Below are 115,343 nucleotides of genomic sequence, written 5' to 3'. Positions count from 1 at the left end.
CACTTGCAAACTGCCAATCACGGATTCAAAACGGTTTTGTACTGCGCCCAAAGTTGCGCGTTTGGTGTTGGCATCGTCCAGCGCAGTGTCAATCGCGGTCAACGCAGTGTTGGCAACAGTTGCATCAGTGACAGCCCCGCTAATAGAAACAGCAGTAGTTGCATTTACCGTAATCGTTTGACCGCTATCTGCTCCGACTTGGAAAGTCATTGCTGTAGCACCGAATACGGCACTACCGTTAAATTTGGTGTCCGTACCCAGTCGTGTAATTTCTGTAGCCAGTTGCTGGAATTCAGCATCCAAGTTAGCACGGTCACCAGAACCATTAGTAGCGTTGATGGATTGCACAGCCAATTCACGCATACGTTGCAGCGCATCAGTCACTTTACCCAAAGCTCCTTCAGCGGTCTGGGCAAAGGAAATTGCATCGTTGGCGTTGCGGATCGCCACAGTCTGGCCGCGCACCTGCGCATCCATGCGGGTAGCGATGGAAAGGCCGGCAGCGTCGTCCTTGGCGCTATTCACGCGCAAGCCGGAAGACAGACGTTGCAAGGAAGTGTTCAGACTGGATTGTGAAGTGCTCAAGTTACGTTGCGCATTCAGCGAAGCCATGTTGGTATTGATAACTGCAGCCATGTTAATTCTCCTTCGATTTAGTTAATTTCAAAAACAACACCTGTTGTCTTTGGTATCGCTTCACAGCCTTGAATCACGTTACTGTTAAGACTGTTATCGGTAGCTTCGGGAGAAAATTTAGATGCTTGATTCATACTGGTTTTCTCTCGAATAGCATCTGATTGCAATGCCATGACCCTGATGTCGGATTGATTAAAAAAATCTTTAGAGCCTTCCCTTTCCTGCAATCAGGAAAATCAATAAAAACATTTATATTCAATAATTTGGTTTGATAAAACAAAAAAAATTATTTTCAACCCTAAAGTTTTCACGCAATAAATAAACGCCTGTGCCTAACCAAAAAACACATACCCAGGACACAGCGACATCTTACCGAGCGGCAAGATAAGGCAATCAGGATAAAAAACGGGGGAAAAAGCGCCAGATCTGCGCTTGAAATCAATCGACCAGGTTGTTCTTGATCGCGTAATGGGTGAGATCGGAGTTGTGCCGCAAATTGAGCTTCTCCAGCAGGCGGGCGCGGTACATGCTTACGGTCTTGACGGAAAGCGAGAGGCTATCCGCAATTTCACTCACGGATTGGCCAGAGGCAATCATGGTCAAGGTCTGAAATTCACGGTTGGACAGGGTTTCGTGGATCGGTTTTTCCAGGCCGCCATTCACTTGGTTGGCCAGCGCCAATGCTACTTCCTCACTAATATATTTCTTGCCCTTGGCCACGGCGCGTATCGCCGTCACCAATTGGTCGGAAGCGCCCTGCTTGCTCAAATAGCCGGAAGCGCCCACGCGTAGCGCGCGAATCGCATAAACATCCTCGCGGTGCATGGAGAGCATCAGGACAGGCACATGCGGATATTCCTTCTTAATGATACCGCATGCCTCGATACCGTTGCGGTCGGGCAGGGAAATATCCAGCACCATCACATCCAGCCCCTTGGTGCCAGCCAGCTTGATCGCTTCAGCCGCATTCCTGGCATCTGCGATCACCTCGATATCCTCGGTTTCAGCCAGAATCTGCTTCAGGCCCTCGCGCAGGATGGCGTGATCGTCCGCGATAATGACTTTGATGGTCGATGTAGAAGACATAGGCAAGCGATGGTTGGATACTTTTTATATATTAATGTGGCCCAGCCGTCATTCCGATATCGGCAGAATGCGCTGGCAGGGTTACCGAGACTATTGTACCGCCTTGCTTACCTGCTTGCACCTTGCATTGCCCGGCCAGCGCCACGGCCCGCTCCGCCATGCCGCTGATGCCGAAGGCATTGTTCTTGAGCATATCAGCTGGCGCGATACCTACACCGTCGTCGATCACTTGCATCACGATTTCCTCGGGCGAGCTTTCCAGCACCACTTCCACCCGGCTGGCATGGGCATATTTGGCGATATTCGACATGGCCTCCTGGCAGATGCGGAACAAGGTAATGGCATGGTCGGTAGAAACAGTCAAATCAGGCTGGTTGCACGAAAAATTGCATGAAATGCCAATCTTCTCCGAGAACTGCGCCGCTTGCCATTCCAATGCCGCCACAATGCCCAACTCCAGCACATTGGGCCGCAGGTCGCTGGCGATGCGGTGGGTAGCCTCGAAGGTATCATCTACAATCGTCTCCAGTTGCCGCACCTTGGCCAGCAGCGTCTCCTGCTCCGGCCCCAGGCGCTTGATGATGGAAGACAAGCCGAGGCGGATGGCTGTCAGATTGCCACCCAGGTCGTCATGCACCTCCTGGGCCAGCTTCAGGCGCTCCTTTTCCTTGATCTGCGCCATCTGCGCAGACAAACGCGCCAGCTTCTCGTGCGATTGGCGGATAGCCTGCTGCTCGCGCCTGCTCTGCGTGATATTGGTCATGATACCTTCCCACAGCACGGTGCCGTCCGGCATCCGGCGAGGGCTGGCGCGCAGATTGATCCACTTGGTGTCTTGCCAGGCCTGCATCCAGAAACGTCCCGTCCAGTTCAGCACGTTCAGGCCCTGGGCAGATTGGCAGATATGCTTCTCGTACACCACGCGATCCTCGTCATCAATCAAGGCCAGGAAGCTATCGGGATTAGCAATAAATACCTCTGCCTCCTCGCCCAGCAAAGACTGGCACGCGTCACTCAGGTAAAGGAAACCAAATTTCCCTTGCCTGTCCAGCTGCGCCTGGTACACCACACCCGGCGTATTGGAAATCAACGCGTTCAGGTGGGAGCCTTCATTCAGCACTCGCATGATATGGCGGCTGAATGCGCGGCTATCGCGCATCACCAGCAACACCCTGCCTTCGCCGCGCCCCACCATCAACAACCGGAACTCGCCAAAATAGCGGTTGATATCCTGCAACTCATGGCTGATATCCACCATCGCCGCATCCACAGGCACCATATTCAGTAACTCACGCACCTCCGGCCCTGCCAGGGCCTGCTGCAAATCCGCCAATGGATACTCTGCCACCGGGGCTTCTGTTCCATCCACCAGCACGCTGACTACCTGCAATGTCTGCGGATCGATCGCATAGATATCATCCAGCGAGCTTTGCGCCACCGACTCAAGATACTTGCGAATTTCAGATAAAGGCGACACGGCAACATCCATGAAAAGTTTCGCGCAAGCCTACCAGATCAAGCCATTTCAGCAAACACACACCCTTCTACTACCTTCGTTATATATTTACAAATATAATGAATTAAGCTTTAATCCCGCCTTTTCATTTCAACCACTTACACGCATTGGGGAGATCAATGTATAACCACTACAAACCGCTCAGGCTCGCCGTCGCCATTGCTTTGGCCGCCGGCACGCCAGCCGCTTTTGCCGAAGTCGCGCCATTTACCTTGGGTGAGATCAATGTCACCACTACCAAAGAGGAGCTAGAAAGCAGTCGCCTGGCTGACAACACGCTCACACAGGAAGACCTGCGTCTGTTCAACCGTGAAACGGTTGGCACTGCACTGAATATCTTGCCTGGCGTCGTCATGAATCAAGCTGGCAGAAGAAATGAGCAAACTGTCATGTTGCGTGGTTTCGATCTGAGACAAGTTCCACTGTATATCGACGGGATTCCAGTCTACGTTTCCTACGATGGTTATGTTGACCTTGGCCGTTTCAATACTTTTGATTTGTCCAAGATTCAAGTCTCCAAGGGTTTCAGCTCTGTGCTATATGGTGCCAATACCCTGGGCGGCGCCATCAACCTCGTCAGCCGCAAGCCCACAAAAGAATTTGAAGGTAGCGCACGTGTCGGCTTCAAGACAGACAAGGATTTCCGCTATAACGGCTATTCTGCCGATTTGAATCTGGGCGGGAATTACGGTACTTGGTACTGGCAAGCCAATACTTCATCCGTAGATAATAATCGCTATCGTCTTTCCAGTGATTTCCACCCCTCTCCTGCGGAAAATGGTGGCGATCGTGAACGTTCCTACTATCACGATGGCAAGATCAACTTGAAAGTTGGCTTGACTCCTAACGACACTGACGAATACTCACTGAACTATATCAATCAGCAAGGCTCCAGAGGATCCCCGGTCAATGCCAGCCGCCGCGATTCAGGAGACTCCCCAGTGTATTGGGATTGGCCGCAATGGGATAAGGAAAGCCTATATTTCATTTCTAATACCCAATTGGGTCAGGACAGCTATGTCAAAGTGCGTGCTTTCTATGACACATTCAAGAATTCGCTCCGTATTTACAAGGATGCCAGCTATACGACACTAGATGGCAAGCCTAGTATTTATGACGACTTCAGCTACGGCGCCAGCACTGAATTCGGCACGAAAATTACCGACAACAACACCATCAAACTAGCCTTACACTATAAGACCGACGTACACCGTGAGCATGACAAAGGTAATCCGGTACAAAGATTCGAGGATAGAACTACATCTATAGGTCTTGAGGATACCCATCAATTCACCGATAAGCTGGCATTAGTTACCGGGATCAGCTATGACCGCCGTGAAGCATTGCAGGCAGAAGGGTTTAATACCACGACTACGTCTATTTTTGATTTCCCAAGAAAAAATGCGGATGCATGGAACCCACAAGCTGGTATCTTCTATCGCCCAACCAAGGATAGTGAGATTCATGCCACTATCGCCAAAAAGAGTCGCTTTGCCACCATCAAGGATCGCTTCTCTGGTCGTTTTGGCCGAGCTGTGCCTAATCCTGGACTTGATACCGAAGTTTCGACCAATTATGAAATCGGGGCATCCGCGTTTGTAACTCCCAAATTGCGTCTGGAAGGCTCGGTCTTTTATTACGATACCAAGGACCTAATTGCGAGTTTTAGTTTGCCCAACTCTGCCTGCTCCAGCGGTTCACGCTGTAGTCAGTACAGGAATATCGGTAAAGTTGAAAGCACAGGCATTGAACTGGCGACCACTTATTACGCTACGGATGACCTGGAGCTGGGTGCGAATTACTCTTATATTGATCGGGATAACAAAAGTGGTCATGAAAAGCTGACTGATGTGCCTGACCATAAGCTATTTGCCTATGGTAAATGGCAAGCCACCAGCGCACTGGCCCTTACTGGTAACATTGAAGCCGCCTCCTCTCGCTATTCCCGCCAAAACGGTAATACTAAAGATTGGTTTTCCGCCAGGGGTTTCGTGATTGCCAATATCAAGGGTAGTTATAAGTTCAACCCGGACTGGCAAACTGAGTTTGGTGTGAATAACATCACGGATAAAAACTATGCGTACTCCGAAGGTTATTACCTCGAAGGCCGCAATATGTTTATCAACGTCACACGTAACTTTTAATTAACTAAGCAACGGATAGAACTGTATGACCAGCTCGATGACCCTCAAGACAGCATTGGCTATCAAGACAGCATCGAGCTGGCTTTCCCGAGTTCTTCTGCTCTGGCTGCTATTGGGCAGCCAGGCATCATTTGCGGACACCAGCAAGGTCATTGTCATGACCAGCTATCCGCAGGAAGTCGTCTCGCAGTTCGAGGCGGCTTTCGAGAAGCAGTATCCGCAATACAAGCTGGAGATTCTCTGGCGGCAATCGCGCGACGCCATGAGCTACTTCAAGGAGTCAGGCCAGCCGGTAGATGTGTACTGGACGCCTGCCCAGCGCAATTTCGCCCAGCTTGAGAAAATGCAAGCATTCCAGCCGTTGGATATCAAGCTGGATGGCCTGCCTGAAACCGTCAATGGCTTTCCCCTGCGCGAAGGCCAGCATATCGCCAGTGAGATTGCCGGGTACGGCATTGTGAGCAACCCGCAGGCCCTGGCCGCCGCCGGGCTGCCTGTTCCCCATGACTGGGCAGATCTCAGTCAGCCGGGATTCAAGGGCAAGGTCGCGCTGCCCATCCCTTCCAAGGTCGGCTATGCGCCGCCGCTCATTGATATCCTGCTGCAGGGTTACGGCTGGCAGGCGGGCTGGAACCTGTTGCAGGCCATCGCCGCCAATGCGGAGCTGGTGACTGCGGGCGCGACTTTCGTCACTGACGATGTTGCCAGCGGCCGCCTGTTCGCGGGGCTGACCATCGATTTCTTCACGGCATCCGCCATTGCCAACGGTGCGCCATTGCAGTTTGCCTACCCTAAATTGACTGGCTATTCCCCTGCCCACGTTGCCATCATGAAACATGCAGCCAACCCCGAAGGAGCAAAGGCTTTCAGCGCATTCGTGCTGTCCGAACAAGGGCAGCGGCTATTGTTCCACCCCGATATCCGCAAATTGCCGGTTAGGGCCTCGGTGTACGCAGACAAGCCTGCCGGTTACTTCAATCCATTCGAGAACAATCCGGCCTTTGTGTACGACAACCGTCGCGGGCTAGCGCGCCAGGAAGCCACCAATGCGCTGTTCGATGCCATCATCACCCTCAACTTGGCGCCCCTGCAACAGGCGATCCGCGCCATCGAGAGTGCTAGCGCCAAGCTGGGCGCCGATGCGCCGCAAGTGACCAAGGCCAGGGAGCTGCTGCAAAAGTTACCGATCGACGAAACCGCGGCAGAATCCCTGCAGCCTCCCAAGCAAGCGGACATCAGCCGGTGGCAGCAAGTCATGCACGAGCGCTACCAGGAAGCCGCCCGTATCGCGTCACAGCGGTAATCCTGGGGCTATGCGCAGCATCCTGTCCCTCGCTGTTTGCATTCTCACCCTGGCTCCCGCTGCTACCCACGGCGATGAACCGGCGCAGGTGCTGACCAGCCTTGCAAGCCGCGAAGCCTATAGCCAGCCTATCCGTCCGCTTTCCTCGCAAGAAAACCTGCAGTTCCAGTTAGGCCGAGGACTGGTCCGGCAAAGCTGGATCATTTCCCCGGCGGAAGACCGCGATATTGCCGGGCTGGGGCCTTTGTATAACCGCAACTCCTGCATTGCTTGCCATGCCAAGAACGGACGCGGCTTCGCGCCTGACGGCCCGGAAGAATCCATGCGCGCCATGCTGGTCCGCCTGAGCGTCCCCGGCAAGACACCTGAAGGCAGCCCGTTGCCCCATCCATGGTATGGCGACCAGTTGCAGGAATTCGGCGCGCCGGGCGTCGAGGCCGAAGGCCGCGCCCATCTGCGTTACGAGGAAAGCGAAATATCATTGAACGGCGGCGAGCGTGTGAAGCTGCGCAAACCAATCATCACGTTCAGCAGCCTGGCCTATGGCACGCTGCCGGACAACCTGCAAACCTCGGCCCGCATCGCGCCCGGTATCTATGGCACGGGCCTGCTCGAAGCCATTGCGGACAGCACCCTGCTGGCACTGGAATCGCAACCCAAGCCCGGCAAGATCAAGGGCAGGCTCAATCGTGTCTGGAGCGCGGAGCAGCAACGGCAGGTGATCGGGCGCTTTGGCTGGAAGGCCAATGTGGCGACGCTGCGCGAACAGACGGCCAACGCCCTGGCTGGCGACATGGGCTTGTCCTCCCGCTTGTTTCCTCATGGCAATTGTGCCGAACAGCAAACCGGCTGCAAGCAGGCCCCAGTGTCAGGCACGCCTGAAATCACCACTGAGCAGCTCGATAACATGGCGTTCTACCAACTGGCATCGGCCGCGCCTGCGCCGCGCCATCAGGACCAGCCTTTGGTACAGCGCGGCGCAATCCTTTTCCAGCAGGCGCAATGCGCAGCCTGCCACCGCCCCCAGATAAAGACAGGGGATTTCCCCAGATTGGCGGCGCTGAGTCAACAGACCATCGCCCCTTATACCGATTTGCTTCTGCACGACATGGGGCCAGAACTCGCGGATCACCGCCCGGATTTCGCGGCAAGCGGCAGTGAATGGCGCACGCCTCCCCTGTGGGGCATAGGCCTGGCTAAGCTGGTGGAGAAAAACGCGGGATTCCTGCACGACGTCCGCGCGCGCACCATTCTGGAAGCCATTCTCTGGCATGGCGGGGAAGCCGAGGAAGCAAAGGAGATGGTACGCGCCATGACGCCAGAAGAACGTCATGCCTTGCTGAGTTTCATCGAATCGCTGTAAACGGGCCCGCCCTGCTCGCCTTCAAAACTACTGATCTGCCTTGCAACTGTCTATAGCACACCGCATTGCCCGCATGACGGCATGAGTAGAAAAGCCCTATAATGTTTGCTTTATACATTTTCCCACCACATCATGATTGCCATCCTTGAAGCCAAGCACGCGGGTTTGCTCTCGCGTCAATATTGGTCCCGCAATATCATTTCAGGGCTGATCGTCGGCGTGGTGGCGCTACCGCTGGCCATGGCCTTTGCCATCGCCTCGGGCGCAAAGCCGGAACAAGGTTTATATACCGCGATCGTGGCTGGCACGCTCGCCTCCCTGTTTGGCGGCAGCCGCGTGCAAATTACCGGGCCGACCGGCGCATTCATCGTCATCCTGTCCGGCATCACCGCAAAGTATGGTATCGCGGGCCTGCAGATCGCCACACTGATGGCTGGTGTCATGCTGCTGGTCATGGGACTCACCCGCATGGGCAGCGTTATCCGCTATATCCCCGAGCCTGTCATCATCGGTTTCACCAGCGGCATTGCAGTGATTATCTTTGTCGGGCAATGGCAGGATTTTTTCGGACTCTCCCCGCAAGCCTCGCATCATTTTCATGAAAAACTGTTGCACTTGCTTGAGGCATTGCCGCATCTGCAATGGCAGACTGCATTACTTGGCATATTCACGCTGGCAGTGTTGATTTTCTCCAACCGCCGCTGGAAGAGAGTTCCTGGCCCACTGGTAGCGATTATCGCCGCAACACTGGTACAGTCCGTCTTCCACTTCAAGGAAGTCGCGACCATAGGTAGCGCATTTGGTGGCATTCCGCAGTCCTTGCCGCATTTTTCTCTGCCATCAGGCATCAGCCCTGCAACCATGATCGAATTGATTGGCCCGGCTTTCACCATTGCGCTGCTGGGGGCGATTGAATCATTGCTATCGGCCGTGGTGGCCGACAACCTGTCCGGCACACGCCATCAATCCAACCAGGAACTGATCGGCCAGGGCATTGCCAATATCGCCGCTCCCCTGTTCGGCGGATTCGCTGCCACTGGCGCGCTGGCCCGCACCGCCACCAATATCCGCAACGGAGCCAACAGCCCGCTTTCGGGCATCGTGCATGCGGCCACCCTGGTGCTGATCGTCATCCTGCTGGCGCCATTGGCGGTGAATATCCCGCTGGCGGCACTGGCAGCCATCCTGTTCGTGGTGGCCTATAACATGAGCGAGGCCACGCGTTTCCTGCATATGGTCAAGACCGCTCCACGCGCGGATGTTGCCGTGTTGCTGATCACGTTCCTTCTCACCGTGTTCAGCGATCTGGTGATTGCCGTCAATATCGGCGTCATGCTCGCCACGCTGCTGTTCATGAAGCGCATGGCCGACACGGTGAGCGTGACGCAACTGAGCGACGAGGACTTGCAACAGGAATACGGACAGCGCGAATGGCGCCTGCCATCCAGCATGCTGGTCTATCGCCTGGAAGGGCCGTTCTTCTTCGGCGCTGCCGAGCACCTGCAGCACCGCCTGCAAACCATACGCGAGGATACCGACACCATTGTGCTGAGGATGTCGCGCGTACCGATCATGGACGCCACCGGCATGCAGGCATTATGGAACCTGCTGGACACTTGCAGACAGCACCAGATCCGGCTGGTCATCACCGAAGCCAGACCCAATATCCTGGAAAAACTGCGCCGCGCAGGACTCACCAGCCAGATCGGCGAACCTAATGTGCTGCCGCACCTGCACTTACTATGGCCGGAAGCTCACTTTCCGGCCCATCGCCATTGAACAGGCTTTTACGCACAAACCTTTCCACATGGCTCACTTGAATACGCAGCCAATTGGCTGCCATGCGCGGCATCCAACCCTGTGCGCAACGAAAATTGGCATTTCTTCCACTTTCTTTGTTAGTATACGTCCCACGCTAGGGGTCCTGAAGAGCCGAATCTTCGGGTGAGAAATACCCTTGAACCTGACCTGGATAATGCCAGCGTAGGAAAGCGCAAAGCCACTCAAGGTCCATCCAGAGATTCTTTGTCCGTTCCCGCGCATGCTTGTCCCTAACGCGAGTGGAACCAAACAATGCCTGCTTTCCCTTTTCGTCAAAAACTCAGCGTGCTGGCCGTTGCCTGCGCTTTTGCGCCTGTTGCCCTGGCCCAGAGCGATGATGACAGCGATACCGCCTCCGCAGCGCCAAACGCATTGCCGGAAGTCGTCATCACCTCCGAATCTGCCCATGGCGTTGCCCGCAGCGCCAGCGTTGGCGGCTTCTCCGAAACACCGCTGTTGGAAACGCCAGCCTCGATCAATGTCATCACGCAGGAGCAGATGCAGGACCGCAGCGTGCGCTCGGCCACCGATGCCGTGAAGTGGGATGCTAGTGTGCAAAACTCCTACAATGCCGTTGGTCTGGCAGATTGGTTTGCGATTCGCGGATTCGTATTGGATCAGGGTGCCAACTATCGCAAGGACGGATTGGTGATTCTGGCGCAAGCCATGGTGCCGATGGAAAACAAGGAGCGCATCGAAATACTCAAAGGCCTGGCAGGCCTGCAATCAGGCATCGCTGCTGCAGGCGGCATGCTCAACTATGTGACCAAGCGCCCCACCGATACGCCGCTGCACACAGCAACCTTTGAGGTTCGCGAGCGCGGTACGGTATATAGCGCGGTAGATATTGGCGGACGCACTGAAAACGGTATCTTCGGTTATCGCATCAATGCTGCGGCGGAAGACATCAAATCCTATATTGATGGCTCAACAGGCCATCGTAACTTCATTTCAGGTGCGTTTGATTTCCACTTGAGTCCCCGTGCGCTCTTGCAGCTTGATCTGGATTATCAGCACAAATCGCAACTGACCGTGCCAGGCTTCCAGCTGCTTGGGCCGGAGCAGCGCATTCCGACAGGCATTCGTGCCAAGCAGATGCTCAATGATCAATCCTGGAGCAGCCCTGTCGTCGATGACAGCCACAATATCGGCGTGAAGTTCAACTACACGCTGAACGACCACTGGCGTACCACCTTGCAGGCCAACCAATCAGTGCTACATCGCGATGATGCCGTGGCTTTACCTTCGGGTTGCTGGAATTTTAATGATTTAGCCAATGCTCCAGCCTATTGTCCAACCAATGCAACGGTTGGATATGGCAGTAGTGGACAGTATGCCCTCTACGACCTGCGTCGTAAAAATGACAAGCGCTCCATCACCACCACCCAAGCACTGCTACAAGGCGATGCCATCACAGGCACGGTAAAGCACGATCTCACCGTTGGCCTTTCCACGCTGCGTCGTCGCGATCACTTTGCCGACTATGCGTTCCAGTATGTTGGCGATAGCAATATCTACAATCCTGTCTATTACGACAATTACTCAACAGCAGCCGTCAATCCCGTTCACTTGCGCCGTAAAGATGAAGAACGTGCGATTTTTGTGCAAGATGTCATGGCACTGAATGATCAGCTCAAGCTGCACGCGGGTGTACGTTATGTAGCACTCAAGCGCGATCAGTTCAATTCATCAGGGGTCACCACACGCAGTACCGATAACAACTTTATCTTGCCGAGTGCTGCACTGGTCTACAACCTCCAACCCACGGTGGCACTCTATGGCTCTTATGCAGAGGGTCTGGAGCCTGGGGGTGAGGCACCTACCGGCACTACGAATGCCGAGATCATCATGGACCCCAGCAAGTCTAGACAAATGGAGCTTGGCGTGAAAGCCGAGCCAACCAAGGATATCAACCTGTCGGCAGCCATCTTCCAGATCAAGCGCAATAATGAATATGTAGATGAACATCCGGGCGGCACATCAACCTATGTGGTCAACGGCACACAAGTCAACCGCGGCCTGGAATTCGCAGCCCAGGGGCGTGTCACGCGCGACTGGATGCTGGGCGCCAGCTTGACCGCGTTGCGGGCCAGGGCCGAAGGTACGGGCGACCCACGCATCGAAGGCAAGCAGGCAGGCAACGTACCAAGATTCAAATCCGCGGTGTATAGCGAATATGCATGGCCGGGCATCCCCGCCCTTAAGCTGAATGCAACATGGATTTACTCCGGCAGCAAATACTTCTCCCCAAGCAACGAGATCGCAAGCTTGAACAGAAAGGTGGACGGCTATCACGTGCTGAACCTGGGCGCGCGCTATATGGCCGAATTCGGCAGCACGGTCACGACCTTCCGCTTCGGCGTGGACAATGTGTTCAACAAATTTTATTGGGGCGATTCATCAAGCGCATTAGGCGGCTACCTGATCCCGGGCGCGCCACGCGTATTCCGCGTGTCGGCGCAGATTGATTTTTAACAGGCTGTTTTCACAGACTTTTCAAGGATACGCCGCCCCAGCATTTCTCTTTCTCACACACCTGTCATGCCGGACTGATCTGGCATCTTGTTGCATTCCCGCAAACGTCACGAGTTCCCGGCTCAAGGCCGGGATAACAAACAGTTGGGGAATTGGGGGTATGCCCCCTCAAAGCCAAGGGCCAGCGCAGCAATGCCAAGTCGCTGTTGCAGTTGGGTTCCCCGTCTGGCTGCGCCGAGTAGCGCAGCTTTTCATGGATTCAGGACTGGCGTCTGTTCGAGCGCAGCGAGTTCAGCCAGTCCCCATGAAAAGCGAGCAACGCAGGGTGCCCGGAGCTTAGCTCCGGGTCGCAGACAATCGGGGTCGCCTTTGCTTTGGTTACTTTCATTTGGCGAAGCAAATGAAAGTGACTCGCTGACAAGCGAAAAGCGGCCTGACAAGACTTAACCACCATGGAAGATATCCAAACCAAACCAGCCGTTGCAGGATGCATACGGTGAAATCACCGCGCAAAAGTATCTGCTTCATCAGCGGGCAAATGCAAACCCAGATAATCGACGGTCTGCATCACACGCTGTTGCAGACTGCCGTCAACGAGCAAATACGCAACCCCCGCATCATGCAACTTGCAGAGCAAGCGGGCATGCACCTGCTGGCGCACCTCATCGGATTCGCGCTGCAAACCGTCCGCGACCCAAGGCATGGTCGGCGCGGTGACAATGGTAGCGGCATAGTCGTGTTGTGCGGCCAGCGCCGTCAACGCACTGTCGGCCTGTCCGAAATAATGTTCGCTATAAACTGCCGTAATCAGCGGCGACGTGTCGCAGAACAGCAGGCGGTTGGCGTGCAATGCACTTTCCGCCTCGCGCGCGCGTTGCGTGGCGGCAATCAGGTATTGCTCGTCGGCATGCGGCGTACGTTGGTGCGTCTCGACAAATTCCCGCAGGTATTCCGGCACCCAGGCCGTGCGGTAATGCGCGGCAAGCGCGGCAGACAGCGCGGATTTTCCGGTGGATTCCGCGCCAAGGATGGCGATGTGCAGGATAGGATCACTCACGCCACCGCCTCCCCTGCCGTCAGCGATCGCTTCCAGGCGCGCAGGCCAAGCACAGCCAACAGCGCGAACAGGCCATAGAGCAAAGCAGTCAGGTACAGATGCTTGTGTAGGTAGAGGCCGATGTAAAGCCCATCAATCAGTATCCACATATGCCAGTTTTCCAGCACCTTGCGCCCCAATAGGCATTGCGCCACCAGGCTGCCCGCCGTCAGAAAGGCATCGGTATGCACGACATCGCTATCTGTGAAGGTGTGCAGGATGATGGCAATGACCACATAGGCCGCCAGCCAAGCGCTGACTGCCAAGCGCCATCCCTTGCGGGATAGGCGCGTGACGGCAACGCCCTGATGGTCGCGCCCGCCGAATAGCCATTGGTAAAGTCCCCAAAGCGATACGGCGATGAAGACAAACTGCAGCGCCATGTCGCCATAGATCTTGGCGTCGTAAAAGACAACGGCATATAACCCGGCAGAAATAATCGAAAATAGCCACGCCCACGGCGACTGCCGGATATTAAGCAACACCATCGCGATGGCGAGCGAGAAGGAAAGGATTTCCAGCAACGAGGTATGCAGGAAACCGAACAATAACAAGGGATCGTTCATGTAATGCCGTGATGCGGGATGTGGATTGAGCGCTGCTGTTCAGGGTTGCGGTACACAGAGCATCTTCTTCGCCCATTGTCCCTGATTGCTTGCGCATCGCGAAGCGTTACCTTCATGTACTGCCTTTAAACTGGTTTTACATCACCCGCACTGTTCCACAGGCTCCAAATCCTGCAGCTCTTCATCCGTGAACAGCCGCGAGCGGATGAGGAAATGCTTACCGGTCGCCTGCTCCAGCGAAAACATGCCACCGTGGCCGGGAATCGCATCTAGCGTGAGATGGGTGTGCTGCCAATACTCGAACTGGGTTTTATTCATATAGAACGGCACGCCGTGCACCACGCCGACCTTGACATCGGATGTGCCCAACAGGAATTCGCCTTCCTTCAGGCACATGGGCGCACTGCCCTCGCAACAGCCACCTGATTGGTGGAACATCAGGTTGCCGTGCCTGGCCCTCAATTCATCAATCAATGCGGCGGCAGCTGGCGTCGCCTCGATTCGGCTCGTACTCATTATCATTCCTCCTCACACTAATACATTCCCTAAAAACAACAACGCCTGGATTTGACTTTGCAAACCCAGGCGCAGGACTAAGCCGACGAGATATTAAGGCTTAAAAGAAACCCAGCGCGTCAGGGCTATAGCTGACAAGCAGGTTCTTGGTCTGCTGGTAGTGATCCAGCATCATGCGATGGTTTTCGCGGCCAATGCCGGACTGCTTGTAGCCACCGAATGCCGCATGCGCAGGATAAAGGTGGTAGCAGTTGGTCCAGACACGTCCAGCCTGAATGCCGCGGCCCACGCGGTAGGCTCGGCTGCCGTCGCGGGACCAGACACCTGCACCCAGGCCGTACATGGTGTCATTGGCAATTTCCAGCGCTTCCTTCTCGTCCTTGAAGGTCGTCACGGCCAATACCGGACCAAAAATCTCTTCCTGGAAGATACGCATCTTGTTATGGCCCTTGAACACGGTAGGCTCGATGTAATAACCATCGCTCAGCTCTCCGGACAGCTTGGTCTGCTTGCCGCCGGTCAGCAGTTGCGCGCCCTCTTCCTGACCCAGCTTGATATAGGACATGATGATCTCGACCTGCTCGCTGGAAGCCTGCGCGCCTATCATGGTAGTGGAGTCCAGCGGACTGCCCTGCTTGATGGCCTGCACGCGTTTCAAGGCGCGCTCCATGAATTTCTCGTAGATAGATTCCTGGATCAGGGCGCGGCTCGGACAGGTACATACCTCTCCCTGGTTCAGCGCAAACAGCGCAAAGCCTTCCAGCGCCTTGTCGAAGAAGGCATCGTCCTTGTCCATCACATCCTCAAAGAAGATATTGGGCGACTTGCCGCCCAGCTCCAGCGTGACGGGAATCAGGCTCTGGCTGGCATATTGCATGATCAGGCGGCCAACGGAAGTAGAGCCGGTAAAGGCGATCTTGGCAATGCGCGGGCTGGTAGCCAACGCCTTGCCTGCCTCGACGCCGTGACCGTTCACGACATTCAGCACACCAGGCGGCAATAAGTGACCCACCAGCTCAAGCACCACCAGGATAGAAGCTGGCGTCTGCTCGGCAGGCTTCATGACGATACAGTTACCTGCGGCCAGTGCAGGTGCCAGTTTCCAGGCAGCCATCAGGATAGGGAAATTCCATGGAATGATCTGGCCGACGACGCCCAGCGGCTCGTGGAAATGGTAGGCCACGGTATTTTGATCAATCTCGCTGATGCCGCCTTCTTGCGCACGGATGCAGCCTGCGAAATAACGGAAATGGTCAATCGCCAGCGGAATATCCGCCGCCATGGTTTCGCGGATAGGCTTGCCGTTGTCTATGGTTTCGGCAGTTGCAATGGCCTCCAGATTGGCTTCCATCGCATCAGCAATCTTGAGCAGGATATTGGCACGTTCGGCGCCGGAAGTCTTGCCCCAGGCATCCTTTGCGGCATGCGCAGCATCCAGCGCCAGGTTGATATCCTTCTCGTTGGAGCGTGGCACCTGGCAGAATACCTTGCCTGTGACCGGGCTGATATTATCGAAATACTGCCCATCGACCGGCGCAACCCACTTCCCGCCTATGTAGTTTTCATACTTGCTTTTATACGGAACCTTAATACCAAGACTTTTCAAACTATCAAGACTCATTACTACACTCCTCCAAGCGTTATTGACGATCGTATAGAACCGACATGACTGGATATCGGGAAGATTTATACTCCATATCCGATACTTTGTATAAATATACTCCCTAGTCTAGTTTTTGTCTGTAATGACCCAGCGGAATTTGCACACTCAAGCCGCTAATTGTTGATAAACCTTGCTAGTGCTTTCATCCCCAGCGCTTGATATCGGGTTCTTGCGTCATGCTTACTCCATCTTCTGAAGCCACTTTAGCATGTGCAGATTTTTAATGGAGCATTACACGGTTGCGCAAGCTGTTGGTCGCCGTTGCGCCGATTCAATCGGGGTCATTATGCGAAGGGGATTTCTTGACCCGTAAAAATAGGAATTTTCCGACTCGGTAATTAAAGATACTCCAGCAAACAGAGTGACTTACCCCTCCAACCGCCTAGCTTCTGATTTTTGTGGCACCAGCGTGGCACGAGAGGATAAAAACAAAAAAGGGTTGCAGATGAAAATCTGTAACCCTTTGATTTTATTGGTCGGGACGGTGTGATTCGAACACACGACCCCTTGCACCCCATGCAAGTACGCTACCAGGCTGCGCTACGCCCCGAACCTATGCTTCCGGCAGGGCCGAAAGCGAGAACGGCATTATATCGAAAATACGGGATCGAGCACAACCAGATATAGCGTTTTCTCAGTGCCGAGTCAGTAAATTCAACACTTCGCGCAGTTCTGAACGCAATAATGCAACATCAACATTCGGAACAGTAGATTGTGAGGATGGCGTAGCGGTCATCTGCTCTTCGGCAACCGCTGCCACTTCCGTGTCATGGCGCAGTCCATTATTGCCATTTTCATCCAGCCGGTTGCGGGCACCGCTGATGGTAAAGCCTTGCTCATATAACAATTCACGGATACGCCTGATCAGCAGCACTTCATGGTGCTGGTAATACCTGCGGTTCCCACGGCGCTTGACTGGCTTGAGCTGGGTGAATTCCTGTTCCCAATAACGCAACACATGAGGCTTGACCCCGCACAGCTCGCTGACTTCCCCGATGGTGAAGTAGCGCTTGGCGGGGATAGGCGGAAGCTGGACCTTAGGCGCTTGCTCCGGCATAAGCCTCCTCTACCTTGCTCTTGAGCTTCTGGCTGGCATGGAATGTCACCACCCGGCGAGCGGTGATGGGAATTTCTTCACCGGTTTTGGGGTTGCGCCCGGGACGCTCGGACTTTTGACGCAATTCAAAGTTGCCAAAACCGGAGAGCTTGACGCTTTCACCAGCTTCCAGTGCTGTACGGATTTCCTCGAAGAATGCTTCTACCATATCTTTGGCTTCGCGCTTGTTCAGGCCTACCTGCTCAAACAGCAAATCTGCCAAATCAGCTTTTGTTAATGTCATGCAAAACCTTTCCCTACTACTTATTCTAATTTCTTAACGCTGCACCATGTTGCTGAACCAGCAAATCCAGCAATCCGGCCATCACTGCATCGGCTTCCGCATCAGTCAAAGTCTTTTGAGTATCTTGCATAAGCACAAGAAATGCAAGGCTTTTTTTCCCTTCGGCGATTCCTTTGCCTTGGTAAACATCGAACAATGCAATGTCGCTGATCAATGCATTTTTGCTGGATTTCATGGTATCCAACAAAGCCTGCGCAGTGGTGTTTTCATCCACCACAACGGCGATATCGCGGCGGACCGGTGGGAATTTCCCGACCTGTGCATAGGTTGTCACCCTGGATTGCAGCAATGGCTCCACATCCAGTTCGAATAGCACGGCACCGCGCGGCAATTGGTAATGCTGCTGCCATTTGGGATGCAGCTTGCCTATCCAGCCAATCGGCTGACCGGCGATCATCACTTGTGCTGTTTGACCGGGATGCAGCGCTGGGTGTTGAGCGGCTGCGTAATGCGCACGCCCAGCGGTCAAACGATCAATTTCTGCCTTTACGTCGAAGAAATCCACTTCGCGCGCGGCAGCAGCCCACTGCTCAGGCTCTGCATCGCCATAGACCAAGCCAGAAACACGGGCGACTTCGCTATAAGCCCCATCGACAGCAAAATAGGCTGAACCAATTTCAAACAAGCGTACACGATCCTGCTTGCGGTTAAGGTTGTATATCAATGTCTCCATGAGCCCCCCCCACAGCATAGTGCGCATGACGCTCAGGTTGCTGGCGATCGGGTTTTTCAGGGCGATCGGGTTGGCGTTGCCGATGAAGTCACGCTCCCAACCTTCATCCACAAAGCTGTAGCTGACGATTTCCTGATAGCCGCAGGAGGCCAAGGTATCACGCAGCCAGTTGCGGCTCAGAGTGGCTTCCGGCGAGGGCAGCATAGACTGCTCGTCATGCGGGGCCAGCGCAGGAATATTATCGTATCCATGCAGACGGGCCACTTCCTCGATCAAATCTTCTTCAATCTCGATATCGAAGCGATAGCTGGGCGGAGTTACCTCAAAACCACCATCAAAAGCCACAAAACCAAAATTCAGGCGCTGCAATAATATGCTCACTGTTGCAGCATCCAGGGGAATTCCGAGAACAGAGTTCAAACGATCCAGCCGCAACCGCACAGGCTTGCGCTCAGGCAGAGGATGCAATACTTCTGTCACCGAACCAGCCTGACCACCGCAGATTTCCAGCACCAGCTGGCTGGCACGTTCCAGGGCCTGCAGGGTATTGCCGAAATCGACACCTCGCTCGAAGCGATAGGAGGAATCTGTGGAGAAGTTCAGGCGGCGGGCCTTGCCGACAATCACGGCAGGCGCGAAAAATGCGCTCTCAAGGAAAATATTAGTAGTGTCATCGCCGACTGCGCTACCCTCACCGCCCATGATGCCAGCCAGAGCCAGAGGGCCGCTATCATCCGCGATTACCAGCATATCCTGATGCAAAGTGATATCGGTATTGTTGAGCAACCGCAATGCTTCCCCATCGCGGGCATAACGCACCTCGATATCGCCACGCAGCTTGTCAGCATCAAACGCATGCAGCGGCTGGCCCAGCTCCAGCAGGACATAATTGGTGATATCGACGATCGCGCTGATGCTGCGGATACCGCTGCGCTCCAGCCTGCGTACCATCCATTCCGGCGTAGCTGCTTTGGCGTTCACCCCATGAATGAGACGGCCGGCATAACGGGGACAGGCTGCTGGCTCATTCACCTTAACTGCCTGCTGTTGGCTCGCTTCTATTGCCACTGACTCAATAATCGGCAGGGTCAACGGTGCGCCGGTTAATGCAGTGACATCGCGCGCAATCCCGGCAATGCTTAGGCAATCGGTGCGATTGGGAGTGAGCTTGAGCGTGAGCAGCTTGTCATCAAGGTCAAACAGTTCGCGGATATCCTGGCCGACCTGCGCATCGACAGCCAGCTCCAGGATACCGTCACTTTCCGCTGCCAAACCCAGCTCCTTGGCAGAGCACATCATGCCAGAGGATTCGACACCACGTACCTTGGCCTGCTTGATCTTGAAGCCAGGCAGCTCCGCGCCCACCAGGGCGCAGGGCGCTTTCAATCCGGCACGGGCATTGGGCGCGCCGCAGACGATTTGCAACGGTTCACCGCTGCCGACATTGACCTTGCACACTTGCAGGCGGTCGGCATCCGGGTGCTTTTCAGCGCTGATGATTTCCGCGACCACCACCTTGGTGAAATCGGGCGCTACCGGCTCCAGCTCTTCCACCTCCAGCCCGGCCATGGTCAAAGTGTGGCTCAGTGCCTGACTATCCATGTCAGGATTTACGAATTGGCGTAGCCAGTGTTCAGAAAATTGCATAGTATTGATCTGTCCAGAAGTAAGGGCTAGGCGAATTGCTTGAGGAAGCGCAAATCGTTTTCGAAGAACAGGCGCAGGTCGTTAACGCCATAACGCAGCATGGTCAGGCGCTCCACCCCCAGCCCGAAGGCGAAGCCGCGGTATTTTTCGCTATCGATACCGACATGGCGGAATACCTCGGGGTGTACCATGCCGCAGCCGCCGATCTCCAGCCAGCCACCGTTCCAGCTCATGTCCATTTCTGCGGAAGGTTCGGTGAATGGGAAGAAGGACGGGCGGAAACGTACCTGCAAGTCATCGCGCTCAAAAAAGCGCTGCAGGAAATCCTGCACCACGCCCTTGAGGTTGGCGAAGCTGATGTGCTCGTCCACCCACAAGCCTTCCACCTGGTGGAACATGGGGGAATGTGTGGCATCGGAATCGACGCGATATACGCGGCCCGGCGCAATGATCTTGAGCGGCGGCGTCTTGTCCTGCATATAGTGCACTTGCACCGGCGAGGTGTGGGTACGCAGCACGTGCTTGTCATCGACATAGAACGTATCGTGCATGGCACGTGCCGGATGGTCCTCAGGAATGTTGAGGGCAGTGAAATTGTAGAAATCAGACTCGATTTCCGGGCCTTCCGCCACTTCGAAGCCAATCGAGCGGAACAACTCTTCCACACGCTTCAAGGTGAGCGATACCGGATGTAATCCGCCAGTGCCAGCGCTACGCGCAGGCAAGGTGACATCTATCGTTTCGCTCGCAAGCTGACGATCCTGCTCTGCTTGCAGAATGGCATCACGCCTTTCCTTCAACGCGGCCTCGACCTGTTGCTTGACGACATTGATGGCCGCTCCAGCGGCAGGGCGCTCTTCTGCGGATAATTTACCCAGGCTTTTCAGCGCGTCGGTCAAGCTGCCGCTCTTGCCAAGATAACGCGCCTTGGCCTGCTCCAAGTCGGCGATGTTGGCACAGGCTGCGAAATCCTGCTGTGCCTCGCTGATGATGTGATCTAGATTTTGCATATTATGGTGTTGTCCTCACGGATGCTTTCATAAACGACCACTATGTTTAATGCCATATGTCATCGACGGACATGGCCGCTTGTGGAAAAACCCGGAAAAAAAAGGAGGCACGAGGCCTCCTTTTCTTATTGCTGTTGCTTAAGCAGCGGCGAGACCGGATTTAGCAAGTTCGGCAAACTTGGCAAATGCCTGCTTGTCGAACACAGCCAGATCGGCCAACACCTTGCGGTCAACTTCAACCGCAGACTTCTTCAGACCGTTGATGAAACGGCTGTAGGTCAAACCATATTCGCGAGCACCAGCATTGATACGTGCAATCCACAGTGCGCGGAATTGACGCTTTCTTTGGCGACGGTCACGGTATGCATATTGACCAGCCTTCATCACCGCCTGTTTGGCGATGCGATAGACGTTCTTGCGACGACCACGATAACCCTTGGCGGCGTTCAGAACCTTCTTGTGACGCGCGCGGGCGATAACACCACGTTTTACTCTTGGCATCTCTTATTCCCCTTACTGAGTAGGCATCATCGCACGGATGCGGTTGATGTCGGTTGCGGAAACAATAGTGGTGCCACGCAGGTTACGCTTCTGCTTGGTCGTCTTCTTGGTCAGGATATGACGCAGGTGAGAGTGGGTACGCTTCACCTTGCCATTACCCAAGAACTTGAAGCGCTTCTTGGCGCTGCTCTTGGTTTTCATCTTTGGCATTTTGTTCTCCTAATAAAGGGATATTGAATAAAGAGCGATCGGGCATGCCTTGAGGCCACGTCGCCACTTCTCTTGCTACTTTACCTACTACTACTCGCAAATCCTGGCACCCGCAGGCATCAGGGTTTTACTTTCTTCTGCGGTGACAATACCATCACCATCTGGCGGCCTTCCATTTTCGGGAACTGTTCCACCACTGCAACTTCTACCAGGTCAGCCTCAACACGCTTTAATAGCGCCAGCCCAAGCTCCTGATGGGTAATTTCGCGACCACGGAAGCGCAAGGTTACCTTGGCCTTGTCGCCCTCTTGCAGGAAGCGGATCAGGTTACGCAGCTTGACCTGGTAATCACCTTCATCCGTGCCGGGGCGGAACTTGACTTCCTTGACCTGCACCTGCTTCTGCTTGAGTCGCGCTTCATGCTGGCGCTTGCTTTCGGCATATTTGTATTTGCCGTAATCCATCAAGCGGCATACAGGCGGACTCGCCTGCGGCGCGATCTCGACCAAGTCGGTATCAGCCTCTTCAGCCTTGGCAAATGCTTCATTCAGACTCACGATGCCTAACGGCTCGTTATCCACCCCAACCAAACGAATCTGAGACGCAGTAATATCGCCATTGATCCGCAATTCCTTTTCCTGAGCTATCGCAAAATCTCCCGTATGTAATATTTAAAAGGTCAATAAAGAAGCCGCGCTACTCGCGAGAGGCTTGTCAGACCTTGTTGTCAATGTCGCTTTTCAGTCGCTCAATGAACGCACTGACTGGCATGGAACCAAGATCTTCGCCCTTGCGGGTACGCACGGCCACTTGACCAGTTTGCATTTCACGCTCACCTGCAATCAGAAGGTAAGGCATTTTCTGCAAGCTATGTTCGCGGATTTTATAGGTTATTTTCTCATTTCTCAAGTCCGACTCGACGCGGAAACCATTTTTCCTGAGTTCCGCCACGACGGAATCCACATATTCCGCCTGGCTATCGCTGATATTCAGCACCATAGCCTGCACCGGCGCCAGCCATGCCGGCATTGCTCCTGCATGGTTTTCAATCAGAATGCCAAGGAAGCGCTCCATGGAGCCAACAATCGCGCGGTGCAACATCACGGGATGCTTACGGCTGTTGTCCTCATCCACATATTCCGCGCCCAGGCGCTCCGGCAGGTTGAAATCCAGCTGGATGGTGCCGCACTGCCACAGGCGGCCCAAGCTATCCTTGAGCGTGAACTCGATCTTGGGGCCGTAGAATGCGCCTTCGCCAGGTTGCAGCTCGAATTCGAGGTTATTCTGGCGCAATGCAATTGCCAATGCTTCTTCCGCCTTATCCCAGGCCTCATCCGTTCCCACACGCTTTTCCGGACGGGTGGAGAGCTTGACCAGAACTTCATGGAAACCAAAATCTTTATAAGCCCTGTAAAGCATGACAATGAAGTCCGCCACCTCATCCTTGACCTGGGTCTCGGTACAGAAAATATGCGCATCATCCTGGGTAAAGCCGCGCACGCGCATCAGGCCGTGCAGGGCGCCCGATGGTTCGTTGCGGTGACAGGAGCCGAATTCGGCCAGGCGCAGCGGCAGGTCGCGATAGCTATGCAGGGTGCTGTTGAATATCTGGATGTGTCCAGGGCAATTCATCGGCTTGACCGCATAATCGCGGTTTTCCGAAGCAGTAGTGAACATATTGTCATGGTAGTTCTGCCAGTGGCCCGACTTTTCCCACATGACCCGATCCATGATAGTCGGAGTGCGTACTTCCTGGTAGCCGAACTCGCGAAACATGCTGCGCATGTATTGCTCGACCTCTTGCCAGATCACCCAGCCACGCGGATGCCAGAACACCATGCCCGGCGCCTCGTCCTGCATGTGGAAGAAATCCAGCTGACGGCCCAATTTGCGATGATCGCGCTTCTCCGCTTCTTCCAGCATGTGTAGATAGGCATCCAAATCATCCTTCTTCGCCCAGGCCGTGCCGTAAATGCGCTGCAGCATCTCGTTGTTGGAGTCACCACGCCAATAAGCGCCTGCCACCTTCATGAGCTTGAAAGCTTTGAGCTTACCAGTGGAAGGCACATGGGTACCACGGCACAAGTCGGTGAAGTCGTCCTGGGTATAGAGTGAAATTTCCTGATCAGCAGGGATCGAGCCGATGATCTCCGCCTTGTATTGCTCGCCGATAGATTTGAAATAATCCACAGCTTCGTCACGTTTCATGACGGTACGCACGACAGGAATATCACGCTTGACCAATTCCTGCATACGCGCTTCGATCGCCTGCAAGTCCTCGGGCGTGAACGGACGTTTGTAGGAAAAATCGTAGTAAAAGCCGTTGTCGATTACAGGTCCAATGGTGACCTGGGCTTCCGGGAACAATTGCTTGACCGCCTGTGCCAACAAGTGGGCGGTAGAATGGCGGATAATTTCCAGGCCTTCGGCATCGCGGTCAGTGATAATCGCCAAGTCCGCATCATTCGTGATCTGGTAAGAGGTATCCACGGCCTTACCATTGACCTTGCCACCCAAGGCGGCACGCCCCAAACCGGCACCGATGTTCATCGCAACCTCTGCGACCGTCACAGGCTCATCAAACTTGCGTTCAGAGCCATCTGGCAAACGAATAACTGGCATATATTCCTACCCAATAAACAGCAAAAGCCGTTTAACGGCTTTTACTTGCGCAATCAATTTAGCTGGCGATTATCGCATAGACGCGACCAGCACCACAACACGGCTAATATTTACCGCTTGTAAGGCGAAGCCAACGGCTCACCGATAAAAACCCCTTGCACCGGCCAGGCCACACTCTTCCAATAAGCCTCAATGGCTGAAGCGCCCAACAGATAATGTTTGAGTAATACGGCCGGATTAGGAAACTTCTGCCAATGGTTGCAAGGCTCGGATACCGTACCATAACTAGCTGTCGCCCCGGCCTCCAGCCAGCGCAGGCTGCTCATCTGTCCCCTCCCCAGCAAATCTCCACCAGCTGAAGTCAAGTGATCCGCCAGCGCGCCGGGGAAGAATTGCAAAGTATCAAGATCAGGCACTGTGACCAGTCCTGTCTGATAAATCATGATGTCCTTCACGTCACGGATACTGTCCACCTTGAGATTCTTGATTTCAAGATAACGTGGCGCCACCCTACCCGAGGGCGGAAAGAATACCGCGCGGCTGCTACGGTTCTTGTCCGATGTCGTCAGGTAATACGCCGTGGCTGCCGGCGCACTATAATCGCTAGAAAATCCACGATCAATCAATATCTTGGCTTCTTCAAATGACTGCACCGGTAACAACATGGACAACCGATATCCCATATCGTCAAATGGCTTGAGGGAACGGGAATTGAAATAGCGGCTGGGATTCTTGGCTGCAGCACAAGTATTGGCGCACTGCTCCGGGTCAAACCCCATGGTCATGGCTGCAGTGATGGAATTGCATTCTACGGCATAAGGCGCAGTCCACATCATGACGATGACCTGGTGTCGCGGCTGCAGTTGCGCATCAATCTCTTGCTTGAGTTGGCTGAAATATTGCGCGCTCACCTTCCTTGGGCTGCCTGGGATACTAACCCTGACCAGATTATCTTCCGGAATATTACGTACCTTAAGGTAATACTCGCCCGCCTGAACGCTCTCCGGCTGATCGATATTCACTATCACCGCCACATTCTCAGGTTGCAGATTGTAGCCATCCTTGTTAGGTGTACGGAGGGAAATCGCCTCACCCGCCAGTGCAGAGATACTCAGGATCAGCAAACCGAGCATCAATAATAAAAATCGCACGTCAGCCTTTTCCTATGTTTAACAATATCAATAAAACGGGAGCCAAAACTCCCGTGCATATTAACATTGGCTCAAGACACGACACCATCGCAATCCGCAGCGTTATGTCGCCTGCGCTAAGTTTTGCTGCCAACGCCAGCTATCCACGCACATTTGCTCAATCCCACGTGTTGCTTTCCAGTTCAGCGCCTGCTCTGCATACGCTGGATCGGTATAACTGGCTGCAACATCGCCCGGCCTACGAGCCACTAGTTGGTACGCCACCTTGTGCCCACTCGCCTGCTCAAACGCCTTGACCATCTGCAACACGCTATATCCCTGGCCAGTACCTAGATTGCATGTCAGCACACCCTTGGATTGCTCCAGCTTTTCCAGCGCCCGCAGATGCCCAATGACCAAATCCACCACATGAATATAATCACGCACCCCGGTGCCATCGACCGTGGGGTAATCACTGCCAAACACCGAGAGAAACTCGCGCTGCCCCTGTGCCACCTGGGTGATATAAGGCATGAGGTTATTCGGGATGCCGTTGGGATTCTCGCCGATCAGGCCACTCTCGTGCGCCCCGACAGGGTTGAAATAGCGCAGGATAGCAATCCGCCAGCTCGGGTCAGAGGCTGACAAGTCGCGCAGGACATCCTCCACCATGAGCTTGCTTGCCCCATAAGGGTTGGTTGCAGACAAAGGAAAGCCCTCGCGAATAGGCACACTGGCAGGATCGCCATACACCGTTGCAGAAGAGCTGAATACAAACTGTTTGGCGTTGAAATCCTGCATCACACGCAACAAAGTCACGCTGCCGGCCACATTATTGTCGTAATACCACAAGGGATGTGCGACCGACTCCCCCACCGCCTTCAAGCCTGCAAAGTGCATCACGGCCTCAAAAGCATGCTTGGTAAACAAATCGCGTAGCAAAGCTTCATCCCGCACATCTCCCTCAACTAACACCGGCGCCTTGCCTGCAATCTGCTTGATACGATCAATAATGTGAGCCTGACTATTGCTGAAATTATCCAGCACTACCACCTCATACCCGGCATTAATTAACTCCACACATGCGTGAGAGCCTATATAGCCTGTGCCACCTGTTACTAAAATCATTTAACCATTGCACTCCGTGCACATTAATAGATACCGAACATAACATAAATATATGAGGATTTATTGGCTAGCATATAGCACCATCCTTTAGAATCATGGATAGTCAAATTGTAGTCAGTTCAATCATCCTCTAATTTATGCAGATAAAAAATACCATTTTGGTCACCGGCGGCGCAGGTTTTATCGGTGGTAATTTCGTATTAGACTGGATCAAGGCAGGGCTTGGCACAGTTATTAACCTCGACAAACTAACCTATGCTGGCAATCTGGAAAACCTCAAGGATATCGAAGGTAACCCCAACCACATCTTCGTGCATGGCGATATCGGTGATCGTGTACTGCTCGCAAAACTTCTTGTAGTCCACAAACCGCGCGCCATCATCAACTTTGCAGCCGAAAGCCATGTGGACCGCTCTATTCATGGCCCTGAAGACTTCATCCAGACCAATGTGGTCGGCACATTCCATTTACTGGAAGAAGTACGCGCTTACTGGAATGCTCTGGTAGCGGCTAACCCGACAGAGAAGGAAAACCCGCAATTCCGCTTCCTGCATGTTTCCACCGATGAAGTGTATGGCACTCTGGGCCCTACCGATCCAGCATTCACCGAAACAACGCCTTATGCGCCGAACAGCCCATATTCAGCCTCCAAGGCAGCGTCTGACCATCTGGTCCGGGCCTATCATCACACTTATGGTTTGCCAGTGCTCACCACAAATTGCTCCAACAACTACGGCCCTTACCACTTCCCAGAAAAGCTGATTCCGCTGTGCCTACTCAACGCTTTGGCTGGCAAACCCCTGCCTATCTACGGTGATGGCCAGCAGATTCGAGACTGGCTATTCGTCAAAGACCATTGCAGTGCGATCCGTCGAGTTCTTGAAGCTGGCAAGCTTGGTGAAAGTTACAATGTGGGCGGATGGAATGAAAAAGCCAACTTGGATGTCGTACAAGCGCTTTGCAGCATCCTTGATGAACTCAAGCCTAAAGCTGACGGCACTAGCTACAAAAAACAACTCACTTTCGTCAAAGATCGGCCGGGCCATGACCGCCGTTATGCCATCGATGCCACAAAACTGGAACACGAACTCGGTTGGAAACCAGCAGAAACTTTCGATACTGGCATCCGCAAGACTGTCGAGTGGTACCTGCAGAATCAAGCTTGGGTCAACAACGTCACCAGCGGAGAATATCGCAACTGGGTGAGCAAACAATACAGCGGGAGCGCCGCATGAGAAAAGGCATTATCCTGGCTGGAGGCTCCGGCACACGGCTATACCCAGTCACCCAGGCAGTGTCCAAACAACTCCTGCCAGTTTACGACAAGCCCATGATTTACTACCCTCTGTCCACACTTCTGCTGGCAGGAGTACGCGACATCCTGCTGATCTCCACCCCCCAGGACACACCACGCTTTAAGCAACTCCTTGATGATGGCAGTCAATGGGGCATTAACATCACCTATGCCGTGCAGCCTTCCCCTGATGGCCTGGCGCAAGCGTTTATTATCGGCAAGGATTTTATCGGTAACAATCCAAGTGTACTGGTGCTTGGAGATAATATTTTCTACGGTCACGACCTGGCGCATGATCTAGCCCATGCCGATCAACGCCAAGAAGGTGCCACCGTCTTTGCTTACCCCGTGCACGATCCAGAGCGCTATGGCGTGGTGGAATTTAACGACGCAGGCCAAGCAATCAGCCTGGAAGAAAAACCTAAAGAACCCAAGTCACGCTATGCCGTGACCGGTATTTATTTCTACGACAACAAGGTGGCCGACATTGCTGCTGAGCTCAAGCCCTCTCCTCGTGGCGAGCTCGAAATCACCGATATCAACAAAACTTATCTGGCAAAAGGCGAGTTGAATGTAGAGCTGATGGGCCGTGGCCATGCGTGGCTGGATACCGGCACCCATGAATCTCTGCTCGAAGCCTCCCTCTTCATCGAAACCATAGAAAAACGACAAGGTCTCAAAATTGCCTGCCCAGAGGAAATCGCTTACCGCAAAGGTTACATCAGTGCTGCGGATGTCGAAACTATTGCCCAGCCCTACCTGAAAAATGGCTATGGTCAGTACCTGATCCGCATGCTGAAAGAAAAGGTGTTTTAATGAATGCAGTTCCAACTAATATTCCCGACGTCATCGCCTTTGAACCCAAAGTATTCGGCGACGCACGCGGCGTCTTCTTCGAAAGCTTCAACCAGAAAGTCTTTGAAGACGCCGTTGGCAAACATTACGACTTCGTGCAGGACAATCACTCCCAATCATCCAAAGGCGTATTAAGAGGCTTGCACTACCAGATTGAGCAAGCTCAAGGCAAACTGGTGCGTGTGGTTGCAGGCGAGGTGTTTGATGTCGCCGTGGACATCCGCCGCTCCTCCCCTACGTTTGGTCAATGGGTAGGCCAGTATCTTTCCGACGAAAACAAAAAACAAATATGGGTGCCTCCGGGCTTCGCTCATGGATTCCTGGTGCTCTCCGATACGGCTGAGCTCCTCTACAAAACCACAGATTTCTATGCCCCAGCACACGAACGCTGCCTGAGCTGGAACGATAGCACCACCAATATTCAATGGCCTGACATTGGTACCGCACCATTACTCTCCGCCAAGGATCAACAAGGCCTTAGCATTCATCAAGCTGAGTTATTTGCATAATGGCAAAATTCAAGAAAATCCTGCTCACCGGCATCAACGGCCAGGTGGGCCACGCACTCTATCCCACACTGCACAGCCTAGGAGAAGTAGTTGCGCTGGGCCGTCAACAACTCGACCTATCCAGGCCAGATCACATACGTGAAGTAATACAGCACTACAAACCCGACCTCATCATCAATACAGCCGCCTACACGGCTGTTGATAAAGCAGAATCAGAGCCTGAATTAGCCTATGCTATCAATAGCATTGCCCCTGGCATCTTCGCAGAAGAAGCAGCCAAGCTAAACGCACTCCTAGTGCATTACTCAACGGATTATGTCTTCGATGGCACCAAGGCTACGCCTTACGTGGAAACCGACGAAACCAACCCGCTCAGCGTCTATGGCACCAGCAAGCTTGCAGGTGAAAAAGCCATTCAGGCGGCTGACACTCCCCACCTTATTTTTAGAACGAGCTGGGTTTACGGTGCTTATGGCAAAAACTTTCTGCGCACCATATTGCGCTTAGCCTCCGAAAGGCCAGAGCTCAAGATAGTCAACGATCAATACGGCGCGCCTACCACCAGTACCGCACTCGCCGAGACCACCATCGCCGCACTACAAAGTTGGAAGCAACAATTCAGCGGTACCTATCACATAAGCAACAGTGGCTGTACCAGCTGGCACAGCTTTGCACAAGCCATTGTTACACACGCCCACAAGACTCCCGGCCTCGTCCTGCTTTCGCCTATAGAACACATTATTGGTATCAGCACCGCAGAATACCCCACACCTGCGTACCGCCCGAGAAACTCGCTGCTCAGCAATCACAAACTGGCAAAGGCGTTTAATATTGAAATGAAAAGTTGGCAAGATGAATTGGCCGAAACCTTCAATCAGTTAGAAATACAATTATAGACATGAAGAAAATTGCGCTCGTTGTGCTTTACTTTGGCAAATTACCTAATTACTTCGATCTATGGCTATGGTCATGTCGCCACAACCCCACGGTAGATTTTCTGTTATTCACCGATGACAGCACTGCCCATAACTACCCACCAAATGTTAAAGTCAGCTATACGAGCTTTGAGCAGACCAAAGCCCGCATCCAGTCCCACTTTGATTTTCCTTTGACACTTACCTCAGCTTACAAGCTATGTGATTACAAACCAGCTTATGGTTTAGTCTTTCAGGAAGAACTCATTACCTACGACTTCTGGGGGCATTGCGATATCGACCTGATATGGGGAGACATCCGCCAGTTCATTACTGAGGATATCCTGCAACAGTATGACCGTATCTTGCCCAGAGGCCACTTCTCGCTCTACCGCAACAATCCAGATATATCGCGGCGGTTTCTCACTCAGGATCCCGAGCTACCGTCATACCGTGAGGTGTTCAGCGATGCCAAACCATTTTGCTTTGACGAATGGCCAATCCTTTCCACCCTATGGAAAAAAAGACACTGGGCCATGTACGTCAATGATGCAATCATTGCCGACATCAAAGCATCCAAGCACCAGTTCATCGTTAATTCAGACCAGCACAATACCACTAGGGCTCAACTCTTTGTTTGGACTGTTCATGACAAAAACGGGAAGCTTTATCGGTACTGGATAGACAACGACCAAGTTGCGCGCAATGAGTTTATGTACATACATCTTCAAAAAAGGCGTATGGTCACCCCGCCATCCCTAGGCTTCGGCCCCCGCTCACTGTTCATCATCCCGAACGAGTTCGTGATTGATGCTCAACAGGACATCACCATTGGCCTGATCAAGCAATACAAGAGAAGCAAATTGATTTACCGAGATTACTGGACGAGGAAATTAAAAAACCTCAATGTTAGGATTATCAAGTGGATAGGCGGGCACCACCACACATAACACCGCGAGCACCTAGGCGTTTGCCATATGGAGCACTCGCTCTGCAAGCCACGGCAAGATAGATGAAAGGAAGCCCCTGTTTCTTGTATCGCTTAATATCCAATAATGTATCGACTATTAGCTTTTAACACCCATTTCATGCTCACGGCTACCATAACGCATATGAAAATGATCAGCGCTGCCACCAGTGGCGCAGTCCATAAGGGTAAAGTAAGATCAAACGCCAACTTCAGGTGCTTAACGGCAAGATCAGGTAAGGGTGTAAGAAGAATGTTGCAAAGCTCGTATCTGCTACTAAGGATAGCCAACCTATATCCTTGCCCTCCAGCCTAAATAGAAAAACCATGAAGAAAAGACTCATAAAAATCTTCTGAAAAATAATCAAGTCTACGCCCGAGAACTCGAACGCGGGAGAATGGTAATTTCCAGTACGCCCATCCAGAGCCTGTAGCAAAGCAAATATGAGCACCAGCAGTATCAGCCATAATTCCTTGCCTTGTAATAAGGCAAAAAGCTTCTCCCTATGCAAAGAACTCATAATGCCGATGAGATAAACTGGAGTGAAATAGACTAAGGCTTGAACAGGAGAAAAGTACTCTAAGTAATTATGCACCGGCCGCTGCAAAAATACGGAAATTAGTAAGAAGACTGCCACTATCCAAAACTGCGACTTAAGGGAAAGGCCGATAAATTTGAAATGCAGCGGCGACAACAGGAAGGTCAGAATAATAAAAGGTATATACCAGAACACCGTGAGGAAATGCCCAGTCCATAGTAGCAATAAATATTTTCCTATGAACTCCGTCACACCCAATTCATGCCCCTCTAATACTGTCCCATTGTGGATGAAGATAATGATGGCCAAGGGAGAAATGATCAGGTATGGAATCAATACATTTTTGAACTTTCCAGAGAGAAACTTACTGTACTTGAACCGTTTGTAGAATACATGATGGAATAAGAAGCCCGAAATGAATACGAACAACGCGGTACCACCTAGTATGAGGTTGCGGATGGTCGCCCACAAGATTGCCTTCAAGTCTAGGTGTGCGCTGGAAGCAGCGACAATGCTGAAACCAAGTTCAGCCTCAACGTTTGCCACATGGGGCGTAGGTGGACCCATAATTGATCCAGAGAGGTGCCCAACTACGATAAACATAATGGCAACAGCCCGAAAATAACTAAATGAATTCAAGTACATTTTTATCATCAATTCTCTCCCCGAACTGGTTGATCAATCATGCTCCAATCTTGTGTATTTCATTATTATGTGGGAGCCATGCTAGCTAGTTACGGCCATAGCTATCGTCAAAACGCACGATATCATCCTCTCCCAGATAAGCTCCAGACTGCACTTCTATCATCTCCAGGGGCAGCTTGCCCGGATTACTCAAGCGATGGGTCACGCCCAATGGAATATAAGTGGATTGATTTTCAGAGACGAGAAACACCTCATCTCCACGGGTAACCTCGGCAGTACCTGTCACCACGATCCAGTGCTCGGCACGATGATGATGCATTTGCAGCGACAAAGTCGCACCTGGATTGACGACAATGCGCTTTACCTGAAAACGCTCGCCCATATCGATACTGTCATACCATCCCCATGGTCGATGCACCTTCCGGTGTGACTGTGCCTCACCCCTAGCCTGTAACTTGAGCAACTCAACCACTCGTTTGACATCCTGAGTCTTATTTTTATCAATCACCAGCACGGCATCCGGGGTTTCTATCACAGCTAAGTTTTGTAGTCCTACACATGCCAGCAATCTGCTGGTCGACAGAGCCAATACATCTTGACACCCTTCAATGATTACATCTCCACGCGTGGCGTTGCCGGTATCATCCTGTGGCAACACTTTCCAGAATGAGTCCCAGGCACCCACATCCGACCAGCCGGCCTGCAATGGCACCACCACACCTGAAGGTAAGTTGCCCTCTCCATTAGCTACGTGTTCCATCACAGCATAATCTATAGAATCGCTGGGACAATTGGCAAACTGCTGCTTGCCGAGGCGAATGAAATCGCCATCCAACTGATGTACCTCCCAGGATGAACGCGCGGCCTGGAGGATATCAGGACGGCACTGAGCTATGGCTTGCAACCACACGGATGCCTTTACCATGAACAAGCCACTGTTCCAGAGAAACTCACCACTCTCAACATAAGCATTGGCCGTCTGTAAATCTGGCTTTTCAACAAACTGGGCAATCTTGAGAGATACTTGGCTGGAAGTAATCGCATCGCCCACCTTGATATAGCCATAGCCTGTTTCAGGATTATCGGGAACAATCCCGAAAGTCACAATAGCACCCTGAGTTGCGTGCACTGCCCCCTCATTCACTACCTCCTGAAAGGCTTGAGTATCAATGATCACATGGTCAGCAGGCATCACCAGCAATACGGGATCTGCCCCGTCGCGCGCAGCCTCAAGTGCGGCGATAGTCAACGCGGGTGCAGTGTTCCGCCCCACGGGCTCAAGCACTATCTTCCCCAGCTTGCCCAATTGGCGAAGTTGCTCGGCAATGACAAAGCGATACTCTTCATTGCAGACCACAATCGGATTGCTGGAAGCATGTGTCTGTCCATCCATACGACGCAGAGTAGCCTGCAACAGTGAATCTCCGTCCACCAGGGACAAGAGTTGCTTGGGATATTTCTCTCTGGAAAGTGGCCACAATCGGGTGCCAGAACCACCGCATAGAATTACTGGTACGATCTCGGTAGACATTCGGCCCTCTCTGTTCAAATCAAAAGTTAATTGGAAATTAGTGATTAATCGCTGCCAAACAAGTCCCGCGTAAAGACCTTGTCACTGACGTCCTCGAGTTCCTCAACTAGACGATTAGACACAATGACATCGGCCAGTTGCTTAAACTCTTCCAGATCATTCACCACTCTGGATTTAAAGAACTCGGCTTCATGTAACACCGGCTCATACACAATGACTTCAATGCCTTTGGCTTTGATACGCTTCATCACTCCTTGAATACTAGAGGCGCGGAAATTATCTGACCCTGCCTTCATAATCAAGCGATATATCCCAACAACATCAGGCTTCCTCTTCGTCACACATTCAGCAATGAAATCTTTCCTGGTACTGTTGGACTGCACGATTGCATTGATCAGGTTTTGCGGAACATTGCTGTAATTTGCCAAAAGCTGCTTGGTATCTTTGGGTAGACAATAGCCACCATAGCCAAATGAAGGATTGTTGTAATGCGAGCCTATCCGCGGATCCAGCCCAACCCCCTGGATAATCTGCTTACTATCAAGCCCATGGCTGGCAGCATAAGTATCCAGTTCGTTGAAATAGGCCACACGCATTGCAAGATAAGTATTAGCAAATAGCTTGATAGCCTCAGCTTCTGAACTATTTGTCAGAAGAATAGGCACATTTTCCTTGATCGCTCCCGCCTGCAATAGCTTGGCAAATATTTCCGCACGCTCTGACAACTCACCCACCACAATACGCGAGGGATAGAGGTTGTCATACAGTGCCTTGCCTTCGCGCAGGAACTCAGGAGAGAACAGCAGATTATGACAACCCAGCTTCTGCTTCAGCGATTCGGTATAGCCAACAGGGATGGTCGACTTGATCACCATAGTAGCATTGGGCGCAAGCACCATGACATCCTTGACCACTGCCTCGACCGAGCCAGTATTGAAGTAGCTGGTTTCAGGGTCATAGTCCGTGGGAGTAGCGATCACGACATAATCCGCATCTCGGTAGGCATCGGCCTTGTCCAGGGTGGCACGAAAATTCAATGTTTTGTTCTGCAGGTAGCTCTCGATTTCCGGGTCAGCAATCGGCGAAACACGGCGATTAAGCATATCCACCTTCTCTGGCAGAATGTCCAGCGCCACGACCTCATGTTTCTGGGCCAAGAGCACTCCTATCGACAAGCCTACATATCCAGTACCTGCAATTGCAATTTTCACAATACACATCCCTTTCAAATTATTTTATGCTTGGGGCCCATAACCAGCCTTTCATGCATCACAGCATGAACCATCAATTCATTTCAAGAAATAATCTTTTGTATACTGATGAACTTCTGTCGTCCCCAGCAATTCGTCCACACTCCACCATGCCAGTTCACCATGTTGATCATCGTGCGACTGTAGATTGATATCCCCGTCCAAATGCAAGCGATGACCAAGGACAATATAGTGGGTCGAGACACCAATATCGCCCGCAAAACAATCACCGTAGAAATGTTGGTAGACCCCCTGAAACTCCGGCGTCACCTTAGCCTCGGTCAACAAAGTGCCCAGCGATAACTCCTTGTCCAGTATCCTGACCATGGCATCGACAATCTTTTCGCCCTTGAAAATCCTGCCGCCGGGAACAAACCAGCAACCCTGCGCAGGACGATTATTTCTCTTGCCAAGAAGAATCTTGCCATGCTGCTCAACGATAAAATCCACAGAGACCAGTGGCATGGTATCCACCAGAGAAAGAAACTGCTCTCGTGCAAAATGCTGCTTTTTCATAGGGATCGACTCTAGTTTTTATTACCAAGTAACAAGGACTTGGCTGCCAGCACAATGAACAGAGTATTGGTCACAAAATAACGACGCCATAACCTCCTAGGCTCCGAACAGAGGCGATGTAGCCATTCCAGTCCTCTCTGCTGCATCCACAGCGGCGCACGAGTGATCGTACCGGCGTGGTAGTCAAACGCCGCCCCGACCCCAATCATGACAGCATTGATGCGGCCACGGTGTTCAGTCATCCAGCGCTCTTGCTTTGGGCAGCCAAGGCTTACCCAAACAGTGCCTGCGCCAGAGACATTTATACGCTGGACGATATCAGCATCTTCTTCTTCAGATAGAGGCCGAAAAGGCGGCGAATACGCACCTGCCACCTTAAGGGCAGGGAAGGTAGCTTTCAACTTGATCTGCAAGATATCCAAAGTGGATTGCATGCCGCCGAATAGAAAAATGGACTCTCCAGTTGCTTGGGCATGGGCGCAGTATTTCCACATTAGATCGGGCCCATTGATACGCTCCTGTACAATTTGGCCCTTGCGACGCATCATCCACGCAACTGGAGCACCATCAGGCGTTGCCATATCGGCCTGATTGATAATAGCGGCAAAGGCAGGCTCCTGAGTAGCAGACACAACGGAATGCACATTGCAGATGCACACGTAAGCACTCTGGTGCTGCTGTGCCCATTGCGAAATACGAGAAACAGCCTGATCCCAAGCAAGCACGTCTATATTCGCATCCAAGATTTGAATTATTTCCCGCTCAATGCTCATTGATACACTCCAGATGTTTCGGCAATTGCTTCTTTATAAATGGTGACAAGCTGGTTATAGTTGCGCTCTATAGTGAACTCACGCTCATACAATAATCTGGCACTTTTGCCCATTGCTGCCATGGCATCGCGATTATCAACTGCCCAACGCAATTTCGCAGCGAGATCTTCTGCATCTCCTGGATCAAACAACAACCCTGTGACCCCATCCTCCACCAATTCTGCCAAAGCTCCAATCCGGCTCGCAATGACGGGCAGGCCGCAAGCAAATGCTTCAACCAGTGTGCGCGGAAAATTCTCGTACCAGATACTGGGTAACACCAAAGCTAAAGCTGAGCTCATCTTTTGCCTAACCTGCTCGGTACTTAGGGCTCCAAGAGCAATGACATTTTGTCGTCCCTCTATCAGGGATTGCTCTGGTCCAGTCCCTGCCACATTGACACTGACCTCTGCCGGCATCGATGCCATCGCCGAAACCAGCGTGCTGACCCCTTTTTCTTTCGACAGCCTACCTACAAACAAGAAACCCTGTCGCAGCACTGAGGGCGGTGCATCGAAATCCACAAAATTGGGTTTGATGACTATCTTAGAAGCGGGCAAACCTCCTTGAATAAACTTGTTCCTGCAAAAATCATTGAGCGCAATATAACGAGTGATTTTATTACGCCATGTCCCCATCCCCCTGTGCAATGTCACCATCGCCCCCAATACAGCACTCTGCACCATGGACTCACGATAACACTTACGCATCACACCTCGCCAAGGTACATGCCCCAGACAATCCTCGCACACGTCTCCATCCCGTAGAAACATAGCCTGTGGGCACATGAGACGAAAATTATGCAACGTCTGCACCACGGGAATACCGCTCTCCGCAGCCCGCCAATAGATTGATGGGGAGATCAGAGGGAAAGTATTGTGGACATGAATGACATCTGGATGAAACCTGCGGATCACCTCAGCGATATCTGACGATGATGTTGAAGACCACAATGTCTGCTTCACTAAACGCGCATTGCCCAAGAGAGCAATATTATCATTGTGTCTCGTATACACTTCCACATCATGCCCAAATTTCCTGAGCATCTGGCATTCAGACTCAACAACGGTGTCTTCACCACCCTTGTGCTGATATGCATTATGAACAACCAGCACCTTTTCTTTCATAGCACTTTTCTGAATGGCAGCGCTTCCAAACTCGCAATCGCTCCATCGGCAAAATTCTTTGCCATATTCTCAACAGTAAACAATTCTGCACTTTTGCGACACCCAGCTACAAGGGCCGACAAACGCGGCGTATCTTGCAATAAAGCAGAAACTGCCTCTACATAGGCATCTTCCCCAGACTTAACCATCAGGCCATTGCCATCATGCTCAAGATAGGCAACCTCAGGACTATGCAAGCCACAATCAGTAGTCACAATAGGAACAGCGCAGACAAAAGAATCTAAAATACCCAGCCCGACCAGCCCGGGATTCAGCATGACATTGGCAAGCGCCAGCACTGCCACCTTATCTCTGCCTTTACGTACCCCGAGGTAATGAGCCCATTCATGCTGCTGGCAAAACTCTTCCACAAGGGGCTTTTCCGGGCCTGCCCCAACAATGATCAACTCAAAATCAGTAACCTTTTCTCGGATACGTTTAGCCGCACTGAGTAACAAAGGAATCATTTTCTCACGGTAAAGAGAGCCGACATATATCCCGACCTTCCCTCCTTGCAGCCCCAGCGATGATCGAAGAACACCTAGCTCCTCAGCAGTCAGACTCTGGTATAAAAAACCAAGCTCAGTGGTATCGACTGCATTATTCAAAATAGTGACACGTTCGCAGGGGAAACCCGTCTTTTCGATCAAAGGCAAACTCATGGCCGTATAGCCGAACCACCAATCAGCTTGCTTTGCCACTAATCGCTTGAAACGCTCCCTCCAACTGCTAGGGTTACCCTGCAAATTAGCCCCATGGCCCCAGAGCGCTACTCTTGCCTTACGATAAAAATACTGAGCATACAAATTGAACACCAACTTATTCTCTGCAGTGACAACAATCACATCCGCGACTCTCATCTGTTTCCAGAAAGGCTGCCAACATATGCGCCCTCCCAGAAAATATCGAGTATCCAGCCTTTCAGCCCAAGCAAGATCACCAGAGTCCTGTTTCTCCCTTTCCTCGAACGTTGGATCGCCATATGCTAGGCTAAAACGATAGCCACGCTGCTCGAGTTCCTTCTTGACTGCTTCAAAGAATGGAATTCGATAATGCGTTAGTCTACGCTGCACAACCAGTATGTTCTTTTGCATGCTCTAAAAGCGGTATAGATTATTTTTTACTGAATAGCTGGCCGAGAATGCCTGCGCACCAAAATCGCGCATAAGGCCACAAGAAATATATGGGCCAAAACAGGCCGCCATGACGGGATGTCAATGTCAGCCATGATTTTACCGGCAAACCCTTGCGGCTCAACATTTTCTTCCATCTCACCAGCAGGGGTAAGGTCGTGTCGCTATAGGTGCCCTGAGCAGAATTATTTGAGCAATATCCATGCCACCCTGGCGCAGAGATGACCTTGAATCCAGCCTCTCGCGCCCTCATGGCATAATCGATATCACCCATGCCATGAGCAAATATAGGGTCTATACCGCCAATTGTCTCCACAATTGCGCTAGGAACAAGCACGAAATTACCATTCATTGCATCGCACTCAGTCTCGACTGTATGTCCGATGAGGCGACGGAAATTGAAAATCTTGTACCTATGGGGAGCATACAACCCCCCATAGGTACATGCTTTGGTTTTCTGATCTATTGTAGAACCGACCACGATAATGGGATTAGCGCTAGCCGCAACCTGATAGCTTGCTAGCAGTCTCTGCAAAGCATCAGGCACAACATGGGTATCATCGTTGATCCATAGATAAAAATCCGGCCTGTACTTGCGGGCCAAAGCTTGTGCCTGGGCCATACCTCTAGCCCAAAATAAGTCGCCACTAGTACGGAACACCTCCACCCAGGCAAACTTTGCACTCACTGCATCAGCAGTACCATCATTGCTAGCATCGTCTACCAGCACAGCTTGAATTTCCACCTTAGCCTGTCTAGCGGCTACGCACAGTGCATCCAAACAACTAATCGTCGACTCACGCCGATTAAAGCAAGTCAACAAAGCACATATTTTTATTTTTTCACTCATCCTACACACTTTTCTGAGCAGCTACTCTGAGCTCGAAAGAAGCAAGCAGCTACCTATCAATTACTATTGTGTTTCCAATCTAATACGCACTGGCATTGCTGAAAGCGAGACATTCAATATATTCGTTTTTGGAATAGTAATAGGTGCGACACTCAAGTCTGCCGACTGCATTCCAACAGCAAAGAATCCCGTCGGCAGCGTCAGTTTATATCCCCCCGGCCTATCAGACCATGCAAAAATATAACTTTGCCCATTCTGCACAGCCTCACATGCATAGGTGCTAGCTGCAAGATTAGTACATTCTGCGACCTTTGTACCCATTAACCAAGATTGCATTTGAACCATAATATTAAATAGAGGCATGGGACCTCCTTGAGGATTAACCATACCTGAATTAATATTATCCCAAGCGTAATAATATAACCGCTGAATATTTGACGCTGCAGAAATAATAAAATGTTGAGCGGCCAAAGCAGTAACCTCGGAAATAGTAGCCTTCTCACCAGCCATTGTTTGAGGGCCTTCCAGTTTTAAAAATACTCCATCCTCAGTATTCCAAAGCGGTAAATGACTTACACCGTTATTTTCCATCACCTGCCGTACCTGATGTATATGAGAGAACATTTCTTTGGCAGAACTAGCGTAAAAATGATACGTGATACCGTCTACATAAGAAACGCCCCCAGCCTTAAGATACATATCTAATCTATCAGCACCATTAGTAAACCCAGGAGTCAGAACCAAAGCGTCGGGATCTATCTCCTTAATAATTTTGTATGCTGAACTCGCCAAAGCAACCATATCCTTTACACTGCCCGTGAAAAATGCATGGGCTCCACGATCTCTAGGAATATCAGAGAACTTAGGCTCGTTCCATATTTCATAAGCTTTTATGCGACCTTTATATCGAGTAACAACACGTCGTACATACTCCTCCCAATGAGCAAGCCTAACCGGTTCAGCCGAACACCCAAAACCATACGGACATACTTCATATGGCCTAGCAGATGCCCACTGAGGAGTGGATCCTAATGTATATAAAATCTCCGCCCCATTCGCTTGAGCTTTCGCCACATATGCGTCAAGCCTATCAAAATTCCATACACCAGCTTTAGGAGCAATATCGGCCCATCTGGTAGTAGAATCCCAGAGGCGTAGGCTTCCAATCTTAACGTTTGATGACGGCCACTGAGTAGGGACATAAGCTTGCGTCTCATTACTTCTCAACACAATACGATGCATGTGAGCTCCAAAAAACACAGGCTCCAGCCCCTCATTTTTAATTACAGTTGAAGATGTCCCATCATCAGGCACTTTTGTTGTTTTGTTATTTTTATTAGCATCTTGACTCTGAGAGCTAGTAACAGAAGTGCTAGAAGTAGGCTTTGAATTAGATATTGGAGAAGGCTTCGTCTGAGCAGGAGCAGAGAAAGTCGCCCCACTAACAGCCCCAATCAACATAGTTAACAGAAAAAAACTTACTATTACACTTAATGTGGTTTTCACTCTCAACCTCACTCTCTTATATATCTGTAAACATATAGAGCTGTATCAGCTTTTTTTCTTACTACATCAGATCTACCCAAATCACTATTTTTTCTAGTTGCCAAATAAGCAAAAGCCACACCAAAGATAAAACTCTGGAGAAAATCAACTCCATAGGGAACATAATACGCAGTCTGCATTAGCACCAGGACCAACAGCACCTCAGCAACAGGATTATCTCCTTCAGACTGAGCTAGTTTATACAATCCTCTAATAACATAGAATATTATTATTAGCAGTGCACCCAGTCCCAATAGACCTGTATTGAAAAGTGTCTGCACATACATATTATGTGCTTGATAATCAATTTTTCTTACCTTCCCCAATCCTCCGACATCTCGAGACATATCAGCACCAAAGCTTTGCCCAATCAAAATTGATTTAGGTCCAGCACCTGCCCATTTCTTGATAATTTCTTTCCAACTTGACATTCGCTCAGCTGTTGTATCTTTACCTGCAAGTGCACGCTGAGCAGAACTACCTATTTGATTAGCCACTCCCGATAACTTATCACTAAAAACCATAGGTAACGCAGTCATGACAGCAATAGATACAATCAGCAGAATTTGAATTGGGCGACTTGAGCGTGCCGATCTACCAATCGCAAAGCTACATAAAACACCAACAATACCAGCCAACCAGACTGACCTATGCTGCAATGTCACCACAGCACCAAACAACATTGGAGTCCAAAAGCGCAACCATTGAATCAATTTATAAAAGAACAACCCCACCACTAGCATCTCAACAAGCAATAACGCCTCCATAGAGCGTACAACCCGAATTGCTCCATCAACATTATACGCCCCTCCAGGAGGCAAAAGTGCTGTGATAGGAGTGTAATAAACGGTCCATCTATATATACAGAGAATCACCAGAAAAATTGCGACCACACCTAATAGACGCAGCAATTTCTTAATGCGCACGTCATCCATTGGAAAACTCATTGCATACAATCCAGCAGCCAAAAAATAGTAATAATTTCTTGCCTGGACCCCTGCCTGCGTGCCAAAACTAGCTAAACCAAGCACCATACTAATCACCAAAACCACAGCAAATACAGTCCACGCCCAGTGCCGCTTGGGATAATCATCCGCTAGCAAGAAACGCAACCCTGCAATGGCACCAATAATTAGCAGAACAAAATCTGTATAATATATTTGCAAGCCCAACTGAATATATCCCACTTGCATCATAATGGCTTGAACCAACCAAATGCCAATAATCAGTGTAGCCCCAAACATAAAATGTCTATAGGATGCCAGTAAAATTACCGGCAATAAAATGGCAAGTATGATGACCAAAAGAAACGGAATTATTGTAAATAAATATGACATCATCTTGACTTTCGCTTGAAGTAAGAAATAGACTTACTCAATGAATATATTTGACAACCTTAGCTGGATTTCCAGCTACAATTGATCGTGCAGGCACATCTCTAGTCACAACAGCTCCTGCCGCAACAACCGCACCGTATCCAATAGTGACGCCTTTTAGAATAATGGCCCTCATCCCTATAAAAACATCGTCCCCTATCTCTACAGCCTTAGTTGAGATTTCTTGATCATTACTATTATGCCTTCTATTTAGAGGCTTAATTGCATGAAAATCAGTATCAACAATCATCACATCTGCACCGATTAAACATCTTTGACCGATTTTTACAGATGTAGCTGCACAAATTGTTCCACCGCTAACCCCTGTATCATTGCCAATAGATATTTTTGCACTAGATCGCAAAGTACGTATTATTACAGGGTGAGCTACCCCCAACGCGGTAAAAGCTGAGTTCAAACAAAGCACAACATTATCGCCGATGCTAATTTCAGAACGTGGATATAACTTCACAATAGGACGACCTATCAACTTTACAGCTTGCTCTCTTTTAACTCCAATTACATCCAAATAGACCAGACTGAGATACTGACTTATCTTAGACAACACTTTTTCATAAATTGTAAATATATATCTAAGCAACAGTTTCACGATGTAGCATTTCTTTTTTGTACTGATCCAAATAAGCATCAACAACTCGATGGACAGAAAAGCGTTCGGCCATAGATTTTCTAGATGCCTCGCTAAGTTCTTGCAATCTCTCAGCACTCCCTAACAAATTTTCAAGTACTACAGCAATAGCATCTGCATTAGTAACATCCACAAGAACCCCATCATTTCCAACAACCCAAGGAACGGCACCACTATTCTCGCCAGCTACAACCGGCAACCCTATAGCCATGGCCTCTGCAATAACGGCCCCGAATGACTCCTCAAGAGAGCAATGCAACAAAACATCTGCATCCGTCATCTCATCCAGTATCCTCTGATGTGAAACACTACCATGAAAACGAATCCGCCCCTGAAACCCTTGAGAGCACCACCACTTCGATGCTGACTCTCGTTCACCATGATCATGTCCAAAGACATGCAACTCCACCAATGGCATCAAGGCACTCAACTTAGCAAAGGCATGCAATGCGGTAACAGAGTTCTTGTGAGCATCCCAGCCATTAGCAACCATAAGAATTTTCTTAACCGAAGCTAAATTGCTCTTTTTACTCCGTTCAAAAATTTGACTACTTAGTGGATTAGGAATTACATCAACAACAACCTTACAAAATGACTGAATTTCACCCACCATATAGGGCGACACTGTGGTAACACATTTTGCCCGGCTAAAAACATATCTAGCCATCCCAGCACGTAACCATCGATATAAAGAGTACTTTAATCCACTATTTTTATAAAACTTAGCAATTCTAATCGGCGAGTCATGACTGGTCACCACATGCGGCAAACCCGTATTTATTGCTGCCCATGCATATTCATAAGCCCAATGGGCATGAATAACATCAGGGCTTACAGATGTAATAGCTTTTTGCAAGCCTTGACGTTCAAATGCGAATAAATCAACCACCCTTCCTAAGCGTCTACCATTCGGCATCCATGCTTTTGGTCTAGCTGGAATATAATAAATTTTAAGCTGACCAATACCAGCCTCAATTGCTCGGCTATTGAGCAGTGACATATCAGCCGAGGTGGTGAATACTGAAACTCGGTAGCCTCTACTCAAAAGCTCACCAATAAGTGTAGCCATCAGAGGAGCCCCCGCATGCCCTTCGGGTAAAGAGTTAATTTCCCCTTTTAAATACTGGACTATATCTCTCGTAGCCACTGGGCCAACGATTCCAATATGAAGTGGTTTCTGCAATCTATTTAGCCTATCTTGATAAGTTAAAACTAAAGATCTTTTTCATGACAGGCATTCGATCCTGTAAAAACTGAACAGAATCCAACTTACCCAAAGCGCTCCTCAATATGATAAATGCAATCATTGAAGCCCCCCCTCCTGTTAGAGCCTGTACAGCCAAACGGATTACAGGTGACTGAATATCAGAAGATACGTGCATAACCCCGTAAACCATCATGCCAACAAATACACCAAGCAATAGAATACTAGCTGTAGCAACAATCAGGTCATGAGCTTTGCACTGCAATACTCTATGCATAAGGAAAAGATAAGCAGTCATCCGTAACCACTCAGTAAATACAATAGCAATGGCTATAGCAACCAATCCGAAATGACTTGCCAGAAACACTGAAATCAACAAAATAACTAAAGCAGTTAGCTGGAACCTCAGTTTTATTTTGAGCTCCCCGAGGGAATCCAGTGTTACACCGGCAATATGAGAAACAATAAGCGGCCCCACAGATAGACCTAATACTTGCAAGACAGGGATGCTATCTAACCATCTATCCCCAAGTAACACCAATACAATGTCAGGAGCAGCAATTGAGAGACCCGCTCCAACAGCAAAGGCATACCCTCCAATAAATATCAATCCTACTTCAAAGCTAACTACATGCTTCAATGACTGACTGCCAATTGACGAGAGTACTGGAAACAATGCCTTTGTAAAAATATTGGTTGGTTGTTGTACAGGTAAATTTGCCAGCAAGAAAGCTCGGTTATATAAACCAGCAGCAGTATCGCCAAGCGTTTTACCAATAATAATTGAATCAAAATTAAAAGAAAGAAACTCAACAAACCCTATTAGAGAATATCGCCCCCCAAAAGACAGAAAATGATTTCTCGCAGAGGATGAATGTCTCAAGGTGAGTGAGTGCCGTGTAACTGTATATGCTAGTAATGCTGTCAAGAATAGTTGTGCTATAGATGCACCAACAAGTGCCCATACACCATATCCTGCTACGGCCATTCCAATACCAACAATCCCATATCCTGCTATATAAGATAAGGAATCAATCATTGCAATTTTCTTGAACTCTGTTTTTCTGCGCATTAACCCCATCGATATTGCAATAAAGCCATTAATAATAAATGTTATAGATAAAGCACATAAAACGGGGGTTAATGCTGGCATTTTAAAAAAGATACCAACAAGTGGAGCACTAATCAGAGAAATCAAAAAACAAATAGTAGAAATTACGATAGAAACTGATACTGCTGCTGAAACATCATCCTGCTCCAACGTAGGTTTCTGAACTATAGCTGCACCCACACCCATTTGAGAAAAATAACTTAAGAATCTCAAACTAACGTTAGCAATAGCCATCACACCAAAATCAGCAGGTTGCAACAGTCTCGCCATGACAGCCATAAACATCAGTTGAAAACCCGCCATTAGGAGGGCAGATAGCCCTCCCCAAGCAATTCCAGCTTTAAGTTGAGTCAATCGAGACATTAAGCTGACAGCAAGAAATCTTTATATGCATGAAGCAGCCCCTCTTCCAAACCGGTTCTCGCTTTCCACCCTGCCTGAGCCAACCGATCCACACTCATGAGTTTTCTTGGCGTGCCATCCGGCTTGGTAGTGTCGAATTCGATGTTGCCTTGGTAACCCACTGTTTGTTTGACGAGCTCCGCCAGTTCTTTGATAGTGACATCCTCCCCTACCCCCACGTTAATGAGTGGCGGTTCGAATCTACCTGTCTTGCTTTCATCGCTACCCAACAAAGCCTGGTATTGGTCTTGCGGTAGGTTCATGAGGTAGACACAGGCGTCAGCCATGTCGTCACTGTAGAGGAACTCTCGCTTCGGTGTGCCTGTGCCCCAGACAGTGACCGTCGGTTGGTTGTTCTGCTTGGCTTCGTGGAACTTGCGCAGCAGGGCCGGAATGACGTGGCTGTTTTCGGGATGATAGTTGTCACCAGGGCCATAGAGATTGGTGGGCATGGCTGCTAGGTATTGTGTGCCGTATTGACGGTTGTAGCTCCAGCACATTTCGATGCCAGCAATCTTGGCAAGCGCATAAGGACGATTGGTCGGTTCCAATGGGCCAGTCAGAAGGTGTTCCTCCTTCATGGGTTGCGGTGCCAGTTTGGGGTAGATGCAGCTGGAGCCAAGGAACAGGAGTCGGGTGACTCCGTGCTTCCAGGCGCTATGGATGACGCTGTTCTGGATGGCGAGGTTGTCGCGGATGAATTCTGCCGGGTAGGTGTTGTTGGCGACAATACCCCCCACTTTGGCCGCGGCCAGGAAGACGTATTCCGGCTTGTATTCCGCAAAGAATTGGTCGGTGGCTTTGTCGTCAGTGAGGTCCAGCTCGGCATGGGTGCGCTTGAGGATGTTGGTGTATCCCTTAGCTTCGAGGTTTCTGACGATGGCAGAGCCAACGAGTCCTCGATGCCCTGCCACATAGATGCGTGCGTGTTTGTCCATGCAGATTACTCGTTGTAGTCGTAGGCAGCAAAGCCGTGCTTTTTGACGAGTTCGTCACGCTGGGCGCTCTTGAGGTCTTCACGCACCATTTCGGAGACAAGCTCCTGGAAGGTGGTCTTGGGGGTCCAACCGAGTTTTTGTTTGGCTTTGGTCGGGTCACCCAGGAGAGTTTCGACTTCGGTAGGACGGAAGTAGCGTGGATCAACCTGGACGATGGCTTTGCCGTTACTGTCATAGCCTTTTTCTTCGACGCCTTGGCCTTTCCAGGTGATGGCGATGTCAAGTTCCTTGGCAGCAGCATTGACGAAGTCACGAACGCTGTATTGCACGCCAGTGGCAATGACAAAGTCTTCTGGATGGTCTTGTTGCAGCATGAGCCATTGCATTTCAACGTAGTCCTTGGCATGGCCCCAGTCACGCAGGGCATCCAGGTTGCCGAGGTAGAGACTGTCTTGCAGGCCGAGCTTGATACGGGCCAATGCACGGGTGATCTTGCGGGTGACGAAGGTTTCGCCACGCAATGGACTTTCGTGATTGAAGAGTATGCCGTTGCAAGCATAGATGCCGTAGGCCTCACGATAGTTGACCGTGATCCAGTAGGCATAGAGTTTGGCTACTGCATAAGGACTACGCGGATAGAATGGGGTGGATTCTTTTTGTGGTATTTCTTGTACCAGACCATAGAGTTCGGAAGTGGAGGCTTGGTAGAAACGGGTCTTTTTTTCCAGGCCAAGGATACGGATGGCTTCGAGGATACGCAGGGTGCCAATGCCGTCGGCATTGGCAGTGTATTCGGGAGTATCAAAGCTGACAGCGACATGGCTCATGGCAGCCAGGTTGTAAATTTCGTCTGGCTGGACTTGTTGGATGATACGAATGAGGTTGGTGGAGTCAGTCAGGTCGCCGTAGTGCAGGATGAAGTTTTTGTTATCAACGTGCGGGTCTTGATACAGGTGATCAATACGGTCTGTATTGAACAAGGATGCACGGCGCTTGATGCCGTGGACGATATAGCCTTTACTCAATAAAAGCTCGGCCAGATAGGCTCCATCTTGTCCGGTAACGCCCGTGATTAATGCGACTTTCTTTGTCATTTCTTACCTCATATATTTTAAATAATTCTTAACCACCAGACAGAAGTCTGACATCAAACAACGCAAATAAATTAAATACCAGCCACTCTGGCACGCAACTCGACTGGCAAAATCTGCAAAAACTCTTTGACAAAAGCCTTTTGCACCTCAAACGCGTGCTCTGTATCACTAGTAATGGTCGACACTCTGAAAATCAGGCCATCTGGAACAGTAGAGCGCAAGCCATATTTCAGCTGCGCGATCTTGGTCTCTGTTGCGCCTGAAACCACCGACCCACCAACAGTTGTCCAATAGGTTAAAGGTTCAATCCGGCTACCCATAAAGGTGACAAGGCGCTTAACCCTGATACTCCCGAACTCGGTTTCCAACGTACCCTTTTCGCTTGATCTCACCTGAAAACCTTGGGCCGGATAACATACATCTGGCAAGTGCAATTGGTTGGCATCGCTCTGGTCTTCCCCATACGCGATAGAGAGCATGATGTATTCACCCTGTGCGTTCACATACGTACGCGACAAGGTCTGGCTGTAAATACGCTCAATGGTCTCTTGTTGCTGAGGGTTGACAATATTGGCTACAGCTTGCGGCACCTCTCTCCATTCCGCGAACTGCACAGGGACTAAGCTATCGAGCTGAATCGGGCCTAACTCCTGTGCCAGTCTGTGCGTTGGCTTCCAGATGCTGGCTCCTACCAGAGCCGCCACCATCAACACCATCAATATCAGATTTCTAATCAACTGGATACTCATGTTAAAACAGATTCCTGCCGAACGCGCGATGCTATCCATTTCCGCTCGAAGAACTGCAACAATGTATCTATCCATAGAATCAACACCAAAGCCACAATAAACAACAACATACCGGCAAAACCATGCATAAAGCCCTGCCCTGCTGCATCACCAAAGTAATAGGTGATTAACGTCAATGTAATGACACGAATCACATTGGCTATGAACGAAATAGGTATGATGAGGATTGCAAGTGTGACATTCCTGAACATGGAATGACTTCTAACAATATTCAAATACAGCAAGCCCAGTGCCTCCAAAGACATCAGCGTATGCAATCCAGCACATGCATCTGCCACAAGTAGTTGATATTGGCCAATCTGCAATATCACTCCGCTACGTGCCATGGGATAACCCACTCCATACAATACCAACTCAGCCACATAGGAAACCGCAATCTTCATAGGCATAGTGACTGCATCTACTAAACCCGCTGGCAATGGCATCATAAAAATCAGAAAAAACAGGGGAAACCAGAAAACCCTGACCGCCGATAGACCTCGAGTAATAAGCAGCAACCCTATCAGTACAAACAACTGTGACCCTAAATCAAAAATCAGAATGTCCTGTGAATGCCCTACCATGTAAAAGAACAAGCCTACCAGGAAAAATAATGTCCCGATCCAAGGGCGGGGAACTTCACCTGGTTCCTTATTGAGGAAGAACTCTCTTCTAACGTATATCAGATATCCCACAATTAGGAGAATCAATGGACCATGCGCCTGCTCCTCGCTTCTCCAGACCGTATTGCTAAGATGCACATAGGTTGGCACATACAGCATCAAGAAACCGATAATGAGTGGCCATACCTGCCGAATGGCTCCTAGCCACTGTTGAAGATGCTTATTCATTTCAGAAATCTACAAGCACGTTACCTACCACCTGAGTACCATTGTTATTGAATTGCTCGGTAATAGTAGAAACGTCGCCATAACGTGTCTTGTTCTTACGTGCAGCAAGCACTACACCACGCACATAGGCAGCAATAGCGTAGACATCAGCGCCGTAAGACACGGCTGGCGCATCAATCAAGATTACATCAAACTGCTTCTCCACTTTGGCGATGAAATTACGGAACCCTGGGCGGCTCACCAACTCTTGCGGATTAGGTGCTAGCGTTCCTGCAGTCAAAACAGACAAACTATTGAAGGAGTTAAGCTTTGAAATCACTTCAGCATCAGCACGTCCAGCCAGCACATCTGACAAGCCTTTTTTATTATCTAGCCTGAAAATCTCGTGTTGCCTAGGTGATCGCAAGTTGGCATCTATCAGCAAGGTATTCTGGCCAAGTTGCGAAAATACCACCGCAAGATTGGAAATTAGGTAACTTACACCGTCACCAGCATTTGCTCCAGCAATGACTAAGGACTTTCTTTCTGTATCAAACCAGTGGAGAGTCAGCTGACTACGGATATTTCTCAGCACCTCAACCTGCTTACTGAACGGCTGATATGCGGCAATCAGCTCCTTAGAGTAGATTTCATCATCTGATAAATGCAAATGCGGATAATCAAACTGCCTTGCAAGTACCTGCTGGATATCCTGCTCCGTAATCAAACCTAGACTCTGGGCAGCTTCACCAAAACGTATTCCACGTTCCTTATGTAGCCTCATGATCCGTTCAGCATCCTCAGGGGTGATCTTCCCCATTCTCAGAAGCAAGCTTCCAATACTAAAATCAGAAAAGGCATCAACCAATGGATTTTCTTGATGTACAGGGCTACTCATTCAATGACTCTCTATTTTAATAATGGACGACCACCACCAAAGGAGTTTAATACTTTCCATTTGGTACTCGCTTTTGCAACCACACCTAGCACAGGTGCTTTCGTTGCCATGTAAAGATCTTCTGGCATACGAATACGCCTATCTATTAATTCAAGTAATAAAGCAAAGCCTATACCAAGCAAGGTGCCAACAAAAGTTGCAATCAACAGATTAAGAAATACTTTAGGACTGGAAGGCTTAATCGGTGCCGTTGCTGGATTGAGGATAATGACATCTGACTGATTGGATTGCGCCTCTATATCATTATTGGTAAAACGCTGCAATGCAACATCATAAACACGTTGGGCATTCTCAACCTCACGAGACAGCATCATCAGCTCATCACGCTCACGGTTAAGTGCGAGCAGCTTGCTTTTTTGTGCGGCTAAAGCGCCCTGTAGCTCCGACTCTCTTTGCTGCAGGATTCTAGAATTGCTCGCCACATTGGCAGACACTGACTGTGCCTGGCGCGCAAGCTCAGCCTTTAGATTATCAATCTCAGCCTTAGAGCCTTGATACAAGGGATGGTTACGCTCATATTTTTGGGAAATTTCTGCAAACTTGGACTCAGCCCTAGCAATCTCAGTCTTAAGATTCTGAATTATGGGATTTGACGCAATATCAGGTGAGTCTTGTATGCCTGAGCCAACGGCACCCCGCTGGCGAGATTGTGCCTCCATACGCTGAGCTTGAGCAGCCACGACCTGAGAAGATAGCTCACTCAAGCGGGTACGCTCTACATCCATTCTATCATCCAGACTGACAATACCCTTATGCTGCTGGTACTCAGAAAGTCTTTCTTGAGCCAATTGCAATTTTTCGCGGAAGCCTTTGATCTGCTCATCAAAATACAAGGCAGCCTTTTTAGAAGGTTCCACTTTCAATTCGATATTCTTCCTGAGATAAGCTTCTGCAAAAGCATTCGCAACAATCGCAGAGAATTGAGGATTCGCACCCTTGAAGCTAATGTCGATGATGCTGCTTTCTTTAGAGGGCTGGATATCAAGACTGTTCAGCAGAATATCAGCTAACCAGTCTGCAAGCTCACCCTTACCCTCTGTAGCTTCCTGAAAATTCTGGTAAATAGCTTGATTGTCAGCCAGCTTCAAATCTGTGATGACCTGCTTTGCCACATTTTTACTACTAATAATATCAACCTGTGTCGCCATATAACCAGGCATCAATTGTCCAGGCACGGCCAATCCGGTAACGGGATCAGCTCCCTTATAATTGATCAATACCGAAGCTGTAGCCTTGTAGGTCTTGGACATAAGTAAACTTACGCCCAATGCGGCAAGCACCACCACCAGCAAGCTTGCCAAAATAACCTTGTATCTAGCCCGCAATATAAAGAAGAACTGAAAGAAGCTCATTTATTTACCTTTAATAACAATATGGCCAATTCTGACTAGAAAAGACTTTCTTTTACATACACAACGTCATTTGGCTTCAGTAAATCATCTGGCCTAGCATCAATGATTTGTATGACACCATTGTCATCTTGACGCTTGATTTTTATGCCTCGCTCAGTACCTCGAAGACTCAAGCCACCACCAGTGGATAGAGCCTGCAAGACTGTCATATTCCGCTCAAGCTTGTATTGACTTGGACGTTGCACCTCACCATAAATATAGAATCGAGGAGACCGTTCAACATATACAATATCGCCACCGTTGATCTTGATATTGCGCTCAAGAATGCCCTTATGCATGATTTGTGTCAGATCGACCTCTTCTCGCACAACTGTGTCATCTTTGTTCCGTAGCACAGTTATAAAATCACCACCATCAAGCGCCACCCCGCCAGCGAGGGCAAGCACATCAGCCAATGTACGTGCAGAATCCAGCGGGTACCTTCCAGGGCGATTCACTTGACCTAGCACGGATACTTGTTGGCTTTGTAATTGAGCAACAATAATATTGACATGCGGGTTTTTCAGATATCCCCCGCGCTCAAGCATGCTTGCAATTTTGCGCTCTGCAGCAGCCGTAGACTCCCCACCAATCTGCACTTCACCAATCAAGGGATAGGTTATCGTACCAGACTCACTCACTCGCACTTCAAGAGAAAGATCGGGCTGCTCAAACACAGAAATCTTAAGCACATCGCCAGGCCCTAGCACCGTATCAGACTCCGCGGCATGTACACCCGCCATCACCATTACCAATAGTGCAGTAAATAACCACCTGATCATCTTATTCATCATATCAACCCATGCGTAAATTAAACTTGTTATTTCAAACCACTAACACCACTGGCAATATCACTCTCAGAGCTAGATTTCTTTTCTGTAGCAACAGTATTCTCAATCTCTTTAGGCTTCTCAACAGAGCTATCTAGATAATCTATCTTAGCTTCAGATCTTAAGCGCTTAATTTCAGCTTCCCCTACCTCTTTACGTTTCTTATTCAACAATATCTGCTCAATTTGCTGAGCAGCATCTGTCAGAGATACTGGACTATCTTTCACGCTATCCATCAGCACCAGCATGGTTCTTGGCCCCATACCGATCACAAATAGCTGGCCTTTTCTTGCATCTTTCAACCGCTCAGAAATTTGCGGCGGTAACTCAGCCACGCTGCGCGCCACCTCGCCACGGTCATATTGAATGCCTTTGGAATCTAACCACACGGCCACTTCTTGCAAGGTTTTGAAATTTCCCAGTGCAGACTTGAAGTTATCATTGATATGGCGTGAATCGATCAGCAGCTGCTCCATTTCCACCAGCTTACGCTCTGCAAAGAGCGCAGGGTTTTGCTTATAGAAGGCTTCGACCTCTGTTTTTTCTGGCTTGCCAACATTGGCAACCTTGCCTTGCAAATAAGCCTGGGCAATGATTTGTGATTTTGCACGCTCAATGGCTTGCATCACGTTGGGGTCACGATCGACCTTGGCCTTGAGGGCGGCTTGCTCCAGCAATTGGCGATCCACCAGGGCATTGAGGATTTGCTTGGAGGCTTGATCTTTCTGGGCTGGCTGCACGTTTGCGCGTGCCAGTTCTTCATTGAGCTGGTGAACGGTGATCTCCTTGCCGTTGACGCTCACCAGCGACTGGCTGGCCTTGCTGTCGTGCGACTTGTCGCCACAACCAGATAAACCTGCGCCTATTGCCAAAGCGATCAATGCACAGCTTGTGAGCTTAGACCATTGTTTCATTGCAACTCCATATTGGGTATTCAACTTTAAATCTCCTCAAAATTCTGCAAAATCACACTGCGCCATTAATAGGCATTATCTTTTTTAAACACCACCAACACCGTCCTGACGACGATCCACAAATCAAATGCCAGTGACCAGTGGCGCAAATAATCCAGATCGTATTCGATCCGCGCTTCCATCTTATCCAACGTGTCAGTTTCACCACGCAAGCCATTGACTTGCGCCCAGCCTGTAATTCCGGGCTTGACTTTATGGCGCAACATATAGCCACGAATCAATTTTCTATATTGCTCATTATGAGCGACCGCATGTGGTCTCGGCCCGACAATACTCATCTGCCCTTGAACAACATTAATGAACTGAGGCAATTCATCCAATGAATTTTTACGCAGGAACCCTCCTATAGGCGTCAGTCGCTGATCCCGTTTCTGTGCTTGTACTACTTTATCACCGTCCTCCATGACCGTCATGGAGCGAAACTTGTATACCAGAATTTCCTCGCCATTCAAACCATAACGCCGCTGCTTGAATATTATCGGCCCCTTGGAGGTCAACTTTACAGCCAACGCAATTGTAAGCATGATCGGTGAGAGCATTAACAGGATAAGCGAAGCAAGAATAATGTCACTAGTCCGTTTGACTAAACTATTGAAACCTGTAAATGGCGTTTCAAGAATCGCGACCACAGGTACACCAGCCACATCATCGAATCGCGCCTGCACCAGATCAAAAATATAAATATCCGGCACAAAATAGACAGATGCCGTTGTATCCTGCAGATCCTCAAATAGTTGGCGAATACGTGGCTGAGCAGACATTGGCAGGCTGATAAAGATAATCTGGGTATTGTTGGCGCGCACATAGGGAGCAATATCAGCCATTGCTCCCAGCAAGGGAATATCCCGCATTCCCTTCGGATGCCGCGACACTTCGCGATCATCAAACAAACCCTTTACATCCATAAAGAGATAAGGGTCTTCATTAATGCGATTGACTAGCCGCACGCCAATATCATTGGCGCCTACAATGATCACCGAGCGCACTTCCCCATTTTTGTACAGATCAGAGGCGATCTTGCGTATGGTCAAGTGCGCCATGATAAAAAAACAAGGCAGCAAACCGAGCCAGATATAAACCACCTCTGCATCATACTGACCATGCAAATCCGCCGCATAGCCAATAAATATCAGTATTGCGACAACAATAGTCCAACCAAACAAGATATCCCGAATGTAACCAAGCACCTTGCCACTACGCCAAGTACGATAAAGATCCAGGCGTTCATATACATTGGAGGAAACGAAATAAGTCAGTAACGCCAGAATCAGGTAATACCCATTGAATGGCTCATCATATAAAAATGTGAAGCCATATAATGTCCCCAAGATAATCAAGGGGTCTAGCAGCTGCTTGAAGAAAGCGACTAATGGAATGTCATTGACCGTCATTTAGCCACCATCAAAATTCATATTGGCCAGTTAAAGCAATACCATTGGAATCAAATCCGTATCTATCATCATTCGAGTCCCGAGCACTATGAGTAACAGATGCATTCAGCATAAATGACAAAGTTGGTTTATATATTAAAGCCAAAGAGTAATTCTTATCTTTATCTGACCGGTCTTCCCTAGCAAATCCAGTATCGTTAAATGCAAAGTCCCGTTTCTCGTATTTTACATTTCCTTGCAATGTTAATTTACTTGTCATATACCAACTGCCCACCACTGATGCACCTGTATTCTCGGTATAGCTAGTTGTCACAAATGCCTGAGCATTATTCTCTTTCCAAGCAGAGAAATTGAGCCCTGTTTTACCGGTCGGCGCCCAAGAAAAATTCCCACGCATATTAAACTTGCGAAAATCGCGCGCAGAGAACTCATCATATTTTCTATCTACAAGCCCACCCAAGAACTGTAATTTAGATTTACCTGTAACGGCCCAGTCAACATTGAGTTTCAACTCGTCTTGGTCATAATCATTACTTACAGACGCTCCCTGAAAAACTTGAGTAGGCTTTGTTCCTTTAACATGTCGATATAAAACCCCAACTACACTTCTACTAGGTGACAAATAGTCCAACCCAACTTCATATGCATTTTCTTCCAGATTTGATGCTTTCTGAACTTCATATTCTGTCTCCGAGTTACTTAACGCCGCTCTTGCCCGCCATCTCGGATGGAACAACCAGCGAGCTTCCAACAAACGGTAATCTTGTGTTCGCGTATTCAAAGACAACCCCTGCCCAGTCTGGGCTTGATAATCAGCAAATGGAACCAATGCCTTTTTATGAGTAAGCTCTATTTTCCCATCCAGACGATTTCCAAGCTCCCAATCCCATCGCCCTTTCATATCTCGGCCAGTGTTGTCCAGCTCCGAATTCCGGTCAAAATTTGTTTTGTTGGCACCAATATCGACATAAATCCGCTGGCGGCTGATTTCCTTATCCAGAATAATCCCGACACCAGTCATCATTACGGTATCAGACATTTTGGAACCAGCCGCCTGCTGTTTGCTACTGAAGCGCCTCAAATTATCATCATAGGAGTATGTCAGGCTTGCATAAGGTCGGATCACATCCCCTTCCAGTGCATAGGCAGGCAATGTAAAACTGAAAAGCTCAAGGCTTAAAGATGCGATCAGGGCAACTTTTATTAATTTAATTGAGTGAGGCAATCGCAAAGAAGGTTTCCCCAATTGTTACCAGTAATGCCAATTACCGGTGTAAATGATCCAAACTCCCAAGATACCGTTGGTCACCGCGTGGGCGATGATCGGCATCCAGATTTTTCCGCTTCGGATATAAAGCAAGCCGTATGCCAAGCCGGCGATCAAGCCAGCAAACCATTCGGTATGTTCTATGGCAAACAGTGCTGACGAGACTAGCAGAGCGAGCGCGCCAACCTGTTTGGGGTTGACGTTCAGGAAGTGTTGATTGTGAATCCAGCGCATCAGGAATGAGCGCCAGAACAGCTCTTCCATCAAGGGCACGACCAGCGCGGCCCCCATCACTCTTGTCGCCATCAGCAGACAAGCTTCTGATCCGTTACCCGGATCAAAACCCTCAGATGGCTCGCCAAGCAACATCCATGGCGCATCCAGGTTTATCCAGGCGATAAATACTAACACACCAACTGTAATTGCGCTCAACCATGACCGCAGCTTGAGTGTGGAGATATCATTGAGCTCGACATAATATCGACGCAAAGACCATAACAACAGCGCAACCAAGCCGACTTTGATACCGTACAGCCAGCGCAGATCAACATCTACCGGCGCTACCTGGGCGAATATATCCACTGCCGCCATGAACAGCATGTAGAGTGCGAACGGAGCAATCCGGCTCCATATTTCAGGATTTAATTTTGAAGAAACCATGTGCCAACAAGTGAAGCAAACCCACACATCATACAAAAAATTCTCAACAAATGATATAAATTCTCATTTGAACAAGCCATTGATACTAAAAAATAAGTCGGCACCAGGCCGACTTATTTTTAGATACTACTCAATGACAATGACCAATTTATGACAGGTCTTTGCTCTTGCGACGACGCGCCACAACGCCCATCAGACCCAGGCCAACCAGCATCAGGGCATACTCGGATGGCTCTGGCACAGCAGCTACCTGGTAGCCACTCAGCCACATTTCCTGGAATACACGGCCACCTTCGCTGGAAGAAGCACCTTGTACGATGCGCACGGCATCATCACCCCATGCATAGGTATACAGGCTTGCATCCACGCTCAGGAAATAGATGCCGGAGTTGGGATTGCTCTCACCAATGCTGACATCAGTACGGATGGCCACCTTGTCCAGATCAAGATAGCTCGCAGCATTAGCATCGCTGTAACCAGAAGCAACGTAATCCGAACGGGCTGGATCGCGCAGACGGTAGCCGCCAGCAGCACCAGCATAAAGTTCATCAGCAAAGTACCATGCCGCAGAAACAGTCGCTACTTCAGAAAAACCGGTACGAACGATGGAGTTGATTTCAGAAATACCGCCACCGCCATGAATATTGCCTTGTGGATAGTTAGGCAATAACTGGAAATAGCTGCCGATAATCAATTGGTTGGTAGTTGCATCAATCCATACGGTATCAATAAAGTTACCCACCTGGATGCTGCTATCGACAGGCGACATCACAGCGGTTGTCGTCGATGCCTGCTGAGTCCAGGAAGCTGGAATGCCGCCGGTCAGGAAGAATGCGCAGTGTTTTGGTTATTGGTACTACCTGGAGTACGTGCGCCAGTATTCAGCACATCCACAAAATCACCAGCATAAGCACTGCTTACACTTGCCACAGCCAATGCGACACCAGCCACCACCTGCTTGAATGAAACTTGCATTGTATATTCCCCTCTTATGTGGGCCATTACCCTATGAGCGGGTAATGGCTCCGTTCTTAAAATTAACAACTTTCTCCATTGTGTTCCGCATACTTAATATATGCGGGATATCCGGCTTTAGGCCAGATTCTTTCTGCGGCATGCTACAGCTCCCAGCAAGCCCAGTCCAACCAGCATCAGGGCATATTCAGATGGCTCAGGCACAGCAGCTACGGATGCTACAAAACCACCAATATAGCCACCGACAATTGCTTGACCTTCTTCACCGGCTTGATAAAAGCCAATGGCTTTGTCGCCCCAAGCGTAATACTGCGCATCGGTCTTGACCAGGAACAAGCCGCTCCATGGGTTGCCTTCGCTCACACTGAAGTCACCCTTCTGACGCACCGTACCATCCGGACTCAACAGCACAGTAGCATCGTAGCTATGATCATCGGTCAACCCTGCCTGGTACATACGCAGGTCATAGTCAGTTGCAAAGGTCCATGCCGTAGATAACACACTAGTGTTAGGATTTAGGGTAGCGTTGAAACGATAGAGGTAGTTGGCCTCTTCATTGTTGTCCACACGATTCAGATAACGGGTGCCAAACACCAAGGCACCGTCAGCACTATCCCGGTACACAAAGTCATAGATATCTGCCTGTGCCGAACCTGGCGCCAGATCAACACCGGTGGTGACATGCCAGTCCAGCAATGTCAATGTGCCAGTGCCGGTGGTGTTAGCCGGGTTATTCGGGTTACCTGTAAAAGTGCGATAATCCAGCGAAGTTGCGATCACATCCCCATTAGGATTACCAGAAACGTATTGAGAAAACTGATCTCTGACAATGGGATCATATCCAGACAGGTACGTTGCATCCGTAGTCAAGATATAAAACTTGTCAGAATTAGGATTGTTCGTACCATTGACAAGCCCGCCATTACCGGTAGTCAGCTTGCCACCAACACCATTGGTCAGGGTTACAAAATTACCCGCATAGGCGGAAGAGCCAGCAAACATCATGGCAACGCTTAATACCAGTGTCTTCATTTTCATCGTTAATCTCCTTGTAGACTTTCTCTCTTAAAATTCGGCCTCTATGAGCGAAGCCTGTAACAAATGACAGTTATTCAACTCCACTAACTATCACTAGTTTACCTACTGCAAAATCCGGGCCTGATTTTCCTCTTGCTCACCCAGGCCATCAATCACCAATCAACACCCTCAAACCCCACCCCACCAAAATTGTTACAAATCATTAACATATTGCGAGTGGCCAATCTTTGCTGCAAAAGCGATGGTCTTAAAATTAGTCCAAACAGACTAATCATTCTGAAATTTGACTACTCTCCATTCCCGCCACTTCATTGGTTTTTTCTGGTTACAAACAACCAGTGTGGTTATTTACAACCACCAACAACCACTATTTCTTGTCAGAACCAACTTTTTTCCAATCCAGGTCAAAGGCCAAACCAACCCAAACAGCTCGAGGTGCTCCAGGTCCAATAAATGTCGTATTGTTGTACAAAACTGTGCCATCATCCGTTCTCCGGTAATTACCCCCCGCATCAAAAGGAGTTCTCCCCAAATCACCCGCCGTAGCATATTTCTTATCAAAGATATTGTCGGCCTTCACAAACAAGGTAAATCCATAATCAAACTTATAAGCTGCTCTCAAATTGAATACGGCATATCCAGGAATCGTGCCATCCCCTATGTAATCAAATGTATCAACCGTATTCGCACCTACCGTTGAATTTGTCGCAGATCGTGGATGATGCTTATTATTTTCATTTCCACGCACATACGAGAATGAATGCATGACCATACTCAACGTGGCATCAAACCTGTCACTAAACCGGTAATTCCAGTTGGCCTGCACAATATGCCGAGGCATTCCAGGCAAGTTATCGCCTGGCTTGATGTTCACTAATGTTTGCAAGCTTGGAGGAGATTCAACGATATGAGAACTATTGTTAGGGTTAATTGCGGTAGCAGATGATTCGAATGTGGCCAACAGATAGGTGTAGTTCACACCAAACCGGCTTCTCCCCGCAGCACCCTGGAATCCCATTTCAATACCTTGCCGCAGGGTTGCCCCAAAATTATCGAATACCCCGCGATTCTTACGTCCTAAGGGCATAAACAAGATGTCATTTTTGAGCTCGGTACGGAATAACCCAATGTTCCAACTATACTGATCCTGAGTACCTCGCATGCCTAACTCATAAGCTGTGGAACGTACTTGCTTGAGATAAGGGTCTGCCGATAATGCTGTAGGGATGGAGCAACCATATTGATAATTGGTCGATCCTACCGAGTTATCCTTTGTATAATCCCGCGCGCAGCCCAACTCAATCACAGTAGGAATTCTCGCTCCCCGACTGATATTGCCATATAGTGACAAGCTATCAATAGCCTGCCATACAGCACCAATTGCCGGATTAAAACTCCTGTAGTCATAATCCCCATCTGAACATATCCATCGCGCAAAATCTGGCTGACCCGGTAGCAAAGGTCGAGCACCCTTGCAATAATCACGATCGGCGCGAAAATCAGTAAGGTCAAAGTTATACAAATCCTTACCACGATCAGATTTCAGTTTATTTTTTACATTTGCCCAGTTGAATCTCGCTCCATAGGTAATATGGAGATTATCGACAGGCGACCAGGTATCACTGAAAAACAAACCCTTGGTGCGACTGCTACCCGTCAGGTTGTTTCTAATAATCGGGTGTGCAGCCGCTGCAATCCTCCAAAAATCGTCCCCATATAATTCCGGATCGCCGTAATGAACTTCACGATCAGGCGTCATCTCCGCTAGTTGCTGGGATTGTTGAAATTGTATGTTAGTCGAGTCATAGCTTGCCCCGGCTGTAATCTGATGCTTATCCAGATCAAACATGGCTTGCAATGTCCAGCCTTCTGCTGATTGATTCAAGCTGCTGAGGTTGAACATACCTGTCAGCCTTGAAGCATCCGGGCAATATTCACTTATCACTTGATAGCAGCCAGTCACATCTCCAGGAAAATATGGTCCGCCAAGGTGACCCATCTTATTCACACTCTCATAAGTATCCCCACTTGTCGCCGATTGATGCATTCTGCGCTTATATGCCATTGCAGATAATGATATGTAGTCACTGACATCCCAGCGCGCATTCAAGTTGTAATGATCCAGTTTGTTACTGGACTCATCCGGAGACGTGAACACCCATTTTCGGTTGGTTTCCGCCATTTCAAAGGGAATCAATCCATTCCCCGTCAATGCCGTATCGACATTGAGCGCACTCAGGTTAATTTCACCCTTGGGCAGCCTGAGCGTGAGATTGTTATATAGCTGACGCAGGTTGCTCGGAGAGTTCTGGCGCCAGCCATCTTCCTCGAAGTGGTTATAGGCTGTAAACAAACCTATTGTGCCGTTGTTGATGCCGTTGGAGAGCTGCACTTGCTGACGGCCCCAGGCACCGGCAATAACTTCGCCACGAGCATGGTTGTCGGTAAAGCCAGTCTTGGTGCGGATGGCCAGCGCACCGCCCAGGGTATTGAGACCGAACAAAGGGCTGGAGCCAGGCAACAGATCTATAGAGGCGATGGCGTTCATGGGCAGCAAGTCCCAATTCACGACGTCGCCAAACGCTTCGTTGACCCGCACACCGTCAAGATAGACGGAGATGCCTTGGGGCGTGCCTATCATGGGTGAGGCAGTGAAGCCGCGGAAATTGAGGTCTTGCTGGAAGGGGTTACCGGCATAGTCGTTGATGCTGACCGATTGCATGTTGTTGTTCATGTATTCGGTGATGTTGACGGCGCGGGACTCGGAAATTTCCCTGGCAGTGGCGCTCTGGATATTGGTGGCTGCCTGTTCCCGGTCTATGCCAACACCGGGCAAAGGGCTGACGATACGTACCCGCGGCGCGCGGATGACGATTTCTTCAACCCTAATGGCAGGCTCCGGAACTGCGTTGCTGCTCTGCTGCGCTTCAGTGTCTGCCGTATCCTCTTCTGCAGCAACAACCTGCCCCGACATCATCCCCAGCATAAGGGCCAATATATACGCCGCGCCATGCGGGCACACTCTCCCCCGCTTCATTCTTGCCAGCAACTCTCTCTCCTTCTCCATATACATCATTTTTCTTTTTTGATGAGTGCTGGCTTTTTAGCCAGCTTAAGAGGTAACCCAGCAAGAGTTGCGCCATACCATGAGAATGAATTTAAGTTAATGTTTTTATTAATTTTTCAATAAAAACATCACTTCAGAGAAAAGTAAATTTGGCTGAATACAACCATACAGGTTGCAACCAACTGGCTATATACAACCAGAAGTGTCGAATGGAAAAACAAAAAGCCACCGGATGGTGGCTTGGGAGGAAACTGGTAGACCCGAATGGACTCGAACCATCGACCTCTGCCATGTCAAGGCAGCGCTCTAACCAGCTGAGCTACGGGTCTGCATTGTTCCATGCGGAACAAAAGAGCTGCGCATTCTAGCGCAATCACGCAACCTTCGCAATCATGCACAATAAAAATGTGCGCTGCGCACTGAAAGAACAGCGCCGTTATAAAATAAGCATCTCAATTTCATCAAGGTTTGCCATGCCTCTTTTGGCTCTGCCCACCCATCATATTGACTACATTGCTGAAAGCATTGCCGAGCAAGGTTATGCCATTGTGCCGGAATTCTTTCCCCCATCATTTATTTCTCTCTTGCGTGAAGAGGCATTGGCATTGCAGGAGAAAGGAAAACTGAAACAGGCTTCCATCGGCCAAGCGGAACTCAACCAATTAGATCATCGCATTCGCGGGGATTTGATCCATTGGCTAGATTATGAGGATCAGGCCAACACAACACAGCAACACTTTGCCGCCACGATGGAAGCCCTGCGCGAAGCCCTCAATCGGCATTTTTACCTGGGCTTGTTCGAGCTGGAGCAGCATTTTGCCATTTATCCACCGGGCGCCATTTATCGCAAACACCTGGACCAATTTCGCGGCAATGAGGAGCGACAGGTGAGTTGCATTCTATACCTGAACCAGGGTTGGAAAGAGGAATACGGCGGCCAACTGCGCCTGTACCTGAATGGGGAAGCGGCAGAACCTTATATTGATACCGTGCCGATGGGCGGCACTCTGGTGGTGTTCCTTTCCGGCCGGTTCTGGCACGAGGTGCTGCCTGCTTCCCGGCCCCGCATCAGCCTGACGGGGTGGTTCAGGAAGCGCGGAGCATCGCTCACATGAGCTTGCCAACGCTTGAGCATTTATTTGACCCGGAGCAGTTTCGCGCCAACGGCCATGCTTTGGTAGAGCTGTTGGCTGAACAGCTTGCTTTGTCATTACATGGTAAGAATGGCCTGATGAAGTGGCAGCCTCCGCAGGCAGCGGAACAGGCATGGCAACAAACCATGCCGGAAACCCCTGAACTTGATTCCGCAGGCTTAATTGAATGGATCAAGCAGGAAGTCTTACCCCGCAATCTCAATATGTATCACCCGCACAGCATGGCACATCAGGCAGCGCCACCCTTGCCGGTGACGGTATTGTCCGAGCTGGTAGCTGCTTTCAGTAACCAGGCCATGGCCACCTATGAAACAGGCCCGGCAGCCACACTCATGGAGCGGCAGCTTATCCGCTGGCTTAATGCTTTGGTTGGCTGGCCGGAAGGTAGCGGCGTGCTGACATCTGGAGGCAGCCAGGCCAATCTTACTGCCCTGCTTGTCGCCAGGCAGCAGGTAGAAAATAGTATCTGGGCAAAAGGAATATCCGCTGGCTCCAGGTTGCGCATCCTGACCTCAACCCTATCGCATTACTCCATCCGCCGCGCTGCAGGCATCATGGGATTAGGCGCAGATGCAGTCATCAGTGTTGCTGTGGACGAGCAAGGCCGCATGTGCATGCGAGCGCTGCAAGAGGCTTATGAACAATGCAAGGCCCACAATGAACAGGTGATGGCAGTAGTGGCAACGGCTGGTTGCACCGCAACCGGCAGCATCGACCCTTTGCGGGAGATCGGGGAATATTGCCGCGCTCATGACTTATGGCTGCATATTGATGCGGCGCATGGAGCCTCTATCCTATTGTCCAACCAACATCGTGAGAAATTGCACGGTATGGCATTGGCGGACTCCCTGAGCTGGGACGGCCACAAGCTGTCATTCATGCCGGCTACCGTCTCCGCAGTGCTATTTCGGGAGGACCAAGCCAGTTACCGTGCGTTTTCGCAGGATGCATCTTATTTGTTTCATGAAGAAGATGACATGGCGGAGCTGAGTTTCCATACCAGCTATCGCACCTTGGAATGCACGAAACGCATGATGGCGCTGAAATGGCTGGCTGCATTCAAGCTCTATGGCAGGCAAGGCATGGCGGCGCTGGTGGAGCATGTGTTTTCGCTAGCAGAGCAATTTGCCGGATTGCTTGCTCAGACCGCTGGTTTTACATTGTTGATGCCGCCGCAGACCAATATTGTCTGTTTCCGCTATCTGGGGGATCCTGCCATACGATGGGACACGGCCTCATTGAACACGCTGCAGACCAATATCCGCCAACAGTTGCTGCATCAGGAATTGTTTCATGTGAGCCAAGTGGATATCGACAACAACACCTGGCTGCGATGCGTGATCATGAATCCATACACTGACCACTCTCACCAAGAAGAACTGCTAAAGGCCGTTGCCACGATCGGCGAATCGTTGATCAATCACGGCTGAACAAGAAAGCCCTGCTTCTGTCAGAAGCAGGGCTTGTAAACTCATTTGGACAATCCAACGCCCAGCAATGCTACTTGCCTGACTCCAACCCTGCCAGGCCAGCCTTGACGAAACTATCAACAGCGTTCTGCGCCGTTTCGTCATCCTGGCCTTCCGGTGGTTCATTGCCGGTGTCAAAGCGGTAAAAACGCGCCATCCAGCTCACCTTGGAGTTGCCGCCGTCGGCTTCCACCTTGATGCGCCCGGTGAGTGAGCTGACCGGCAAAGCTTCCAGCGCAATCTCTCCGCCCAGACGGTAGGATAGCGTCTTGTTCGCCACATCCAGCTCATCCACCTGTTGCTGAATCTTGCCACCGTTCTGCAAGGTCAGGTTAGTGGTCTTGTCATCCACCACTTCGCAAGCCTTGATTTCAGGGTGCCACTTGGCAATGGCGCAAGGCTCGGCAACCTTGGCCCACACGGCGTCAGGGGCGGCCTTGACGACAACTGTCTCATCGGTCTTGCGGGGAGTGGGGCCATGTGCAAATGCAGGAGTTGCAATGGCAAGGCTGAGTATTGCGATCAATAGCTTCATCTTTTTTTGAACCTCAAATGTTGTTGAACGAAATCGAAAAACCTGGGCGGCATGAAGAATGCCAGAATCAATAACATTGCCGGCAACGCGAACCAAGGTCTCAGATCCGTTTTTCCTGAACGCCAAGTCGCCATACCGGCTGCGGTGGCATCTCGCGCAAAACCACGCAATGTTTCCAGGCGTGTATATTTCAGGCCAGCGGCTTCAGCCAACTGTTTTAATGATTTTTCATCCAGCCCCGATAGATTGGCTTTTGTGTCTTCCGCGGGATTTCGACCATGTGAGGCATTGCGACTGTTCAGGTAAACTTCTTCACCTTCTATGACTTCCTGATCCTGCTCCATTTCATGGACCGACTTTGGGGTGTACATGCCAAACGTGGCAAAACGCATCACTTCTTCCAGTTCCCAATAGCCGATGATATTGTCATGCTCATCCAACTTGGGAATTCTGCTCAACTCCTCTTTGCCTGTGCCAACTAGCATCCCATCAACCTCCCCTGGTTTACCTTCAAACTTGGGCAGGTAGTCCGGGTTGGATGGCGGCGCCTGATGTCCGTCGGTAAAAAATACAAGATGGTAGCCAGGCCCAAGTTTGGCGGTCTGCTCAATCCCGCTCAACACGCCATGAGTAATGAATGAATCTGCCGCCCAGGCCATACGCCAATCCATATGGTCTATCGTTTGATCAAGCGCGGAGAAATGAGCGCATACCTCCAGGGGGCGCACGATATTCTGCGTGCCGCGCTCGGTAAACATGCCCAGCGCTACTGTCGACCCGCAAGGCAGGTCGCGCAGGGTTTCGCGCATGGCTTTCTTGGAAAACTCCAGGCGGCTGATGCTTGTGCCTTCCTGCATATAATCCCGCACATTCATGCTTTGGGTAATATCGAGCACGAAGAATAAATCAAAGACCCGACGCGGCAAGGTAGCCTGCGGACTCAGCATGGTCAGCGCAAGCAAGACCACACTGGCCAGCATCAAGCGCCCACGCAGGTCAAGCGCGGAAAGTTTTAGCGATTGCAAAATCAAGGCATGCCTCTTGGAAAACCAGGGATGGACGGCCAGCCATCTGGGCGCTTTTCGTCCTCCTCCACCTCATCATCATCTTCGTTGTAGCGATTAGGGGTTTTCACGCCAGCGAAAGAAGGCGACAAACGCAAGGCAAGCTCAAGGTTGTACTTGGCTTCGACCCATTCTGGATCGATCAGGAGCGCCTTGCTGTAGTTTTCTTTGCACAACGACATCAAAGGCCCTACCTTGTCCCAGGAAACATAGCCTTCGCTCTCCAGAATATCCACGCTTTGCTTCAGATAAAGGTTGCCGGAATTGAAATATGCCGCCTTGCGCACATTATCATCCCCTTTCGATGCAGCCTCTATATACAGATCAAGCGCTTTGTCAGCCTGCCCTTGCTCTGCCAGCCTCCACGCATCGGCGAACAACTCGCGCGCCGATTTTCCACCCTGGGCTTGCCCAGCTTCCAATTTGTGGTTGTATACACTGCTGCGATACAAATCCATGCTACTCCACACCAGGCTTGCGATTCCCAGCACCAGCAAAAGCAACATCCACGGAAACAGCCTCAAACGGCGCGCCATCTCTTAACCTCCGTCAGGTGTAGGGCAAACAACGCTGCAACACACAGCAATGACAATAGATAAAACATCCAACTCAAATCCTGACGGGCCGCCGCCTCGTAATATTTCACCGGCTGGTTCTTGAGCCGGGAGATATCAGCCAGCGCATCCTCTACCGCCTGTGGGCTTTCTGCCTCATAGATGTGGTAGTTCACACCCAGCGTCTTGAAATATTCATGCAATTGATACTCAGGATAAGCATCCCGGTCTTCCTCTTCCGGAGGGATATTCTTGATACTCACGCCATTGGCGGACCGCAGATACACCCAATACAGCGAAGCCCCTTGTCGATGGAACATTTCACGCAGCGTATCCTGGGTTTTGACATCCAAGTGCGCCCCGCCGTCGGATACCAGCAGAATCGCACGTGCCCCTGTTACCGGGCGACCCTCGAAATAATCCAGTGCCATGCCCAGGCCGCGGGCCACGGCAGTAAAGCCCATGCCACCCGCCTCTGTGGCACGCAATGCTGCCAGCACAGCCTCTCTATCGCCACCCAAGGGCGCGACCAGAATAGGCGAAGTGCTGAATGTCACCATGCCCAGCAAATCTTCACGGCTCTGCTCGACAAAAGCCTGCAGAACCCGGCGAGCCACCGCCATTTTGGATTCACTATCGGCGTTCTTGGCGGTATCTGCAAAGCTGTCATTCATGCTCGTGCTGCGATCCAACACGATCATGACGTGCGCCCCATGCCCGACCTTCTCCAGCTGTTTTTCTCCCCAGTAAGGGCCGGACAATGCAATGGCGATTGCCGCAATAGCCAACGCCCCTGCCCAGCGCCACAAACGCTCTATCCACACTGAAAGTTCATCTTCGGGCAAGCGTGAAATCGCTGGATAAGGAAAGGCAGCGTGCCCACGCACCAGTAAAGGCAGCAGGGCCAGCAGGATGAGCGCCAGCCATCCCGGCGCTTGCAAACCAGCTCCCGCGTTCTGGAGAAACTCGCTCACGGCATCTCCATCAGGCTGAGCTGGCGCGCCAGCTTTTCCACTTCCGCCTGGTTGATGGTGTCAGTCTTGCCCGCGAAAAACATCTGTTGCGCCGCCAAGAAGAATTTCTCAATATCGCCCTGGAGTTTTTTTGCTTCAGGATGGTTTGCAAAGAATTGCTGCAACCCCTCCTGGGTAATGGCTGCGCCTGCATAATCATTGAATGCGCGGCTCAAAAGGCGGACCGAATCCTGCAAGCCATTCTGCTGCTTGCGGATACGTCGAATCTCACGTGCGGCGCGACGGAAAGGACTGGCATTCCTGGACTTGAAAGGCAGATAATCGAAACGCCAGGCAAAATACAATACCGCCACCAGCACTGCCACTAAAGACCAACCGAGCTGCTGCGCAATCGGTTGCAGAGGCTGTACCTGCGGTGCTATCGCCGCACGGGGTGTCGCCTGCTCCTCAGTGAGCATAGTAGGCAACATGGGCGCCATCAGGATTTCAGCAGGCTGTAACCTGGCAACCAGCATCTCGTCTCCCTTGCGAAACTGGAGATCCAGGGCGCGCAACGGAATAGGCCGCACATCGCGCAAGGTGCGGAATACCTGCCAGTCGAAAGTCAGGATATGCTTGATGCCCTTGCTGATATGCTCAGTTTTATGGGAAAAATCCCGCAGCTCGATATGCGCGCCAGCACCGCGACGCTTGGGTATGGAGTTTTCATCCAATTCAAATCCGTTTGGCGTGATGACTTCCACGCGCTGCTCCACGACGTCGCCGACGCGATAGCCAATGTCCCGCACAAAGGATTGGGCATCGATGCTTTTTTCAGCAGCCAATACAGGCAATGCCAGGAATAGCAAAGACCACAATACACGTCTCATCAACTAGCCTCCAAAAGATGACGCGTCAGCAAACCGGCATCAAATTTATCTTCAATAAAGAATGGCGCTCGCGCGCCAAAGCGGCGGCACAGTTTCTTAAGCTCTTCCTTGCGCGCGAGATAGCGCTGCTCGATCTCCCGCTTGAGGCTGCTCCGCAGGAATATGGAGCGATCACCACCACCTTCCATATCCCGCACCCGCGCCCAACCCCACTCGGGCAAGTCGCGGTATTCGCTGCTGTCCCACAGCACCAGCGGCACGACATCGTGCGCGGAAAAGGCTGTGAGTGTTTTATTGAGCAAACCTTCATCCAGGTGAAAATCGGAAATCAAAAAAACCAATGAGCGGCTAGGACGTACCAGATCAATCGCGTGCGGCAAGCCCAGCGCACCGGATTGAGGGCGAATATCCGCATTGAATACCTTGCCATGCAACTCCTGAGCCAGGCCGCGCCGCGCTGAGGGCGGCATGAACAAATCCTGCCGCACGCTATCGTCGCAGGCCAACAAGGAAAATGCATCGCCATGCCGAGTGCTCGACCAGGCAATTGCCGCAGTGATATCCGCAAGCAAACGCTTCTTTTCGGCATTGCCCGCAAACCGCATGGAGGCAGACACATCCAGCAAGGCATAAACCACGATGGCACCCCGCTCGAAGAACGAACGCACCACAAACTTTCGTGGAATCATGCGCAAACTGGCCCGTAAATCCAAACGCCTGGGATCAGGGTTATCCATGAATGGCACATAGCCTGCAAAATCAGCGCCGTTACCCGGCGTGCGCGTGGCATGGGCGCCCGGCTGTACGCCACGGGCGCGCCAGCGCAGGTGATAGTAAAATTCCTGTGGAGTGAAACTTGCCAAAATAACGCCTGCCTTTTAATAAACTACACAGATCAGGGCGCAGGAATTTTGTTCAGGACACCACTCAACAATGCAGGGGCAATGTCGTCTCGACGCAGTTCATAAGCCGGAGTGAAGAATATTCTGTGGCCAACAGTTTCAGGGAAGACCGCACGAATATCATCCGGCGTCAGGTAATCGCGCCCTTCAAGCCAGGCGCGCGTGCGCGCCGCGCGCATCAACATTGCCATACCGCGAGGACTGGCTCCGCCAGCCACCAGCCGGTCGATGTCCACATCTTCGATCTGCACGCCGATGCGTTCCGGGTGCCGCAATGCCTGCCAGATGTTTACGGCATAATCCTGCAATGCCAACTCAGAGCGTACACTTTCCTGAATAACGGCAGAAACCGCATTCAACTTGTCGTAAGGCACCAATGCAGAATCCAGTGTATTGATCAATGCATCGGCATCATGGAAGCGCGTGCTGAACATCAAGTCCCGCTGAACCTCCCTGTCCTCAGGCGCTGTCACGGAGATTTCCATGAAGAAGCGGTCGCGGGCGGCTGCGGGCAACTCAAAGGTTTCCTCACGCTCCAAGCCGTTACGATCGGCAAATACGGTCAAGTGTGGAAAGATGTAGTCACGATTGAAGGCATTGACGCTACGCTCTGCCATGAGACGCAGTAGCAGAGAATGCGCTTGCGGGCGGGCGCGGTTGATTTCGTTGAAGAAAAATACAGCAAGGTCTTCCTCATGCCGCAGCAATGGACCAGGCGCGACAGCAGGCTGGCCTTTCTCATCAATGTAGGCATGGTAGAGAAAATCACCAGGCATCAGGTCAATAGCGCCCTCAATCCGCTGATAAGCGCCGCCCAGCAACCGGGCTGCGGCTTTCAGGAGCGTTGTCTTGCCGACACCGACATCACCTTCCAGCAGGACATGACCACGCGAGAAGATGGCAATCGTCAGTGCGCGAACCTGTTTCTCCAGCCCCAGCACTACCTTATTGATAGATTGCTCAAAGGATAATGCGCGTTCCCGCCACTCGTTCAAATTGATTTGTTCTTGCATGGTATTGCATCCCGCTGACTGAAGATTTTATTTAAATGACACTCTTGCAAAATGCCATTTAAATACCTCATCACCCGCGCTTAGTCAGTAAAAAGGCTGATGCCCCCAAAGGTCATCAGCCTTCCTCATACCACTATGATTACTTCACATCAAATGTGAAAGTACCAGTCGCCTTGGCATTAGCAATACGCTTGGCATTGCGCTCATCAATTGCCTTGATAGCCTGCTCTTGCTTGCTGAGCTCAGCAGGATCGTGCTTGGGGTCGTACTTGGAACCAGCAATCTTTTCAGGATAGCCAGGTTTAGCTTGCCAGCAATCGCCAGGCGCACGGCAGGTTTGTCCGTCGTAAGCGAAAGCAAGGCCAGAGGCAACCATCGCACCTACGGTTGCTACTAATGTCAAAACGCGCTTCATTGATATCTCCTTGTGTTATGGTTGCTGGTGGTACTGCTTGATCCATCGGGAGCCACCAGTAGCATCCCGGCAGAATTAAATCCTTGACTGCTGTTCAGAAGATTTAAGAGTCTTTGTGCTCAAAAGTATCAACAGCCTTTTTGGCTTTTTCCGGGGCAGTGTGCAAAGCACGAACCCAGCTCATGATGTGCAATATCTCATCTTGAGTCAGCAAACCTTGCTGCGGCCCCATCATGCCGGCCGCACCGCCAAAAATGGTCTCAAACAGGCCCTTGTCTTCTAGGTTGGTGGGATAAGTCCAGTAATCATCTGCCAACGCAGGCCCCAGCTTACCTTCAGCCAAATGCCCGTGACAGCCTGAGCATGCAGTGGCGAATATCACATACCCCTTGTTCAAGGCTTCCTGGTCACCGTTATATGGATTTTTACCTGTATTCCTGAACTCCAGCACCTGAGGCGTATCATCCTCGCCACTGGTATCCAGCACATCACCAGACACCGTCCCGCGGAACTCCAGTTCGGCCTGTGCCGATGCCAGGAACATTCCTGTTGCCAGCGCTATACTCAACCCGCTTACTACTGCTATTTTCTTAAACATTGCTACCCCACAGAATTACATAAACACTAAATAGGCAAGAGAGGAATGTGCTCTCGCTTGAGCACTGCATTGATCTCTTCCTGGCTGGAGGCAATCGCCTTATCCAACTCAGCCTTCAAGGCCTCATCGCCAAGCCGAACACCCATTACAACTTCATACTGCATTGGAATCTTGCTGCCATTGGCTCGCTGCGCATCATCCTTGATCAACACCATATTCAGAGGTGTCGTGGATTCCGCGACATATTTGGCAACCGATGGTGCCCACAACGCTGCACCATGCAATTTCATGGTGATCACATCATCCACCAGCTTGCGCTCATCAATCTTGACATAACGGTTACGTGTGGATTTGAAATCAGTCAGTTCAACCAAATAGTCGAACATGTCATCAAAGCGCCCAATCTCAAGCATCATGTTCTTAGCTGGACTATCTGGCAGAAATCCCAGCCTGAAGTTACGCTCCTTGAGATACGGATGATCCCAGGAGGCAATATCAATTTCTCTGTCCTTGCGTGTGACAAACACATAGCCAGACTTATAGTAGGTTTGGGTAGTGAGCACACGAGGATCACCCTTATCCAAACCCATCAATACATCACACTGCTTTTTATCCAGAAAATCCCGCACGGCATAACGTGCATCTGCCCACCACACAAATGTCACCTTACGATCCATGGCCTTGCCCATGATCTTAGCAATTTCGTTTTCAAACCCTTGTTGCTTGTCATTTGAGTAAGGCAACTCATCCTTGCCGGCACAAACTCTCAGTTCACCAGCAGCTTGAGCCTGCAACGCCATCATGCCCATAAAACCCACCAACACAGATTTCACAGCGTTGATACAGGACTTCTTATTCACAATATGCATGTATGCTTACTTCCAGATTCTATTGAGTTGCCGGGGCAGCCAGGCCGCCCCGGAACATGACATCAGCTTGTCGTTAAATTACAGGCTGAACACCATCAGGCCACCACCCATTTGGGTATGGTTCTGCAGTTCCTTGAAGGCACCTACAGCACCCAGACCAGCGCTAGGATCGGTCAAGTCGAATACCAGACCAACGCCAGGCCAACCACCTACACCGTACATAGAACCGATGTATTGCTTACCCTTGAACTGGTAAGTCATAGGAGCGCCGATACCACCGGATGGCATCTTGAACTTCCACAGTTCCTTACCGTTGTCCTTGTCCAGAGCCTTGATGTAGCCATCAAGCGTGTTGTAAGCAACCAGGCCGCCCTTGGTAGCGAGAGTACCGCCCCAAACAGCGAACTTCTCCCACTTGGTCCACTTGTACTTGCCAGTCACAATGTCCATGGCGCGTACTTGACCCATTTCCTTCTTGGTTGGGCCGCTAGGTCCAGGGTACATCGCCAGGGTTGCACCTACGAAGAACTGACCAGCACGGTATGGCAGCATGAACGGCTCCCAATCCATACAAATGTGGTTCAAACCTGCGTAAACGATAGGCTCGTCAAGATCCAATGCATCCAGACCTTGGTTGTGGAAACCCATGGCGGAAGGACATACGTTGGTGCTCTTGTGGTCCATGCGTGTGCTGAACTCAGGATCACGGACTGGAGTACCGGTCTTGAGGTCGACCTTCTTGAACACGTTCACTGCTGGATCAACCTTGGCAGCCTGAATCAGGTTACCGTTGTCGCGGTTCAGTGTGTACATGATGCCGTTACGGTCAATGTGAGTCAGCAGAGGAGTTACTTTGCCGTCAACCTTGTGATCGGAAAGAATCATTTGGTTCACACCAGCGAAGTCCCACTCGTCGTGAGGAGTCTTTTGGTAGCCCCACTTGGCTTCGCCTGTGTCCAGGTCACGTGCCCAGATGGTCATGGTCCACTTGTTGTCGCCAGGACGCATGGTTTCGTTCCATGGTGCTGGGTTACCGGAACCGTAGTAGAACAGGTTCAACTTAGGATCGTAAGCATACCAACCCCAGTTAGTACCGCCACCAATCTTCCATGCATCACCTTCCCAAGTCTTCAGACCCAGGCCGAATTGACCATAGTGAGGATTGTCGCTGTTGAAGTTCTTGGCCAGACGCACTTCTTCGTCAGGACCAGTTGCAAAGGCACGCCATTGCAGTTCGCCGGTCTTCAGATTGAAGGAATTAACAGCGCCACGAACACCCAGTTCAGCACCGGAGCAGCCAATCAGGACGCTGTTCTTGACGACGTATGGAGCCTGGGTCAGCGTAGCGCCAACCTTGGGATCGCAAACTTCGATTTCCCATACAACCTTACCTGTCTTGGCATCAAGTGCAAGCAACTTACCATCCAGTTGCTTCTTCACAATCTTGCCGTCGCCGTAAGCCACGCCACGGTCAACGATGTCACAACATGCAACAGCCTTGACGGAAGCCACTTGCTTTGGCTTGTGCTGCCAGGCAATCACACCAGGATCGTTCAGATTGATCGCAAATGTGTTGTTAGGGAAAGCACTATGGATATACATCATGTCGCCAATCACAAGTGGCGCACCTTCGTGCCCATGCAATACGCCAGTGGAGAAGGACCAAGCGGCCTTCAGGTTCTTGACGTTGCCCTTGTTGATCTGGTTCAGTGTGCTATTGTGCTGACCATTGTAGTTACCGGTCTGCAAAGCCCAGTTGTCTGCTTTACTTTGCAAATTCAGGACTTCCTGATTTGCCTGAGCACCTTGCATCGCCGCCAGTACCAGCACACTGCTCACTGCAGCGCTGATACCGATGTTGGCTACTCTGCCTTTCATATACCTCTCCTCATTCTGGTTTGATTACAAACTCCCTGCCGATCCGTTGTTACTCGGCAGAAACAATTCTTAACAATTTGTAACATTCCACATAGATGAAAGATTCCCTACAAAACGGGAAAGTGTTCACATAAAAACCATGAGGCTATTGATGCGGAGGATATTGAATTAGCGGCATATTGCCCAAAACAGTGCTGATTGCACCATAGTAAAAATCAGCTAACTATCTGTTAATCAACCGCTAAAAGAAGGTGATATTGTTTGGGATAAAATCCCGAACAATCTAAGGATTATCTTGGGAAGGTTGCAAGAAAATGCTACTGGGAAGCAGCATAGGTTGTCAGCCTATACTCAGGAAATATTCAATATCCGGCATTCAGCAACGCCTGATACCCTGCCACATAATCTGGATAGATAAATCGGTAACCTGTCGCCAGCATGCGCTGGTTGCTTAACCGCTTGTTTCCCGCAACCGTGGGGGTCGCAATAGTTTCGGCTTCAACCTGGAGTTGCTGCGCAAGCCAGTGCAACACGTCATATAAGGCTACTGGTTGAGAATCGGTAACAAGATATAATCGCGCCGGTGTCGCATACTCCAACTGCCCGATCAGGTATTGAATGAATGCGGCCCCATCATCCCTGTGGATGCGGTTGGTCCAGCCGTTTTTGGGCGGCCATTGTGCTGGCACTTGCGCCAAGCGGATCATACGTGTGCGGCCTGGGCCGTAAATACCAGAAAATCTCAGCACAGTAGCAGGATAGCCAGCAAGTAAAGCCTCTGCCTCCAGCATGCGCTGTCCGCTAAAATCCGTTGGCAGTGGCGGTATATCCTCATCCAGCCACTCATGCGTTTCCTGACCATAGACGCCAGTACTGGAGACGAAAAATATATGCTGCAACGGCACGTTTTTCAGTGCTGCCAATACATTGCGCAAGCCCTCGACATAACTAAGACGATAATTTTCATCGCTATGTTCGGTAGCCGCCACGCAGTACACCAGTATCTCTGGTTGGATCGTGGCAATTCGCTCTAAGGTCGTGGGAGAGGCTACATCGGCAGTCATCAATTGCACTCCAGCAGGCATGGTCTTGACAGAACGGCGTAACCCAATCACTTCATTTCCTGCTTCTGCCAAACGGCGCGCAAGCTCCATCCCCAAGTCACCGCAACCAGCGACCAGAATCCTACTCATTTGACAGCTGGCGCGGCCCACTCGCCACTGAGGAATTTTTCCGCGCGGAACAAGGCGACAATGGTTTTGCCATCTGTCAGCTCACCAGCTTGAATCATCTTCAGGGATTGCTCCAAGCTCGCTTCGAACAGCTGCAAGGCTTCATCCTCATCCCGGTTATGCTCTCCAGAAGATAGCCCGCGCGCCAGATAGATATGGATGACTTCATTAGAATAGCCAATGCAGGGATGTTGCAAACCCAGATAAACCCACTCTTGCGCACTGTAGCCGGTTTCCTCCAGCAATTCGCGCCGCCCGGTTTCCAGGGGAGGTTCCCCTGCATCAATCTTGCCTGCTGGCAATTCGATAAACACCCGGCCCAAGGGATAACGGAATTGCCGCTCCAACAGCAAGTTACCATTCCCCAGCACCGGCACCACCACGACGGCTCCAGGATGAATGACATACTCCCGCTGACTGGTCGCACCGGAAGGCACCTTGACCTGATCGCGCTTGACCAGCAGCATGCCGCCTTCGGCAATGGTTTCCGAGGACAATGTGACCTCGGTGAGGTCATGATCACTATATGGTTGATGACTCATGAGCATGAAGACAAGTTTTTAAGGGTAGCCCGCTCATGCCTTGCGCCAGAGATAGCGGTAGACAAAACCGGGGAAAGCAAACACCAAAAACAGGCTGAAGGTAATGGCGTAAAACTCCCAACCTTGCGCCGCTATCTGGCCGATACTGCCGCGCTCCACCAGGATGGCAATACCGCCGACGATGAAGTACAGCACGATCAGCTCAAGCAAGCTCCAGCCGATGGCTTTTTGCTGACCATTGACCGGAATCAGATAAAACAGGCGTTCTGAAAACCATGGCAGATTGGCCGCCAGCAACGCCAACAATAGCAGAATGGTAATTGTCATGAACGCAAGGATACCTCAGGAGCAGTTTTCACTGTTTCCGCCGGGTTATTGAATGCTATGTAGAATGGCATAGGCGCATATATCCATCAACTGTTGCGGGAACATCCCCAATAGCAGCAAACCGATCGCGTTCACGCTCAGAACCAGCCTCATGTCGAATGGTGCTGTAATCACATGACGATCTTCCGCATCATCGAAATACATATATTTGACCACGCGGAGATAATAGAAAGCGCCTATCAATGCCATGATCACGGCGAATACTACCAGCTCGGTGAAACCTGCCTGCAAGGCGGCCTGCAACACAGTGAACTTGGCATAGAAACCCAGGGTCGGCGGTATTCCTGCCATGGTAAACATCGTCAGTAGCATGAGGAAGGCATACCAGGGACTACGCTGGTTCAATCCCTTGAAATCCTCCAGCCTGTCCGCTTCAAACCCTTTGCGGCTCAAGAGCATGATCACGCCAAATGCGACGAGTGCCATCAGCACATAAGACAAGATGTAGAAAGTCGCCGAAGCATAGCCATTGAGGCTGACGCTCAACAAGCCAAGCATCATGAAGCCTATGTGGGAGATCGTGGAGTAGGCCAGCATACGTTTGATATTGGTCTGCGCAATCGCGGCAATATTCCCGATGATCATGGACAAGATTGCCATGATGATCAGCATCCCCTGCCAATCAACCGCCAAGACAAACATAGCCTGAATCAGCAGACGCATCACCATGGCAAAGGCCGCGATCTTGGTTGCCGATCCAATAAACAGAGTCACTGCCGTTGGAGAGCCGTGATAAACATCAGGCACCCACATCTGGAATGGTGCAGCGCCCAGCTTGAAGGCGAGGCCAGCAACAATGAACACCAGTCCCAGCACCAGCACACCATGATCCGGCACGCCGGTCAGCAGCGCCTCGGCAACGCTTGATACATTCAGGCTGCCGGTCACGCCATAAAGCATGGACATGCCATACAACAGCATGCCGGAGGCAAGTGCACCCAGCACGAAATACTTCATTGCGGCTTCGGTAGAGCTGGCATTGCTGCGGTCAAGCGCCACCAGTGCATACAGCGATAGCGAGAGTAGTTCCAGTCCGATATATAGCGTGAGAAAGTGCTGCCCCGATACCATGACCATCATGCCCAAGGTCGAGAACAGCACCAATGCATAAAACTCACCACGGAACATGCCGCGTAGGTGAATGTAATCACGGGTGTAAATCAGGGTCACGAAAGTGGCCAGATATATTCCCAGCTTTAAAATATCGGCGAGTGCATCATCCACAAACATGCCATTAAATGCATAGGCCACTGCAGTAGAATGCGTCAGCAATGTCACGGATGCCGCTGCCAGCAGCGCCATCTGCGTAAGGATATAAATCAGGAAGCGATTCGATGGCTTGAGGAATAAATCCAGCAGTAGAATAACCATCGCCATCACAAGTACGACGATTTCCGGCAGCGCTGTCATCAGATCAAAGGATATGGCGTTCATTTATTATCTTCTCGTCACGATTACAGTGGCGGCAACTTGCTCAGCGCCATGTGTTCAAGCAACTGGCCCACAGTGGCATGCGTCATTTCGGTAATGGGCTGTGGATAGATGCCAAAACCCAGCACCAGGACGGCCAGCAGCGCCAGGATGAAAAACTCTCGGCAATTGATATCCTTCAGAGCTGCCACCTGTGGATTGGCTACTTCGCCATAATAGACCCGCTTGATCATCCACAAGGTGTAGGCTGCGCCGGTAATCAGGGTTGTGGCCGCCAGGAAGGCATACCAGAAATTCACCTGAATCGAGCCCAGGATCACCATGAACTCACCAACGAAGCCTGAAGTACCCGGCAAGCCGGAATTGGCCATGGCGAACAGCACCGCAAATGCCGTGAAGACGGGCATGGTATTGACCACACCGCCGTAATCCGCGATCTGGCGACTATGCATGCGGTCATAGAGAACGCCCACGCAGAGGAACATCGCGGAGGAAATGAAGCCATGGGAGATCATCTGCACCACGGCGCCTTCCATGCCCAGCGGATTGAAGATGAAGAAGCCTAGCGTGACAAACCCCATATGGGAGATGGAAGAATAGGCGATCAGCTTCTTCATGTCCTTCTGTACCAGCGCCACCAGCGCGATATACACCACAGCAATCAATGACAGCGTGATCATGAAGCCGGAAAGATAATGGGAAGCATCGGGCGCAATCGGCATGGCGAAGCGCAAAAAGCTGTAGCCACCCAGCTTGAGCGCAATCGCTGCCAGCACTACCGAGCCGCCGGTCGGCGCCTCGACGTGGGCATCCGGCAGCCAGGTATGTACGGGCCACATCGGGATCTTGACGGCAAACGCCATGAAGAAGGCAATAAATATCCAGATCTGCACATTCAGCGCCAGCGGCATGCGGTAGTACTCGACAATATCGAAAGTGCCGCTCTGGAGATAAAGGTAAATAAATGCCACCAGCATCAGCAGGGAGCCAAGCAAGGTGTACAGGAAGAACTTGATGGTGGCATAAACGCGGTTCGGCCCACCCCATATGCCAATCACCAGGAACATGGGAATCAGCATGGCTTCCCAGAAGATATAGTAGAGAATCGCATCCAGCGCGGCGAACACGCCGATCATGATACCGGACATGATGAGGAAGGCCGCCATATATTGGGCGACACGTTTCTCGATTACTTCCCAGCCTGCCAGTACTACGATGAAAGTCGTGAAGCTGGTCAGCAAAATCAAGGGGACAGCAATACCGTCCACGCCCAGATGATATTGGATATTGAACGCAGGTACCCACTCCATACGCTCCACAAACTGGAATCCAGCAAATTGGTTATCAAAACCCAGGTAAAGCGGCACGGTTACGGCAAAACCCGCAATACTGCCCAGCAGAGCCAGCCAGCGTGCAGCACCGGCATTCTTGTCCCCACCAGTAAACAGTACCAGTACGCCCGCCAGGATAGGCACCCAGATAGACAGGCTCAGAAAAGGTAAGTCATTCATAGCTTGTTATATTTTCATGAAGACGGTAAGCAAGAGGAAAACGCCGATGATCATGGCAAACGCATAGTGATAGACCAAGCCGGTCTGCAGACGCCTGACCAAGCCAGCGACACATGCCACCAACCGGGCCGAGCCATTGACCAGCAGCCCATCGATCAGCTTCACGTCGCCGATCTGCCAGAGCTTGTTCCCAATAAAACGGGAGCCGCCGGCAAAAAATCTTTCATTGAAGCTATCGAAGCCGTACTTGTTGTCGAGAATTCGGTAAATCAGCCCAAACCTGTTCTTGATGGCGGCAGGGATATCCGGGCGCTTCATATAGAAGAACCAGGCCAGTGCTACGCCTGAGGCCGCGAGGATGAATGGCAGCGCAGTCAAGCCATGCAACGCCATGGCGCCAGCGCCATGGAAATGGTGGGCCAGCTCATGCATCGCACCATGCTGCTGATGATCTACATAAATGACATCGTTGAAATAATCGCCAAACACCATCCAGTCAATCGCAATGTAGCCGATGATCACCGAAGGAATCGCCAACAATATCAATGGCACAGTCACGACCCATGGCGATTCATGCGGCTTGTCGTTCGGCCCCAGGCCATGATGATGTTCGTCGTGCTCGTCATCGTGATGGTGGTGATCATGTGCCTTGTGCTGCATCCACTTTTCCTTGCCATGGAAAACCAGGAAATACATGCGGAAGGAATAGAAGGCCGTGACAAACACGCCTGCGAGTACCGCAAAATAGGCAAAACCGCTACCCGGGATATGCGAAAACTGTACTGCCTCGATGATGGAGTCCTTGGAATAGAAACCGCTGAACCATGGCGTGCCGATCAGTGCCAGGGAACCGATCAGCGAAGTGATCCAGGTAATCGGCATGTATTTGCGCAGGCCGCCCATGTTGCGCATATCCTGGTCGTGGTGCATGCCCATGATCACAGAACCTGCACCGAGGAACAGTAGTGCCTTGAAGAAAGCGTGCGTCATCAGGTGGAAAATCGCCACGGAATAGGCGGATACACCCAGCGCCACTGTCATGTAACCGAGCTGGGACAACGTGGAGTAAGCCACCACTCGCTTGATATCGTTCTGGATGATGCCCAGGAAGCCCATGAACAATGCAGTTATCGCGCCGATCACCAGCACGAACGATAGCGCGGTGCTGGACAATTCATATAGCGGCGACATGCGGGCCACCATGAAGATACCGGCTGTCACCATCGTCGCAGCATGGATCAGAGCTGAGATTGGAGTGGGGCCTTCCATGGAGTCCGGCAGCCAGACATGCAACGGCACCTGCGCGGACTTGCCCATGGCACCGATGAACAGCAGAATGCAGATAACGGTCATCAAGGACCATGCATGCCCTGGAATCAGTTCGACCGTCGCATCGGTAAATTGTGGTGCCATCGAAAATACGGCAGCGTAATCCAGGCTACCCAGATAGTAGAGCACCATACCGATGCCAAGCAGAAAGCCGAAATCGCCCACGCGATTGACCAGGAATGCCTTGAGGTTGGCATAGACTGCAGTCGGCCGTTGGTACCAAAAGCCAATCAATAGATAGGACACCAGACCCACGGCTTCCCAGCCGAAGAACAATTGCATGAAGTTATTGCTCATCACCAGCATCAGCATGGAGAAGGTGAACAGCGAGATATAACTGAAGAAGCGGCTATAGCCGGGGTCTTCCGCCATGTAGCCTATAGTGTAGATATGCACCATCAGCGAAACAAAGGTCACCACCACCATCATGGTTGCGGTCAAGGTATCCACCAGGAAGCCGACCTCGAAGCGGTGGCCGCCGCTAGTTAACCAGGTATAAACCGCACCATTGAACACATTGCCCTGCAACGCATCCATAAATACGCATACTGACAAGGCGAACGATGCCGCCACGCCCGCAATCGTGATCCAGTGCGCCGATGCGCGAGGCAGGCTGCGACCAAACAACCCAACAATGACAGCAGCAAACAATGGCAGCAATGGAATCCAAAGATACAGACTTTGCACTGTCATGCCATCCCCCTGGAATGCCGACAGGAAATACGCGGAATTTGCATGTACTAACCTTTCAAGCTGCCAATATCATCGACATTGATGGTTCTCAGATTGCGGAACAGCAACACAAGAATCGCCAGGCCGATCGCAGACTCCGCTGCGGCGACGGTAAGGATGAAGAATACGAATATCTGGCCCGCAATATCATTCAGATAGTGCGAAAACGCGATGAAATTCATGTTCACTGCCAGCAGCATCAGTTCAATTGCCATCAGCAGCACAATCACATTTTTGCGGTTCAGAAAAATGCCAATCACGCTAATGGCAAACAATATCGATCCCAGAATCAGGTAGTGGGAAAGCCCTACACTCATCAGATTTGCCATCATCATTTTTTCTCCGCCTCGGATTCAGGAACCACCGCGGCTTCTTTCTCGGCCTGCATGCTGACAATGCGGATACGATCGGCACGCTTGACCTTGACTTGCTCGGCAGGATCCATGAATTTCGAATCCTTGCGGTCGCGCAGGGTCAGCGCAATCGCTGCCACGATCGCTACCAGCAGCACCACCGAGGCCAGCTCGAATGGCAACAAGTAGTCGGTATAAAGCTGGCGGCCAATTTCGGCGGTATTACTGTAAGTAGCAGGCCTGGGCGACGGAGCAGTGAGCATATCCGCGCTGAAGTGCTTGCTGCTCAGTATCATCACCATTTCCGCAGCCATGAGGATGCCGACAGGCAAGGCAACAGGCAGCGCATTCCAGAACCCCTCACGCAGCTTGTCAAGATTGATGTCCAGCATCATCACCACAAACAAGAAGAGCACCATCACCGCGCCGACATAGACCAGCACCAGCGCAATGGCCAGAAATTCGGCTTCCAGCAACAGCCATATTCCTGCGGCTGTAAAAAAAGCCAGCACCAAGAAAAGTGCCGCATGCACTGGGTTGCGCGCAGTGATCACGCGCAAGCCGGCAAACAGCAGGATGGCGGCCAACGCATAAAAGACATAATCCTGGAATATCATGATGATCTCCGTAGAGCAGAGGAGACAGACTTCATATGCTTAAGCCCACGCATTTCCTTGAAGCCAGCTAGCCTCCCGTAGCTTTCTTCCCTAGCGATACTTAGCATCTACAGTCCTATCCGCAGCAATCTGCTCTTCGTATTTATCGCCTACCGCCAGCAACATAGGTTTGGTGTATAGCAAATCACCACGCTTCTCGCCGTGGTAATCAAAAATCCTAGTCTCGACGATCGAGTCCACAGGGCAGGACTCCTCGCAAAAGCCGCAGAAAATGCACTTGGTCAGGTCGATGTCGTAACGCGTGGTGCGACGGGTATTGTCTTCCCGCTGCTCGGACTCGATCGTGATCGCCATCGCGGGACATACTGCTTCACACAGCTTGCAGGCAATACAGCGCTCTTCCCCGTTTGGATAACGCCGCAATGCATGCAGGCCACGAAAACGCGGGCTGATCGGTGTGCGCTCCTCCGGAAACTGTACCGTGATCTTGCGGGCGAAGAAATAACGCCCGGTCAGGGCCATGCCCTTGACCAGCTCAAGCAGCATGAAACTTGAAAACAACTCTTTTATCTTACTGATCATCACTGATTCTCAATGAAACAAATAAGCCCATGGAGTCTGCATCATTGCCCCCACGAACAGGATCCAGACCAGCGTCACGGGAATGAACACCTTCCAGCCCAGGCGCATGATCTGGTCATAGCGGTAGCGGGGGAAAGTCGCCCGGAACCACAGGAAGAAAAACAGCAAGCCAGCGACCTTGAGCAACAGCCAGACAATGCTGTCCGGCAGGAACGGCACCGGAGACAGCCAGCCGCCCAAGAACATGATGGCGGCCAGTGTCGCGACCAGGATCATGTTGGCATATTCGGCCAGAAAGAATACGGCAAACGCCATACCGGAATATTCCACATGGAAGCCAGCGACGATTTCGGATTCGCCTTCGGCCACGTCGAACGGCGCGCGGTTGGTTTCTGCCACGGCACTGATGAAATACACGACGAACAACGGAAACAATGGCAGCCAGTACCATTGCCAGAAGCCGCCGGACTGCGCCAGCACGATCTTGCCGAGGTTGAGGCTATTGGCGGACATCAGCACGCCGACCAATGCGAAACCCATGGCGATTTCATAGGAAACGATCTGCGCCGCCGAACGCATTGCGCCAAGGAACGCATATTTGGAATTGGAGGCCCAACCCGCGATAATGACACCGTAAACCCCAACCGAAGTCATGGCCAGGATGTAAAGCAGGCCTGCATCGATATCCGCCAGCACCAAGGTCAGGTCGAACGGGATAACGGCCCAAGCCGCAAATGCAGGCGCAATGGCGAGAACCGGTCCCAGCAAAAACAAGGTACGGTTGGCTGCGCTGGGGATGATGATTTCTTTCATCAACAACTTCAGGCCGTCAGCAATCGGTTGCAACAGACCATAATATCCGACCCGATTAGGCCCCAGACGCACCTGCATGAAGCCGATGACTTTGCGTTCTGCCAATGTCAGATACGCTACCGCCCCCATTAAAGGCAAAACAATTGCCACGATCTTGAGTAGCGTCCAGAGCACTGGCCAGAGCGGCCCCAAGAGGTTTTGCACAGTTTCCATCATGCCACTACCTCATGTTTTGGCTGCTCCGCAGCCATGCGCTCAACCGTGATTTCGCCCATCAAGTCACCCAGGCCAGCTGTTTCAGGCAATGCTCCTGGAATCCGTACGCAACCGAACGGCACACGGCTGTCTGCATGCGCTTCCAACACAGCACTATCATCGCCCTGCTTGACCAGGATGCGCTCGCCATCATTGATGCCCAGCTTCTGCATCTGCTCGGGATGCAGGGCAGCGAGTACTGCCTTCACGACCTGGCGGGTTTTCTGCAGCGGTGGAGAACGACGCACCATCGCATCGGACTGGAACTGCGGAATCTCGCCTATGCGCTGCAAATCGCCATCAAGCCTGACCTTGACCTCAACTTCAATCAACTCGCGCAGGTTGTTGTTCAATGTACGCCAGACAACCGCGGAAGGTTTCTCGCCACCGAAAATCTCGTTCTTGATCTCTTCGGTACTGTCAAAGTCAAAATTACTGGCGCCGAGCAAATTACCCAGTACGCGCAATACCTTCCATCCAGGGCGGGCCTCACCCAACGCCTTGGTTACTGCAGCAAAACTCTGCACCCTGCCTTCCATGCTCATAAAGGTGCCGGAGGTTTCGGTAAATGGCGTGATCGGCAGAAGGATATCGGCATCCCGCTCTAGGGCTTCGGATTTATAGGCTGTCAGGGCCACCACGCATTCCGCCTGCTGCAATGCTTTTCTCGCCAGGCTGGGGTTGTGGCAATCCATTTCCGGTTCAACATTGACCAGCATATAGGCTTTGCGCGGAGACTCCAGCATGGCGCGCGCATTCAATCCGCCAGCCTTTGGCATAGCGCCCACCAGATTGGCGCCCACGCTGTTGGCACCTGCGCTCAAGACGCCAAATGTGGCTCCGCTCAACGATGAAATCGCTTCTGCAAGGCTGAAAATCTCGGTATAGCGCGGGTGGTATTGAGAAATATTGCCTAGGAACACCGCAGAGCGGGGACTGATCAGTGTCATAGTTTCCCCATGACCCGTCAGACTAAGCGCCATCGCGCGGCTGGATTCCTGCACTTCCACACCTTCGAGCAATTCGCTCAGGGACTTCGGCAGACACAGCGACAGCCGCTCAAGACCGGACACGGCCTTGAGTATCTGCAGCAGCACATCAACCATATCATTGGGCGAGCAGATCGTCTTGTGCTTGACCGGAATCAATGGGTCATCATCTAGCGGGTTCACCAGGGAAAGCTCCGCGCCATTGGCCACCGCCCGGCGGATACGCTGAGCCAGCAAGGGGTGCTCGTTGCGGAGATTGCTGCCGACCACCAGGATACGGTCCATTTCCTGCACATCCGGAATATTGCAACCCATCCAGATTACGCCGAGCCGTTTGCCATCATGCCGAAAATCGGTATGACGCAGGCGGTAATCGACATTATCCGAACCCAGGTCATGAGCAATCCGGGTTGCCAGATATGTCTCCTCCATGGTGCTATTGGGAGAAACCAGCACACCCAACGCATCACCGCTTTCGCTGTTGACGATATCCTTGATCTGGCCTGCTGCAAGTTCCAGGGCAGTTTTCCAGTCGGTTTCGTGCCAAGCTCCATTGTTCTTGACCATGGGAGTTTTGAGACGGTCAGGACTGTTCAGACCTTCATAGGAGAAACGGTCGCGGTCGGAAAGCCAACATTCATTGATGGTTTCCTTTTCGCGCGGCAGCACGCGCATGACCTTGCCATCCTTGATATGCACTTCGATATGCGAGCCGAGGCCATCATGCGCGGCAATGGAAGGGCGGCGGATCAACTCCCAGCTACGCGCCGTATAACGGAAAGGTTTGCTGGTCAACGCGCCCACCGGGCAAAGATCAATGATGTTGCCGGAAAGCTCCGAATCCACGCTTTTGTCGACGTAGGCCGTGATCTCGGCATGCTCACCGCGATTGATCAACCCAAGCTCCATCATGCCGCCGACTTCCTTTAGGAAGCGCACGCAACGCGTGCATTGAATACAACGCGTCATATCGGTGGAAACCAATGGTCCGATGTTCTTGTTGACGACCACGCGCTTGGCCTCGGTATATCGTGAGGCGGGCGCACCATAAGCCATGGCGATGTCCTGCAGGTCACATTCGCCACCTTGATCACAAATCGGGCAATCCAGCGGATGATTGATCAGCAGGAACTCCATCACGCTCTGCTGCGCCTCCACGGCGGCCTTGGAGCGCGTAAATATTCTCATGCCATCTGCAACCGGGGTAGCACAGGCAGGCAATGGCTTATTGAATTTCTCTACCTGTACCAAGCACATGCGGCAATTGGCAGCAACAGAAAGCTTTTTGTGATAACAAAACCGCGGGATGGGAATGCCCAGCTGATCGGCTGCATCAATGATGGTAGAGCCGTGTTCTACTTCGACCAGCTTGCCATCTATCTCAACATTAAGCATAGACTACCTCTTGCTGTGCCTGACTGGATGCCGCCAAGCCATCTTCCACCATGCTGCGCCCATGGCGGATGTAATATTCAAATTCTGGGCGGAAATGCTTGATGAAACTTAGTACCGGCGTTGCCGCCGCATCGCCCAATGCGCAAATGGTGCGGCCGGAAATATTGTTGCTGACGTCGGTCAGCAGGTCCAAATCCTCCATCCGGCCCTCGCCATCCACAATGCGCTTGATCACACGGTACAGCCAGCCCGTGCCCTCACGGCAGGGCGTGCACTGTCCGCAGGATTCCTCGAAGAAGAAATAGGACAGGCGCTTGAGCGTCTTTACCATGCAGGTGGTTTCATCCATGACGATCATGGAACCTGCCCCGAGGCTGGAACCCGCCTTGGCAAGTCCGTCGTAATCCATGGTAGCGTCCATGATGGCTGCCGCAGGCATCACCGCAGTTGACGGCCCCCCGGGAATGACGGCCTTCAGTTGCCGCCCTTTCCAAACGCCTCCAGCCAAGGCCAGCAATTCTGTAAAAGGCGTACCCATCCTGAGTTCGTAGTTTCCGGGTTTGGCAACATGGCCAGAAACCGAGAAAATCTTAGTTCCACCCGAGTTGGCGACACCAAGTTCCTGAAATGCCTGGCCGCCATGCTCCAGGATCCACGGAATGGAAGTGTAGGATTCCGTATTGTTGACGTTGGTCGGCTTGCCGAACACGCCATAGCTGGCCGGGAAAGGCGGCTTGAAGCGCGGTTGGCCCTTTTTCCCCTCGATCGATTCGATCAATGCAGTTTCCTCGCCGCAGATATAGGCGCCATAGCCATGTACCGCGTAAAGGTCAAAACTGAAATTGGTGCCGAACAGGTTTTCACCGAGATACCCCGCCGTACGCGCTTCGTCGAGCGCCGCCTCGAATATCTCGTAATCCTGCCAGATTTCACCGTGAATATAGTTGTAGCCTACCCGCGCGCCCAAGGTATAGGCGGCAATTGCCATTCCCTCGATGAGCTGATGCGGGTTATAACGGATGATATCCCTGTCCTTGAAGGTGCCAGGCTCACCCTCGTCAGTATTGCATACCAGATACTTGGTGCCGTCGAAATAGCGCGGCATGAAGCTCCACTTCAAACCAGTGGGAAAGCCCGCGCCGCCACGCCCGCGCAAACCGGAAAGCTTGACCTGGCTGATAATCTCGGTGGCCTTGACCTTTTCCGTTACCAGCCGCCTCAGCTGAGCATAGCCGCCAAGTTTGAGGTAGGTTTCCAATGACGCTGGATTTTCCTGGCCCACCGTACGCAGGCAAACCAGGGTTTGTGTCACGCTCATTCCAGACCTTCCAGTATTTGATCCACCTTTTCCGGTGTGAGGTATTCATGCATCTGGGTATTGTTGATATGGAACAATGGTGCGCCGCCGCAACACCCCATGCACTCCCCCTCCTTCAAGGTGAAGCGGCCATCTGCCGTAGTTTCGTTGAAGCCAATGCCCAGGCGTTTTTCCAGGTGTTCGACAATTTCAGCAGAGTCACGCAGCATGCAGGAAATATTGGTACAGACGGTAATCTTGTACTTACCCACCGACTCAAGGTCATACATGTTATAAAAAGTCGCCACCTCCAGCGCAGCAATGGCAGGAATGCCAAGGTAATCCGCCACTTCGGCAATTGTCTCCTTGGATAGCCAGCCTTTTTCAGTCTGCGCAATGCGCAGTGCCGACATCACCGCCGCTTGACGCCGATCAGGCGGGTACTTGGTCAGCTCTCGATCTATCTTGGCAAATGCTTCAGCAGACAAACTCATCGGTCAATTTCTCCGAATACAATATCCTGGGTGCCGATAATGGCCACCAGGTCGGCAATCATATGGCCTCGCGTCATTTCGTCTAGAGCTGCCAGGTGAGCAAAGCCCGGTGCGCGAATCTTGAGACGGTAAGGTTTGTTGGCACCGTCGGATATCATGTAGATACCGAATTCACCCTTGGGATGTTCGACTGCAGCATAGGCTTCACCTGCGGGTACGTGAAAGCCTTCAGTAAACAGCTTGAAATGGTGAATCAGCGCTTCCATATCGTGCTTCATCTCCTCGCGAGGCGGTGGCGCGACCTTGGTATTGTCGCTGATCACTGGCCCAGGGTTCTTGCGCAGCCAATCTATGCACTGCTTGATGATGTGGTTGGATTGACGGAACTCCTCGATACGCACCAGATAACGGTCATAGCAATCGCCGTTCACACCCACTGGAATGTCAAAATCCAACCGATCATAGACCTCATAGGGCTGCTTCTTGCGCAAATCCCATGCAAAGCCACTGCCACGCAACATCGGCCCAGTCATTCCCAGCGCCAACGCACGCTCGGGCGATACCACGCCAATACCCACAGTGCGCTGTTTCCAGATACGGTTGTCTGTCAACAGGGTTTCATATTCATCGACATAAGCCGGGAACCGGTTAGTGAAATCCTCGATAAAATCCAGCACCGAGCCCTGGCGATTCTCGTTGAGCTGGCGCACATGCTCCTTACTGCGCACCGCAGACTCCTGATACTGCGGCATGCGGTCCGGCAAATCGCGGTAAACACCGCCCGGACGGTAATAAGCTGCATGCATACGCGCCCCAGAAACGGCTTCGTAGATATCGAACAAATCCTCCCTCTCACGAAATGCGTAGAGGAACACCGTCATCGCCCCCACATCCAGCGCATGCGCGCCCAGCCACAGCAGATGGTTGAGGATGCGGGTGATCTCATCGAACATGACGCGAATGTACTGCGCACGCAAAGGCACGTCCAGTCCGATCAGCTTCTCGATCGCCATGACATAGGCATGCTCATTCGACATCATGGAGACGTAATCCAACCGGTCCATATAAGGCACAGACTGCAAATAGGTACGGTTCTCGGCCAGCTTTTCAGTGGCGCGATGCAACAGGCCGATATGCGGATCGGCGCGCTGGATGACTTCGCCGTCCAGTTCCAGCACCAAACGCAACACTCCGTGCGCGGCAGGATGCTGAGGCCCGAAGTTCATGGTGTAATTACGGATTTCAGCCATGATGGAAACCCTCCTCGCGTATCACTCTAGGCACATTGTTACGCGGATCAATGCTGACAGGCTGGTAGACTACGCGCTGCTGCTCGGGGTCATAGCGCATTTCCACATTCCCGATCATGGGGAAGTCCTTGCGGAACGGATGACCCACAAAGCCATAATCGGTCAGCAGGCGACGCAAATCCGGATGGCCTTCATACATGATGCCGTAAAGGTCGAACGACTCACGCTCGAACCAGTTGGCGACAGGCCAGAGATCAACCATAGTAGGTAATACCGGAAAATCGTCATCAAACGCAAACACTCGCAGGCGCAAACGCTGGTTTAGGCTGATGGACAACAAATGGTAAACAGTGGCATAGCGCATGCCAGACCAAGTACCCTCGCCATACTCGGCATAATCCACACCGCATAAATCAATCAGTTGCTCAAATTTCAGCGAATCATGATCGCGCAATAGACGAGCCACCTCCAGCAAAGATGCCGGTTTGCACTCAATGGTAATCTCACCAACGTGCTCGATGAGACGGATGATGCGATCTCCAAGAACCGCTTGTAGATGCTGTTTTAATTGTTCCAGGCGCGTCATTCAATCCACTTTCAACGAGCAATCGTATTCGTACGCTTAATCTTGTTCTGCAACTGGATAATGCCGTATAGCAATGCTTCAGCAGTGGGTGGACAACCCGGCACATAGACATCCACAGGGACAATCCGGTCACAACCGCGCACAACAGCATAGGAATAATGATAATAACCACCACCATTGGCGCAGGAACCCATGGAAATCACCCAACGCGGCTCCGCCATCTGGTCATAGACCTTACGCAGGGCTGGCGCCATCTTATTGACCAAAGTGCCAGCGACAATCATTACATCAGACTGGCGAGGGCTGGGGCGAAATACAATACCAAAGCGATCAAGGTCATATCGGGCAGCGCCGGCATGCATCATTTCCACCGCACAACAGGCAAGTCCAAACGTCATCGGCCACAAGGAACCGGTACGGGTGTAGTTAATCACCGTATCCAGCGTCGTGGTTACAAAACCCTTTTCGAGCACACCTTCAATACTCATGCCTTGTCACCTCTTACTCCCATTCCAGTGCGCCCTTCATCCACTCATAGACAAAGCCCACCACCAAAATTCCCAAAAATACTAGCATCGCCAGAAACCCAAACAGGCCAATCTCTTGCAGCACTACAGCCCAGGGAAAAAGAAAGGCGATTTCCAGGTCAAACAGAATAAATAGAATCGCCACGAGGTAGTAACGCACGTCAAACTTCATCCGAGCATCTTCAAATGCCTCAAAGCCACATTCATAAGGGGAATTTTTTTCGGCATCAGGTCGATTGGGAGAAACCAGCTTACCCAAAACAATAGGAGCAACGCCTACAGCCAAACCTACGATGATAAACAGCAATATCGGAAAGTAATTTTCCAGCACGCTCAAATCCTATACAAATCAACCAGCCAATCGAAAAGAGTATATTGCAAAAGTTAATTCGATTCTCGCATAAAAACCCTACATCGAACCTTGAATACATCATAGCGCTTATATGTTAACAAATTGTAACATACAAACCACTTCTCAACAGCCCCGGAATCATGACCACCATTCCGTCACGCGCAATATTATTCAACCTGAAACAACTTCCAAATACTCACAAATGATTAGGGAAAGAATCAGCCTGCATCAACATCTCACATCACCAATCAGTAAACCCAAAATGCAAGACAAGAAAAAACCCGCCAAACTCTAGGTTACATGCGGGTTTTGATATGGTTTGATACTATTTGATTTTAATACTTGGTGCCGACGGTGAGACTCGAACTCACACGGCTTTCGCCACTACCCCCTCAAGATAGCGTGTCTACCAATTCCACCACGACGGCAATTGGGCTCAGGCCCGAAAAACTTGAAAATTACTGAGGAACATCCTTTGCCGACTTCGGTTCAGCAGAGTTGGCTGTATCAGATACAGGAGCAGTCTTTACTACAGATTTCTGCACCACACTGACATGCTCGGAACGATGGCTGGCAAGGTATGCCAAGCTCAAACTGGTCGCAAAAAAGATCGCGACACAGATAGCTGTTGCGCGGCTCAGGAAATTCGACGAGCCACTGACGCCGAACAAGCTACCGGAAGCGCCGCTGCCGAAAGCAGCACCCATATCAGCACCCTTGCCATGCTGCAATAACACCAAGCCGACAACAGCCAGCGTTGCAATCACATGAATGACGGTTACGATTGTTTCCATTTTCTCTTCAAAACTCCCTGCCTCACTGAACATCAGCAAGCAGCGCGACAAATACTTTCAAAATCATCGGCATCCAGCGACCCTCTGCCGATCAATCCGCCGTCTATATCCGACATAGACAGTAATTGTGCCGCATTTCTGGAATTTACGCTACCCCCATAGAGAATTCTTACACTTTCCGCAGCGCCGGGGTGCAAGGCTGCGATTCGCTCACGAATGAAGGAGTGCGCGGCACGCGCCTGCTCCGGCGTGGCTGTTTTGTTGGTACCAATGGCCCAGACCGGCTCATAGGCAATCACAGCCTGATCAAGCAACGCCCCGCCAGAAACGGATAGAATGGGATCCAACTGATTAGCAATTGCATATTCCATTACTCCGGATTCACGTTCCTGCAAGGTTTCGCCCACACAAAATATAGGTGTAAGGCCATAACCCTTGGCTATCGCAAATTTTTCCGCAATATTGGCAGCACTTTCACCATAGGCACCATGGCGTTCCGAGTGCCCAACAATTACATAGCTGGCACCAAATTCCTTGAGCATGGCAGCGCTCACTTCACCGGTATACGCGCCATTATCATGACTGGCGACATTTTGCGCACCCCAAGCGATACTAGTGCCTGCAAGAACAGCTTGAGCCTGAAACAGGTAGGGATAAGGAACACAAACAGCGATGTCCACATGACTGACATCGCGCAAACCTTGCGCAAGCGAGTCCAACAACCTTTTGTTTTGGGCAAGGCTGCCATTCATTTTCCAATTGCCGACAACCAGCTTGCGACGCATAAACAACCTGTAAAAAATTTGAGGGATATTACCGTGCTGCCGCCAGGACGGTCAACGCGGGCGGGCTTACGCTGCCGACTGCCAATGCTGCAGGCATAGTTGGATTGACCGCGCGCCCCGAAATTCATTCACCTGCACTTGGTAGACCAGCTGCACCCGCTCCGGCAGAAACTCCTCTTGCCTGAAGAAGATGGCATCAAATACCTGCCCGGACTTCTCCAGATTCAACTTGAGATGGCGCTCACCGACAATGCGCTGCTCCACCACGCGGAATGCATCAAAAAACAGAGGCGGTGGAAACCCTTGCCCCCATACCTGACGATCCAGCGTACACACCATCTCCAAGTTCACATCTTCTACCGCCAGCGAGCCATCCACCTCTATCACCGCCTGCAACTGCTCCGGCGTCAGCAGGCTGGCCACCACCTGCTCGAATGCGGTATTGAAACGAGGAAAATCCTGCTCGCGGATAGTCAATCCCGCCGCCATGGCGTGTCCGCCAAACTTCAATAACAAGCCGGGGTCTCGCTTGGAGAGCATATCCAATGCATCGCGCAGGTGCAGGCCGGGAATCGAGCGTCCGGACCCCTTGATCTCTCCATCGCCCGTCAGCGCGAATGCAATCACTGGGCGATGGAAACGCTCCTTGATGCGTGAAGCAAGAATACCAATCACACCCTGGTGCCAATCCTCCCGGAACAGGCTTAGGCTGTAACGCCCATCCGCATCAATGCCCTCCAGTTCAGCCATGGCATCATCCTGCATTTCAGCCTCAATATGCCGCCTTTCCTGGTTGAGCTCATGCAGCTGCTGCGCCATATCGCGCGCGCGGCCTGCATCCTGCTCCAGCAAGCAGGCGATGCCCAGGGTCATGTCATCCAGCCGTCCCGCTGCATTCAGGCGCGGCCCAATGCTAAATCCAATATCCTGCGGACTGGCCTTGGCAGAGTCGCGCCCCGCCATTTCAAACAGCGCCAAAATACCGGGGCTGCACTTTCCGGCACGTATGCGGCGCAAGCCTTGTTCGACCAGAATACGGTTATTGTTATCCAGCTGCACCAGATCGGCGACTGTACCCAAGGCGACCAGGTCCAGCAGTTCTGTGAGGTTGGGCTCCACAAGCGTGGCAAACGCCCCACGCTGACGCAACTCCGCCCGCAACGCGAGCAGGACATAAAACATCACACCCACGCCTGCCAGATGCTTGCTAGGAAAATCGCACCCCTGCTGATTGGGGTTCACGATACAGGCCGCCTCGGGCATAACCTCCCCAGGCAAGTGGTGGTCGGTCACCAATACCGCAATGCCCAACTGTCGAGCTGCCTCGACACCATCGACACTGGCAATCCCATTATCCACGGTCAGGATCAGATCTGGGGTCTGCTTGGCAGCCAACGCCACAATCTCGGGAGTCAAACCATAGCCATATTCAAACCGGTTAGGCACCAGAAAATCCACCACAGCGCCCATGCTGCGCAGCCCCTTGACAGCCACCGCCGTAGCCGTCGCGCCATCAGCATCGTAATCCCCTACCACCATGATGCGCTTGCCAGCCGCGATTGCATCTGCCAGCAATACCGCCATCTCGGTATTGCCTTTCAGGTTGTCCGGCGGAATCAATCGCGCCAGACCAGCCTCCACTTGCCAGCACTCACTTACGCCACGCGCGGCCAACAACCGAGCCATCACAGGCTGCATGCCTGAGTTTACCAACGCCTCATAAGCATTTTTCTCAACGCTTCTTTGCTTGATCTGCACCATAAAAATACATTTCTATTGCTTGCGGCTTGCGCCAGACTTTCCAGATATCCACTGGTTGCATACTGAGACGCAACATGCGCCCCATCCAGGGAAAATACAATTGCACTTGCTTAACATGCCAACTTTTTAAGGCCTGCCATAATACCTCGCTCCAGCCTGTTTCAAGATCCCTGTATGCTGCTTGCAGCAGTACATGCTCCTGCCGTGGCTGCAACACCGCCTGCATTCCCTGAAAAGTGGCATGCTCCACACCAGTCCGTAACGCCAGACCTTTCAGGCAGTCACTCCCGCCATATGTCTTGCTGAGTACAGTCTCTTCTGCGACAGGCAATGTGCCGCCGCCATATATCCAAAGACTGTTCACGGCTGGCTCACCGCGTGCTTCGCGCGCCTGGTTTACCTCATGTTCAAACAGCAACATCTGCATTTCGTTGAGCAGTTGCCGCCAGCGTTGCGCATCCCTGCCATGCGGCAGACAGGCCGCAACATCACGCCCTACGGCTGCATCCAGTAGCGTTGTGCTTAATTCAGGCGGCGTTTCCAGCCGCATGAACCATCCCGCATGCCCCCCCGGCAACAGCTCAAATCCTTCATCCACAAAATGACGGTTGAGGCTGCCGCGCAATGCCTCCTGTTCATCAGCAGCCAATGCCAGCGGCGCTGGCTGAGCCAGCAGAAAGGAATCTCGCTGCAACAGAAGATGCACCGGGCTTGCCAGCAGCCAGTAAGCGTCATCCGCAGGCAATCCCTGCCCCACACGGGCCAATGCGGCCAGCGGCCAATCCTGCTGCTTAGCCACACCAAACTGCTGACAGAGAAGCTCCTCTGCTGAGACATCCAGCCACTCCACCTCGCCACGCGCCAGCATGCGCTGCAACGTATGATCCGCACTCAGCATCGGCAGATTGTCAGGCACATTGGAAAACAGTAATTGTAATTTCACACAGATGTCACTTTGTCATAAAGCATGTTGAGCGCTAAGATAGAAGGCCACTCCCAGCTTAGCATCAAGACGATGGATATTATTTTATGGCGCCACGCTGAAGCCGAGGATGGCTTCCCTGATCTTACACGCAAGCTCACCCCAAAGGGCGAACTGCAGGCGGCCAATATGGCCAATTGGCTGAAGCAGCACATGCCTGCCAATATTCGCATCCTGGTCAGTCCAGCCACCCGCACGCAGCAAACCGCCAGCGCGCTTGGCCTGGAGTTTACCACCGTGGATGCCCTCGCACCCGGCGCATCGCCCCAAGCCCTGCTGGAGGCAGCAGACTGGCCGCTGGGCAAAGAAAGCGTGCTCATCATCGGCCACCAGCCTACTCTGGGTATGGCAGCAGCCTATGCGATGACACGACGCCTGCAATACTGGAGTGTGAAGAAAGGCGCCATCTGGTGGATTGCCAATCGCCGCCGTGGCGAAGAAGAGCAAATCGTATTGCGAGCCATGGTGACGCCGGAACTGGTTGCTCCATCCCAGCATGATTAATCCCATTCAGGAGCGCATGTGAGTACTGTCCTGGTTGCAAATCCTAAGGGCGGCAGCGGCAAGACTACCCTGGCCACCAACCTTGCAGGGTATTTCGCCAGCAGGGGCAAGCATGTCGTGCTTTCCGACATGGACAGGCAGCGTTCCGCGTTGCAATGGCTGGAACGCAGACCCTATAAACTGCCACTGATCCACGGCCAGGATGGCCGAGGCAAATATACCAGCAGCCTCAGCGCGGACTGGACGATCATCGACTCTCCTGCAGGTTTGCGTGGCGACAAGCTCAGCCAAGCCGTCAGCGAAGCTAACTTCATCATTGTTCCCATGCAGCCATCTGCCTTTGACATTGGCGCGACCAAGGAATTTCTGGAAGTGCTGCAACAGGAGAAATCTGTTCGCAAGGGACGCGCTTTCGTGGCAATGATCGGCATGCGTGTGGATCAGCGCACTCGCGCAGCCCAGACCTTGCAGGCATTTCTCGCACAATCGGGTTTCCCTGCCGTAGGCAATCTGCGCAACGCACAGATTTATGCGCTTGCCGCCGAGCAAGGGGCCAGCCTGTTTGATATCCGTCCATCGCAGGTCAGCCGCGATCTGCAGCAATGGGCGCCTTTGCTGCACTGGCTGGTCAAACAAAGCAAACAACAAAAATAACCATTACCCACAACTGTCACCCGGAGGCCGCATGCCCAACGAAATCGAGCTCAAGCTGCGTATCGCCAAAGAGGATATTCCACGCCTGCGCCGCCATCCCACCATCCGCCGCCACCTGATGCAGAAAGCTGTCACGCGTCGCTTGGTCAGCACTTACTACGACACTTCCGACCTGCAACTGCTCGACAAACGCGTCAGCCTACGCGTGCGGCGCATGTCCGGAGGCTGGTTCCAGGCAGTCAAAGCGGCGGGACATTCCCTGGCTGGCCTGCACCAGCGGCTGGAGTGGGAGGACATCATTGCCAAGGGTGAGCCCGACTATACCAAGATCACCGATCCCAGCCTGACGCCGATTTTTGATGATTTGATCTTGCGCCGGGCGCTCAAACCCATTTTCACTACCGACATGCGGCGCACGGAATGGCAACTGAATTATCAAGACAGCCATATTGAACTATCGCTGGATGATGGCCTGCTGATTGCAGGCGACCACCAGCAACCGCTGATCGAGATCGAACTGGAACTCAAGCAAGGCGAGGTCGAGCATTTGTTCACGCTGGCGCTGGAGTTGCAGGCCGACATTCCACTCAGCATAGAAAACGTCAGCAAGGCCCAACGCGGCTATGCCCGTTACCGTGATTTTCCGCAACAGGTTTCCAAGGCCAAGCCAGCCGGCATTACCCCAAACGACCAGCCGGACGAAGCATTTGAGAAGGCCGGATGGGAATGTTTACGGCAGTTGCAAAGCAACCAACCGCTAGCCATGCAGGGCACAGACCCGGAAGGCGTACACCAGATGCGTGTCGCATTGCGCCGTCTGAAAATCGTCCTGAAAACCTTTGGCATGCTGCATGCCGATATCCATGAGGAACTTGACTGGTTAGGCGACCTGCTTGCCAAGCCGCGTGACCTGGATGTATTTCTGTATGAAATGCTGCCCGGCATGAAGTTATCCAAGGACGATCTTGCTCGTATTCAGCCTCAGGTTGCCAACGCCCGCAAGCGAGCCTACAGCATGTTTAGAAATGGCTTGAAACAACCGCGCTACCAGCGCCTGTTACTGATACTGGGGCATCTTTTTGCCTCCGGACTGCCTGCAAACCAAGCTGATTTGACACATATCGCATCTCGGCAGTTGCAAAGCCTGCATAAGAAACTACTCAAGCAGGGCAAGCAGCTTGCATCGTTATCGATTGATGAAAAGCACCGGTTACGTGGTCGGGTTCGCCAGTTGCGCTATGCGCTGGAATTTTTTAGTCCACTTTACCTAGATAAAAAACATGCGGGCAAAAAAACAGAAAAACAAGCCACAACGCTGCTGGCTGCCCTGCATGCATTACAGGACAGCCTTGGCATGCTCAATGACATTGCCATCGCTGGCCAAAGACTGCACCACATGAGCCAGCGCAACCCCGCTCTTCACACTATTCGGCTTGACTGGGAAAAAGCCGCCACGAAACAGGAAAAACGCTGCCTTAACGATTTGCCAACAAGCTGGAAAGCCTTGAAACAAGCCACTGTTTTCTGGTAAACGTGCCATGTCAGGCAAAATCCACTACACTCGCGTCCATTCTTTCACTGTACAAAGATAGGGATATCAATGAATCTGGAAAAAGTCATTTTCGGCTTCTTCATCGTCCTGGCGATGACCCTCAATTTCGGCTTCTTCGTTGGCGGCACCGGCAACCCGATCGAGCATCATATTTATGAGCTCTATGCCGCTATCGTCGTCAACCTGATCGCTACCGTGCTCAAATTTGGCGACCGCACCCAGATCGGCGCCATCCACCTGTCCACTAGTCTGGTCGCCGACCTGCAGCTGATCGCTGCCGCCGTGGTCTGGGTCGCCACCAGCGCGGATGACTCGGGCACTGCGGCGCGCGTCGTTTCCCTGAGCGGTGGCGCGTTGCTGGCCAATATCACCTCGGTCGTCCTGCTGCTCGCGGAAACCATCACATTGCGCCGGTAAATATTGAGCGGAACCGCTGGTGAATAATATTTTCTTCCTGATCCTGCGGCGCATGCGCGCGCCGCTGATCACGGTTATCGTCTGCTATACCATCGCCATTGCAGGCCTGACCCTGATGCCCGGCGTGGATGATCAGGGTAATCCTTGGCATATGAGCTTGTTCGAGGCGTTCTATGTCATCAGCTATACCGCTACCACCATCGGCTTCGGCGAGGTTCCTTTTGCCTATAGCAACGCCCAGCGCCTGTGGATGACGTTTTCCATCTATTTCACCGTCATCCCCTGGTTGTATGCCATTGGTAAAATTATTTCCCTGTTTCAGGATCCCGCGCTCAAGCAGGCAATCACTACCAGCAGCTTTGCTCGCACCGTCGATAACCTGCATGAACCATTCTTTATCGTCTCCGGCTATGGCGAGGCGGGCAGCTTGCTGGTCAAGGCACTGGATCACAAGGGGATACGCGTGGTCGTCACGGAAATCGACCAGGACCGTGTCAACGACCTGGAGCTTGAAGACTACCAGTTCGACATCCCGGTACTTTGCTCCGACGCCAAGATGCCCGATACCCTACTACGCGCCGGCGTGCGTCATCCCATGTGCCACGGCATTGCAGCCCTGACTGATGACGATCATGTCAATCTGGCGATTGCAGTCGCGGCAAAGCTGCTGAACCCCAACCTGATGGTGCTGGCACGTGCGGAAGATGACGATGTAGCAGCCAATATGGCTTCGTTCGGCACCGACCATATCCTCAACCCCTACACGCTGTTTGGCGACCAGCTGGGGATGGAAGTGCATGCCATCGGGACTTACCTGCTGCACCAATGGCTCACCGGCGTGCCGGGAGAATCCCTCTCCCTGCCCCCGGTGCCTCCTATAGGCAAGTGGATCGTGTGTGGCTATGGCCGCTTCGGCAAGGCTGTCGTTGAAAACCTGGAACGCGAGCAGATCTCCACCGTCATCATCGAGGCAGAACCCGAACTCACCCATTGCGACCAATGCATCATCGGCAGCGGCACCGAAGCCGGCACCTTGATGGAAGCCGGCGTGGAGGAAGCCGTGGGTATCGTGGCCGGCACCAACAATGACATCAACAACCTGTCCATTGTGATGACGGCGCATAAAATCAATCCCGCTCTGTTTGTCGTCGTCCGCAAGAACCGCCGCTTCAACGAACCTTTGTTCGACCATTTCAACGCCGACATTTCCATGGACCCCAGCGCCATCATTGCGCATGAGTGCCTGGCACGCATGATCACGCCGCTCATGACGCACTTCCTCGAGCTAGTTCGCACGCAGGACAATAACTGGGCCAACCAGCTGATCAGCCGCATGGTCGAAGTAGTAGGCGAGCATGTTCCGGAAGCATGGGGGGTGACCGTCGATGCAGAGCATAGCCCCGCTGTGGCCAATCTGATTGCCTGGGGCTTGCCGGTCACGCTGGAATCCATCACGCGCGACCCAGGCAATCGCACGGAAAAGCTGGGCCTGGTGCCATTGATGCTGCTGCGTAGCGGCAAATATGAACTCCTGCCGGAAAACCATACTCCGCTACGTGTGGGTGATCGCATCCTCTTCTGCGGCACCCCCAATGCCAAATCCGCGCAGCCGATCACCCTCAGCAATCACAAGACCTTGACCTGGATTATCAATGGCCGGGAAATTGCCGACGGCTGGCTGTGGCGCTGGGCCACCCGCAAGGTCACGCGCTGGCGCAAATCCCTGCGCTCTTTCCAGCCGTTCAACCATACCGATAAGTAAGTCGGCTATTCGCCTGGCAAGCCACGGCGCAAAGCCTTGATGACGCCATGCCTGCGCTTTTCATCAAGACGGCGGCGCTGCGCTCCCAAGCCCGGTCTGGTCGGCTTACGCACCTTGGGCACCACTGCCGCACTATTCACCAACTCCTGCAAACGCTGCAAGGCCTCTGCGCGGTTAAGCTCCTGGCTTCGGTGAGTCTGCGCCTTGATGATAATAACGCCCTCCCGTGTCACCCGGTGGTCGCGCAAGCGCAGCAACCTGGCCTTGACATGCTCGGGCAACGAAGAAGCCCGGATGTCATAACGCAGGTGTATCGCACTGGATACCTTGTTGACATTCTGCCCGCCCGCGCCTTGCGCTCTCACAGCACTCAGCTCTACTTCAGCCGGATTCAACACCACTTCTTCCGTATGCATCATGGCAAACCGCGGTTCAGAACTGCCATTTTTCCATTAACCCCCATCGTTAAGTTTCCTCTTGTTTTTAGCAGTTTAGACTACGGCCTTCATGCATTGGCTCAAGCAACAAAACTTGACCTGTCCTGGCAAAAAAGCCAATATATCGCCTTCAAACAAGGCCTCAAGCCCTAACAACACACCTCGGCCTGATGCAGTATCAGGCCGATGCTACTCAAGCGTATTTTATAAGTTTCCCGGAGAATCCTACATGGCATTGACCCCCGACCTCGACCCTCAAGAGACCCAGGAATGGCTTGATGCCATCTCATCGGTACTTGAGAATGAAGGTACCGAGCGCGCGCACTTCCTGCTGGAAACACTGATCGACAAGGCTCGTCGCTCAGGCGCCTATTTACCGTATAACGCAACCACGGCTTATGTAAACACCATCCCGGTTCATCTGCAGGTCAAGCATCCAGGTGATTCTGCCATGGAGCGTAAAATCCGTGCGCTGATTCGCTGGAATGCCATCATGACAGTATTGCGCGCCAACGAAAAATCTCCTGGCGTCGGTGGCCATATTGCAAGCTTCCAGTCAGCTGCAACCCTGTATGACATCGGTTTCAACCATTTCTTCCGTGCTGCCAATGAAAACTTTGGCGGCGACCTGATCTATTTCCAAGGTCACTCCTCGCCCGGCATCTATGCGCGCGCCTTCCTGGAAGGCCGACTGACTGAAGAGCAAATGTCGCATTTCCGTCTGGAAACAGAGGGCAAGGGACTATCTTCCTATCCTCACCCATGGCTGATGCCTGACTTCTGGCAGTTCCCGACCGTTTCCATGGGCCTGGGACCAATTGCCGGCATCTATCAGGCTCGTTTCCTCAAATACCTGCATAACCGTGGCATTGCCGATACTGCCGACCGCAAGGTCTGGGTGTTCTGCGGTGATGGTGAAATGGACGAGCCGGAATCCATGGGCGCCATCTCCCTGGCTGCACGTGAAAAACTCGACAACCTGATTTTCGTCATCAACTGTAACCTGCAGCGCCTGGATGGCCCGGTGCGCGGCAACAGCAAGGTTATCCAGGAATTTGAGGCTGCCTTCCGCGGCTCAGGCTGGAATGTGATCAAGGTATTGTGGGGTTCCTACTGGGATCCATTGCTTGCCATGGACAAGGATGGCCTGCTCAAAAAACGCATGGAAGAGTGCGTGGATGGTGAATACCAGAACTTCAAGCAAAAGGGTGGCGCTTACACACGCGAGCATTTCTTCGGCAAATATCCCGAACTCAAGGAAATGGTTGCCGCCATGTCCGACGAAGACATCTGGCGCCTCAATCGCGGCGGCCATGATCCGCACAAGGTTTACGCCGCCTACCACGCTGCAGTGAACCATAAGGGACAGCCTACCGTGGTTCTGGCGAAAACCGTCAAGGGTTATGGCATGGGGGAGGAGGGCGAAGGCCAGAACACCACCCACCAACAGAAGAGCATGAGTGTAGAAACGCTCAAGAAATTCCGTGACCGCTTCGACCTGCCATTGACTGACGAGCAAGTAGAAAACCTTAGCTTCTACCGTCCTGCCGATGACAGCCCGGAAATGCAGTACCTGCACGCGCGCCGTCAGGCCATGGGTGGTTATCTGCCAGTACGCCGCCGCAAGGGTAATGAATTGACAGTTCCTGAACTGTCCACATTCGAGAACATGCTGGTTGCTACCGGTGAGCGTGAAATTTCCACGACCATGGCATTTGTCCGTATCTTGTCCACACTGTTGCGCGATAAGCAACTCGGCAAGTTCATCGTGCCTATCGTGCCGGATGAAGCTCGTACTTTCGGTATGGAAGGCATGTTCCGCCAGCTGGGCATCTACTCTTCTGTTGGCCAACTTTATGAGCCGCAGGATGCCGATCAGGTTATGTTCTACAAGGAATCACAAAGTGGACAGATCCTGGAAGAAGGCATCAACGAAGCCGGTTCATTCTCCTCCTGGCTGGCTGCCGCAACATCTTACAGTGTCACTGGCGTGCAGATGATTCCGTTCTACATTTTCTACTCCATGTTCGGCTTCCAGCGCATCGGCGATCTGGCCTGGGCAGCTGGCGACAGCCGCGCGCGCGGCTTCCTGCTTGGCGCGACCGCTGGCCGCACCACGTTGAACGGCGAAGGATTGCAACACGAAGATGGTCACAGCCACCTGATGTCCTCCACCATCCCGAACTGCGTCTCCTATGATCCGACCTTCGCCTACGAGCTGGCAGTCGTCATTCAGGAAGGCCTGCGCCGCATGGTACAGAACCAGGAAGATGTGTATTACTACATTACCCTGATGAACGAAAACTACACCCATCCCGACATGCCCAAGGGTGCCGAGGAAGGCATACTCAAGGGTATGTACCAATTCAGCAAGTCCAAGGCCAAGGGCCCCAAGGTGCAATTGCTGGGCAGCGGCGTCATCCTGCGCGAAGTCATCGCGGCAGCCGACTTGCTGGAAAAGGATTGGGGCGTTGCCGCTGATATTTGGAGCGTCACCAGCTTTACCGAGCTGCGCCGCGAAGGCCTGGCGGTGGAGCGCTGGAATATGCTCAACCCTGAAAAACCGCAACAGGAAAGCTATGTCACCCAACTACTCAAGCAGGCTGAAGGCCCCGTGATTGCGTCTACCGACTATATGAAGACTTTTGCCGACCAGATCCGCAACTTCATCCCGCAGCGTTATGTCGCGCTGGGCACCGATGGTTATGGCCGCTCCGACTCCCGCGAGGCTTTGCGCAATTTCTTTGAAGTCGATCGCTATCACGTAGTGCTGGCAACATTGAAGGCTCTGGCAGATGAAGGCACACTGCCTGCAAGCAAGGCCGCAGAAGCTGTCAAGAAATATAACCTCAACGCCGACAAACCAAACCCTGCAACGGTTTAAGTGGTTGGCAGGCCGTCAGTTGTGTCTGGCGGCCACTCGCACGTACAACGCCCCGGCTTGTTCCATGTGGGCGTTTCGCGCAAATGCATATCTGAAAAAAGATACATTTTAAGGAACATACAAGCATGGCCATTAAAGACGTACTCGTTCCCGATATCGGCAACTTCGACAGCGTAGATGTCATCGAAGTCCTGGTTCAGCCTGGCGATACGATTGCCCAGGACGATTCGCTGATTACGCTGGAGTCCGACAAGGCATCCATGGATATTCCTGCGCCATTCGCAGGCACCGTCAAGGAAGTCAAGATCAAGGTTGGCGACAAGGTAGCCCAGGGCACGCTCATTCTGACCCTGGATGCCGAGGAAAATGCCGGCACAACCGCTCCAACTCCTGCCGCAGCACCCAAGGAAGAGGCCAAGCCTGCGCCTGTTGCGGCCGCTGCGCCAGCACCAGAAGCCAGTCGTCCGGCGCCACCTCCTCCACAGCCCATACTGCCACAGTCCACTCCGAACCCGATTGCTGCCAATGTGGAAAGCGCTCCGGGCAAACTGGCACACGCTAGCCCATCAATTCGCAAGTTCGCGCGCGAACTGGGCGTCAACCTAGCGCTGGTCACCGCCAGCGGCCCCAAGAACCGCATCCTGCAGGAAGACGTGCAGGCTTACGTCAAGGGCGAACTGAGCAAACCACGCACTGGCGGGGTAGCTACCGGCGCAGGCGGCTTGGCCGTGATTCCAGCACCAGTCATCGATTTCAGCCAATATGGTGAAACCGAAACCAAGCCGTTATCGCGCATCAATAAACTCTCCGGCGCCAATCTGCACCGCAACTGGGTGACCGCGCCGCACGTCACGCAGTTTGACGAAGCCGACATCACCGACCTGGAGGATTTCCGCAAATCCATGCAGGCAGAAGCCGAGAAACGCGGTGTCAAGCTCACCATGCTGGCCTTCCTGATCAAGGCTTCGGTCAATGCCTTGCGCGCCTACCCCAGCTTCAATGCCTCCCTCTCTGCCGACGGCGAGAACCTGATCCTCAAACAGTATTACAACGTCGGCTTCGCCTGCGACACGCCTGACGGTCTGGTTGTGCCAGTGATCCGCGACGTCAACCGCAAGGACGTGCTCGAAATCGCCGCGGAATTGGGCGAGCTGTCAGCCAAGGCGCGCGAGCGCAAATTGAAGGTTGAGGAAATGCAGGGCGGCTGCTTCACCATTTCCAGCCTGGGCGGTATCGGCGGCACTGCGTTTACCCCCATCATCAATTGCCCTGAAGTCGCCATCCTCGGCGTTTCTCGCTCCAGTATCCAGCCGATCTTCAACAGCAAGACCAAGGAATTCGAGCCGCGCCTGATGCTGCCGCTTTCCCTGTCTTACGATCATCGCGTGATCGATGGTGCCGACGGCGCCCGTTTCACCAGCCACATGCGCATGCTGTTGTCTGATGTCCGCCGCTTGTTACTGTAAGAATATTGAAGGTTAGATATGAGCAAAATCTCTGAAGTACTCGTCCCGGACATCGGCAATTTTGATAGTGTGGATGTGATCGAGGTCCTGGTTCAACCCGGCGACACGATTGCCAAGGAAGATGCCTTGATTACCCTGGAATCCGACAAAGCCTCCATGGATATCCCCTCCTCCCATGCTGGCGTGGTCAAGGAAATCAAGGTCAAGGTTGGCGACAAGGTCGCCAAGGGTTCGTTGATCCTGTTGGTTGAAGAAAGTGCCGCTGATAACGCGCCAGCCACTACGTCAGCAATGGATACTCCGGCCACCGCACCTGCGCCAGAAGCAGTCAAGCCTGCCACTCCCGCCCCAACGCCCGCAGTCGCAACTGGCGATGCCGATATCAATGCTGAAGTCGTGGTGCTTGGTTCCGGCCCTGGCGGTTATACCGCCGCTTTCCGCGCTGCCGACCTCGGCAAACAGGTCGTGCTCATTGAACGCTACTCGACCTTGGGCGGCGTCTGCCTCAACGTAGGCTGCATTCCCTCCAAGGCATTGCTGCATACCGCCAAGGTAATCACCGAGGCCGAAGAAACCAGCCATCATGGTGTGAGTTTCGGCAAGCCGGAAATCGACCTGGAACAACTACGCACTTGGAAAGCCAACGAAGTCGTGGGCAAACTTACCGGCGGCCTGGCGCAGATGGCCAAACAACGTGGCGTGACCGTGGTGCAGGGGGTGGGTAAGTTTACCAGCCCCAACCAGATCGCCGTCACTGCTGCTGATGGCAAAGTCACGACAGTCGGTTTCCAAAATGCCATCATTGCTGCAGGCTCCCAGGCTACCAAATTCCCCGGCGCACCCGATGATGACCGCATCCTGGACTCCACCTCCGCTCTCGCGCTGGCAGATGTGCCCAAGCGCCTGCTGGTCATCGGCGGCGGCATTATCGGCCTGGAAATGGGTACTGTCTATGACGCACTCGGCAGCAAGGTCAGCGTGGTCGAATTCATGGATGGCCTGATCCCTGGCGCTGACCGCGACCTGATCCGCCCTTTGCATAAGCGCATGGAAAAGCGTTTCGAGAGCATCATGCTCTCAACCAAGGTCGCCAGCATGGAAGCCAAGCCGGACGGCATCCATGTCAGCTTTGAAGGTGCGAATGCGCCCGCAGGAACCCAGGTCTATGACCGCGTGCTGGTCTCCATCGGCCGCCGTCCCAACGGCAAGAACATCGGCGCGGAAAATGCTGGTGTTGCCGTGGATGAGCGCGGCTTCATCAACGTGGACAAGCAGATGCGCACCAACGTGCCGCATATCTTCGCGATCGGCGACATCGTCGGTCAGCCTATGCTCGCGCACAAGGCGACGCATGAAGCCAAGGTCGCTGCAGAAGTCATCGCCGGTCATAAGGTCGAGTTCCAGGCCATGGTCATCCCTTCTGTGGCCTATACAGATCCAGAAGTCGCCTGGGTCGGCGTGACGGAAACGGAAGCCAAGGCGCAGGGACTTGCGATTGAAAAAGCATCCTTCCCATGGGCTGCCAGCGGACGCGCATTGTCCATCGCCCGCACTGAAGGCGCGACCAAACTGATTTTCGACAAAGAAACCCACCGGGTGATCGGTGCCGGTATCGTCGGCGTCAATGCGGGTGAACTGCTGGCAGAAGCGGTGCTGGCCATCGAGATGGGCGCTGATGCGCATGATCTCGGCCTCACCATCCATGCACACCCGACCTTGTCCGAAACCATCTGTTTTGCAGCAGAACTCAAGGAAGGCACCATCACCGATATGCTGCCGCCTAAAAAACGTTAATGTCTTGTATCCCGGCACCGGCATTAGCCTGACAACAAAAACGGCGCATCAGCGCCGTTTTTTCATTGCTTCAACAATACGAGAATTAACGGTTGCTTGCTTCGCCAGCACCCACTTCAGGACTTGAGGTATTTTCCATGGCAGCAGGCTGCTGCTCGGCTACGGCGTCAACCTGGCTTTCAGTTCCCACTGCCTTGGTTTCTGCCGTTTTGGGCTTGGCAGCAGCACGTGGTTTGCGAGAACGCGGCTTGGCCGGCTTCTTGGGTTTGTCATCCGCCGCGGTTTCAGTTTCTTTTTTTGCTATAGCAGTGGTTCTACTGCCTGTCGTCCTGGACTTGGCCGATGCGCGTCGCCGGTTGCCAGATGCCGCCTTGGGCTTGTCTGTAACCACCACCGTCTTCTCTTCCGCCGGCTGTTTGTCACCATCCATCACATCGGAGACTACCTTGTTCAAAATGCGCTTTCCTGCAATCACTACCGCAGCCAACGCCACCTTTTTTAAAACATTCTTGAAAACTCCCATGACGACTCCTATTGGCAAATAACTTGTTTGAGTTCGCTACCGGGGAAATTTGCGCCTTGCTTCCCCAATTCGGCTGCCATCTCGGCAGACATATTATTGATCAGCAAACTGGCGCGCCCCTGCTCCTGATTCCGGATGCCCTTCTGTACAGACCTTACTCCCTGGAGCTGCAATTGTTCGAGTAGTTTATTCGCCAATCGTTCATCCTTGAAGACACCCAGTGAAATGGCATTACGCCATGGTGGTTCCTGGATAATGATACTCACCTCCACGCCAAGCGCCTTCAACTCCGCCAGCCTGTCTTGCGCCGCCTGCGCAGAAGGCAATGGCGGGATATAAACCCAATAACGCAAGGCTTCCTGGATGGTTTTCTGCTGCACCGTAGCCATCAGTGAATGCTGGCTCAATATCGCCTGCGCACGTTGCAACCCTACTGCGGAGAAACTGCCCCACTCATAGCATGCATAGGCCTCTTCCGGTTGTTCCTCTCCGGTTTCGCTTACCTTGGGCAAGGCCTCCACTTCCTCTTGCGATAGCAATTTGATCTTGTCGGCAGACAGCGGCTCATGCAGATGCTGGCCGGGTACCTGCTGGGATTGATACCAGCTCACGCCGCCCCAGACTCCGAGATTCAGTATCAGCAAGCCTCCCAGTACCCATTTCATGAATATTCTCTTTCCAAATACCACAGTCCCTGCAACACCAGGTTCTGTTCCAGATGATATTCTCTTGCCAGCACATGCTTATGCAACAATGGCAGCAAGGCAGTGGCATCTCCGCCGCTCAGCATACAGGGCACGATCTGGCCACAATGCTCGCCCAGCACTTGCAGCAGGTTATCCACTGCACCAGACAAAGCATACAGGCTGCCACTGTAGACCGCATCCTGCGTATTCAGCGGAAAATCCTGGAACACGCCGCTGCCCTGCACAATCCCCGCTGCAGCATTGCCAATGCTGGTCTGCATCAGTCGCATGCCGGGCATGATGATGCCGCCAATAAAACGCGCCTGCCCTGCTGCAGTCTGCTCTATCATGTCTACCGTCAATGCAGTTCCCGCATTCACGACCAAGCAACTACGTTGGTAATATTGCCAGGCCGCAACCATGGATGCCCAGCGGTCCACCCCCAGTTGTTCCGGTTGCGTATAACCATTGACCAGGCCCGCGGCCTGCACCGTACTGGTATGCCAGCGCACCAGCACACCAAGGGTTCTCAACTGATGCTCCAGGAAAACGTGCTGCGCTTTTCCTGCCACATTGGCTACCGCAACACGGTCACAATGCTGCCAAGCAGTTGGAATCGTATCGTCGCTAAGCACTCCATGCGCCAACACCGCCCCGGTTTCGCCATGCAGCACTGCCCACTTGGTGCGGGTATTGCCTGCATCAATTGCCAGCAAGCTATTCATGCAGCGCATCCCCGCAAACTGATTTCACCAGAGGAAAAGCGCTGGATGCCTCCCTCATGCTGCACCAGCAACACACCATCATCCGCGACACCGTGAACCCGGCTGTATTGCTCACGCCCATCAGGAAACAGCAACTTGACCACCTCCTCGTGATAGGCGTGATGCGCCTGCCACTCTTCCCGCATGGCACCAAAACCCTCTTGCTCGAACTCATCCAGCACTCGCGCCAGTTGCCGCAACAGGCTTCCCAGTAACTCATTCGGGTCGATGCTCACCGGCAGGTCGCTCGCCATATCTGTGACAGGCTGGTCGATTTGCGCACGCATGGCCGCAGGCAGCCTGAGATTCAGCCCCACGCCAATCACCGCCGCACTGGGGCCATCCATATCCCCCTGCAATTCAATCAATATGCCCGCCAGTTTGCGCTCCCTCACCTGAATATCATTGGGCCATTTCAGTTGAGCGCTGCGCAAGCCATAGTCATGCAGGGTGCGTACCAATGCCAGCCCGACGGCCAGGCTCAAGCCTGACAGGGCAGCCGCCCCCATCTGGAAGCGCCACAATAATGAAAAGGTCAGGCTGGCTCCCAATGAGGATTGCCAACTTCGTCCCCGGCGGCCTCGGCCTTTGGTCTGCAACAATGCAGCCGCCACTGTGCCATGTGCCGCGCCGTTAGCCGCCTGCTGCATCAGATAGCTATTGGTAGAATCAATCGAGTCAAACAGCACTAACTTGAAGCGCTGTCGCTGATCATGCAAGGCATTCAGCACTGCCTGCCCATCCAGCAACTGGAGCGGGTCTGGCAGGCGATAGCCGCGGCCACGCACGGAAAATATCTCGACACCCAGTGCTTCTGCCGCCTGCATGGCATTCCAGACCGAAGCGCGAGTGACGGAAAACTGGCGGGCAATATCCTCCCCGGAGTGGAAACGCCCATCTGCCAGCAGCCTCAATATCGGAAATACCAGATTATTCATTGCGAGCCAGTATAGCGTAAGCAGCAGCGCGAAGAATGAATAATCTGGCCAGTGTGGCGGGAGCCCGCCCCCTAAACAATGACACAGTGTAAAATAGCGGCAAATTAATTGCGTATTGCCACCATGTCTGAAAAAACTCCTGTCGCACCTGCCTCTAATTTCATCCGTAATATTGTCGAACGTGACCTTGAACAAGGCACTTACGCCAGCCGACGCTGGGCACGCGCGCCAGGCGATGCAGCACAGCAAGCTGCCGGCGAGCCCGACCCGGCGAAGATCCGCACCCGTTTCCCGCCCGAACCCAATGGCTACCTGCATATTGGGCATGCCAAGAGCATTTGCCTCAACTTTGGCCTGGCGCGTGATTTTGGCGGTGTATGCCATATGCGCTTCGACGACACCAACCCGGAAAAAGAAGAGCAAGAGTATGTCGACAGCATTACCGATGCCGTCAAATGGCTAGGTTTCAGCTGGGATGCGTTTGGTGAATCGCATTTGTATTTCGCCAGCAATTACTTCGACTTTATGTACCGCGCCGCAGAATATCTGATCGAATCGGGCAACGCCTATGTCGACCAGCAATCTGCCGAGGAAATGCGCATCAACCGCGGCACACTGACCGAGCCGGGCAAAAATTCCCCTTGGCGTGACCGCCCAGCGGCGGAAAACCTGGTCTTGTTCCGTGAAATGCGCGATGGCAAACACACGGACGGCAGCATGGTCCTGCGCGCCAAGGTCGACATGGCATCGCCGAACATCAACCTGCGCGACCCGGCCATTTACCGCATCAAGCACGCTCACCACCACAACACCGGCGACAAATGGTGCATCTACCCGATGTACACCTTCGCCCATCCCGTGGAAGATGCCTACGAAGGTGTAACCCACTCCATCTGTACGCTGGAGTTCGAGGACCAGCGGCCATTCTATGACTGGGTGCTGGAAAGACTGGCTGAAGGTGGGCTGCTGGCGCACCCCTTGCCCAAACAATACGAATTCGCCCGCCTCAACCTTACTTATGTCGTGCTCTCCAAGCGCAAACTGATTGAATTGGTGGAGAAACAATATGTCTCCGGCTGGGACGACCCACGCCTGCCCACGCTGGCTGGCGCGCGCCGCCGCGGCTACGCACCCGAAGGCTTCCGCCTGTTCGCAGAGCGCATCGGTGTTTCCAAGGCCGACTCCTGGATTGAATACACGATTCTTGAAGACTGCATGCGCGAAGTGCTCAACGCTTCTGCGGAACGTCGCATCGCCGTGCTCGACCCGATCAAGCTGGTCATCGACAATTATCCTGAAGGCCAGTCCGAGGATTGCCACGCGCCCAACCATCCGCAAAAGCCCGAACTCGGCCATCGTGTTGTGCCACTGTCGCGCGAACTCTGGATCGAACGCGAGGACTTCATGGAAGAGCCGGTCAAAGGTTATTTCCGCCTGTTCCCAGGCAACATGGTACGCCTGCGCTACGGCTACGTGGCCAAATGCACTGGTTTTGAGAAGGATGCCGATGGCAATGTCACTGTAGTGCATTGCGAATATCTGCCCGACACCAAATCCGGCACGCCGGGCGCTGACTCGGTAAAGGTCAAGGGCAACATCCACTGGGTTTCCGCGGCGCATGCCTATGCCGCCGAGATACGCATGTACGACCGTCTGTTCAAAGATGCTCACCCTGGTGCAGGCGACCGCAACTATCTGGATGACATCAACCCTGATTCAGCGCGCACCATTACCGCTCAATTGGAGCCCGGCCTGAAACACGCCAAGCCGGAAGAAATTTTCCAGTTTGAGCGCCATGGCTATTTCGTCGCGGACAGCAAGGATAGTCAGCCCGGCCAGCCCATATTCAACCGTACGGTCACACTGCGCGACGCCTGGAAATAACGCTGTACTCCTGACGCAGGCCGCTCACGTCTGCGTCACATCATCTTTTCCCCCTACAGAGCAGAGGCCAACATGATCAACTCAGTCCCCGTCGAATCCGCCTACCGCCTGCTCAACCATGGCCCTACCGTGCTGGTGACTTCCGCACATCAAGGTCATACCAACGTGATGGCGGCCGCCTGGAACATGCCGCTGGATTTTAATCCGGCCCGTGTAGCCATCGTGATCGACAAAAACACTTATACCCGCGAACTGATGGAATCCAGCGGTACGTTTGCCATCAACGTGCCCTGCCAGGCGCAAGTGGAAATGGTAGTCAAGGTAGGCTCAAGTTCCGGACGCGAACTGCTGGGGCAAGACGCTGATAACAAGTTTGCTGCATGGGAATTATCCACTTTTGCCGCATCCCATATCGAGGCGCCGTTGCTGACGGGATGTGTCGCCTGGCTGGAATGCCGCATCATTCCCGAGCCGCATATCCAGCAGGCGTATGATTTATTTGTCGCAGAAGTTGTAGCTGCCTATGCTGACAACCGCGTATTCAGCAATGGCCGCTGGCATTTTGATGGCCAGGATGAGTTGCGTACCCTGCACCATGTAGCTGGCGGCTTTTTCTTCACTCCGGGCCAGAGCGTTACCGCCACATCGGCATAAGCTTTAGTGCCCCTGGACGCTGACGCTGGCAATCGTCCAATGTTGCTTTTCCTTGTCACGCGTCCGCGAGCATCCCAACGCAATCGGCTCATCGCCCGGATTGATCACATGTTTGGTATGGTCTGCCGTTTGCACTCCCATGAACCAGCGATCCAGCCATACCACAACGGTTTCCGTTGCTTCGCTTTTGAGCATAATCAGCGATCCATCATTGGCAAGACATTCAGAACTATCTTCCTCGATCAAACTTACCAAAGCAGTGTCAACCGCCGCTTCCGCCGCAAACAGATTAAAAGTCAGGCCTAACAATCCTGCAAACAAGTAAAAACGCATCTCTCCTCCGTCAAACTTGTCATGCCATTTCGGGCATGGTCTCGTAATCTGCTATTCTAACCCGGCAAGTATTGAATGCCACTTCTGAATACTATTTGATTACACGGCAAACAATCTTGTTCCAAAGACATATTTTCTTTTCTCGATTGGTCAAGAATGAAGAAACGGCGTCATGCGCATAGCAAGAAAACCGGATTGCCTCCTGGCAGCCTGGTGCATACCGGTGAGGTAAAGACATCAAGCATCACGCTGTCCATGTTCCGCTATAACGCAGAGCATATCGAAGAGCGCCCCCTCCACTCCCTCAGCGAGCTAGACGCTGAGACGGGCAATGACATCTTGTGGCTGAATGTGCATGGCCTGCATGACCCGGCGCTTATGGCTGAAATTGGCCAACGCTTCAAGCTGCATCCATTGGTATTGGAGGACATCCTCAATACTGACCAGCGCCCCAAGGTAGATATGTATGACAATTATCTCTATCTCGTCACACGCTTCTTTACTTACGATCCTGGGCAAATGCAGGTTAGTTCAGAGCAAATCAGCATCATCCTGGGCGACCGCTTCGTCCTCTCCTTCCAGGAACGCCCGACTGGCTCATTCGACCCTGTACGCGAGCGCCTGCGCGCCAACAAGGGTTTGTTACGCAAGTCAGGGGCAGATGTGCTGGCCTATGCCTTGCTCGATATGATCGTAGACAAGTATTTCGTCATGCTGGAGCTGATCAGCGATGATTGCGAAAAGCTCGAAGATCAACTTCTGCATAAACCCACCGACGCCGTGTTGCAAAGCATACACAAACTCAAGCGCGAAACCATGGATCTGCGCCGCGCGGTCTGGCCGTTGCGCGAAATCATCAACACCCTAATCCGCAACGAATTCGAATTCTTCCAGGCCAACACTATCCTCTATTTACGAGATGTCTACGATCACAGCATTCATTTCATTGAATCCCTGGAGTCATTGCGCGACTTGCTGGCCGGCATGCTGGATATCTACCTTTCCAGCATCAGCAACCAGGTCAACAAAGAAGTACGTATTCTGACAGTGGTCACCATGTTGTTCATGCCTCCAACATTGATTTCCGGGATATTCGGCATGAACTTCGACAACATGCCACTATTAAAAAACCACTGGGGATTCTGGATTGCCCTCTCTATCATGCTATTGGTTGCCATCGTGATGGGCCTGCACTTCTGGCGCCGCCAATGGCTCAGCAAACATTGATCACGCCTGTGGTTTGATTCGTCCAGCATATTTTTCCCGTATCTTTGCTACTTTGGGTGCAGCAACAGCCAGGCAATAAGGCTGATTCGGGTGTTGGGCATAATATTGCTGGTGATAATCCTCCGCGGGATAGAACTCGCGGCCCATCACCACCTCTGTCACGATAGACGCCATAAAAGCCTTTTCTTGCTTAAACCTTGCCAGCAACCGCCCCACTACCTGCCATTGTTCCTCGTTTTGGCAAAACACCGCCGAACGGTACTGCGTGCCCACATCATGCCCCTGGCGATTCAAGGTGGTGGGATCATGGGCCAGAAAAAATATCTCCAACAACACTTCATAGCTGATCACATCAGGCTCAAACACAATCTTGATGGCTTCCGCATGTCCAGTCTGGCCGGTACAGACCTCCTCGTATACAGGATTGGCAACACGCCCGCCAATATAACCAGACACCACTTGCCGCACACCCTGCAATTGTGAAAATACAGGCTCCAGGCACCAGAAACACCCACCTGCAAGGATTGCCACTGCTTCAATACTCATGGAATTTCCTTAATCAATATTTGCCTCAAATGATGATAAGTACGACATTCATACCTTAAATCCTTGGATCAAGCATACGCTTGATCCTCGATAATATGGTGCAGAGTCCTGCAAACTATCTGGATCAGCAAAAAATATTATGGCGCGTATTGCAGTTTTTAACCAGAAAGGTGGCGTAGCAAAAACCACCACCGTCCTCAACCTTGCTGCTGCATTACAGCGCACAGGGAAAGAGGCGTTGCTGATCGATATGGATCCCCAGGCACACCTGACGCAAATTTCGGGTCAACCTCCAGAAACGGCAAAGCAAAGCCTGTTTGGTTTTTATCAGGATGATAAACCGCTCTATCACCTTGAAACAGAATGGCCTGGCTTGGGACATCTCATCCCCTCGCACAAAGAACTGATCAAGGTAGATTCCAATTTCGGCAAAGGCCTGGCTGTACTGAACAAACTGAAGAACGGCCTAGACATCGCAGACAAGCTCTATATGAGCCGCCATACCTTGATTGACTGCTGTCCATATCTCGGCACGCTCTCACTCAACGCCATTTTTGCAGCTGACCTCATCATCGTCCCCATCTCATCCGACTTTCTTTCCCTCAGGGGAGCGAAAAAGGTGGAAGATACATTGGCTGCTATCGAACCTGTACTCAAACGCCCCATTGAGCGACGTTATTTACTAACTCGCTTCGACCGCAGACGCGGCATGACCTTTGAAGTACAAAGAAAAGCCCGGGAACTCTTTGGCCAGAATCTATTGGATACAGTGATCTCAGAGAATGTCGCCGTCGCAGAAAGCCCTGAATATGGGATTGATGTATTTCGACATCAGCCCAATAGCACTGGTGCACAGAACTATCTGGCTCTGCTGATTGAATTGGCACAGAAGTGGCCGAAGTAACATCTACCTAATAATCTCTTTATCTTTAAGCAATATCAAAAAGAAAAAGGTAGATAAACAATGAAAAAAGCCCGCTAGAAAACTAGCGGGCTTTTAAATAAAAGTCTGGCGGTGACCTACTTTCGCATGCGAGAAGCATACTATCATTG

Annotated in this window: 109 protein-coding genes, 3 tRNA genes and 1 riboswitch (1 of these 113 running past the window's edge); of the genes, 24 read left to right on the top strand and 88 right to left on the bottom strand. The window is 51.8% G+C overall.

The features are described 5' to 3' along the window. The 4 genes from V7Z75_RS02855 to V7Z75_RS02840 form a co-directional block, all read right to left on the bottom strand. Positions 1–636: the 5' portion of a flagellin N-terminal helical domain-containing protein gene (locus V7Z75_RS02855; protein WP_334107075.1), read on the bottom strand. Its footprint begins 165 nt before the window's first position; only the first 636 of its 801 coding nucleotides appear in the window; it begins with the start codon at positions 634–636; the stop codon falls past the left edge of the window. A gap of 17 nt (positions 637–653) precedes the next feature. Beyond that, the gene (locus V7Z75_RS02850) at positions 654–863 is read right to left on the bottom strand and encodes a hypothetical protein (RefSeq protein WP_334107073.1); all 210 of its coding nucleotides are present in this window, start codon (positions 861–863) and stop codon (positions 654–656) included. A gap of 211 nt (positions 864–1,074) precedes the next feature. Further along, complete coding sequence (locus tag V7Z75_RS02845; RefSeq protein WP_334107071.1) at positions 1,075–1,722, bottom strand: response regulator transcription factor; 648 nt, start codon at positions 1,720–1,722, stop codon at positions 1,075–1,077. 31 nt (positions 1,723–1,753) lie between these two features. After that, positions 1,754–3,199, bottom strand: coding sequence for a sensor histidine kinase (locus V7Z75_RS02840; protein WP_334107069.1), 1,446 nt, complete (start codon positions 3,197–3,199; stop codon positions 1,754–1,756). 203 nt (positions 3,200–3,402) lie between these two features. Here V7Z75_RS02840 and V7Z75_RS02835 point away from each other — a divergent pair, with 203 nt between their 5' ends. The 5 genes from V7Z75_RS02835 to V7Z75_RS02815 all read left to right on the top strand — a co-directional run bounded on the left by V7Z75_RS02835 (position 3,403) and on the right by V7Z75_RS02815 (position 12,344). Further along, positions 3,403–5,382, top strand: coding sequence for a TonB-dependent receptor plug domain-containing protein (locus V7Z75_RS02835; RefSeq protein ID WP_334107067.1), 1,980 nt, complete (start codon positions 3,403–3,405; stop codon positions 5,380–5,382). Between the two features lie 25 nt (positions 5,383–5,407). Further along, positions 5,408–6,685: an ABC transporter substrate-binding protein gene (locus V7Z75_RS02830; protein WP_334107065.1), complete on the top strand. Its 1,278-nt coding sequence runs from the start codon at positions 5,408–5,410 to the stop codon at positions 6,683–6,685. Positions 6,686–6,695: 10 nt separating this feature from the next. Further along, entirely contained in the window at positions 6,696–8,048 is a 1,353-nt protein-coding gene (locus tag V7Z75_RS02825) for a di-heme oxidoreductase family protein (protein WP_334107063.1), read from the top strand. Positions 8,049–8,180: 132 nt separating this feature from the next. Next, a complete protein-coding gene (locus tag V7Z75_RS02820) occupies positions 8,181–9,827 on the top strand; it encodes a SulP family inorganic anion transporter (RefSeq protein WP_334107380.1) in 1,647 nt (548 codons plus the stop codon). A gap of 128 nt (positions 9,828–9,955) precedes the next feature. Further along, positions 9,956–10,055, top strand: a riboswitch (TPP riboswitch). A 66-nt stretch (positions 10,056–10,121) separates the two neighbouring features. Next, positions 10,122–12,344 carry a TonB-dependent siderophore receptor gene (locus tag V7Z75_RS02815; protein ID WP_334107062.1) on the top strand — a complete coding sequence of 741 codons (2,223 nt, stop codon included), beginning with the start codon at positions 10,122–10,124 and terminating at the stop codon, positions 12,342–12,344. Between the two features lie 502 nt (positions 12,345–12,846). Here V7Z75_RS02815 and V7Z75_RS02810 read toward each other — a convergent pair. From V7Z75_RS02810 to galE, 15 genes are all read right to left on the bottom strand, one after another. Further along, the gene (locus V7Z75_RS02810; protein WP_334107060.1) at positions 12,847–13,401 is read right to left on the bottom strand and encodes an ATP-binding protein; all 555 of its coding nucleotides are present in this window, start codon (positions 13,399–13,401) and stop codon (positions 12,847–12,849) included. Beyond that, positions 13,398–14,006, bottom strand: coding sequence for a nicotinamide riboside transporter PnuC (gene pnuC, locus V7Z75_RS02805; protein ID WP_334107058.1), 609 nt, complete (start codon positions 14,004–14,006; stop codon positions 13,398–13,400). The genes V7Z75_RS02810 and pnuC overlap by 4 nt, the downstream gene beginning before the upstream one ends. A 141-nt stretch (positions 14,007–14,147) precedes the next feature. Beyond that, positions 14,148–14,522 carry a DUF779 domain-containing protein gene (locus tag V7Z75_RS02800; RefSeq protein ID WP_334107056.1) on the bottom strand — a complete coding sequence of 125 codons (375 nt, stop codon included), beginning with the start codon at positions 14,520–14,522 and terminating at the stop codon, positions 14,148–14,150. A gap of 100 nt (positions 14,523–14,622) precedes the next feature. Further along, complete coding sequence (gene adh, locus V7Z75_RS02795; RefSeq protein WP_334107054.1) at positions 14,623–16,143, bottom strand: aldehyde dehydrogenase; 1,521 nt, start codon at positions 16,141–16,143, stop codon at positions 14,623–14,625. A gap of 515 nt (positions 16,144–16,658) precedes the next feature. Then, positions 16,659–16,735, bottom strand: a tRNA-Pro gene (locus V7Z75_RS02790). Between the two features lie 84 nt (positions 16,736–16,819). Further along, positions 16,820–17,242, bottom strand: coding sequence for a MerR family transcriptional regulator (locus tag V7Z75_RS02785; RefSeq protein WP_334107052.1), 423 nt, complete (start codon positions 17,240–17,242; stop codon positions 16,820–16,822). Further along, entirely contained in the window at positions 17,223–17,525 is a 303-nt protein-coding gene (locus tag V7Z75_RS02780; protein ID WP_334107050.1) for an integration host factor subunit alpha, read from the bottom strand. The genes V7Z75_RS02785 and V7Z75_RS02780 overlap by 20 nt, the downstream gene beginning before the upstream one ends. A 25-nt stretch (positions 17,526–17,550) precedes the next feature. Then, positions 17,551–19,905 carry a phenylalanine--tRNA ligase subunit beta gene (pheT, locus tag V7Z75_RS02775; protein ID WP_334107048.1) on the bottom strand — a complete coding sequence of 785 codons (2,355 nt, stop codon included), beginning with the start codon at positions 19,903–19,905 and terminating at the stop codon, positions 17,551–17,553. Positions 19,906–19,931: 26 nt separating this feature from the next. Beyond that, on the bottom strand, positions 19,932–20,915 hold the full coding sequence (gene pheS / locus V7Z75_RS02770) for a phenylalanine--tRNA ligase subunit alpha (protein ID WP_334107047.1): 984 nt from the start codon (positions 20,913–20,915) through the stop codon (positions 19,932–19,934). A 138-nt stretch (positions 20,916–21,053) separates the two neighbouring features. Further along, a complete protein-coding gene (gene rplT, locus V7Z75_RS02765) occupies positions 21,054–21,416 on the bottom strand; it encodes a 50S ribosomal protein L20 (protein ID WP_011480221.1) in 363 nt (120 codons plus the stop codon). Between the two features lie 12 nt (positions 21,417–21,428). Next, positions 21,429–21,626, bottom strand: a complete 198-nt coding sequence (gene rpmI, locus V7Z75_RS02760) for a 50S ribosomal protein L35 (protein ID WP_334107045.1) — start codon at positions 21,624–21,626, stop codon at positions 21,429–21,431. A gap of 119 nt (positions 21,627–21,745) precedes the next feature. Next, positions 21,746–22,255 carry a translation initiation factor IF-3 gene (infC, locus tag V7Z75_RS02755; RefSeq protein WP_334107043.1) on the bottom strand — a complete coding sequence of 170 codons (510 nt, stop codon included), beginning with the start codon at positions 22,253–22,255 and terminating at the stop codon, positions 21,746–21,748. Between the two features lie 85 nt (positions 22,256–22,340). Next, the gene (thrS, locus tag V7Z75_RS02750) at positions 22,341–24,248 is read right to left on the bottom strand and encodes a threonine--tRNA ligase (protein ID WP_334107040.1); all 1,908 of its coding nucleotides are present in this window, start codon (positions 24,246–24,248) and stop codon (positions 22,341–22,343) included. Positions 24,249–24,358: 110 nt separating this feature from the next. Next, a complete protein-coding gene (locus tag V7Z75_RS02745) occupies positions 24,359–25,399 on the bottom strand; it encodes a TIGR03790 family protein (protein WP_334107039.1) in 1,041 nt (346 codons plus the stop codon). Positions 25,400–25,501: 102 nt separating this feature from the next. Next, the gene (gene galE / locus V7Z75_RS02740; protein WP_334107038.1) at positions 25,502–26,506 is read right to left on the bottom strand and encodes a UDP-glucose 4-epimerase GalE; all 1,005 of its coding nucleotides are present in this window, start codon (positions 26,504–26,506) and stop codon (positions 25,502–25,504) included. Positions 26,507–26,649: 143 nt separating this feature from the next. On the opposite strand from galE, the gene rfbB reads away from it, so the two are divergent. The 5 genes from rfbB to V7Z75_RS02715 are packed head-to-tail and all read left to right on the top strand — an operon-like array spanning position 26,650 to position 31,028. Further along, positions 26,650–27,741 (top strand): dTDP-glucose 4,6-dehydratase, encoded by a 1,092-nt coding sequence (rfbB, locus tag V7Z75_RS02735; RefSeq protein ID WP_334107379.1) that lies wholly within the window; start codon positions 26,650–26,652, stop codon positions 27,739–27,741. After that, positions 27,738–28,616, top strand: a complete 879-nt coding sequence (gene rfbA / locus V7Z75_RS02730) for a glucose-1-phosphate thymidylyltransferase RfbA (RefSeq protein ID WP_334107036.1) — start codon at positions 27,738–27,740, stop codon at positions 28,614–28,616. The genes rfbB and rfbA overlap by 4 nt, the downstream gene beginning before the upstream one ends. After that, complete coding sequence (rfbC, locus tag V7Z75_RS02725) at positions 28,616–29,164, top strand: dTDP-4-dehydrorhamnose 3,5-epimerase (protein WP_334107035.1); 549 nt, start codon at positions 28,616–28,618, stop codon at positions 29,162–29,164. The genes rfbA and rfbC overlap by 1 nt, the downstream gene beginning before the upstream one ends. Continuing rightward, positions 29,164–30,060: a dTDP-4-dehydrorhamnose reductase gene (gene rfbD, locus V7Z75_RS02720; protein WP_334107034.1), complete on the top strand. Its 897-nt coding sequence runs from the start codon at positions 29,164–29,166 to the stop codon at positions 30,058–30,060. The genes rfbC and rfbD overlap by 1 nt, the downstream gene beginning before the upstream one ends. 2 nt (positions 30,061–30,062) lie before the next feature. Next, positions 30,063–31,028: a DUF6625 family protein gene (locus V7Z75_RS02715; RefSeq protein ID WP_334107033.1), complete on the top strand. Its 966-nt coding sequence runs from the start codon at positions 30,063–30,065 to the stop codon at positions 31,026–31,028. Between the two features lie 229 nt (positions 31,029–31,257). On the opposite strand, the gene V7Z75_RS02710 is transcribed toward V7Z75_RS02715, so the two are convergent. The 29 genes from V7Z75_RS02710 to V7Z75_RS02570 form a co-directional block, all read right to left on the bottom strand. Beyond that, on the bottom strand, positions 31,258–32,238 hold the full coding sequence (locus tag V7Z75_RS02710; RefSeq protein ID WP_334107031.1) for an acyltransferase family protein: 981 nt from the start codon (positions 32,236–32,238) through the stop codon (positions 31,258–31,260). 76 nt (positions 32,239–32,314) lie between these two features. Then, positions 32,315–33,760 carry a mannose-1-phosphate guanylyltransferase/mannose-6-phosphate isomerase gene (locus V7Z75_RS02705; RefSeq protein WP_334107029.1) on the bottom strand — a complete coding sequence of 482 codons (1,446 nt, stop codon included), beginning with the start codon at positions 33,758–33,760 and terminating at the stop codon, positions 32,315–32,317. Positions 33,761–33,804: 44 nt separating this feature from the next. Beyond that, positions 33,805–34,971, bottom strand: a complete 1,167-nt coding sequence (locus tag V7Z75_RS02700) for a nucleotide sugar dehydrogenase (protein ID WP_334107028.1) — start codon at positions 34,969–34,971, stop codon at positions 33,805–33,807. A 78-nt stretch (positions 34,972–35,049) separates the two neighbouring features. Next, a complete protein-coding gene (locus V7Z75_RS02695; protein WP_334107027.1) occupies positions 35,050–35,526 on the bottom strand; it encodes a GDP-mannose mannosyl hydrolase in 477 nt (158 codons plus the stop codon). A gap of 11 nt (positions 35,527–35,537) precedes the next feature. Then, on the bottom strand, positions 35,538–36,299 hold the full coding sequence (locus V7Z75_RS02690) for a WecB/TagA/CpsF family glycosyltransferase (protein WP_334107025.1): 762 nt from the start codon (positions 36,297–36,299) through the stop codon (positions 35,538–35,540). Beyond that, positions 36,296–37,465, bottom strand: a complete 1,170-nt coding sequence (locus V7Z75_RS02685; RefSeq protein ID WP_334107023.1) for a glycosyltransferase family 4 protein — start codon at positions 37,463–37,465, stop codon at positions 36,296–36,298. Before V7Z75_RS02685 ends, V7Z75_RS02690 begins: the two co-directional genes overlap by 4 nt. Beyond that, entirely contained in the window at positions 37,462–38,598 is a 1,137-nt protein-coding gene (locus V7Z75_RS02680; protein WP_334107021.1) for a glycosyltransferase family 4 protein, read from the bottom strand. Before V7Z75_RS02680 ends, V7Z75_RS02685 begins: the two co-directional genes overlap by 4 nt. A 19-nt stretch (positions 38,599–38,617) precedes the next feature. Then, positions 38,618–39,487, bottom strand: a complete 870-nt coding sequence (locus tag V7Z75_RS02675; protein ID WP_334107019.1) for a glycosyltransferase family 2 protein — start codon at positions 39,485–39,487, stop codon at positions 38,618–38,620. A 63-nt stretch (positions 39,488–39,550) separates the two neighbouring features. After that, positions 39,551–40,993: an endo-1,4-beta-xylanase gene (locus tag V7Z75_RS02670; RefSeq protein WP_334107017.1), complete on the bottom strand. Its 1,443-nt coding sequence runs from the start codon at positions 40,991–40,993 to the stop codon at positions 39,551–39,553. A gap of 8 nt (positions 40,994–41,001) precedes the next feature. After that, complete coding sequence (locus tag V7Z75_RS02665) at positions 41,002–42,372, bottom strand: O-antigen ligase family protein (RefSeq protein ID WP_334107016.1); 1,371 nt, start codon at positions 42,370–42,372, stop codon at positions 41,002–41,004. Between the two features lie 34 nt (positions 42,373–42,406). Next, a complete protein-coding gene (locus V7Z75_RS02660) occupies positions 42,407–43,018 on the bottom strand; it encodes an acyltransferase (protein ID WP_334107014.1) in 612 nt (203 codons plus the stop codon). Then, positions 43,002–44,126, bottom strand: a complete 1,125-nt coding sequence (locus tag V7Z75_RS02655) for a glycosyltransferase family 4 protein (RefSeq protein WP_334107013.1) — start codon at positions 44,124–44,126, stop codon at positions 43,002–43,004. Before V7Z75_RS02655 ends, V7Z75_RS02660 begins: the two co-directional genes overlap by 17 nt. Positions 44,127–44,250: 124 nt before the next feature. Continuing rightward, the gene (locus tag V7Z75_RS02650) at positions 44,251–45,735 is read right to left on the bottom strand and encodes a lipopolysaccharide biosynthesis protein (protein WP_334107011.1); all 1,485 of its coding nucleotides are present in this window, start codon (positions 45,733–45,735) and stop codon (positions 44,251–44,253) included. After that, a complete protein-coding gene (locus tag V7Z75_RS02645; RefSeq protein WP_334107010.1) occupies positions 45,735–46,712 on the bottom strand; it encodes a GDP-L-fucose synthase family protein in 978 nt (325 codons plus the stop codon). Before V7Z75_RS02645 ends, V7Z75_RS02650 begins: the two co-directional genes overlap by 1 nt. A 5-nt stretch (positions 46,713–46,717) precedes the next feature. Further along, complete coding sequence (gmd, locus tag V7Z75_RS02640) at positions 46,718–47,806, bottom strand: GDP-mannose 4,6-dehydratase (RefSeq protein ID WP_334107009.1); 1,089 nt, start codon at positions 47,804–47,806, stop codon at positions 46,718–46,720. A 71-nt stretch (positions 47,807–47,877) separates the two neighbouring features. After that, entirely contained in the window at positions 47,878–48,555 is a 678-nt protein-coding gene (gene epsI / locus V7Z75_RS02635) for an exosortase-associated protein EpsI, B-type (RefSeq protein WP_334107007.1), read from the bottom strand. After that, on the bottom strand, positions 48,552–49,445 hold the full coding sequence (xrtB, locus tag V7Z75_RS02630) for an exosortase B (protein ID WP_334107005.1): 894 nt from the start codon (positions 49,443–49,445) through the stop codon (positions 48,552–48,554). The genes epsI and xrtB overlap by 4 nt, the downstream gene beginning before the upstream one ends. Before the next feature lies 1 nt (position 49,446). Further along, positions 49,447–50,322 (bottom strand): chain length determinant protein tyrosine kinase EpsG, encoded by an 876-nt coding sequence (epsG, locus tag V7Z75_RS02625; protein ID WP_334107003.1) that lies wholly within the window; start codon positions 50,320–50,322, stop codon positions 49,447–49,449. A gap of 11 nt (positions 50,323–50,333) precedes the next feature. Then, positions 50,334–51,734, bottom strand: a complete 1,401-nt coding sequence (epsF, locus tag V7Z75_RS02620) for a chain length determinant protein EpsF (protein ID WP_334107001.1) — start codon at positions 51,732–51,734, stop codon at positions 50,334–50,336. Positions 51,735–51,769: 35 nt separating this feature from the next. Beyond that, positions 51,770–52,567, bottom strand: coding sequence for a polysaccharide export protein EpsE (epsE, locus tag V7Z75_RS02615; RefSeq protein WP_334106999.1), 798 nt, complete (start codon positions 52,565–52,567; stop codon positions 51,770–51,772). A gap of 26 nt (positions 52,568–52,593) precedes the next feature. Then, positions 52,594–53,517, bottom strand: coding sequence for an EpsD family peptidyl-prolyl cis-trans isomerase (locus tag V7Z75_RS02610; RefSeq protein WP_334106997.1), 924 nt, complete (start codon positions 53,515–53,517; stop codon positions 52,594–52,596). Positions 53,518–53,582: 65 nt separating this feature from the next. After that, entirely contained in the window at positions 53,583–54,968 is a 1,386-nt protein-coding gene (locus V7Z75_RS02605; protein ID WP_334106995.1) for an undecaprenyl-phosphate glucose phosphotransferase, read from the bottom strand. Positions 54,969–54,978: 10 nt separating this feature from the next. Further along, positions 54,979–56,199 carry an XrtB/PEP-CTERM-associated polysaccharide biosynthesis outer membrane protein EpsL gene (gene epsL / locus V7Z75_RS02600; protein ID WP_334106994.1) on the bottom strand — a complete coding sequence of 407 codons (1,221 nt, stop codon included), beginning with the start codon at positions 56,197–56,199 and terminating at the stop codon, positions 54,979–54,981. Positions 56,200–56,217: 18 nt separating this feature from the next. Next, positions 56,218–56,922 carry a CAAX prenyl protease-related protein gene (locus V7Z75_RS02595; protein ID WP_334107378.1) on the bottom strand — a complete coding sequence of 235 codons (705 nt, stop codon included), beginning with the start codon at positions 56,920–56,922 and terminating at the stop codon, positions 56,218–56,220. Between the two features lie 121 nt (positions 56,923–57,043). Next, on the bottom strand, positions 57,044–57,664 hold the full coding sequence (locus V7Z75_RS02590) for a PEP-CTERM sorting domain-containing protein (protein WP_334106992.1): 621 nt from the start codon (positions 57,662–57,664) through the stop codon (positions 57,044–57,046). A 53-nt stretch (positions 57,665–57,717) separates the two neighbouring features. Then, on the bottom strand, positions 57,718–57,870 hold the full coding sequence (locus tag V7Z75_RS02585) for a hypothetical protein (RefSeq protein ID WP_334106991.1): 153 nt from the start codon (positions 57,868–57,870) through the stop codon (positions 57,718–57,720). Positions 57,871–57,987: 117 nt separating this feature from the next. After that, positions 57,988–58,908, bottom strand: coding sequence for a PEP-CTERM sorting domain-containing protein (locus V7Z75_RS02580; RefSeq protein WP_334106989.1), 921 nt, complete (start codon positions 58,906–58,908; stop codon positions 57,988–57,990). A 367-nt stretch (positions 58,909–59,275) separates the two neighbouring features. Continuing rightward, positions 59,276–61,975, bottom strand: coding sequence for a TonB-dependent receptor (locus V7Z75_RS02575; protein ID WP_334106988.1), 2,700 nt, complete (start codon positions 61,973–61,975; stop codon positions 59,276–59,278). Positions 61,976–62,227: 252 nt separating this feature from the next. Further along, a tRNA-Val gene (locus tag V7Z75_RS02570) sits at positions 62,228–62,304 on the bottom strand. A gap of 144 nt (positions 62,305–62,448) precedes the next feature. Between V7Z75_RS02570 and V7Z75_RS02565 the strand changes: the two genes are divergently transcribed. Further along, entirely contained in the window at positions 62,449–63,090 is a 642-nt protein-coding gene (locus tag V7Z75_RS02565) for a 2OG-Fe(II) oxygenase (protein WP_334106986.1), read from the top strand. Beyond that, the gene (locus V7Z75_RS02560; RefSeq protein ID WP_334106984.1) at positions 63,087–64,559 is read left to right on the top strand and encodes a pyridoxal phosphate-dependent decarboxylase family protein; all 1,473 of its coding nucleotides are present in this window, start codon (positions 63,087–63,089) and stop codon (positions 64,557–64,559) included. Before V7Z75_RS02565 ends, V7Z75_RS02560 begins: the two co-directional genes overlap by 4 nt. Before the next feature lie 70 nt (positions 64,560–64,629). On the opposite strand, the gene V7Z75_RS02555 is transcribed toward V7Z75_RS02560, so the two are convergent. The 33 genes from V7Z75_RS02555 to V7Z75_RS02395 form a co-directional block, all read right to left on the bottom strand. Continuing rightward, positions 64,630–65,133: an SRPBCC family protein gene (locus tag V7Z75_RS02555; protein WP_334106982.1), complete on the bottom strand. Its 504-nt coding sequence runs from the start codon at positions 65,131–65,133 to the stop codon at positions 64,630–64,632. Further along, positions 65,130–66,158 carry a VWA domain-containing protein gene (locus tag V7Z75_RS02550; RefSeq protein ID WP_334106980.1) on the bottom strand — a complete coding sequence of 343 codons (1,029 nt, stop codon included), beginning with the start codon at positions 66,156–66,158 and terminating at the stop codon, positions 65,130–65,132. The genes V7Z75_RS02555 and V7Z75_RS02550 overlap by 4 nt, the downstream gene beginning before the upstream one ends. A 2-nt stretch (positions 66,159–66,160) precedes the next feature. Further along, positions 66,161–66,733: a hypothetical protein gene (locus V7Z75_RS02545; protein ID WP_334106978.1), complete on the bottom strand. Its 573-nt coding sequence runs from the start codon at positions 66,731–66,733 to the stop codon at positions 66,161–66,163. Then, the gene (locus V7Z75_RS02540; protein WP_334106976.1) at positions 66,718–67,725 is read right to left on the bottom strand and encodes a vWA domain-containing protein; all 1,008 of its coding nucleotides are present in this window, start codon (positions 67,723–67,725) and stop codon (positions 66,718–66,720) included. Before V7Z75_RS02540 ends, V7Z75_RS02545 begins: the two co-directional genes overlap by 16 nt. Continuing rightward, on the bottom strand, positions 67,722–68,594 hold the full coding sequence (locus tag V7Z75_RS02535; RefSeq protein WP_334106974.1) for a hypothetical protein: 873 nt from the start codon (positions 68,592–68,594) through the stop codon (positions 67,722–67,724). Before V7Z75_RS02535 ends, V7Z75_RS02540 begins: the two co-directional genes overlap by 4 nt. Continuing rightward, positions 68,594–69,457, bottom strand: coding sequence for a DUF58 domain-containing protein (locus V7Z75_RS02530; RefSeq protein ID WP_334106972.1), 864 nt, complete (start codon positions 69,455–69,457; stop codon positions 68,594–68,596). Before V7Z75_RS02530 ends, V7Z75_RS02535 begins: the two co-directional genes overlap by 1 nt. Before the next feature lie 32 nt (positions 69,458–69,489). Next, entirely contained in the window at positions 69,490–70,509 is a 1,020-nt protein-coding gene (locus V7Z75_RS02525) for an AAA family ATPase (protein ID WP_334106970.1), read from the bottom strand. Between the two features lie 139 nt (positions 70,510–70,648). Beyond that, positions 70,649–70,924, bottom strand: coding sequence for a methanol dehydrogenase (locus tag V7Z75_RS02520; RefSeq protein WP_334106968.1), 276 nt, complete (start codon positions 70,922–70,924; stop codon positions 70,649–70,651). Positions 70,925–71,027: 103 nt separating this feature from the next. After that, positions 71,028–71,468, bottom strand: coding sequence for a cytochrome c(L), periplasmic (gene moxG / locus V7Z75_RS02515; protein ID WP_334107377.1), 441 nt, complete (start codon positions 71,466–71,468; stop codon positions 71,028–71,030). 80 nt (positions 71,469–71,548) lie between these two features. Then, positions 71,549–72,391 carry a methanol oxidation system protein MoxJ gene (gene moxJ / locus V7Z75_RS02510; protein WP_334106966.1) on the bottom strand — a complete coding sequence of 281 codons (843 nt, stop codon included), beginning with the start codon at positions 72,389–72,391 and terminating at the stop codon, positions 71,549–71,551. Between the two features lie 78 nt (positions 72,392–72,469). Beyond that, a complete protein-coding gene (locus tag V7Z75_RS02505; protein WP_334106964.1) occupies positions 72,470–74,269 on the bottom strand; it encodes a methanol/ethanol family PQQ-dependent dehydrogenase in 1,800 nt (599 codons plus the stop codon). Positions 74,270–74,631: 362 nt separating this feature from the next. After that, positions 74,632–75,462, bottom strand: coding sequence for an SDR family oxidoreductase (locus V7Z75_RS02500; RefSeq protein WP_334106963.1), 831 nt, complete (start codon positions 75,460–75,462; stop codon positions 74,632–74,634). Continuing rightward, positions 75,459–76,043, bottom strand: coding sequence for an NUDIX hydrolase (locus tag V7Z75_RS02495; RefSeq protein WP_334106962.1), 585 nt, complete (start codon positions 76,041–76,043; stop codon positions 75,459–75,461). The genes V7Z75_RS02500 and V7Z75_RS02495 overlap by 4 nt, the downstream gene beginning before the upstream one ends. Positions 76,044–76,076: 33 nt before the next feature. Then, the gene (locus V7Z75_RS02490; RefSeq protein ID WP_334106960.1) at positions 76,077–76,370 is read right to left on the bottom strand and encodes a DUF2818 family protein; all 294 of its coding nucleotides are present in this window, start codon (positions 76,368–76,370) and stop codon (positions 76,077–76,079) included. Positions 76,371–76,415: 45 nt separating this feature from the next. Next, a complete protein-coding gene (nuoN, locus tag V7Z75_RS02485; RefSeq protein ID WP_334106958.1) occupies positions 76,416–77,864 on the bottom strand; it encodes an NADH-quinone oxidoreductase subunit NuoN in 1,449 nt (482 codons plus the stop codon). 20 nt (positions 77,865–77,884) lie between these two features. Next, on the bottom strand, positions 77,885–79,372 hold the full coding sequence (locus V7Z75_RS02480) for an NADH-quinone oxidoreductase subunit M (protein ID WP_334106956.1): 1,488 nt from the start codon (positions 79,370–79,372) through the stop codon (positions 77,885–77,887). A gap of 6 nt (positions 79,373–79,378) precedes the next feature. Next, positions 79,379–81,394, bottom strand: a complete 2,016-nt coding sequence (nuoL, locus tag V7Z75_RS02475) for an NADH-quinone oxidoreductase subunit L (protein WP_334106954.1) — start codon at positions 81,392–81,394, stop codon at positions 79,379–79,381. A 47-nt stretch (positions 81,395–81,441) separates the two neighbouring features. Next, complete coding sequence (gene nuoK / locus V7Z75_RS02470; protein ID WP_011480272.1) at positions 81,442–81,750, bottom strand: NADH-quinone oxidoreductase subunit NuoK; 309 nt, start codon at positions 81,748–81,750, stop codon at positions 81,442–81,444. A gap of 14 nt (positions 81,751–81,764) precedes the next feature. Further along, entirely contained in the window at positions 81,765–82,403 is a 639-nt protein-coding gene (locus V7Z75_RS02465; RefSeq protein ID WP_334106952.1) for an NADH-quinone oxidoreductase subunit J, read from the bottom strand. A 90-nt stretch (positions 82,404–82,493) separates the two neighbouring features. Then, a complete protein-coding gene (gene nuoI, locus V7Z75_RS02460) occupies positions 82,494–82,985 on the bottom strand; it encodes an NADH-quinone oxidoreductase subunit NuoI (protein WP_334106950.1) in 492 nt (163 codons plus the stop codon). 9 nt (positions 82,986–82,994) lie between these two features. Beyond that, positions 82,995–84,014 (bottom strand): NADH-quinone oxidoreductase subunit NuoH, encoded by a 1,020-nt coding sequence (gene nuoH / locus V7Z75_RS02455; RefSeq protein WP_334106948.1) that lies wholly within the window; start codon positions 84,012–84,014, stop codon positions 82,995–82,997. Further along, positions 84,011–86,437, bottom strand: a complete 2,427-nt coding sequence (gene nuoG, locus V7Z75_RS02450) for an NADH-quinone oxidoreductase subunit NuoG (RefSeq protein WP_334106946.1) — start codon at positions 86,435–86,437, stop codon at positions 84,011–84,013. The genes nuoH and nuoG overlap by 4 nt, the downstream gene beginning before the upstream one ends. Further along, a complete protein-coding gene (nuoF, locus tag V7Z75_RS02445; RefSeq protein WP_334106945.1) occupies positions 86,430–87,755 on the bottom strand; it encodes an NADH-quinone oxidoreductase subunit NuoF in 1,326 nt (441 codons plus the stop codon). The genes nuoG and nuoF overlap by 8 nt, the downstream gene beginning before the upstream one ends. Next, entirely contained in the window at positions 87,752–88,228 is a 477-nt protein-coding gene (gene nuoE / locus V7Z75_RS02440; RefSeq protein WP_334106944.1) for an NADH-quinone oxidoreductase subunit NuoE, read from the bottom strand. Before nuoE ends, nuoF begins: the two co-directional genes overlap by 4 nt. Then, positions 88,225–89,478 (bottom strand): NADH-quinone oxidoreductase subunit D, encoded by a 1,254-nt coding sequence (locus tag V7Z75_RS02435; RefSeq protein WP_334106942.1) that lies wholly within the window; start codon positions 89,476–89,478, stop codon positions 88,225–88,227. Before V7Z75_RS02435 ends, nuoE begins: the two co-directional genes overlap by 4 nt. Continuing rightward, positions 89,471–90,064, bottom strand: a complete 594-nt coding sequence (locus tag V7Z75_RS02430; protein WP_334106940.1) for an NADH-quinone oxidoreductase subunit C — start codon at positions 90,062–90,064, stop codon at positions 89,471–89,473. Before V7Z75_RS02430 ends, V7Z75_RS02435 begins: the two co-directional genes overlap by 8 nt. A gap of 11 nt (positions 90,065–90,075) precedes the next feature. After that, entirely contained in the window at positions 90,076–90,552 is a 477-nt protein-coding gene (locus tag V7Z75_RS02425) for a NuoB/complex I 20 kDa subunit family protein (protein WP_011480281.1), read from the bottom strand. A gap of 13 nt (positions 90,553–90,565) precedes the next feature. Continuing rightward, a complete protein-coding gene (locus V7Z75_RS02420; protein WP_334106935.1) occupies positions 90,566–90,922 on the bottom strand; it encodes an NADH-quinone oxidoreductase subunit A in 357 nt (118 codons plus the stop codon). A gap of 364 nt (positions 90,923–91,286) precedes the next feature. Continuing rightward, positions 91,287–91,371 (bottom strand) — tRNA-Leu (locus tag V7Z75_RS02415). Between the two features lie 30 nt (positions 91,372–91,401). After that, positions 91,402–91,737 (bottom strand): preprotein translocase subunit SecG, encoded by a 336-nt coding sequence (gene secG, locus V7Z75_RS02410; protein WP_334106934.1) that lies wholly within the window; start codon positions 91,735–91,737, stop codon positions 91,402–91,404. A 32-nt stretch (positions 91,738–91,769) separates the two neighbouring features. Next, complete coding sequence (gene tpiA / locus V7Z75_RS02405) at positions 91,770–92,522, bottom strand: triose-phosphate isomerase (RefSeq protein ID WP_334106933.1); 753 nt, start codon at positions 92,520–92,522, stop codon at positions 91,770–91,772. A gap of 66 nt (positions 92,523–92,588) precedes the next feature. Continuing rightward, complete coding sequence (gene recJ / locus V7Z75_RS02400; protein WP_334106931.1) at positions 92,589–94,283, bottom strand: single-stranded-DNA-specific exonuclease RecJ; 1,695 nt, start codon at positions 94,281–94,283, stop codon at positions 92,589–92,591. Beyond that, positions 94,255–95,226 carry a hypothetical protein gene (locus V7Z75_RS02395; protein ID WP_334106930.1) on the bottom strand — a complete coding sequence of 324 codons (972 nt, stop codon included), beginning with the start codon at positions 95,224–95,226 and terminating at the stop codon, positions 94,255–94,257. The genes recJ and V7Z75_RS02395 overlap by 29 nt, the downstream gene beginning before the upstream one ends. 72 nt (positions 95,227–95,298) lie before the next feature. Between V7Z75_RS02395 and V7Z75_RS02390 the strand changes: the two genes are divergently transcribed. The 5 genes from V7Z75_RS02390 (at position 95,299) to V7Z75_RS02370 (ending at position 100,154) form a co-directional block, all read left to right on the top strand. Next, positions 95,299–95,769, top strand: a complete 471-nt coding sequence (locus V7Z75_RS02390) for a SixA phosphatase family protein (RefSeq protein ID WP_334106928.1) — start codon at positions 95,299–95,301, stop codon at positions 95,767–95,769. An 18-nt stretch (positions 95,770–95,787) separates the two neighbouring features. Beyond that, positions 95,788–96,423: a ParA family protein gene (locus V7Z75_RS02385; RefSeq protein WP_334106926.1), complete on the top strand. Its 636-nt coding sequence runs from the start codon at positions 95,788–95,790 to the stop codon at positions 96,421–96,423. Positions 96,424–96,454: 31 nt separating this feature from the next. Then, entirely contained in the window at positions 96,455–97,954 is a 1,500-nt protein-coding gene (locus V7Z75_RS02380; protein WP_334106924.1) for a CYTH and CHAD domain-containing protein, read from the top strand. A 69-nt stretch (positions 97,955–98,023) separates the two neighbouring features. Continuing rightward, a complete protein-coding gene (locus V7Z75_RS02375; RefSeq protein WP_334106922.1) occupies positions 98,024–98,392 on the top strand; it encodes a DUF6394 family protein in 369 nt (122 codons plus the stop codon). A 52-nt stretch (positions 98,393–98,444) separates the two neighbouring features. Further along, complete coding sequence (locus V7Z75_RS02370) at positions 98,445–100,154, top strand: potassium channel family protein (protein ID WP_334107376.1); 1,710 nt, start codon at positions 98,445–98,447, stop codon at positions 100,152–100,154. A gap of 5 nt (positions 100,155–100,159) precedes the next feature. Here the strand turns inward: V7Z75_RS02370 and arfB are convergent, their stop codons facing one another. Further along, entirely contained in the window at positions 100,160–100,573 is a 414-nt protein-coding gene (gene arfB / locus V7Z75_RS02365; RefSeq protein ID WP_334106920.1) for an alternative ribosome rescue aminoacyl-tRNA hydrolase ArfB, read from the bottom strand. A gap of 247 nt (positions 100,574–100,820) precedes the next feature. Between arfB and aceE the strand changes: the two genes are divergently transcribed. The 3 genes from aceE (at position 100,821) to lpdA (ending at position 106,735) form a co-directional block, all read left to right on the top strand. Further along, positions 100,821–103,475, top strand: a complete 2,655-nt coding sequence (aceE, locus tag V7Z75_RS02360) for a pyruvate dehydrogenase (acetyl-transferring), homodimeric type (RefSeq protein ID WP_334106918.1) — start codon at positions 100,821–100,823, stop codon at positions 103,473–103,475. A 125-nt stretch (positions 103,476–103,600) separates the two neighbouring features. Next, the gene (gene aceF, locus V7Z75_RS02355; RefSeq protein WP_334106917.1) at positions 103,601–104,941 is read left to right on the top strand and encodes a dihydrolipoyllysine-residue acetyltransferase; all 1,341 of its coding nucleotides are present in this window, start codon (positions 103,601–103,603) and stop codon (positions 104,939–104,941) included. Positions 104,942–104,959: 18 nt separating this feature from the next. Beyond that, positions 104,960–106,735, top strand: a complete 1,776-nt coding sequence (gene lpdA / locus V7Z75_RS02350) for a dihydrolipoyl dehydrogenase (protein ID WP_334106916.1) — start codon at positions 104,960–104,962, stop codon at positions 106,733–106,735. 85 nt (positions 106,736–106,820) lie between these two features. Here lpdA and V7Z75_RS02345 read toward each other — a convergent pair whose 3' ends face one another. From V7Z75_RS02345 to V7Z75_RS02330, 4 genes are read right to left on the bottom strand one after another with little or no spacing between them, the layout of a single operon-like run. Further along, positions 106,821–107,258 (bottom strand): hypothetical protein, encoded by a 438-nt coding sequence (locus V7Z75_RS02345; protein ID WP_334106915.1) that lies wholly within the window; start codon positions 107,256–107,258, stop codon positions 106,821–106,823. Between the two features lie 8 nt (positions 107,259–107,266). Continuing rightward, positions 107,267–107,923 carry an SPOR domain-containing protein gene (locus tag V7Z75_RS02340; RefSeq protein ID WP_334106913.1) on the bottom strand — a complete coding sequence of 219 codons (657 nt, stop codon included), beginning with the start codon at positions 107,921–107,923 and terminating at the stop codon, positions 107,267–107,269. Next, on the bottom strand, positions 107,920–108,669 hold the full coding sequence (locus V7Z75_RS02335; RefSeq protein ID WP_334106911.1) for a type III pantothenate kinase: 750 nt from the start codon (positions 108,667–108,669) through the stop codon (positions 107,920–107,922). The genes V7Z75_RS02340 and V7Z75_RS02335 overlap by 4 nt, the downstream gene beginning before the upstream one ends. Next, positions 108,666–109,646 (bottom strand): biotin--[acetyl-CoA-carboxylase] ligase, encoded by a 981-nt coding sequence (locus V7Z75_RS02330; protein ID WP_334106909.1) that lies wholly within the window; start codon positions 109,644–109,646, stop codon positions 108,666–108,668. Before V7Z75_RS02330 ends, V7Z75_RS02335 begins: the two co-directional genes overlap by 4 nt. 123 nt (positions 109,647–109,769) lie before the next feature. On the opposite strand from V7Z75_RS02330, the gene V7Z75_RS02325 reads away from it, so the two are divergent. Further along, the gene (locus V7Z75_RS02325; protein ID WP_334106907.1) at positions 109,770–111,530 is read left to right on the top strand and encodes a glutamine--tRNA ligase/YqeY domain fusion protein; all 1,761 of its coding nucleotides are present in this window, start codon (positions 109,770–109,772) and stop codon (positions 111,528–111,530) included. 72 nt (positions 111,531–111,602) lie between these two features. After that, positions 111,603–112,184, top strand: a complete 582-nt coding sequence (locus tag V7Z75_RS02320; RefSeq protein WP_334106906.1) for a flavin reductase family protein — start codon at positions 111,603–111,605, stop codon at positions 112,182–112,184. A gap of 3 nt (positions 112,185–112,187) precedes the next feature. On the opposite strand, the gene V7Z75_RS02315 is transcribed toward V7Z75_RS02320, so the two are convergent. Next, positions 112,188–112,517 carry a hypothetical protein gene (locus V7Z75_RS02315; protein WP_334106905.1) on the bottom strand — a complete coding sequence of 110 codons (330 nt, stop codon included), beginning with the start codon at positions 112,515–112,517 and terminating at the stop codon, positions 112,188–112,190. 156 nt (positions 112,518–112,673) lie between these two features. On the opposite strand from V7Z75_RS02315, the gene corA reads away from it, so the two are divergent. Further along, complete coding sequence (gene corA, locus V7Z75_RS02310) at positions 112,674–113,744, top strand: magnesium/cobalt transporter CorA (protein WP_334106903.1); 1,071 nt, start codon at positions 112,674–112,676, stop codon at positions 113,742–113,744. On the opposite strand, the gene msrA is transcribed toward corA, so the two are convergent. Next, entirely contained in the window at positions 113,745–114,290 is a 546-nt protein-coding gene (gene msrA / locus V7Z75_RS02305; RefSeq protein WP_334106900.1) for a peptide-methionine (S)-S-oxide reductase MsrA, read from the bottom strand. Positions 114,291–114,429: 139 nt separating this feature from the next. Here msrA and V7Z75_RS02300 point away from each other — a divergent pair, with 139 nt between their 5' ends. Then, the gene (locus V7Z75_RS02300; RefSeq protein ID WP_334106899.1) at positions 114,430–115,194 is read left to right on the top strand and encodes a ParA family protein; all 765 of its coding nucleotides are present in this window, start codon (positions 114,430–114,432) and stop codon (positions 115,192–115,194) included. Positions 115,195–115,343: the final 149 nt, after the last annotated feature.

The organism is Methylobacillus sp., assembly GCF_036844465.1.
GTDB lineage: Bacteria > Pseudomonadota > Gammaproteobacteria > Burkholderiales > Methylophilaceae > Methylobacillus.
This window is presented reverse-complemented; position numbering and strand designations above follow the sequence as displayed.

Excerpts from the sequence above, each read along its gene's own strand:
- V7Z75_RS02845 (WP_334107071.1), bottom strand. The coding sequence starts at position 1,722 with ATGTCTTCTACATCGACCATCAAAGTCATTATCGCGGACGATCACGCC.
- V7Z75_RS02830 (WP_334107065.1), top strand. The coding sequence starts at position 5,408 with ATGACCAGCTCGATGACCCTCAAGACAGCATTGGCTATCAAGACAGCA.
- V7Z75_RS02825 (WP_334107063.1), top strand. The coding sequence starts at position 6,696 with ATGCGCAGCATCCTGTCCCTCGCTGTTTGCATTCTCACCCTGGCTCCC.
- V7Z75_RS02820 (WP_334107380.1), top strand. The coding sequence starts at position 8,181 with ATGATTGCCATCCTTGAAGCCAAGCACGCGGGTTTGCTCTCGCGTCAA.
- V7Z75_RS02815 (WP_334107062.1), top strand. The coding sequence starts at position 10,122 with ATGCCTGCTTTCCCTTTTCGTCAAAAACTCAGCGTGCTGGCCGTTGCC.
- pnuC (WP_334107058.1), bottom strand. The coding sequence starts at position 14,006 with ATGAACGATCCCTTGTTATTGTTCGGTTTCCTGCATACCTCGTTGCTG.
- V7Z75_RS02800 (WP_334107056.1), bottom strand. The coding sequence starts at position 14,522 with ATGAGTACGAGCCGAATCGAGGCGACGCCAGCTGCCGCCGCATTGATT.
- adh (WP_334107054.1), bottom strand. The coding sequence starts at position 16,143 with ATGAGTCTTGATAGTTTGAAAAGTCTTGGTATTAAGGTTCCGTATAAA.
- V7Z75_RS02785 (WP_334107052.1), bottom strand. The coding sequence starts at position 17,242 with ATGCCGGAGCAAGCGCCTAAGGTCCAGCTTCCGCCTATCCCCGCCAAG.
- V7Z75_RS02780 (WP_334107050.1), bottom strand. The coding sequence starts at position 17,525 with ATGACATTAACAAAAGCTGATTTGGCAGATTTGCTGTTTGAGCAGGTA.
- pheT (WP_334107048.1), bottom strand. The coding sequence starts at position 19,905 with ATGCAATTTTCTGAACACTGGCTACGCCAATTCGTAAATCCTGACATG.
- pheS (WP_334107047.1), bottom strand. The coding sequence starts at position 20,915 with ATGCAAAATCTAGATCACATCATCAGCGAGGCACAGCAGGATTTCGCA.
- rplT (WP_011480221.1), bottom strand. The coding sequence starts at position 21,416 with ATGCCAAGAGTAAAACGTGGTGTTATCGCCCGCGCGCGTCACAAGAAG.
- rpmI (WP_334107045.1), bottom strand. The coding sequence starts at position 21,626 with ATGCCAAAGATGAAAACCAAGAGCAGCGCCAAGAAGCGCTTCAAGTTC.
- thrS (WP_334107040.1), bottom strand. The coding sequence starts at position 24,248 with ATGCCAGTTATTCGTTTGCCAGATGGCTCTGAACGCAAGTTTGATGAG.
- galE (WP_334107038.1), bottom strand. The coding sequence starts at position 26,506 with ATGATTTTAGTAACAGGTGGCACAGGCTATATAGGCTCTCACGCATGT.
- rfbA (WP_334107036.1), top strand. The coding sequence starts at position 27,738 with ATGAGAAAAGGCATTATCCTGGCTGGAGGCTCCGGCACACGGCTATAC.
- rfbC (WP_334107035.1), top strand. The coding sequence starts at position 28,616 with ATGAATGCAGTTCCAACTAATATTCCCGACGTCATCGCCTTTGAACCC.
- rfbD (WP_334107034.1), top strand. The coding sequence starts at position 29,164 with ATGGCAAAATTCAAGAAAATCCTGCTCACCGGCATCAACGGCCAGGTG.
- V7Z75_RS02715 (WP_334107033.1), top strand. The coding sequence starts at position 30,063 with ATGAAGAAAATTGCGCTCGTTGTGCTTTACTTTGGCAAATTACCTAAT.
- V7Z75_RS02710 (WP_334107031.1), bottom strand. The coding sequence starts at position 32,238 with ATGATAAAAATGTACTTGAATTCATTTAGTTATTTTCGGGCTGTTGCC.
- V7Z75_RS02705 (WP_334107029.1), bottom strand. The coding sequence starts at position 33,760 with ATGTCTACCGAGATCGTACCAGTAATTCTATGCGGTGGTTCTGGCACC.
- V7Z75_RS02695 (WP_334107027.1), bottom strand. The coding sequence starts at position 35,526 with ATGAAAAAGCAGCATTTTGCACGAGAGCAGTTTCTTTCTCTGGTGGAT.
- V7Z75_RS02690 (WP_334107025.1), bottom strand. The coding sequence starts at position 36,299 with ATGAGCATTGAGCGGGAAATAATTCAAATCTTGGATGCGAATATAGAC.
- V7Z75_RS02685 (WP_334107023.1), bottom strand. The coding sequence starts at position 37,465 with ATGAAAGAAAAGGTGCTGGTTGTTCATAATGCATATCAGCACAAGGGT.
- V7Z75_RS02680 (WP_334107021.1), bottom strand. The coding sequence starts at position 38,598 with ATGCAAAAGAACATACTGGTTGTGCAGCGTAGACTAACGCATTATCGA.
- V7Z75_RS02675 (WP_334107019.1), bottom strand. The coding sequence starts at position 39,487 with ATGAGTGAAAAAATAAAAATATGTGCTTTGTTGACTTGCTTTAATCGG.
- V7Z75_RS02665 (WP_334107016.1), bottom strand. The coding sequence starts at position 42,372 with ATGATGTCATATTTATTTACAATAATTCCGTTTCTTTTGGTCATCATA.
- V7Z75_RS02655 (WP_334107013.1), bottom strand. The coding sequence starts at position 44,126 with ATGGCTACACTTATTGGTGAGCTTTTGAGTAGAGGCTACCGAGTTTCA.
- V7Z75_RS02650 (WP_334107011.1), bottom strand. The coding sequence starts at position 45,735 with ATGTCTCGATTGACTCAACTTAAAGCTGGAATTGCTTGGGGAGGGCTA.
- V7Z75_RS02645 (WP_334107010.1), bottom strand. The coding sequence starts at position 46,712 with ATGGACAAACACGCACGCATCTATGTGGCAGGGCATCGAGGACTCGTT.
- gmd (WP_334107009.1), bottom strand. The coding sequence starts at position 47,806 with ATGACAAAGAAAGTCGCATTAATCACGGGCGTTACCGGACAAGATGGA.
- epsI (WP_334107007.1), bottom strand. The coding sequence starts at position 48,555 with ATGAGTATCCAGTTGATTAGAAATCTGATATTGATGGTGTTGATGGTG.
- xrtB (WP_334107005.1), bottom strand. The coding sequence starts at position 49,445 with ATGAATAAGCATCTTCAACAGTGGCTAGGAGCCATTCGGCAGGTATGG.
- epsG (WP_334107003.1), bottom strand. The coding sequence starts at position 50,322 with ATGAGTAGCCCTGTACATCAAGAAAATCCATTGGTTGATGCCTTTTCT.
- epsF (WP_334107001.1), bottom strand. The coding sequence starts at position 51,734 with ATGAGCTTCTTTCAGTTCTTCTTTATATTGCGGGCTAGATACAAGGTT.
- epsE (WP_334106999.1), bottom strand. The coding sequence starts at position 52,567 with ATGATGAATAAGATGATCAGGTGGTTATTTACTGCACTATTGGTAATG.
- V7Z75_RS02610 (WP_334106997.1), bottom strand. The coding sequence starts at position 53,517 with ATGAAACAATGGTCTAAGCTCACAAGCTGTGCATTGATCGCTTTGGCA.
- V7Z75_RS02605 (WP_334106995.1), bottom strand. The coding sequence starts at position 54,968 with ATGACGGTCAATGACATTCCATTAGTCGCTTTCTTCAAGCAGCTGCTA.
- V7Z75_RS02590 (WP_334106992.1), bottom strand. The coding sequence starts at position 57,664 with ATGTCGCCTGTCGATAGCAGCATCCAGGTGGGTAACTTTATTGATACC.
- V7Z75_RS02585 (WP_334106991.1), bottom strand. The coding sequence starts at position 57,870 with ATGCAAGTTTCATTCAAGCAGGTGGTGGCTGGTGTCGCATTGGCTGTG.
- V7Z75_RS02580 (WP_334106989.1), bottom strand. The coding sequence starts at position 58,908 with ATGAAAATGAAGACACTGGTATTAAGCGTTGCCATGATGTTTGCTGGC.
- V7Z75_RS02575 (WP_334106988.1), bottom strand. The coding sequence starts at position 61,975 with ATGGAGAAGGAGAGAGAGTTGCTGGCAAGAATGAAGCGGGGGAGAGTG.
- V7Z75_RS02565 (WP_334106986.1), top strand. The coding sequence starts at position 62,449 with ATGCCTCTTTTGGCTCTGCCCACCCATCATATTGACTACATTGCTGAA.
- V7Z75_RS02560 (WP_334106984.1), top strand. The coding sequence starts at position 63,087 with ATGAGCTTGCCAACGCTTGAGCATTTATTTGACCCGGAGCAGTTTCGC.
- V7Z75_RS02555 (WP_334106982.1), bottom strand. The coding sequence starts at position 65,133 with ATGAAGCTATTGATCGCAATACTCAGCCTTGCCATTGCAACTCCTGCA.
- V7Z75_RS02545 (WP_334106978.1), bottom strand. The coding sequence starts at position 66,733 with ATGGCGCGCCGTTTGAGGCTGTTTCCGTGGATGTTGCTTTTGCTGGTG.
- V7Z75_RS02535 (WP_334106974.1), bottom strand. The coding sequence starts at position 68,594 with ATGAGACGTGTATTGTGGTCTTTGCTATTCCTGGCATTGCCTGTATTG.
- V7Z75_RS02525 (WP_334106970.1), bottom strand. The coding sequence starts at position 70,509 with ATGCAAGAACAAATCAATTTGAACGAGTGGCGGGAACGCGCATTATCC.
- V7Z75_RS02520 (WP_334106968.1), bottom strand. The coding sequence starts at position 70,924 with ATGAAGCGCGTTTTGACATTAGTAGCAACCGTAGGTGCGATGGTTGCC.
- moxG (WP_334107377.1), bottom strand. The coding sequence starts at position 71,468 with ATGTTCCTGGCATCGGCACAGGCCGAACTGGAGTTCCGCGGGACGGTG.
- moxJ (WP_334106966.1), bottom strand. The coding sequence starts at position 72,391 with ATGCATATTGTGAATAAGAAGTCCTGTATCAACGCTGTGAAATCTGTG.
- V7Z75_RS02505 (WP_334106964.1), bottom strand. The coding sequence starts at position 74,269 with ATGAAAGGCAGAGTAGCCAACATCGGTATCAGCGCTGCAGTGAGCAGT.
- V7Z75_RS02500 (WP_334106963.1), bottom strand. The coding sequence starts at position 75,462 with ATGAGTAGGATTCTGGTCGCTGGTTGCGGTGACTTGGGGATGGAGCTT.
- V7Z75_RS02495 (WP_334106962.1), bottom strand. The coding sequence starts at position 76,043 with ATGAGTCATCAACCATATAGTGATCATGACCTCACCGAGGTCACATTG.
- V7Z75_RS02490 (WP_334106960.1), bottom strand. The coding sequence starts at position 76,370 with ATGACAATTACCATTCTGCTATTGTTGGCGTTGCTGGCGGCCAATCTG.
- nuoN (WP_334106958.1), bottom strand. The coding sequence starts at position 77,864 with ATGAACGCCATATCCTTTGATCTGATGACAGCGCTGCCGGAAATCGTC.
- V7Z75_RS02480 (WP_334106956.1), bottom strand. The coding sequence starts at position 79,372 with ATGAATGACTTACCTTTTCTGAGCCTGTCTATCTGGGTGCCTATCCTG.
- nuoL (WP_334106954.1), bottom strand. The coding sequence starts at position 81,394 with ATGACAGTGCAAAGTCTGTATCTTTGGATTCCATTGCTGCCATTGTTT.
- nuoK (WP_011480272.1), bottom strand. The coding sequence starts at position 81,750 with ATGAGTGTAGGGCTTTCCCACTACCTGATTCTGGGATCGATATTGTTT.
- V7Z75_RS02465 (WP_334106952.1), bottom strand. The coding sequence starts at position 82,403 with ATGATATTCCAGGATTATGTCTTTTATGCGTTGGCCGCCATCCTGCTG.
- nuoI (WP_334106950.1), bottom strand. The coding sequence starts at position 82,985 with ATGATCAGTAAGATAAAAGAGTTGTTTTCAAGTTTCATGCTGCTTGAG.
- nuoH (WP_334106948.1), bottom strand. The coding sequence starts at position 84,014 with ATGATGGAAACTGTGCAAAACCTCTTGGGGCCGCTCTGGCCAGTGCTC.
- nuoG (WP_334106946.1), bottom strand. The coding sequence starts at position 86,437 with ATGCTTAATGTTGAGATAGATGGCAAGCTGGTCGAAGTAGAACACGGC.
- nuoF (WP_334106945.1), bottom strand. The coding sequence starts at position 87,755 with ATGAGCGTGACACAAACCCTGGTTTGCCTGCGTACGGTGGGCCAGGAA.
- nuoE (WP_334106944.1), bottom strand. The coding sequence starts at position 88,228 with ATGAGTTTGTCTGCTGAAGCATTTGCCAAGATAGATCGAGAGCTGACC.
- V7Z75_RS02435 (WP_334106942.1), bottom strand. The coding sequence starts at position 89,478 with ATGGCTGAAATCCGTAATTACACCATGAACTTCGGGCCTCAGCATCCT.
- V7Z75_RS02430 (WP_334106940.1), bottom strand. The coding sequence starts at position 90,064 with ATGACGCGCCTGGAACAATTAAAACAGCATCTACAAGCGGTTCTTGGA.
- V7Z75_RS02425 (WP_011480281.1), bottom strand. The coding sequence starts at position 90,552 with ATGAGTATTGAAGGTGTGCTCGAAAAGGGTTTTGTAACCACGACGCTG.
- secG (WP_334106934.1), bottom strand. The coding sequence starts at position 91,737 with ATGGAAACAATCGTAACCGTCATTCATGTGATTGCAACGCTGGCTGTT.
- tpiA (WP_334106933.1), bottom strand. The coding sequence starts at position 92,522 with ATGCGTCGCAAGCTGGTTGTCGGCAATTGGAAAATGAATGGCAGCCTT.
- recJ (WP_334106931.1), bottom strand. The coding sequence starts at position 94,283 with ATGGTGCAGATCAAGCAAAGAAGCGTTGAGAAAAATGCTTATGAGGCG.
- V7Z75_RS02390 (WP_334106928.1), top strand. The coding sequence starts at position 95,299 with ATGGATATTATTTTATGGCGCCACGCTGAAGCCGAGGATGGCTTCCCT.
- V7Z75_RS02380 (WP_334106924.1), top strand. The coding sequence starts at position 96,455 with ATGCCCAACGAAATCGAGCTCAAGCTGCGTATCGCCAAAGAGGATATT.
- V7Z75_RS02375 (WP_334106922.1), top strand. The coding sequence starts at position 98,024 with ATGAATCTGGAAAAAGTCATTTTCGGCTTCTTCATCGTCCTGGCGATG.
- V7Z75_RS02370 (WP_334107376.1), top strand. The coding sequence starts at position 98,445 with ATGCGCGCGCCGCTGATCACGGTTATCGTCTGCTATACCATCGCCATT.
- arfB (WP_334106920.1), bottom strand. The coding sequence starts at position 100,573 with ATGATGCATACGGAAGAAGTGGTGTTGAATCCGGCTGAAGTAGAGCTG.
- aceE (WP_334106918.1), top strand. The coding sequence starts at position 100,821 with ATGGCATTGACCCCCGACCTCGACCCTCAAGAGACCCAGGAATGGCTT.
- aceF (WP_334106917.1), top strand. The coding sequence starts at position 103,601 with ATGGCCATTAAAGACGTACTCGTTCCCGATATCGGCAACTTCGACAGC.
- lpdA (WP_334106916.1), top strand. The coding sequence starts at position 104,960 with ATGAGCAAAATCTCTGAAGTACTCGTCCCGGACATCGGCAATTTTGAT.
- V7Z75_RS02345 (WP_334106915.1), bottom strand. The coding sequence starts at position 107,258 with ATGGGAGTTTTCAAGAATGTTTTAAAAAAGGTGGCGTTGGCTGCGGTA.
- V7Z75_RS02340 (WP_334106913.1), bottom strand. The coding sequence starts at position 107,923 with ATGAAATGGGTACTGGGAGGCTTGCTGATACTGAATCTCGGAGTCTGG.
- V7Z75_RS02335 (WP_334106911.1), bottom strand. The coding sequence starts at position 108,669 with ATGAATAGCTTGCTGGCAATTGATGCAGGCAATACCCGCACCAAGTGG.
- V7Z75_RS02330 (WP_334106909.1), bottom strand. The coding sequence starts at position 109,646 with ATGAATAATCTGGTATTTCCGATATTGAGGCTGCTGGCAGATGGGCGT.
- V7Z75_RS02325 (WP_334106907.1), top strand. The coding sequence starts at position 109,770 with ATGTCTGAAAAAACTCCTGTCGCACCTGCCTCTAATTTCATCCGTAAT.
- V7Z75_RS02320 (WP_334106906.1), top strand. The coding sequence starts at position 111,603 with ATGATCAACTCAGTCCCCGTCGAATCCGCCTACCGCCTGCTCAACCAT.
- V7Z75_RS02315 (WP_334106905.1), bottom strand. The coding sequence starts at position 112,517 with ATGCGTTTTTACTTGTTTGCAGGATTGTTAGGCCTGACTTTTAATCTG.
- corA (WP_334106903.1), top strand. The coding sequence starts at position 112,674 with ATGAAGAAACGGCGTCATGCGCATAGCAAGAAAACCGGATTGCCTCCT.
- msrA (WP_334106900.1), bottom strand. The coding sequence starts at position 114,290 with ATGAGTATTGAAGCAGTGGCAATCCTTGCAGGTGGGTGTTTCTGGTGC.
- V7Z75_RS02300 (WP_334106899.1), top strand. The coding sequence starts at position 114,430 with ATGGCGCGTATTGCAGTTTTTAACCAGAAAGGTGGCGTAGCAAAAACC.